Genomic DNA, 83,382 nt, shown 5'->3' with positions numbered 1-83,382 from the left:
TCCCCGATCTCGTCGTCGTTGACCCCCAGTGCGCACGTCATCACCAGGGTTGTGAAGATCTCCCGCTCGGAGAGCCGCCGCAGGGCTTGGCTCTTGGTTCTCCGCAGATCTCCGCCGCGGTGATGGCGGTGGGCCTGCTCGGACAACCCGTCGTATTGGAGGTAGACCTCGACGCGTTCGCGGTGCGCGGTGAGCAGATCGAGCAGCGCGTCGTCGTTGGCGATGCGGACCCCGTTGCTGTTGACCAGGATTCGGGTGATCGGCCGGGCGACCAGTTCACCGAGCAACTCGGCCAGGTTCGGGTGCAGCGTCGGCTCGCCCCCGCTGAGCATCAGGACGTCGATGCGGCCGTTCTCCCGGGCCAACCGCTGGTCGACGTTGGCCAGCACGTCGGCGGTCGGTACCACGTGGCGCAAATCGGGTGAGCTGTCGGTGAAACAGGTCGGGCAGCGCAGGTTGCAGGTCTCGGCGATGTCCTCCAGCAGGATGCAGGTGTGCTGCGTCTGCATCTCGGGCAGACCACGCAGATAGGCCGAGGGAATGGGGTCGAAGTTCCCCGCCACGTCGGGGATGTGCGCCTTCGTCGGGGCGGTCCACTCCTCCAGGTAGGACAGGATCTCGGGATCCTCGTCGTAGAGAGTCCTCACCAATCCGTGTGTGCGGCAGCCGCGTTCGAGCCAGACCTGCCCGTCGCGCTCGACGAGGATGCCGGCCAGGCGCGTGACGTCGGCCAGCGGGCGCTCGGGCGCCTCGTCGTGGCAGCGCGGGCAGAACGCGGTGACGTACCGGTGCAGCCGGTCGCCGCGCAATCCCATCCCGGTGCTCACAGGGCGTACAGCTCGGGGTTGAGGCCGGTGCAGAACCCGGCGGTGAACAACGAGACCAGCGCCCAGCCGACCATCAGCCCGATGCCGAGTCCCTTGGCCGTCGGGTTCTTCGACAACAACATCAAGGTGCCACCGCCGAAGGCGATCAGGGCCAACAGCACCGCGGTGCCCCCGAGAACCAGGTTGGTGCTGCCGCCACTGCTGTCAGCGGCCCCGGCGCCGATGAAGCCGATGAATCCGATCACCAGATTGAGTGCGGCGTAGAGAAACGGGCCGAGGATCACCATGGGGACCGAGATGCGTCGCGGGGGCTGTGGCGGCGGTCCGTAGGGATAGCCGGGCGGGTACGAGTAGCCGGGCGGGTAGGGATAACCCGGTGGCGGTGCAGGAGGCGGGGGCGGAGGAGCGGGTGGGTCGCCGTGATAGGCGGGTGGGATACCTTGTGGCTCAAAGCTTTGTGGCCCGAACTCATGCGGCTCGTTGCCGGGTGGGGTCGTATCGTCAGGTGGGCCGGGCGGTGTCGTCATGCGGGCACCTCCTGAGAGTGGGCTGGGTTGCGATAGTACCCGCGGCGGTAGCCGTACCACAGCCGAAACCCCAGGATCAGCAACGACGGCAGCAGGAACCATTGCGGGCGGGTCAGATCCAGCCACACGGTCTCGTTCGCCCGGACGAACTCGACGAAGAAGCGGAAGACCGCGTAGCCGGCGACGTAGAGCACGAACAGTTCACCGGGCCTGCCGATACGGGGGCGCAGCCACAACAACACGGCGAATGCGGTGAGCTGGAAGGCGATCTCGTAGAGAAACGACGGGTGCATGGCGGCGCCGGTGAGGCACCCCGGGCACTCGGGGGTGTCCGCCGGTGCGTGGATGCCCCACGGCAGGGTGGTGGGGCGCCCGGGGGCCTCGGTGAGGTGGCAGCCGATGCGGCCGATCGCCATGCCGAGTGCGACCGCGGGGGCGAACAGGTCGCCGGTCTTTCCGCGATAACCGCCGAGCCGTTTGGCGATGAGCACCCCGAGATAGGCGCCGAGCAGTCCGCCGAGGATGCTGCGCGAGCCGAACTGCCAGGCCTGCGCCAGGGTCGGATTCGCGCTGAAGTCCAGGTGATGGACCCACCCGGTCAACCTCATCCCGATCGCGCCGCCGATCAGCGCGCCGGCCGCGGCGACCACCGACTGCTCGTTGACCGCACCGCGCCGGCGGGCCTCCAGGACGAACACCAGCAGCGCGGCGGACACCCCGAGGGCGACGAACAGGTTGTGCACCCCGATGCTGACGGGCCCGAGGTGCCACTGCGCAGTCACCTGCCGAACCTAACCCGCCGCCGGTTCACCCGGCCAGCGACAATCCCGCGGCAACGGCGAAACCGAGCACGGCCGCCAGGCCGGCGTTCTCCTTGGCCTTCTCGGTGGCCTCCGGGATCATCGAGCCCACCAGCATGACCAGCAGCGCCCCGGCGGCGAAACCGTTGATGCCGCCTCGGAATTCGGCGCCCGCGACGTTCTGCAGCTGATAGCCGCCGACAGTGGCCAGCGCGCACAGTGCGGCGATCGCGGCCCAGCTGCCCACGATCCGGCGGGCCGGTTCTCCCGCGGATTTCATGTCGCTGGCCGATCCGATGGATTCGGGCAGGTTCGACACGAAGATGGACACCACAAGGGCCAGGCTGACACCGGCTCCGGCCGCGATGCCGATGCCGAGGGCGGCCTGTTCGGGAATGCCGTCGAGCAGGGCGCCGAGCAGCAGGGGCAGCCCGGCGGTCTGGGTTCCCTTGCGGCCCAGCCGATCTACCGCCTTGTCCGCGAGATAGAACACCACGGCTCCGACCGCGAGGCCGAGGGCCACCGCCCAGGCGCCGCTGGCCCGGAAGCCCTCCTCGGCGAGTTCGAAGGAGATGCTGGAGATGAGCGCCCCGCCGCCGAAACCGAGGACCAGGCCGACGAGGCGTTGATTCCAGTCCCGGACCACGCCGGCGATCGCGCCGATGAGCAGCGAGGATGCAGCGACCAGGCCCCAGGTCAGCGCGGTGAGCACGCCCGCAGCATAAGACAGCGCGGGGTGGGAACCGGGGAACTGGGGCGGCAGGGAGGAAAGTGCCGAAGAGAACAGCCGGAGAGGCGAGACAGCGCGAAATCGCACGACCGATCGGTGCGATCGATGAGGTTATGGCCCGAAGATCAGGCGGCGTAGCGGTTAGGGGTGGTGACCTGTCGCCGGTTGCCCGGACGACAGGCCACCGACGGCGTCAGCGCCGCGCGTTGCAGTTCGGGGGGTTTCCGCAGTGGTGGCCACCGTCGCAGGCATTGCAGCGACAGGTGCAGGATCCCTTGGTTGCCATGCGCATCGTTGTTCAACTCCTCACTGTTCGGGTACCGCCGGTATGGCCGGCAGCAAACTCCCGAGTTTGGGCGGACATCAACATATAACGACTTCACAATAGTTCGGGTCACCGCGAAAATAAAGGATTCCCGCAACGGCGCGAGTTTTGCCCGTGAGGCCTGTTTCGGGTTGGCGCGCTGACGTGAACAATGCGTGAAACTCTTTGGCCGCAGCCCGTTTAGGGGTTCAAGCGGTGGTGTCGCGGGCGCCCAGTCGGAGATGCTCGATGTGGTAGATGGCTTCGTCGAGAAGTTGCGCCACGTGGCTGTCGTAAAGCCGGTACACGATATTGCGGCCGTACCTGTCGCCGGTCACCAGTCCCAGTGCCCGCAATAGCCGGAGCTGATTGGAGACCGCGGGCTGTTCCATGCCGACCGCCGCGGACAGTTCGGTGACCGAGCACGGTGATTCCCGCAGTCGGGTCAGGATCAGCAATCGGTTGGGGGAGGCCAGGGCCTGCAGGGTCTCGGCGACTTTGGCCGCCGAGGCGGCGTCGAGGGACGCTGCCGGTGTCGCCCGCCCCTCAACTCCGTGACCCATGGCATTCATTCAAGCATGTGGCCCAAAACGTAGTTGATATATTTCAATCTCTACATGTTTAAATGTCTTAGGTGTGTACGGCGAGGATGAACGGGAGGCGCACTCGATGACCGCTCTGTGGGCCGACCGGTTGCCGGTGCGTGACGGTCGTGACGGCACCGCCCGGCCCGTCGGTGCGCGCCGGATCGGCACGTGGATCTGGTCTCTGGACTCGGTGCGCTGGGCGGTCGCGGCCCTGGTGTTGATGCTCTGCGGCGTGGTTGCGCAGTTGGCCGATGCGCCGCAACCGCTGTGGTGGACGCTGTATCTCGCGTGCTATCTCGCCGGCGGTTGGCAATCCGCGGTATCCGGCGTGCAGGCGCTGCGGGACCGCACGCTCGATGTCGACCTGCTGATGATCCTGGCGGCGATCGGTGCGGCATCCATCGGGCAGGTGTTCGACGGCGCGCTGTTGATCGTCATCTTCGCGACGTCCGGCGCGCTGGAGGACGTGGCCACCACACGCACCGAACGTTCGGTGCGCGGACTGCTCGACCTGGCCCCGCCCGACGCGACATTGCTCGAGGACGACGGCGCCCAACGCATCGTCGCGGCGGAGTCGCTGCGGCCCGGCGACCGCATCCTCATCCGGCCCGGGGAACGGATCTCGGCTGACGGCACCGTGACCGGGGGCTCCTCCGACGTCGACCAGTCCTCGATCACCGGTGAACCGCTGCCCGTCGCCAAACAGGTGGGTGACGACGTGTTCGCCGGAACGCTCAACACCTCTGGGGCGCTGCAGGTCACGGTCACTCGGGATCCGTCGAGCACGGTGATGGCCCGCATCGTCGCGGCCGTCGCCGCGGCCTCGGCGACCAAGGCCAAGACCCAGCTGTTCATCGAGAAAGTCGAGCAGCGCTATTCGGTGGTCGTGGTGGTCGCGACCCTGACGCTGTTCGCGGTGCCGCTGGCGCTGGGGGCCGATCTGCGTTCAACGCTGTTGCGCGCCATGACTTTCATGATCGTCGCCTCGCCGTGCGCGGTCGTGCTCGCCACCATGCCGCCCCTGCTGTGCGCGATAGCCAATGCCAGCCGTCGCGGCGTGCTGGTGAAATCCGCGGTCGCCATGGAGCGACTGGCCGACACCGACGTCGTCGTGCTCGACAAGACCGGAACGTTGACCACCGGCGCTCCCCGGGTATCGGACGTGGTGCCCCTCGGCGAGGTGGCGTCCGAGCGGGTCCTCGCAACTGCCGCTGCCGCAGAACAATTCAGCGAGCACCCGATCGGGCGGGCCATCGTCGCCGAGGCTGTATCCCGCGCCGTCACGGTGCCCGAGGCCACCGGCTTCACCGCCTGCGTGGGCCGCGGGGTCCGGGCGATCGTCGACGGGCACCCGGTCGAGGTACTCAGCCCCGCGGCGTATGCGGGCCCGGCGATAGCGGCGGTGGCCGAGATCGAGGCGACCGGGGCGACCGCCGTCGTCGTGGCCGTCGACGGCCACGCCATCGGGGTGCTGGGGCTGCATGACCAGGCCCGCCCGGGCGCGGCCGCTGCCGTGCAGGCGCTTCGGTCCCTGACCGGATGCTCGCCCGTGCTGCTCACCGGTGACAACCATGCCGCGGCAGCGCAATTGGCCGGGCAACTGGGCATCGAGGATGTGCGGGCCGGACTGCTGCCCGACGACAAGGCCACCGCGGTCCGGGAACTGGAATCCGGTGGGCGGCGGGTCCTCATGGTGGGCGACGGGGTCAACGACGCGCCGGCCATGGCGTCCGCGCATTCGTCGATGGCGATGGGGCGCAGCGGCGCCGATCTCACCGTCGACACCGCCGACGTCGTCACCGTGGGCGATGACCTCTCGGCGATCGCCTCGGTGGTCGCGCTGTCCAAGCGGGCCCGCCGGCTGGTCATCGCCAACCTGGTGATCGCAGGCACCGTCATCACCGTCCTGGTGACCTGGGACCTGTTCGGACACTTGCCGTTACCGCTGGGCGTGGCCGGTCACGAGGGCTCGACCATCCTGGTCGCCCTCAACGGGTTGCGGCTACTCAGGGGCGCAGCACGTCCTTGAGCGCGTCGAGCACCGCGGGATCCTCGATGGTGGAGGGCACCGGCTCGTCCAGACCGTCGGCGATACCCCGCATGGTCTTGCGCAGGATCTTGCCCGAACGGGTCTTCGGCAGCGCCGCCACCACGTCGACCTTCTTGAAAACCGCCACCGCGCCGATGTTTTCCCGCACCCGGTCGACCAGCTCCTGGGTGATCCCGTCGGTCGAGGCCCCGGTCTTGAGCACCACGAAGCCGCGTGGCACCTGTCCCTTGAGCTCGTCGGCGACACCGATCACCGCGCATTCGGCCACCGAGGGGTGGTCGGCCAGCACGGCCTCGATCGACCCGGTCGACAACCGGTGTCCGGCAACGTTGATCACGTCGTCGGTACGGCCCATCACGAACAGGTAGCCGTCGGAGTCCACGTAGCCGCCGTCGCCGGTGAGGTAGTAGCCGGTGAACGCCGACAGATACGACGCGACGTAGCGGTGGTCGTCGCCCCACAACGTGGGCAGGGTGCCCGGGGGCAGCGGCAACTTGATGCAGATGGCGCCTTCCTCGTCGGCCTCGCACCGGGTGCCGTCCGAACGCAGGATCTGTACGTCGTAGCCGGGCATCGGCACGGTGGCCGAACCGGGTTTGATCGGAAGGGGTTCGACGCCCATCGGGTCGGCGGCGATGGCCCATCCGGTTTCGGTCTGCCACCAGTGGTCGACCACCGGGATGCCGAGTTTGTCGTTGGCCCAGTGATAGGTGTCGGGGTCGAGGCGCTCGCCGGCCTGGAACAGGTACTTGAGCCCGGACAGGTCGTGGTCGGCCAGCCGCGTGGCTTCGGGATCTTCCTTCTTGATCGCCCGGATCGCGGTCGGGGCGGTGAACAGCGCCTTGACGCCGTACTCGGCGGCCACGCGCCAGAACGCCCCGGCGTCAGGGGTGCCGACCGGTTTGCCTTCGTAGAGAACGGTTGTCGCGCCCAGAAGCAAAGGCGCGTAGACGATGTAGGAATGTCCGACCACCCAGCCGACATCGGAGGCCGCCCAGAACACGTCGCCGGGTTCCACGTCGTAGATGTGGCGCATGCTCCACAGCAGGGCCACCGCGTGCCCGCCGTTGTCGCGGACGATGCCCTTGGGTTTACCGGTGGTGCCCGACGTATAGAGCACGTACAGCGGGTCGGTCGCGGCCACCGGCACCGGATCGACCGGTGCGGCGTCGGCGACCAGCTGCTGCCAGTCGTGATCGCGCCCGTCGACCAGCTCGCAGGGACACTGTTCCCGCTGGAGGATGACGCAGGCCCGGGGCTTGTGTTCGGCGATGTCGAGCGCGGTGTCCAGCATGGGCTTGTATTCGATGGTGCGCGTCGGCTCGATGCCGCAGGATGCGCTCACCACGACCACCGGGCGGGCGTCGTCGATCCGGGTGGCCAGCTCGTGCGCGGCGAACCCGCCGAACACCACCGAGTGCACCGCGCCCAGCCGGGCGCAGGCCAGCATCGCGATGACGGCCTCGGGGACCATCGGCATGTAGATCACCACGAGATCGCCCTTGTTCACCCCAAGGCTGCGCAGGGCCCCGGCGAACCGGGCAGTGGCGTCGCGTAACTCGCGGTAGGTGTAGGTGGCCTTGGTGCCGGTGACGGGGGAGTCGTAGATCAGCGCGGTCTGATCGCCGCGCTCGGCGACGTGGCGATCCAGGGCGTTGGCACAGGTGTTGAGCTCGCCGTCGGGGAACCACCGGTAGAACGGCGGCTTGGTGTCGTCGAGTATGCGCTGCGGCTCGGATGTCCAGGTCACCGCCTTGGCGGCGTCGGCCCAGAAGGTGGCCGGGTCGTTGAGGCTGGCATCAAAAAGGCGGCGGTAACCGGACATACCGGCACCGTAGCGTGTCGGGCCAGTCGAAATCGAAGATTGTCGCTGGTCGGTGGCCTGCCCGCGCCCGGTGGTCGCTCGTGCGCGGTCATCGGTCGTTGCGCGGCAATTCGGGTAGCGCGGTACTCACGCCGATGCGGGTGGGCGGGGTCAGGATTGCCGGGACGACGAGGAGCCGGCATGAAAGTCGACATCGATTACGACCCGTACAACGTCGAGATCACGCGCGACCCCTATCCGACCTACCGCCGGTTGCGGGACGAGGCGCCGCTGTACTACAACGCGACGCACGATTTCTTCGCGGTAACTCGCTACGACGATGTCGAGCGGGCGTTGATCGACCGCGACACCTTCATCTCCGGGCGGGGCAATGTCCTGGAATTCATCAAATCCGGTGTCGAGATGCCGCCCGGCATCGTCGTCGCCGAGGACCCGCCCAGCCACACCATCCACCGCACCCTGATGTCGCGGGTGTTCACCCCGCGCAAGGTGGCCGCACTGGAACCGGCGATCCGGACGTACTGCGCCGAGTACCTCGATCCGCTGATCGGCACCGGGCGGTTCGATGTGATCGGTGAGTTCGCCGCGCAGATGCCGATGCGGGTGATCAGCATGCTGATGGGCATTCCCGATGCCGACCAGATCGCGATCCGCGACATGAGCAATGCCAACATGCGGACCAAGGCCGGACGCGGTATGCGGATCAACGAACAGAACATGGCACTGGGTGGAGCGTTCGCCGACTACATCGACTGGCGCGTCGAGCATCCGTCCGACGACATCATGACCGACCTGCTCAACGTCGAGTTCGAGGACCAGACCGGCACCCGGCGCCGGCTGACCCGGCGCGAACTGCTGACCTACGTGCACGTCATCGCCGGGGCGGGCAACGAGACCAGCGCGCGGCTGATCGGATGGACCGTCAAGGTGCTCGCCGAGCATCCGGATCAGCGTCGCGAACTGGTGCGCGACCGGGCATTGGTGCCCAACGCAATTGAGGAAATCCTGCGGTTCGAGAACCCGGCCCCGCATGCGGCCCGCTCCCTGGCCGTCGATGCCAAGTGGCACGGGCACACGGTTCCCGCCGGCAGTGCATTGTTGATCGTGATGGCCGCGGCCAACCGCGACGAGCGTCGCTACGCCGAACCGGACCGCTTCGACATCCACCGCGACATCGGTATGCACCTGGCGTTCGGCCACGGCGCCCATTTCTGTCTGGGTGCCGCGCTCGCCCGCATCGAGGCCCGCATCGCGCTCGACGAGATCCTCACCCGATTCCCGGACTGGGACGTGGATCTCGACGATGCGGCGCTCTCACCCACCTCGACGGTGCGTGGTTGGGAACGGCTGCCGATGCTGGTGGCGTGAACCTACTCCTGGAAGCGGTACCCCATCCCCGCCTCGGTCAGCAGGTGTACCGGACGTGACGGATCGTCCTCAAGTTTGCGGCGCAGCTGCGCCAGATAGACCCGCAGGTAATGGGTTTCCTTCGCATAGGCCGGTCCCCACACCTCGCGCAGCAGCTCTTCGCGGCCCACCAACTTGCCGCGGTTGCGCACCAGCATCTCCAGCATGCCCCACTCGGTGGGGGTCAGGTGCACCTCGTGGTTGTTCTTGGTCACCTTCTTGGCGGCGAGGTCGACGGTGAACGACGAGGTCTCGATGACGGGCTCGTCCGTTTCGGAAGCCGCCGCACCGCGGCGCACCGCCGCCCGCAGCCGGGCCAGGAACTCGTCCATTCCAAAGGGTTTGGTGACGTAGTCATCGGCCCCGGCATCGAGCGCCTCGACCTTGTCCGACGAGTCGGTACGGGCCGAGAGCACGATCACCGGCGCCGACAGCCAACCGCGCAGGCCCGCGAGCACCTCGATGCCGGACATGTCGGGCAGCCCGAGGTCGAGCACGATCACGTCGGGGCGGTGATCGGCGGCGGCCCGCAGTCCCTGGCCGCCGTTGGTGGCGGTGTCGACCTCGTAGCCGCGCACGGACAGGTTGATCCGCAGCGCACGCAAGATCTGCGGTTCGTCGTCGATCACGAGGACACGGGTTTTGATGGCGTTGGTGGGTGTCATGCCGGTTCGTCCTTTGGCGGTGCAGCGAGGTCGATTTCGACGGTCAGGCCACCGCCGGGGGTGTCGGTCGCCGAGATGGTCCCGCCCATGGCTTCGACGAAGCCGCGGGCAACGGACAGGCCGAGCCCGACGCCGATGGTGGTGTTGTGATCGCCGAGGCGCTGGAACGGTGCGAACAGTTGTTCCTCGGCCCCGCGCGGCATCCCGGGCCCTTCGTCGATGACCGCGATCAGTACCCGGTCGGCCACCTGCCCGGCGCTGACCCGGATGGGGCCGTCAGGTGCGTACCGCAGCGCGTTGTCGATCAGGTTGGCCAGTACCCGTTCGAGCAGCCCGGCGTCGGCCATCGCGACGGCGTCGCCGACCTCGACCTTCACCCGGTCCAGGCCCTCGCGGGTGAATCCGGTGGCGCCCTTGCTGATTCCCAGCAGTGCGCGCTGCACGGTCTCCTCCAGGTAGACCCGGCGCAGCTCGGGGCGGACGACCCCGGCCGACAGCCGGGACGAGTCCAGCAGGTTGCCGACGAGCGCGGTGAGCGCATCGATGGATTCCTCGATGGTGGCCAGCAGTTCGGCGGTGTCCTCGGCCGAGAAGTCGATGTCCTCGCTGCGCAGGCTGCTGGCCGCCGCCTTGGCCGCGGCCAGCGGGGTACGCAGGTCGTGGCTGACCGCCGACAACAGTGACCGGCGCAGTTCATCGGCCTGCGCGATGGCGGCGGCCTTGCCGGCTTCCTCGGTGAGCTCGCGCTGTTTGACCAGTCCGGCAGCCTGTTTCGCGACGGCGCTCAGCACGCGGCGATCGCGCGCGGCCAGTTTCCGTCCGGCCATCAGCAGCCAGAATTCGTCGTCTCCGACCTCGATGGCGGTGTCGGCGGAGTCCACCTCGGCGCACGGCTTCGTGCCGACGCACGCCACGATCTCTGTGGTTCCGTCGTGTTCGCGCAGCAGGCTCACCGCGCGTTGGGAGTACGTCTCCCGCAGCCGTTCCAGCAGGGTGGTCAGGTCGGCGCCGCGCAGCACCGACCCGGCGAACAGCGTCAGCAGTTCCGCCTCCTGCGAGGCCTTCCTGGCTTCGCGGGCCCGGCTGGCAGCCCCGTCGACCAGCGCCGCGACCGCCACCGCGACGAGCAGCAGCACGACGACGGTGACCGCGCTGTCGGGTTCGGAGATGGTGAACGTGTGGCGGGGGTCGACCAGGAAGTAGTTCAGCAGCAACCCGGACAGCAGGGCCGACAGGCCGGCCGGTGCGACGCCTCCGAGCAGCGCGACGATCAGCACGCCGATGAAGAACAGGGCGCTTTCGCCGCTGACCCCGAGGTAGGGGTCCAGCAGGGTCACGATCGCCAGGCAGATCGCCGACGGAACCACCAGGCTGGCAAGCCAGGAAGCGACGTGGCGCTGCCGGGGTGTGGCAGTAAACCAGCCGAAGCCGCGGCGGGCCTGCTCATGGGTCACCATGTGCACGTCGATCTTGCCGGAGTGCTGCACCACGGCGGCGCCGATGCCCTCGTCGAACATCCGCGCCCACCGGGATCGCCTCGACGTGCCGAGCACCAGCTGCGTGGCATTCCGCTCGCGCGCGAAATCCAGTAGCGCCGTGGGTACGTCATCGCCGACGACGGTGTGGAGGGTGGCGCCCAGACTGATGGCCAGCTCCCGGACCTTGCCCATCTGGGGTGCCGAGACACCTGACAGTCCGTCCCCGCGAACGACGTGCACCACCATCAGTTCCGCGCTGGACTTCGACGCGATGCGGGATGCCCTGCGCACCAGGGTTTCCGACTCGGTGCCGCCGGTGACGGCGACCACCACACGCTCGCGGGCCTCCCAGGTGTCGGTGATCTTGTTGTCGGCACGGTACTTGGCCAGCGCGGCGTCGACCTGGTCGGCCAGCCACAGCAGGGCCAGTTCTCGCAGCGCGGTGAGGTTTCCGCGCCGGAAGTAGTTCGACATCGCGGCGTCGACCCGCTCGGGTGCGTATACGTTGCCGTGGGACAGCCTGCGGCGCAGTGCCTCCGGGGTGATGTCGACCAACTCGATCTGGTCGGCCGCCCGGACCACCTCGTCGGGAACCTTCTCCTGCTGCTCGATACCGGTGATCTGGGTGACCACATCGTTGAGGCTCTCCAGGTGCTGGACGTTGACCGTCGAGATCACGGTGATCCCGGCATCGAGCAGTTCCTCGACGTCCTGCCAGCGCTTGGGGTTCTTGCTGCCCGGGGTGTTGGTGTGGGCGAGTTCGTCGACCAGCACCACCTGAGGGTTGCGGGCCAGCACCGCGGCCACGTCGAGTTCGGGGAAGCTGCCTCCCCGATACTCGACGTAGCGCGGCGGGACGATCTCGATACCGTCGAGCAGGTCGGCGGTCTTCTTGCGCCCGTGCGTCTCGACCACCGCGGCAACCAGGTCGGTGCCGCGCTCGAGCCTGCGGTGCGCCTCACCGAGCATCGCGTAGGTCTTGCCCACGCCGGGAGCCGCACCCAGATATATGCGCAGCTCACCGCGTTTGGTGGGGCTCGACGCCAGCGTACTCACAAGACCATCATCCTCGTGCCTACAGCGAGTCGAGGGCGATGTTGAGTTCGAGCACGTTGACCCGCGGTTCGCCGAAGAAGCCCAGGGTGCGTCCGTCGGTGTGCTGGGCCACCATCGAGCGCACCAGTTCGGGGTTGAGGCCGCGGGCCTTGGCCACCCGGTTGACCTGCAGATCCGCGTAGGCCAGCGAGATGTGCGGGTCCAGTCCGCTGCCACTGGCGGTCACCGCGTCGGCGGGCACCGCGGGGTCAGCGGGCGCGTTGCCGCGGATCGGCACGATCAGGCCGGTGCTGTAGTCCTCGCCGGCCTTTGCGCATTCGACCCGCACGCCTTCATAGGTGTTGACGAACGGCGTCTTCGTGGTGTCGCACGGCTGGTTGACGCTGACCACCTTGGTCGGGCGGATGACGTTTCCGCGGGCATCCCGTGGCCCGATCACCGACAGCACCGCACCGACACCGTCTCCGGTGCAGAACGGGCGGGCGCCGTCGACGCCGTCGAACTCGCCGACCGCGGCGCTGCGTGAGCACACCAGGGTGAGCAGGCTCGGCTTGTCCGGAGTGTCGACGATGCTCTCCGGCCCCAGGTTGCTCGCGCTGGTGGACATGGGGTCGTAGCCGTCACCGGCGGCCGACGGACGGCTCTGGAAGTAGCGGGGCAGGGGATTGCCATCGGCATCGGTGAAGGACTGACCGATCAGGCTGCTGCCCACCGGCTTTCCGTTCACCTCGATCAGCGATCCGTCGGCCTTGTCGCGCAGGCCGGGGATCTGGGCCACCAGCCAGATGAAGACCGGATACCCGATGCCCAGGATCACGGTGAGCACCAGCAGGGCCCGCAGGGCGGCTGCATGTTGGCGGAGCAGGTTGGAGAATTTCATGTCACATTCCCGGGAAGAGTTGGACGACGAGGTCGATCAGCTTGATGCCGATGAACGGCGCGATGATGCCGCCGAGGCCGTACACGTACAGGTTGCGGCTCAACAGCTTGGACGCACTGCTGGGGGTGTATCGGACGCCCTTGAGCGCCAATGGGATCAGCGCCACGATGACGACCGCATTGAAGATCACCGCGGACAGGATCGCCGATTGCGGGCTGTGCAGCCGCATGATGTTCAGCAGATCCAGGCCGGGGAACAGGGCCACGAACAACGCCGGGATGATCGCGAAGTACTTCGCGATGTCGTTGGCGATGGAGAACGTGGTCAACGCCCCGCGGGTGATCAGCAACTGTTTGCCGATCTCGACGATCTCGATGAGTTTGGTCGGGTCGGAGTCGAGATCGACCATGTTGCCGGCCTCTTTGGCCGCCGAGGTCCCGCTGTTCATCGCGACACCGACGTCGGCCTGGGCCAGGGCGGGCGCGTCGTTGGTGCCGTCGCCGGTCATCGCGACGAGCTTGCCGCCGGCCTGCTCCTTCTTGATCAGTGCCATCTTGTCCTCGGGCGTGGCCTCGGCGAGGAAGTCGTCCACCCCGGCCTCGTCCGCGATGGCCTTGGCGGTCAACGGATTGTCGCCGGTGATCATCACGGTGCGGATGCCCATCCGGCGCATCTCGTCGAAGCGTTCCCGCATGCCCTGCTTGACGACGTCCTTGAGATGGATCACGCCGAGCACTGCGGCATTCCCGTCGACGACGTGTCCGACCACCAGCGGTGTGCCGCCAGCTGCGGAGATCCCGTCCACGATGTCGCCGAGTTCGGTTGGTACCAGGCCGCCTTCGGATCGCACCCACTCGGCCACCGCGCCCGCCGCGCCCTTGCGCAGCCGATGGTCGCCGGAGAGGTCGACGCCCGACATCCGGGTGTTGGCACTGAACTCCACCCAGTGCGCCTTGTCGAGTTCGCCGGGGGTGCGGCCCCGCAGACCGTACTGCTGCTTGGCGAACACCACGATGGATCGGCCCTCGGGGGTCTCGTCGGCCAGGCTGGACAGCTGTGCGGCATCGGCGAGTTGATCTTCGGTGATGCCCGACAGCGGTACGAACGCGGCGGCCTGGCGGTTGCCGAGCGTGATGGTCCCGGTCTTGTCGAGCAGCAGTGTGTTGACGTCTCCGGCTGCCTCGACAGCGCGGCCGGACATGGCCAGCACGTTGCGCTGCACCAGTCGGTCCATGCCGGCGATGCCGATCGCCGAGAGCAGGGCGCCGATGGTGGTGGGGATCAGGCACACCAGCAGCGACACCATGACGATGCCCGAGATGCCGTTTCCGTTGAGCGCCAGGGTGTCTGCAACACCCGGGTTGTTGGCCTTGGAGAAGATGGCCAGCGGCTGCAGGGTCGCCACGGCGAAGACGAAGATGATCGTCAACGAGGACAGCAGGATGTTGAGCGCGATCTCGTTGGGCGTCTTCTGCCGGTTGGCGCCCTCGACCAGGTTGATCATCCGGTCGATGAAGCTCTCACCGGGCTTCTGGGTGATCTGTACGACGATGCGGTCGGACAGCACCGTGGTGCCGCCGGTGACCGCGCTCCGGTCGCCGCCGGACTCCCGGATGACGGGTGCCGATTCACCGGTGATCGCCGACTCATCCACCGAGGCAATGCCTTCCACGACATCACCGTCTCCGGGGATGACCTGGCCGGCCTCGACCACGACGACGTCACCCTGCTGCAGCAGCGGTGCGGCGACTTCCTCTTCGCGGCCGGGGGTGCCCGGGGCCCATCCGGTCAGCCGGCGGGCCATGGTGGACGTCTTGGTCTTGCGCAGCGACTCGGCCTGGGCCTTGCCGCGTCCCTCGGCGACAGCCTCGGCCAGGTTGGCGAAGATCACCGTCAGCCAGAGCCAGATGACGATCAGCCCGGAGAACCAGGACGGGTTGAGCACGGCCAGGATCGTGCTCCAGACCGCGCCGATCTCGACGATGAACATGACGGGGTTGCGCCACAGCGTGCGCGGGTCGAGCTTGCGCAGCGCATCGGGCGTCGATTTCCACAGCATCTTCGGGTCCAGCAGGCCGCCCTTGATTCGGTTGGAACTACCGGGTTTCGGCTGTGCGGACGACGGTGAATCGAGAGTAGGTACTGACATCAGTGAATTCCTTCAGCAAGGGGCCCGAGCGCGAGCATGGGCAAGAAGGTGAGGGCGACCAGGATCAGCGTGACGCCGGCGACCATGCCGACGAACTGGGGTCGATGGGTGGGGAGGGTGCCGATGGACTCGGGCGTCTTGCCCTGTTTGGCCAGTGATCCGGCCAGTGCCAGCACGAAGATGATCGGCAGGAACCGGCCGAACACCATCGCGAGGCCGAGGGCGGTGTTGTACCACTCGGTGTTGACGCTGATGCCGGCGAAGGCGGAACCGTTGTTGTTGGAGGCTGACGTGAAGGCGTACAGCACTTCCGACAGGCCGTGTGGCCCGGTGTTGAGCATGCCTGCCCGTTGACCAGGCATGGCCATCGCCACTGCGGTGCCGGTCAGCACCAGCAGGGGTGTGATCAGGAAATACGTTGCGGCGAGCTTGATCTCACGGGGGGTGATCTTCTTGCCCAGGTATTCCGGTGTGCGGCCGACCATCAGGCCCGCGACGAACACCGTGATGATCGCCAGCACCAGCATGCCGTACAGGCCGGAGCCGACGCCGCCGGGAGCCACCTCACCGAGCTGCATGTTGAACATCGTGATCAGACCGCCGAGGCTGGTGTACGAATCGTGGAACGAGTCCACCGCGCCGGTCGAGGTCAGCGTCGTCGCATCGGCGAAGACCGCCGAGTTGGCGATGCCGAACCGCTGTTCGACGCCTTCCATCGCGGCGCCGGCGGCGGTGGGGACGGTGCCATGAGCCTGCAGCTGGAACAGCATCATCAGGCTGACGCTGATCGTCGCGATCACGGCCATCGCGGCGGCGATCGCATAGCCCTGCTTCACGCTGCCGACCATGCGGCCGAACGTCCGCGGCAGTGAGAACGGGATCATCAGGATCAGGAAGATCTCCACCCAGTTGGTCCAGGTGGTGGGGTTCTCGAACGGGTGCGCGGAGTTGGCGTTGTAGAAGCCACCGCCGTTGGTGCCGAGCAGCTTGATGACCTCCTGGCTGGCGACCGGGCCGCCGGGGATGGTCTGAGTGCCGCCCACGAGCGTGTTGACCACCTCGCTGTGCAGGGCGAAGTTCTGGATCGCGCCGCCGCCGAGCAGAATCAGCGCGCCGACGATCGAAATGGGCAGCAGGATACGGAGATTACCGCGCACCAGGTCGACCCAGAAGTTGCCGAGGTCGCCGGTGTTGCGCCGGACCAGGCCACGGACGAAGGCCATCGCCACGGCCATGCCGACCGCGGCCGAGACGAAGTTCTGCACCGCCAGGCCGGCCATCTGGACCAGGTGGCCCTGGGTGCTCTCACCCGAATATGCCTGCCAGTTCGTGTTGGTCACGAAGCTGATGGCCGTGTTCCAGGCCAGCGCCGGTGTCATCGGGGTTCCCGGATCGTTCAGGTGCAGCGGCAATTTGCCCTGCACCAGCTGCAAGACGAACAGGAACAGGACGCTGATCGCAGAGAAGGCCAGCACGCTGCGGGCGTAGGCGCCCCAGGTCTGTTCGGCCTTCGGGTCCGCGCCGATCAGCCGGTAGATGAGCCGTTCGGCACGCGAGTGCTTCTCGGTGGAGTAGACGCGGTACATGTAGTCGCCGAGCGGTACGTGGACGGCCGCCACCGCGACGATGAGGACGACGAGGAAAACGATCCCCGCGGTTGTAGTAGTCACTAGAACCTCTCCGGAAACAGCAGCGCCGCGAAGAGAAACAGCGCGATGAGGATCGCCAGGCCCAGGCCGACGACGTTTTCGTAGCTCACAGTCCCTCGACCAACTTCTGCACCAGGCCCAGCAGCGCAAAGATCGCCACTGTCAGCACGATGAACACCACTACGGACATGGGTTCTCCAACACGTTTTCGGGCCGCCGGATCTCGGCGACTGATCAAGCGTCCGTCTGCTGCAGGTGGCCGGCGACGATCTTTATGTCTTCTTTACGCTCGGCTGCCGGACCTTTACGGGTTCTTTCCCGGGGCCCCTGGAGGCCCTCGTCAGCGGCGTAAAGATGGTGTCAACAGCGCCCGGTTGTGGCGTAGGAAATGCGTAATCGCCGTCGAATTCTCGCGGCGCTGGTTCCTACCGTGTGCCGAGAGTGTCGGCGCGTGAAGGAGCTGGAGACATCGACCATCCATCGCTGTGGGGAACGGCGGCCTGGGGCCAGCTGGTCGCGATCGCTGTCCTCGTCGTATTTCTGCATGTCCCGCTGGGTAACTACCTGGCATCCGTCTACACCGCCCGCACCGATTGGCGGGTAGAGCGGGTGATCTACCGTCTGGTCGGGGTGCAGCCGGATGGTCAGCAACGTTGGACGGGCTACCTGAGCGCGATCCTGGCATTCTCAGCGGTCAGTGTTCTGCTGCTGTACGGGCTGTTGCTTTTGCAGGTGTATTTGCCCGAACCGTGGGGCCATAAAGGCATGACGCCGGCATTAGCGTTCAATACCGCAATTTCGTTTACGACCAATACCAGTTGGCAGAACTACCCGGGCGAGGCGACTCTCGGTCACGTCGGGCTGGTGGCCGGCCTCGGGGTGCAGGCCTTCGCGAGCCTTGCGGTCGGCATGTGCGTTGCGGTGGTTTTGATCCGCGGGCTGGCACGCTATCAGAACCAGGAGATCGGCAACTTCTGGGTGGATCTGGTGCGCACCGTGGTCCGGATCCTGCTGCCGCTGTCGGTGATCGTCACGTTGATCCTGTTGACCCTCGGTGTCGTCAACAACTTCCATGGCGCGCAGAATGTTTCGACGATCGCAGGCGGCAGCCAGACGTTGCTCGGTGGTCCGGTCGCCACGTGGGAGTCGATCAAGCTGATGTCGGGCGACGGTGGCGGCGCCTTCAACGTCAACAGTGCCCATCCCTTCGAGAACCCGACACCGTTGACCAACGTCGTGGAAATCGTTGCGATGCTGTTGATCCCGGTGGCGTTCCTGCGGACCTTCGGTGTGATGGTCGGGGACCGCAGGCAGGGGTGGGCGCTCTTCGCCGTCGTCGCATCGCTGTACGTGCTGGCGACGGTGGCCCTCGTCGCGGCGACGTCGGTGCCGCACGGCACCGTCGTCCACGCCGTCGGTGCGCCGGTGGAGGGCACCGAGATGCGGTTCGGCGTGCCCGGGAGCGCGGTGTTCGGTCAGGCGGCCACCGCGTCCGGCGACGGTGCGGCGAACTCGTCGTACGACAGTTTCGCCAGCCTCGGCGGCGCGGTGCTGATGCTGAACATGATGCTCGGCGAGGTGGCCCCCGGCGGTGCCGGCAGTGGCCTATATGGCCTGGTGATGATGGTGCTGCTGGCGGTGTTCCTGGGCGGGTTGATGGTCGGGACAACGCCGGAGTACCTCAAGCAGCGGCTGCAGGCCCGGCACATGAAGCTGGTCAGCCTGTACCTGCTGGCGCTGCCGGTCGCGGTCCTGGTCGGAACGGCGATCGCGATGGCGCTGCCCGGTCAGCGCGCGGCGATGCTCAACTCCGGGCCGCACGGGCTCTCCGAGGTGCTGTACGCGTTCACCAGTTCGGCGGCCAACAACGGCAGTGGCTTCGCCGGGTTCAGCGGGAACACCACCTGGTACAACGTTGCGCTGGCGATCGCGATGGTGATCGGCCGCTTCCTGCCGATCATCGCGGTCCTGGCCATCGCCGGGAACTTCGCCGCCCAGCGGCCCGGCGTCGTCACCGCCGGCACGCTGAAGACCCACACGCCGACCTTCGTCGTGCTGACCCTGGCCTCGACCCTGCTCATCGTCGGCCTGGAGTACCTGCCCGTTCTGGTGGTCGGCCCGATCGCCGACGCGCTGCAGTGATCAAGGCCGCGTCAAGGTTGGGCTACACGGTGTCAAGAGACCGCAAAGACCCTGGTGGCGGTACTCCGGCGGCGGGAGGGTCAGAGGATGGTGACCACCTATTACGTCGAGCAACCCAGGGCATTGCTGGACGAGACCTCGGTGTTGAGCCGTTGCGCGTTGTGGCGCAGCGCTTTCAAAGGATTCTCGGTGAGCTACCCCGCCGAGTTGCTCAACTTGGAGCCGGCCGCGGCCTGGATGCGCCGCTACCGTGTCACCGTCGATGTCCGCACCGCCGCGGAGCTCAATCTGGCCCTGGCATCAGGAATCCGGTCGGCGCAACTCGTGATGCACCCGCGCAACGCCGCCGCAGTCGCGAGCGCCGGTACGGGACAGGCCGCGCGGCTTGTCGTCGACTCCGGTCAGCAGGCCGCAGCCCTGGCTCGCGGCGCGCGCCGACGTGAGCATGTGTTCGTGTGCGCGGGTGCTGGAATGCCCGCTGTCGTGGCCGAGGTGCTGAAGCACCGTGAGCTCGAACCCGTCGGCCTGCACTGTGCGGCGGACCCGGCGCATGATCCGATCGGGCTGGGGGCGCTGCGGTCGGTGCTTGCTGACATGGCCATGATCCGGCGTAGCCATTCGGTGCTGCTGAGCCGGATCAGCCTGGCGGGCATGGACGGCGGCCTGTTCGGTCTGCATCCGTGGGCACTCCGCCGTGTCGCCGGCGCGCTCGGTGAGGTCGTTGAGGAGCAATGTGCGCGCTACCGTTTCCCCCGGCCTGCGCTGACGGTCGCCCCGTCCGTGCACGCATTGTTACCGCGAGATGTCAACGCAGCGTGAATGTTTCAGTCAGGCGCGTCAAGACGCCGCAAATATCCTGGTCCGACGGTCGCGGTAGCGGAAGGCTCGAAGCAGGCGCATGCGGCATCCGGCCGCGGCGCGGTGAAGAAGAGGTTCTGGTGACACTGACGACAGGGTTGTGGTCCGCATCGACGGCTTCGGCGATGCCAGAGCGATCGCCCGAGCATGAGGCGATGCACCGGTGCGCCACGTGGTGCCGGTCGCTCGATCCCGTCGAGCTGGCCCTGCCCGCCAGGGCGCTTCGGGACACCAACGTGGCCAAATGGGCCCGCGATCACGGGTTGACCGTCGAGGTGCGCAGCAGCGGGGACCTGGCGACCGCGATCGGGACGGGTATCCACCCCATGCGATTGGTGGTGCACGCCGACGGATTCAGCGCTGACGAACTGGTGTTCTGCAGCGCCAATCTCGGGGTGGGGCGGGTGGTGACCAACGGCGTCGAGCAGGTTCACCTGCTGGTTTCCTGTGCCGTGCGGCACCGGCGGCAGCGGGTCGTCCTCGGTGCGAGCGCTGTCGACGCGGTGGCCGCGGTGCTGAACGGTCCTCGGCTCGACCTCGTCGGCCTGTATCGCGAAATCGATTCGGGTAGGGACTGTTTCACCGAATTTCCGGAGATGGTCGGTGACCTGATCGCCGAGATGGCCGATATTCGACGAAGGCACGCCGTGGTGCTCACCCGGGTGTGGATCGGCGGTGGTGGGTTCGACTTCGGCACGGGTCCTGAGGATCTGTCCGAGCTCGGCCGGGCCATCGAGATGACACTCGACGATGCGTGCGCGACGCTGAGTTTCCCGCGCCCGGTGGTGGTCGTCTCGGCTCAGCGGGGCTGACCTCGGTCGGCCGGTACCGCACAAACCTGTACAGCGGCCCCGGACCGGACATAAATTGAGACGTGGGCTCAAAACGGCCCCAGAGCCGGCACCACGTCCAGCCAGCGCCGAAACGGTCGCTGCGGATCCTGGTTGTCGGCGCCGGGGTGGGTGGCATCTCCATCGCCCGGGGACTGCTGCGGGACGGCCATGACGTCACGGTGTTCGAGCAGCGCCCCGAGGTGCGGGCCGGCGGCGGCGCCGTCACCATCTGGTCGAACGGCGAAACCGTGCTGCGGCAACTCGGCGTCGCCATGGACGGCGCCGGTCAGGAGCTGTCCACGGTGCGGGTGGTGACGTCGACGGGACGCCCGATGACCACCCTCGACGTGACGGCGATCGTGAACCGGATGGGTGCGCCGGTCCGGATGGTCCCGCGCCGGATTCTGCTCGAACGACTGCTGGAAGGCTTTCCGGCTGAACGGATTCGGTGCAACACGCAAGTGGTCGGCGTCGCGAACGGCAACCACGGGGTTCGCCTCGATTTCGCCGACGGCCGTTGTGCGGAGGGAGATCTGGTGATCGGCGCGGACGGCCTGCACTCCACGGTCCGCGAGATCGTCGGCGCACAGCACGCAGAGCCGACGGGCTGGTGTAGCTGGCAGGGACTGGCCACGATTCCGGACGGAGCCGATCGTCGCGTCGCCTTCGTCATCGTCGGCGAGCACGGGAACCTCGGCCTGTGGCCGGCCGGAGGCACCGAAGTGCAGTGGTGGTTCGACCTGCCGTGGTCACCCGACTTCGTCAGGCCAGAGCGCCCGATCGACGTGATCCGCACCAATTTCGCCGGATGGTCCGAGCTGGTCGATCAAGTACTCGCGGCATTGACCGACGCTGACCTCGCGCGTTCGCCCTATCCGCATTTCCGCCATCCCATTCCGGGGCCCGGCCACGGCGCGTTGACGTTGTTGGGCGATGCGGCGCACACGATGCCGCCGACGCTGGCGCAGGGAACCAACCAGGCACTGCTCGACACGATGGTGCTGTGCAAGGCGATCTCAGATTTCCGCCACAGCCCCAATGGCGACCTGTCCGGCGCGCTGCGCTGGTACGAGAAGACCCGCCGACGCCGCGTCGCAGCGGTATCCCGGGTGGCCTCGCTGCAGGTGTCGCACGGTGAGGCGGTGCTGCGGCCCGCCGCGATGGTCCCGGACCGGCTGATGACGTGGGTGCTGGCGACGTTCCTGAGGGTGGTGAGCCACCGCCGGATGGCCGCGGGTATCAGTCGGGACCTCGCCGGGGCGACGACGTCCGGCAGTGACGAACATGCCCGCTGAGCCCGTACGGGTGCGCGGCGCGATCGACGCGCCGTCGAGCCGGCTGTGGCTCGTCAAATGGTGCGTGCTGGCGGTGCCGCACTACCCGATACTGATCGGTCTGTACCTGGTGTACCCGCTGGTGGTGTTCGCGGCGGGGATCGCGATCCTGTTCACCGGCCGGTATCCGCGGCCGCTGTTCGATTTCAACGTCGGGGTGCTGCGCTGGTCGTGGCGGGTGATGAACTACCGCTTCCCGATGAACACGACCGACCAGTACCCGCCGTTCACTTTCAAAGCCCAGGCCGACTATCCGGGCGACCTCCAGGTGGACTATCCCGAGCAGCTCTCCAGAGGGGCGGTGCTGGTGAAGTCGTGGCTGCTGGCGCTGCCGCAGATCATCATGTGCTGGGCGATGGAGGCCCCGCTGCAGGTACTTTGCGTCATCTCCGCGGTGCGGCTGCTGGTCCGGGGGACGGTCTCGCAGAGCATGTTCGACTTCCTGATGGGAATGGTGCGGTGGCGCTACCGGGTCGCCGCGTACGTGTCGCTGATGACCGACGAGTACCCACCGTTCCGATTGGATCTGGGGGGCTCGGATTGAGGCACCGTAACCCGTTGTTCCCGTACGTGTATCGGCTCGGTATGGCGGTGTTCGACAGGCTGTTCTACCGACGGTACCGCCGGTCGGCGATGAGTCATGCGACGGGCCGGTTGCTGATGATCGGGGTCGGGCCGGGAACCGATCTGTTGTTCGTGCCGGACGCGGTGACGTCCGTCGCGGCGGTGGAGCCCGATCCCGCGATGCGGAGGATGGCCAGTGCGCTGGCCTGGCGCAACGGTGTCGACGTCGATGTCGTCGCCGGGGCGGGGGAATCGATTCCGTTCCCGGACAGCAGTTTCGACTCGGTCCACGTGGGTCTGGTGTTGTGCTCGGTTGACGATGTGGCCGCCACGCTCGCCGAGATCCGGCGTGTGCTGACCCCCGATGGGCGGTTGGTCGTGCTCGAGCATGTGCGCGGTGAGGGTTTGATGGGGCGGTTCCAGGATCTGATCGCGAGGCCGTGGGCGTGGTTGTCATCGGGCTGTGAGCCGAATCGTCGTACCGTCGACGCCATCGCCGCAGCCGGGTTCGACACCAGCGGGCTGCGCAGTACCCGGCGGACACTGGTGCCGCCTCCGTGCACACCACATCTGCAGGGAGTCGCGACTATTCGACGCTGACGGCCTCGATGATGTTGAGCCGCGCCGCGCGTCGTGCCGGCGGCAGCGAGCCCAGCAGGCTGATCGCCAGTGCACCGAGAGTGAAGACCAGCGCCATCGCGCTCGGCCGGAACGTGACGTTGAAATTCATGATGTCCCCGCTGACGAGGCTGAACAGCCACTGATCGACCAGCCCGACGATCAGTCCCAGGACACCGCCGACGATGCCGATGGCCGCGGCCTCGGCCAGCACCATGGCCAGCGTGTAGCGGCGGCTGGATCCCATCGCGCGCAGGACCCCGATCTCGCGCCGCCGTTCCAGCACCGACAGCGTCAGTGTGTTCAGCAGGGCCACAGCGGCGACGAAAACCACGATGATCCACACCGCGTTGGCGATCAGCATGCTCTGGTGCAGCGGCGCTTCGAGACCGGCCAGCGCGGTGCGGCCGTCATAGGTGTGGTTCGGCGCGGGCACGACATGGCGGATGTTGGCCAGCAGGCGGTCGGGGTCGGTGCCTTTGGCCGCGGTGATCTGGAGTGTCGTCGCGCCGGGCCGGTCGAACCAGGCGCGCATCTGGTCGAGGCCCATTCCGACGGTGCCGATCACCGTGGAGAAGTACGGCACCAGGGCCAGCACGGTCGTCTGTTGCGGGCCGTGCGGCGTCTGCAACTCCAGTTGGTCGCCCGCCCGGACATCGAGGGTCTTGCCCAGGTTCTGCGAGAGCACGACGCCGTGGCCGGCGAGCACGTCGTTGCGGACGCGGTCGTCGAGGGCGCGGAAGAGGGCGTCGTGGCTGCGGGGGGCGAATCCGTCGAGCATGACGCGGGTGCCGCCGACGACGGCGAAGCCCAGGGAGCCTTCGGTGACATGCCCGACCCCGGGCACCTCGGTGACCTTGTCGGTAAGGCCTTGCGGCAGAGGGTCGGTGGGGTACTGGTCGGGTGAGTTGGCGCTCACCCAGACGTCGACGTCGGCGACCGGTGCGAAGACGTCGCGCGCCGACCGGATCATGTCGTTGTTGGTCCCGGTGATCACCACGGTCGTGACGACGGCGATCAGCACGGTCATCACGGTGGCCCATACACGCCGGGGGGCGCGTTCCACCGTCGCGGCCGCCAGGGCACCGGCCGAACCGAACAGGCGCGCCACCGCGGCGGTGGCCTTGACGATGGACCCGGCCAGCGCGAAACCGAGGGCGATCTGCGCGGTGAACAGGGCGGCGATCGCGACGAACGCCATGGAACCCGGCAGGTAGAACACCACCAGGATCGACGCCGCGAGCACGGCAACCGCGGCGATTCCGGTGGCGATGCGCAGCCAGCGCGGGACGTTGTCCGCGGCCGACGCCCCGACCGGTGCCAGTGCCTCGATCGGCGAGACCTTGTATACCTGGCGGGCGGCCATCGCCGATGCCGCCAGGCTCGTCAGCGCGGTGGCCGCGATCGCGACCGGGATCGCGTAGCTGGGCAACCAGTATTCGATGCGGGCCTCGAGGCCCTGCGTCACCGTCGGTGGCAGCCGGCCGATCGCCATGCGGCCCAGTGCTATTCCCAGCAGCGACCCGATGGTGCCGCCGATCAGCCCGAGGATCGCGGCCTCGGCGAGCATGTCGCGGACGATGGTCGCGCGTCGGCCGCCGATCGCACGCAGCATCGAGATGACGGGGCGGCGTTGGGCGATCGCCATGGTCATCGTCGTGTAGATCAAGAACGCGCCGACCACCAACGCGACCGCCGCGCCCATGAGCGCCATGTAGTTCATCAACTTGACGCCGTCACCGGCCCGGGCGGCCCGCAGGTTCGGTGCCGCGACGATGGCTCGGCCGTTCACGGCGGCGGTGACCTGCTCGCGCACCGTGTCGAGATCGGCGTCCGGGGTGGTGGTGATCAGGATCGAGTCGAGTTGGCCGAGGCGTCCCGTCACGCTCTGCGCCAACGGAAGCGGGGCCAGCACATAGTGACCGCCGTTGAGGTCGGCGAGTTGCTTGCCCTCCAGGACCTCGGCGACGGTGACCGATCCCGAGCCGAGTTGGAACGTCTCGCCTTTCGCGTGACCGACGGCGGGTCCGACGCGGACGCCCTCTTGTGCCGTCGGGGATTGGACGTCCACTCCCACGGCATCTTTCAGCGCGCCTTCCAAGGCGCGGCTGCGGTCATCGGCCCCGAACAGCAGCACCGGTTCGGTCGCGGTGGGCGCGGTCATCCGGATCATCGGCGCGGCACTCGCGACGCCGGGGACCTTGGCGACGTCGGCCAGGACGGCGTCGGGGAATCCCGCGTCGGTGACTCCCGACACTTCGAGCGCGGCGACGCCGGCGACGCCATCGGCGAGCCGGTTGACCGATCCGGTGATCGACCCGAAGATGCCGAGGATCGCGACGAGATACATTGCCGACACGGCCATTACGGCGATCGAGGCAAGGGTGCGCCGCCGGTGCACGGTGAGTTCGCGCAGGCTGAACACTCGGAGCCGACTCGCCGCGGCCGCGAATTTCACCCTGGCACCACCGACATCTCGTCGGAGCCGAGCCGGCCGTCCTGCAGGGTGATGATCCGGTCGGTGGCCGCTGCGGCGTCGGCATTGTGGGTCACCATCACCACCAGCCGGCCCAGACCCTCCTCGTGGGCGACCTCGCCCAGCAGGGCCAAGATTGCCGCGCCCGTCGTCGAATCGAGGTTGCCGGTCGGTTCGTCGGCGAGGATCAGCGGCGGGTTCATCATCATGGCCCGGGCCACCGCGACGCGTTGCATCTGGCCGCCGGAGAGTTCGGACGGGCGGTGCTCGGTTCTGTTGCCGAGGCCGACGCGGTCCAGCAGTTCCACGGCCTGCGGTTTCACCTTGCCGAGCCGGACCCCGTCGAGCAGCTTCGGGACGGCCACGTTCTCCCACGCCGACAGGGTGGGCAGCAGGTTGAAGAACTGGAAGACGAAACCCACCCGGTGGTGCCGGAACGCCGACTGCTGCTCATCACCCAAGCGGCCGATCTCCTCGCCGTCGAAAGTGATCGAGCCGGAATCGGGGGAGTCCAGCGCCCCGAGCAGGTGCAGCAGCGTGCTCTTACCTGCGCCGGAGGGGCCGATGATCGAGACGAACTGCCCGCCGTTGAGCTGGAGGCTGATCTCGTCGAGGGCGCGCACTATCTGACCGCCGACCTTGTACTCGCGCACCACGTCGCGCAGTTCGATGGCCAGTTCGGGCATCGCAGCCTCCCGGGAGTCGGGATATGCGCAGCCTACGCCGGGTGATGTCGCCTATCTGGGCGAACGTGCGGGCTGCTGCCCCGACTCGGCGCGTTTTGCGCACGCTCGGTGGCATCGAGCAGTCAGAGCGGGCTTCCACCATGGCCACGGCGCCGCCTTCGACACCAGGGCCGTGCTGCCCCGATTTTCACGACCCAGGCGTAGAAACCGGTGTCAGGGTGGCGACCAACCGCGCCTTCTGGTCAGTCGCCGGAATGATGCGGGGGTGGTGAGCCGGTAGCGCCTGCCCCGGTGCACCAGTTGCGCGGACCCGGCGAACCGGACATTGCGCACCCAATCCGAGTGCTCGCCGTAGTTCAGCACCACCGAGACGGACTTGCTGTCGACGAACGCCATGACCGGGGTCCGGTACGGCTTGCCCGACTTCCGGCCGGTGTGCTCGATGACGGCCATGTACGGCAGCCATGGCGCCCAGAGCCGCTGCAGCGGATTGGTGACGTACTTGTTGATGTGGGCGATCACCCGCATCGCCCGTGGTCCGAGTGCCGCCGCGATCCGTTCGGCAACTACGGCAATCGAATTGGCGATACTGCTTGGCATGTGCGGCCCCCGTCGCTGTCCCAACCCTGGGACACATTCAACCAAACCTGCGCAACCCCTTCAGCGCGGGTCGTAGTTCCGGTGGCCGGTCCGGCATCCCCGGGAATATGCCCATCTCCGGCCTGGTTGCAGCACCGCATGGCTGAAATCATGCGCCGCTGGGAGATGGACGGAATCGGCCGAGACGCGCTCCGGTTGCGTGAGGTGGCCGTCCCGCAACCGGGCCCCGGCGAGGTCCTGATTAAGGTGGCCGCGGTTGCGTTGAACCATCGCGACAAGATGGTGATCGACACCGGGCGCGGCCTGCCACTGGAATTCCCCTTCACCCCCGGATCCGATCTCGCCGGGGCCGTCGTCGCGGTTGGGGATTCGGTGACCCGGTTCGCCGTGGACGATCAGGTGATCTCGGTGTTCACCCCGGACTGGATCGACGGCGCCCGGGCGGGTGACGCGCGCACGCCCTCGTATTGGACGCTCGGCGGTTTCTACCCCGGGGTACTGGCCGAATACGTAGTGCTGCCGCAGGATTGGGTTGTCCGGGCTCCCCGGACCTTGTCACCGGAGGAGGCCAGCACGCTACCGGTGGCCGGCCTCACGGCGTGGTTCGCGCTGGTCGAACGCGGGCGTGTGCGGGCCGGCGACGTCGTGCTGGTCGAAGGTACCGGCGGCGTCGCCCTGTTCGGAGTTCAGATCGCGAAGATGCACGGCGCCGAGGTCATCGTGTCGGGCAGTGCGGGCAAACTGGACCGAGTCACCCAGCTGGGCGCCGACCATGTCGTGGATCGACGGAGCGCGGACTGGGCCGAAACCATCCTCGCCATCACCGGCGATCGCGGCGTGAACCATGTGCTGGAGCTCGTCGGGGGCGCGCATCTTGGCAAGGCCGCCCAAGTCGTCGCAGTCGGTGGCCACATCCATCTCATCGGGGCGCTCGACGGGTTCGAGGTCTCGACACCGGTGATGCCAATCCTGATGAAAGACATCACAATTCACGGTATCGGGACTGGGCACCGGCGCGCGCTCAGCGATCTGGTCAGTGCGATCGACAGTACGGGGACGAAACCTGTGATCGGTGCGCGCCATACGTTCGACGATCTGCCGGCGGCGCTGGACCAGCTCGATCGCGGACCGTTCGGCAAGATCGTCGTCGAGGTGGGTTGATCGATAACTCGGGTGTACTCAGGGCGGTCTGATGGCGGCAAATCGCCCTGAAATATGCTCTCGTGCGACGCCCCCATAGCCCAATTGGCAGAGGCAGCGGACTTAAAATCCGCCAAGTGTCGGTTCGAGTCCGACTGGGGGCACCACATTTGTGCAGTTGAAGTCGCTTTTGGGTCCGTTGAGGTGGGCTTGATCTGCCTGAAGGCTGGTCCCCTGACAGGGGAGTGACAGCGGTACGGCTCAATGTGCGACTCGGTGCCCAACAGGGCCAGCACGAGCCGGACAAGATCAAGGGTCATCTGCACGTCGGGTCTGTCAGGGTCCACGCCCGTAGGGCCTGGCGCTCAATTTCGTCCACGTTGTTTGGACGCGGCGAGCTACGTGCGTCTAACAATGCATGGATGACGTAGAGCGCGAAGCGATCCGTGCCGAAGGTAGCGACCCCGACGTTCAGCAGGCGCATTAGCTCGTCCGGCTAGAGCTGGCGTTGTTAGGTGACCATGTCCGAGAGTCGTTGTTGCTCTTTATAATCCAACGATGAGGTCGATCGAGGACGAAATTCAGAGAGTAAACGAACGCTCACGCAAGATGCTTGGCGCTTACCTGGAGTGGTATGACAAGATCGAGTTTGCCGACACCTACAATACGATGTATAGCGACATAATTGACTACGCGAATTTTCGCTTCGAAACGGCAGACTCGTGCCTTGATTTGATCGATAGGCGCAAGATCGCTGACGCGTTGGGACTGGAACGGTCCTTGCTTGAGCATTATCTCCTGCTCATGCTGCTTTGCCGAGGGCACAAGTACTTTCAATTGGAGAACCTGGAAACTAAGACGCCACAGGAATTCGCTGAGTACTTTGAGCGCCAGAAGGTCGCACTAGCGGAACAGCAGAAGACTAGTGAGGCTGGCCCTCTCTATATTGCAAAGTATCCACGTGCCGCGCGACATCTCATGCACGTATTCGAAGGCCTTAGAGGTGAAGGTGATGGTGGCGAAGGAATCTCAATTCCGTACCACTTCTTCCAGTTTCAGGAGTTTCATCCGGAGTCCATGCGACTCAATGATAAAGACTACTTTGAATACTACGAACCAGGCCCTGATATCAGAAAGGTCCAGAAAGATCGGCGGAGAGAAACGGCTGCGCTTTACCGTCATTACCTGTCTTATGACGCACTTCTCCAGAATCTGGAGCTAAATGAGCTCGCCGATAAGACCGTTCGCGCCCGAATTGAAGCGCATTACACATTTCTCGGAAAGTTCCTACATCCGACTCATCAGGCCGCTCGGAACCTGCATGTGCGCAGCAATTTTCTTAGCGGGAGGACAGCCATTGGGATGGAGGAGGAGTATACGGGCTCAGCAATTCTTCTAGCTGCTCTCTACGTATGTTTCTGCCTCGCTGGAATTCTGAATGAAATAGCAGCTCTGTTCGAGGCTGCGCCGCAGATGTACATCCACGATGCGGGAACAGGTGATATCCGCGGCCTGGCTGCGTCAGTTCCGTTAGATTTTCCCTATTTCTGGTTCCTGTATAACGCGCCGCCACTCTATGACAAGTTCAATTATGCGGTCCACCATGTTGATGACAAGGATCTCGATGAGTGGGGTGGATTTGAAGGTGTGCCGAATGAGTTAGTCTCTTTCGACTACAACATTTATCGTCAATTGGACAGCGCGATCGGAGGGTGGAGTAACACACGTGTAGGTAGATACAAGTCACCTCTCGATGACGACGGCTGAGCCTACGCCTAGCTGCATTTTGAGCTTCGCTGTCATCGTCGTTACCTCCGCCTAATACCGATCGCCGGTTTTTAGTCCAGCGTATTGCCCCTATATCTCCCGCTCTGTACGAGCACTACTTGCAACCAGCATGCCGAGCTCTCAGGCTCGGACGCGTTCGCTTCCACGACCTGCGCCACACCTTCGCCACCATGAATCTCAGCGCGGGGGAGCGCTACATGCAGGTGATCAAGTGGCTGGGACACTCCACGTACGTCCTCACCCTGACCACGTACGCGGACCACATCAATGAGGACGAGCCGGCCGCGCCGAAGGTTGGGCGGGGAACGGTTTTCGCTGACAACCTGGCATCGTTGTCGAACCGCGCGGGCTAGCAGGCTTAGCCGGACGCTGCGATCGATCCGTTGGCCATCATTCAGGCGCAACTCGGTCTATAGGCTGCGATGGCTCGCCACACTCGGAGGCGCGAGTCATCACGTCAACACGCATCGTTAGCGCATACTGGTCCTCTTGGTTGTGCGCTACCCCGATCAACTAGACATTGGAACATCAGGAAGGACAGCCAACGTTGGCTATTACGCCGTCGCGAGCCCGCGACATCGCGAAGCGGTTCGATGAAGCCCAACGGAGCCTGGTACTTCAATCCTCAGACTTATCGCTCGAATCCGTTTCAGGAATGGTCTCGTCTGGTTCGATTGATGTAAAGCCTGAGTTCCAGCGACGCGAGCGATGGAGCCCTGCTCAGTCGTCCGCTTTGATCGAGTCATTCCTATTGAATATCCCAGTACCGCCCGTTTACCTCGCGGAAGAAGAGTTCGGTCGGTACTCGGTGATCGACGGAAAGCAGCGCATAACGTCGATAAGTCAGTTCATGTCTGAGAATCTTGTGCTAACAAATCTTAGCCGGTTCCAAGAAATCGAAGGGCTAAGGTTCTCGGATCTGCCAGCTGAACTTGCTAATGCCCTGCGTGTGCGGCCGTACATTCGTGTCGTTACTCTTTTGAGGCAGTCTGATCCGGAAACAAAGTATGAGGTATTTCACCGTCTAAACTCTGGTGGCGAAGAGTTGAATGCGCAAGAGATTCGAAATGTCCTGTTTCGCGGAGCATTCAATGATCTGCTTATCGGCCTTTCGAGGAACCCGTTTCTGCGTGACAGGCTGAAAATCTCGACAACTCGTTCAAGTAACTACATGACGATGCAGGACGTCGAGTACGTTCTTCGCTTCTTTACTATCGAAGCTTATTGGCGGCAATTCAGTGGCGATTTCCGAACATCAATGAACTCCTACATGTCCGAAAATCGCGATCCCGATGCCAAATTCTTGAGGCAAAAGGAAGCGCAGTTCAATAATGCCATTGGGGCGTGTCAAGAAATATTTCAGGAGAATGCATTCCTTAGGTTCGAGCGCGGGCAGTGGCGAAACCAGACGCTCAGCGCTTTGTTCGACGCTCAGATGATTGCCGTGGATTCGTTTCCTGGCAAGCAGTTGGAAGCAATCATTGGCCGCAGAGACAAGTTCATCGTGCAATACATGAAGTTGTTCAGTGATGCAAGGTTTGATGAAGCGATACGGACTGGTACAAATAACCCCGCCAAGGTCCGATATCGCATCGAGAAAACTATTGAGTGTCTAGATAATTTTACCTCGGGGCGTTAGGTCCCGCGGTAATGGGTGGTGCGAGAAACGATTTTCTTGATAACATCGATGGAATGCGCCGTGCTGCGGAGTCAGATGCACTGCGCCGCTTAGCTCCCGGTCCAGTCAACCAAAGTGACAATCTTACCGCCGCTCTTCTTCGTCGCGGATTGTACGTCGTGGCCTTCAATGGAATTGAAGACTATCTGAAAGAACGTGTCAGAGAGCATTTCCAGAATCTCGCGCAGATTTCGACGCTAAACTTTGGACAGCTTCCGCCGGGCATTCAAAAGGCGTCCGTGGTCGATGCCATCAAGAATGGTATTCGCGAAGCTGGCTACGACAAGCCAAACCAGATGCAGATCATACGAACGGTGGCCGGAGCCGTCGCGAGCACCGATAATCAGCAACAGTTCAGTATTCACGAGTATTCACTACTAAGAAGTGGTTCGAATGTTTCGGTAACGGATATCACTACGGCGCTTGGCAGCCTCCATATCGCGGACCCGTGGGGGCAGATGCAAAGTGTGCTCGATCGCATCGGTAATGTTGGCCTACCGATTCAGGGAAGGTTCTTGACATGTAGCTTGAAGCGGAATGCCGCCGCGCACGGCGGGCACCCAATCGAGTATTCCGATTTGATCGAAATTCTGGGCCTCGCCGTCCCGCTCTGCTTTGCCTTCGATGTCGTCTTCAGCGCTGGGATGACACGCCTCGCTGATAACGTTGTGACGCCGGACAACGCCAGCAAGGTGCAACTTGCTGGGAACCTTACGATCCACTATGCCGGCCTACGGAACAACCGATGGTGCCGATTGACTCAGAATCAGCAGCCCTTCAAGTACTTCTCCACGCGTTCCGGGGCTGTGCAACATGCGCTCGCGAGCCTTTCGCCTGGCGACGTAGTCGCCGTCCTGGGGTCAGTCGGCGAACTGATCGGTTGGCACCTCGCAGATGGTCGTCATCCTTTTCCGTGATTCTCGAGTCGAATCAAACGCAACCAAGTCTGCGCCGCGTCAGCGAACTTTCGCCAGCTTGCCCAAATGAGCAAACAGATTCTGCAGTCGCTAACGGATCGTCCGCACCGGTTCAATTCCGTCTGAATGGGCTTTGTATACTCTGATGGGTCGCGGCGAAGCATTGCGGCTACTGTCGAATCGCAGCCAATTCGCGCTTAAAATCCGCTAAGTGTCGGTTCGAGTCAGACTGGGGGCACGGGCGTCGTTGCGGCTTGCACGGCCTGCGTAAACGGCCAAGCCGACCGCGCCGCTCTCACCGACCTCGATCAGCACCTAGACTCCGAGAATGCGCGTTCCTCGACGAATCGCACATTTCAACAAGCGAGTGACCAATCCGCTGGCTTGCGCGATCACGCCGTGGCTTCCGAGCCTCGGGACGCTCGAGCATTTCGGGCGGAAGTCAGGTAAGCGGTATCGAACGCCCCTGTTGGTGTTCAAGACCCACGATGGCCACGCCATCCTCGTCGGCTACGGCTCGCAGACGGACTGGTTGAAGAACGTGCTGGCCGGGGGACCGAAAGCGCTGCACAAGCGGGGACGAGTTGTCGTGCTTACCAACCCACGGGTGGTGAGCAAGGTCGAGGCTGCACCACTCGTCGCGCCACGTTCCCGATTGCTCTACAGAGCATTTCCCTACCAACGAGGCATCTCTGTTGCTGACGATTGCGCGCTGACTTCCGCACCTCACGGGCTTGGCGCTGGGATGCACAAACCCGGCGTCACCTGACACCAAACACACCAACGGCCACCCGTACTCGGGTGGCCGTTGGGCTTGGGGGCAGCGTCAGCCCTTGTCGAGCAGCCGCTCGATGTTGTTGACGCCGAACGGGGTCATGCCGGACTTCTCATCGCTGGCGAGCACGATGAACCCGGGGCCCTGGTGGTTCTTGGTGATCAGCAGGGTCTCGTTGTTCATGCCCACATCGGCGCCCGCCTTCTTCAGCGGCGCGACGATCTGGGTGTTCAGCGCCGCAAAGAAGTTCTGGTCCATGTTGTCGGTGTTCCAGGCCCGGTAGCCGCGGGGGCTCGTCTCGATCGGGCCCTTCTCGGTGTGGCCACGCACCCCGATCACCGAGGTCTTCCAGGCCTTCTCGTCCTTGGTGACCTTGTGGTTCTTGACGGCCTGGTCGATATCGGCGCGGGCGGTGGGGTCGAGCAGGGTCACGTGGATGTGCAGCTGGTTCTGGCCGCGGTTGTCGGCGGAGTTGATGCCCAGTGCCCAATCCGGAGCCTGGCCCTGGTTGCCCGGCGGCAGGATGCTGGCCTGCTCGAAGGCGTCCTTGAAGTAGTGGGGAGCGCCGGCGTCCAACAGGTTGTCGCATTCGATGCCGGTCTCGCGGGCCGTCGGGATCACCAGCAGGTCCGTCAGCTGGGCCGGCTTGTGTCCCTGCCGGACGGCGTAGCCGCGGGACTTGTCCCCGCCGGGGAACACGACGTCGATGGCGCCGTCCTTGTGCGCTGGCGTGGCGTACTTGACGTCCTTCCAGAGGTCGACGTTGTCGTGCACGTTTCCGCACGGTCCGAAATCGGCGGCCTGCGCGCCGGCGGTCGGCGCGATGGCGAGTCCCATTGCCGGTACGGCCACCGCTGCGGCGATGAGTGCGGTGCGGCGGAAGAAGCCGATGCGGTTGGTGGTGTTGGTGGTCATTGTGGTGTTCCCCTCGATCGGTGTTGGTGTGTTGAAAACACCATCCCGTTTGCGAGTCGCCACGTCTGTCCGCTGGTCAGGCCATGAATCGGCGGAATCGCGTGTCCACCGATCGGGGGAACGGCGCCGGCGGTCCTACGATCGATCGGTATGACCAGCAAGCCTGCTTTGATCCTGGCCTTGGCGGCATTCGCCGCAGCTGTCCCGATGGCCACAGCCGCGCCGGCCGCGGCGGCGCCGTGCCCCGATGTTCAGGTGGTGTTCGCCCGCGGCACCAATGAACCGCCTGGCCTGGGCAGTGTCGGTGGTCCGTTTGTCGACGACCTGCGGGCCCGGGTGGCACCGCGCACCGTCGACGGGACCGCGGTGGACTACCCGGCCAACAACGACTTCCACAACAGCACCCCGGCCGGCACCGACGCGGCGCGGTCGCTGATCGAGTCCATCGCGGCCAGTTGCCCGAACACGAAGATGGTGCTGGGCGGCTACTCGCAGGGCGCGGCCGTCATCGAACAGGCCACCACCGCAGCGACTCCCCAGACCGCCGATCACGTGGCGGCTACCGCACTGTTCGGTACGCCACGCACCAGCTTCTCGGGCCTCCTGGCTTCCGGGATGCCGCTGCCGACGCTGGCGCCGCAGTACGCCGCCAACTCGATCGACCAGTGCAACGAAGCCGACCCGATCTGTTGGGAAGGTGGCTGGGACATGGGTGCGCACGTGTCGTACGTGCAGTCCGGAAAGGTCGCGCAGGCAGCCGATTTCGCCGCCGGCAAGCTCTGACAGCACGAGCGCCGCTCAGTTCAGTCTGCGGACGTTCTGGGCGCTCACGGTGGAACCGTCCCACCGCAGATCGGCGGCCATCTTGATGGTGGGACAACACTCGCCATCGTCGGGACCGTTGGCCAGCCAGTTCACGTGCGCGACACCATCACTGATCGACAGGTCGGTCACGACCTCGCGGCTGTGCGTGAGGTCGCCCAGGTTTACCCCGCCCAACAGCGTCGGCCCGGCCGTGTAGAGCTGCACGGTCTCGGGCCAGGGCACCCCACCGGCGCTGCAGTCGGTCACCATCGCGGCATCGGTGTTGGCGCCGCCGGTCAGGTTGCCGAACGCGACCTTGTAACTCGGGTCTGTCTCATCGTTTCTCTGGGCGATCCTCACCGAACCGGGATGCGAATCCTGCGGCGGTAGTTGCCCGTTCACCAGTTTTCCCGGGTCGTGCTGACACAGCGCCGGCACCGGTGCGGATAGCAAGTCCTGCAGCGTGACCGAGCTACCGGCGGCCGGGGCCGCGGGAGACGGATCGGCGCAGCCTGTCGCCGGTGCGAACACGCCGGCCACCATTACGCCGACCACACAGGTCGGCCTGACCATCGAGTTGCCGATTTTCATGTGTGCCACCTCAAAGCGTCTTCCACGTCAGTGCACGCCGCACTGTGGTGCCGGGGCGGGTGCCAGCTCCCTGCCGGCGGAGCTCGGCCGGGTCGGTGCCACTGCGCTGCCGTTCAAGCAGATAGTCAGGGTCGAAGTTGACCCCGATCGGATTCTCGGCGAACGCACCGCTGAGAAAGTAGTCCGCGGTCGCTTTCGCCGTCGCGAAGTTTTCGGTCTGGAATTCGAGTCTGACCCCGTCCGGGTCCTCGTAGTACAACGAGGTGGTCGGACCGTGGTTGATCGACCAGACCGGCGTGATACCGGCCTGCTTGAGCCGCTCATAGGTCGACAGCAACTGTTCCAAGGATCCGATGGTGAAGCCGAGATGGTCGATGCCGTAGAACTTGCGGCGCAGCCGGGCGAGCGGAAAGAGGAAGCGGAGGAACCGCGGGACCTTGACCAGAGCAAGGCGATGGCTTTCCTCGTCCCACGTCAAGAATGCGATCTTCGAATCTTCGTGAACGACGCGAGCTCCGAACACCATGCGATACCAAGCGATTACCTCGTCGCTGCGGGCAGTCTTGACGACCCAGTGCGCCAGGTACTCCGGTGCCAGCCGGTTCCCGTCCCTGGCCTCGCTGCCCTGCATACCCTGCTCGCTCATCCTTGAAGTGTCGTGCGTGGTATGTCGGCTGCGTAGCGTAGTCGGCTACCTAATTCTTCGTCATACTGCACAGATGCGTGCCCGGGTCGGTATCGCGGCGCCAGCGGCTGCGATCGCACTGTTGGCAGGGTGTGCGCCCGGAGCAGGGCTGTCCGACGTCAAGATCGTCATCGACGGCGACGTCCACTCCCTGACCGCGCAGGTCACCTGCACCCGGTTCCCTGACGGCAACCTGCTGATCTATGCCTCGCCGTCGGCGACCAATCACCGACGAAGCGTGCGGGTGATGCTGGCGACGACACATCGCCTGGTCGTGACGGCGGTGGGCTTCCATATCCCCGAAGGCAGTGGTTTCGCCAAGGACTCGCAGGAAATGACGGCCATCAAGGTCGACGACGTCTACACGATCAGCGGACGGATGCCTGCCGAGGAGGGGCCGGGATGGCGCCAGGTCAAGATCGAGATAGCCTGCCCCGGGTACCAAGGGCCAAAGGGCCCACCCGACACAGTGCCCGCGATCGGGAGTCCCTGACCGGCCGGAAGGTCGGCAATTTTCTGCATCCGGTGGTCCCACAGGCGATACTGCGTCTATAACGAACGACCAGGGGGATCGGCAGTGGATTCGCGCGTCGGCACGACGTTCGGTAAGTACTCCATCACGCGCCTGCTCGGCAGGGGCGGAATGGGGGAGGTGTACGAGGCCTTCGATACCGAAAAGAACCGCACCGTCGCCCTGAAGATCCTCGCCGACCAGTACTCCCACGACACCACGTTTCGCACCCGATTCCAACGCGAATCCCACGCCGCCGCGGTCCTACAGGAGCCGCATGTCATCCCCATCCACGACTGGGGTGAGATCGACGGCAACCTGTACATCGACATGCGTCTGGTGCAGGGTGCGACGCTGTCGGATCTGATCGCCCACGGACCGCTCGCGCCGGCTCGGGCGGTGGCCATCGTCACCCAGATCGCCGCCGCGCTCGACGCGGCACACACCGCCGGATTGATCCATCGCGACATCAAGCCGCAGAACATCATCGTCACCCCGGCCGATTTCGCCTACCTGGTCGACTTCGGCATCGCGGAGAGCCAGGGGGACAGCCATCTGACCACCGAGGGAAGCCGCATCGGCACCTTGAATTACATGGCGCCCGAACGGTTCACCGGACAGACGGTGACATCCGCGGTCGATTCGTACTCGTTGGCCTGTGTGCTGTACGAATCGTTGACCGGCCATGTGCCGTTCCCTGGTGACGATCTGGAAAGCGTGCTCGCCGCCCACGTTTCCGTACCGCCCCCGCGACCCAGCACGACGAATCCTGCCGTCCCCGCGACTTTCGACGATGTGATCACGCGCGGCATGGCCAAGGATCCCGACGATCGGTACGGAACCGCAGGCGGATTGGGGCGTGCCGCGCAGCGGGCGCTGCAGGCCGGCTCGGCACCGGCGACCGCAACACACCTGGCGCCGAGCGTCGCGGCGACCCTTGCCGCGCCCGTCTACAGTCCGGTGCCCGACCACCCCGCGCCGGTTCCCGAGTCCGAACCGCGCAGGCGCAGTTGGGTGCTGCCGACCGTCATCGCAGTAGCCGCCGCGCTGATCCTCGGTGGCATCGGCGTGGTCATCGGCATGCTCGTCAAGAACGCGGGCCAGCCCGCGGATACACCGGCCACGGCGTCGGCGGGGGACCCGGCGCACGGCGGGGGACCGCTGCCGCCCCTGGTCACCGGACCCGATCAGAGCAGTCTGCACCAGTCGTGCGACGACGGTTTCGCGGTGACCACCGGCACCGGGTTCGGCAGCCGCGCCGGACGCGGAACCCAGGAAACCTCATGCCTTTTCACCAACAGCGTGCTGACGTCGTACTGGGCCGAATACGGCAACGCGAGTCCGTTGCCGCGCGCGGTGTCGGCGCCGGGCGCCGTGGACTGCGGCAAGGTGCCCGGCGCCTTGTGCGACGGCTCCAACTTCCTGATGCACTGCCAGCAGTCCCCGGGCGACAGCTGGATCACCTGCACCGGCGGAAAGAACGCCCGCGTCTATCTCTGGTGAGCCGGGCAGTGTCCTGCGGGCAGGGCACCCAGACGTTGGCTCAGCCAGTTGGCCATCGTGGTGAGTGTCGCGGTTCCGTCCTCGAACTTCCCCGAGTTCGGTAGCGCCGCCAACGCCACCGAGACCCTTCCCGTCGGGGTGGTCAGCACACCGATCTGGCGAACCAGATACCCACCCGTCGGTGACGGTCCCCAGCCGCCTTTGAGCCGGCTGTCCGCGATCATCCCGATGCCCCAGCGCTGATCGGACTCGACACGGCCCATGAGGTCGAATACCGGGTCGTTCTCGTTGTCGCACACGGCAACCGAGGTGAACTTCACCTGATCCGCGAGCGGCCAGTCGGTCTGCCCCGAGGCGCTGAACTCCGGGCGCACCCGTTGCGATTGGACGATCGTCGGATCGCCGGCCTGCCGCAGCACTGCTTCGACTTTCCCTGCGGCGTCGGCCGGTGTGCCCAGGCTCTCCCAGATCGATTCCGCTGCGGCATTGTCGGATTCGGTAATGGCCGCAGTCATGGCCTCGGTGACCCGCGGGGGCTCCTCCTCGCGGAGCGCGGCGATGATCAACGGCACCTTGATCGTCGACCAGGCGGGGCCGCTCTGCCACTCGCCGAAGGTCATCGGCTGCTGTCCGGGTCCGACCCCGCTGAGCGCGATGCCCACCACGGCATGTAACTGGGGCTGCAGCTGGGCGAACTCCGCGGCCAGTGACGTGGCAGCTGTGGAGCGCTTCGGTGCGGTCTCGCGGGAGCCGAGCTGAGTCCCGATAACTACCCCTGCGGCAAGCGCGATCACGGCGAAGACGGCGATGAGGGTCCACAGCCGGCCGCGGCGAATGGATGTCACGGCGCAGCGCTCTGAAGTTCGAAGGTGAACTCACGGCCACAGATGCGGATGTGGTCACCGTCGCCGACGGTGGCACTGGGGTGGATGCGTTCCTGCCGCACCTGCACACCGTTGGCCGACTGCAGATCGGTGATCACGAAACTGCTTCCGGTGTCGATGATCACCGCGTGGTGACGGCTGATCTCGGCATCGTCGAGCACGATGTCGTTGTCGGGCAGCCGCCCGATCCGGGTGACGTTCGGCCGCAACGGATACCGACGCCCTGCCGCGTCGCGCAGCGCGGCGGCCGTCGAACCCCGGCTGGCCGCAGTGCGTCCGGCGCTCACGGTGCGCGCCGCGGTGGCCATGGCGGCCTGCCGGATATCGAGGCGCTCCTGACGCAGGATCCGCGCATGCAGCGCACTGAGGGTGGGCCCGGGGTCGATGCCGAGGTCTTCGGCCAGCACCGATTTGACGCGCCGGTAGGCCTCCAGCGCATCGGACTGCCGTTCCGCGAGGTAGTAGGCGGTGATCAGTTGAGCCCACACGGGTTCGCGGTACGGATGCTTGGTGGCGAGGTCTTCGAGATCGGCGATGACGGTCGCGGCGCGCCCGCAGGCGATCTCGGCCTCAGCACGGCTGGTGTGTACCAGCACGTGGTCCTCGGTCAAGGCCGCGGCGAAGGTATCGGCGAATCGGAATCCGCGCAGATCCTCGAGGACGTCTCCGCGCCATTGGGACAACGCTGCGGCCAGGTGCGTGCCGGCTGCCTCGAACCGCCCGGCCGCGGCAGCGTTGATCCCGGCACTTTTCTCGGCGATGAACCGGTCCAGATCGCAGTCGCCGGCAGCCACGTTGAGCCGGTAGCCGGGAGCCGCTTTGACCAGCGCCGGTTGTGAGTCCCGCTCGGATCCGCCGAGCAGGCGACGCAAGTTGGAGACGTGCGTGTGGATGGTGGCGCGGGCCGCGGGCACCGGTTCGCCGTCCCAGACAGCGTCGATCAGCGATTCGGTGCTGATCGCCCGATTACGGTTGATCAGCAGGAATGCCAGCACCGCGCGCTGTTTGGGCGTACCCACAGCGACGGGCGCGTCGTTCACGGTGACCTGCAGCGGACCCAGCAGACCGAACCCGAGACGAGTACTGCTCATCACAAGCCTTCCCGGTGTTCGGCGCGGTCCGCATCCCATTGTGACGCCAGGCGGCGCTACCGCAAGGATCCGTTGAGAATCCTGCAAGGTGTCGGCGTCATCGTTCCGATATGACCACCATTTCGCACCTGCCCGCCCGGCACGACGACGCCGCCGGACTGGATTCGCTGCTCGATACATTGGCCGGCGTCGCGGTCAGGGGAGAGGTCCCCGGACCCGAACTGTTGGGTCGGGTGGCCCGAGCGAAGCCGGCACTGGACAAGAGGGCGACCGACCCGAATGACGGTGAGCCGTACTCCCGGACGATCCTGCGCGTCGACGACGAGGTCGAGATCATGCTGGCCCGGTGGCGGCCAGGGCAGCGCTGCGCACCCCACGACCACGGCGGAGCAGGCGGTTTCGTCGTCGTGCTGGAGGGTCGATTCGAGGAGCGCCGGTTCGGCTGGGACGGTCCACGGTTGTCCGTCACCAGCAGCACCGAGCACCACACCGGCGAGGTCACGAGCATCACCAGCGAGGTGATCCACGATATGGCCGGCCTGGATGGGGGATTGACCCTGCATTTCTACAGCCCGCCTGCGACGAGTATGAGGGTGTTCGACCTGGACACCTCCGAGATGTTGGAGTTGGTCGGCAATTACGGAGCCTGGATTCCGCAGGAGCAACACCCGCGTGTCCCGTTCGGCCAGATATCCCCTGAAACGGTTGCTGCGCCGGTGATCTGGGTGGTCCACACCACGCACTACCGGGGTGGATCGGCAGAGTTCGCGGTCGCCGCCGCGACCATGGCGCGCGAGTTGGCGGCCGCCCATCCCGATGCCGAGGTCAAGGTGTCGGGCCTGCACCACAAGGCGGAGTTCGTCGCGGAACTCGCTCGAATGGCCGAGACCGGCCGCGTGATCGATCAGTTGCACCTCATCAGCCATGCCGGAATGTACGGCCCGATGTTCGGATCGACCGACTGGCCCGAGCAGTTCTCACCGCACGAATGGCGTTCGATGACAATCTCTTTCACCACCACGGGCCGGGCCTACTTTCATGCCTGCCGCACCGCGCGCTGGTTCGCGCCCTTCTTCGCCAACGTGTTCGGAGTGCCCGCGTTCGGAAACCGCAACTACACCACGGTGTCGACGCGCAAGGATCGGTTCTCCTGGGCGGGGCGGCGCCCGATGTCCCGCGCCGATCTCTACCTGATCGACACGCCGGGACGAAAGTCGCACGGACCGCTCGGCGCCGCGCGCAAGTACCTCGGAGCGGCAGCGCAGCCGCCGGTACTCAGCATGCCCGACCCCGCCGGTTCCGTCGGCTCCTACGATCCGGTGGCCGAGCTGTACGACCGCGCCTACGCCGACATCAGGGTGCGCGGCGCCGAGTGGCGGTGGGTGTCCGAACGTGCCGCACATACCCGGGCCGAACTCGGCCGGGGGCTTCGGGTACTTGAAATCGGCTGCGGCACTGGTGCGTTGCTACGCGCATTGGACGACGACGGCGTACTCGACTTCGGCATCGGCGTGGACATCTCCTCGGGCATGCTCGCCCAGGCACGTGATCGTGGCCGGCATCGTTCCCGGCTGCGGTTCACCGCTGTCGACGGTCCGCAGCTGGACGTCCCCGACGATCACGTCGACGTGGTGATCTGCTTCCTGTCGTTCCGGTACCTGGATTGGGATCCGGTGATGGCCGAGATCCGCCGGGTGTTGGCGCCCGGCGGGCGGCTCTGGGTGGTCGATATGGTCGAGCATCCGGTACGGGTTCGCGAACTCCCGGTGCTGGCCCGGTCGGCGTTCGAGCACGTGCGCACCCGTCGGGCCCGGCCACAGTTCGCCGCCGACCTGACCGCGTTGACCAGCCATCCGGCATGGCGGGAGATGCTGCGGCACAACCCGATCCGCGCCGAGCACGAGTACCGCTGGTATTTCGCCAGCCGGTTCCCCGGCTCCCGGCTCAAGCTGCTCACTGCGACGCTGTCGCAGCGGGTGCTGGCGTTCGACTCCGGACCTCTCGACAAGGGGCTCACGGCCCCGCTCACCTACCCATGACGCCGACGGCGTGCCTCGGCATCGTCGACTGGGGCATCGGCGGCCTCGGGCTGGTGCGTGAGTTGGACCGGCACGTGCCCGGATTGCCGGTGCTGTACTGGTCTGATGCCGGGGCCACGCCCTACGGCCGGATGCGCAGCGCGGACCTCGCTGCCCGGCTCACGGTGGTGATCGCGGAGCTCGCCGGCAGGGGCGTCACCGAAGTGGTGCTGGCCTGCAATGCGGCGAGCACCGTCGCCCCGCGCCTGAGCCAGGCACCGGTGCTCGTGGAGGGCATCATCGGTCACGGCCTGGCGTCTGTTCCCGACGACATCCGTGGCCCCGTCGGCGTCGTCGGCGGGCGACGCACCATCGCCAGCGGCTGCTACCGGCGCGGGCTGGCGAGGCCCGGACGCGAGGTGCTGTCCCGGGTGGCCCAACCGTTGTCGGCGCACATCGAGGCGGGCCGCGTCGGCTCACCGGGGTTCATCGCCGACCTGCGCCGGATCGTGGCCCCGCTACAACGGGCCCAAGCCGTGGTCTTGGCGTGCACCCACTATCCCGCCGTGACCGACTGGTTCGCCGATGCCTTGCCCACCACCACGCTGATCGACCCGGTTCAGCGGCTGGCCGCCGCGATCGCCGCGCGCCATCCCGCCGCCCAGGCCGGACCGGTGGCTCCGAGGACCTATCTGACCAGCGGCGATACCGAGGCCATGCGGCGCGGTGCGGCGCTCGCCTGGGGCGTGGAGCTGACCGCCACAACATGCCCGCTCCCCGCCAGAATCCATTGAGAATTCCGCAAGGCCGGCCGCACATGCTCAAGACCATGAGCACAATCCAGCGTCACCTCATCCCGTTCGTCGCCGCGACGGCGGCCGTCATCGCCCTCCCGGCGACCGCATACGCCTGCCCGCCACCGCCCAAGTTCGTCACCCCTTCGGGCAACATCTGGTGCCTGGTCCCGACCGGCTTCGACGGCAGCAACGGCGTCGTCTGCGAGATCCGGGACCACACCTACACCCCGCCGGCCAAGCCGGCGAACTGCCACCTGGACTGGGGCGATCGCGTCAGCCTGAAACCGGGCAGCGCTCCCGAGGTGCACTGCCACGGCGACACCATCTTCGACACCGGAATGCCCACGCTGGCCTACGGCCAGACGCGGTCGGCCGGACCGATGAAGTGCGAGTCGCAACCCGCCGGCGTCACCTGCACCGACACCGGCACCGGACACTTCTTCCGGATGTCGCGCGAATCCCTCGAACTCGGCTAGGGGTTCGCACAACTGCTGGACTGATCATTCCGCCATCTCGTCGAATCCTGTCCGACGGAGCGCCGCCCCCCGCTAGCGTGACAACGGTCGAGTTCGATGTAACGGGGGGCGAATCATGACGCGGGTAGCGGCGTGGGTTGGTGCTGGACTCTTCACGGCGGGCATGTCGGCGGCTGTACTCGCCGGGGCGGGAACCGCCAACGCCGAGGAGGGTGGCGCGTCGAAGCAGGACGCGAAGCCGTCGACCACGCAGAACGACGCAAAGCCGCAGTCTCAGCACCGGAAGGCGCGCTCGGCGAAGCAACAGCCGAAATCCGAAGTCTCAGGTGTCACGGCCACCGACACGAAGGCCAAGAAGACAGGTCCGGAGAAGGCTCGGACCGCGATACGGGACTCGGTCCGCGACGTTCGGAAAGCGGTACGCGACGTGGGCGATGCCACCCGCGACGTTGTCGACGACGCGACCCGCAGCGTCACCGAGAAGACGGCACGCACGGCTGAGATCCGGGTCCGGCCACCGATCGGCATCCGGCCAGCCCTCGCAGGGCCACGCGACGGCGTGAGCGCCCCGGCGTTGCGACCGAAGTCGGCAACCGAACTGCGTGACAGCCTGATCGGGACATTGCGCGACGTTGCGAAGCCGGCCGACCCGGACCAAGCTGACGCGCGCCCCGAAGGCCTCGCCGCGGCAACCGCGGCCCGACAGAACGATCCGGTCGAGGCGATCCACGATGTGATCCGCAGCCTCGGAGCGCTGACCCTCAATCCCGAACCGCAGAACTATCCCAAGCCGTTGTCGGTGATCAGTGGCGCCATCTTCGACACCCTGGCCACTCTCGAACGCGCCGTCGGCGGGGACCCGGTGGTCCCGCCGGAACTGCGCGACTCCGTCGAGGTCAGCACGTCCACCCTGGTCATCTCCGAAGGCCACGAGGTCGAATCCAATTGGTATTTCCCCACATCCGCGAACGGTGAGCCACCGACCCGGATGATCTATCTGCAGCACGGCTTCCTCGCGAACGGACCGCTCTACAGCTACACCGCGTCGTATCTGGCCCACACGACCAACAGCATCGTCGTCACCACCACCTTCACGTCGAACCCGTTCGAGGAAGACGGCATGTGGCTCGGTGGCGACAACCTGCACGAGGCGGTCGCGCAGTTGTTCCTCGATCCCGACCGCACGGCGCTCAACGCCAGCATGGACACCGCCGAGCTGAAGGCCGGCCGCACCGAGAATCTCGACGTGCCGACGCAGTTCGTCCTCGTCGGGCACTCGCTGGGCGGCGGGTTCGCGCCCGGGGTCGCCGGGTACTACGCCGAGGGGCTGAGCCGCCGGCGCGAGCAGGGTCTGGATGCGCCCAACGACCTTGCCGGCGTGGTGATTTACGACGCCGTGCCGATGGGCTCGATCATCCCCGACGCCATGGACCGGCTCGACGCGCTGGAAACGAACGGGACCGCCGACCCCAGTGACGACGATCCGAACGACTACATCCCGATCTACGAGATCGGCGCCCCGCTGAACTTCCTCAACGTGTTCAGCGACGTCAACGACCAGCTGACGGAAGCGCGGCCGGGCCAGTTCACCGGCGTCGTCCTCGAAGGCGGCGTGCACATGGATCCGATGCAGGGCGGCAACCCACTGATCCAGGTCGCCGCCTATGCCATCGCCGGGTTCCCGCAGCCGCAGAACCCGCTGGCCGTTCGCGAGCTGTCCGCCGGGTGGATCAACGACATGTTCGACGAGAAGATCGATCCCACGACCGGGACCTGCCAAGTCGACTGTGCGGGGCAGTACGGCGACGGGGACGATTCGTTCACCATCACCACATCCAGAGGCGACGCCGTAGCGGTGCTGATCGGCACCCAGAAGGCCACCGACCTCACCTCACTGCACGCCATCAGCCTGACCGACTTCGTCTCCGCGATCCCGGCCGGCGTGCTCAACGGGCTGCAGACCACGTGCGAGCTGTTCACCGGGGGCACATGCTCGGTGTAGCGACCACTGCGTAGACGTTCGCCACGTCTGCGGCGTGGAACCATGGGACGCATGAGCGTCGTTGCGGCACACCGCACTCTGCTGAGCCGTCTGCTGCCCGACGACCGTCTCGACGACCTGTAAGTACGTCAAGGGCAATTCCACACCGTGGTCATCGGATCAGATCGCGTCGTATGCCTTCCTCGCACTCGCGCAGCAGCGGACCGGTTGCCCGGGCGGGCGACCTCATTACGCACACTCGCAGGCCTCGAGCTCGGGTTCCGCACCCCTGAGCCTCTCCTCCAGGGCGGTGCGCCCGGTACCGACGAGACTCCGTTCTTGTTGCTCAGCAGAATTCCCGGGGAACCGCTTGGCAACGACGCACTCGATGATGACCAGCTGGTCGAAACTGTGGCCGAGCAGTACGCCGCATTGTTGTCTGCTCTGGCGCGAGCCGGCACCAACGAGACGGTACGAGCAGAACTTCCTGCGGCCCCGGAAGCCCGATGGCACGAATTCGCCGAGAGCGTCCGCGCGGAGCTGTTCCAGCTCATGTCCCACACCGGCCGCCTCCGGGCCGAGCGGGAACTCGCAGCACTGGACAACCTTCCTCATCTCACCCACGCAGTCGTCCACGGCGACCTCGGTGCTGAGAACGTGTTGTGGGAGTGGCGGGATGGCCTGCCGCATCTTTCCGGAGTCCTCGATTGGGACGATGTAGCCCTGAGCGACCAGGCCGAGGACCTCGCAGCGATCGGTGCCAGCTACGGAGGCGAATTCCTGGACCGAGTGCTCACCCTGCACAACTGGTCAAACCACGGACTCCCTGATCGCATAGCCCCGATCTGCGGCACATTCGCTCTGCAGCAAGCCCTCTACGCAATCCGTGACGGTGACGAAGACGAACTTGCTGACGGTCTGGCCGCCTACCGCTGAGTGAACACCGGGCGCAGCCCGCGGCCACGGACGTAGTGTTCAGACATGACTGAGCAACTACCCAAGACCGCGCTGGAGTTGCGGTCGTTGGTGACACCGGACGGCACGCTCGAGTTGTCGCTGCACGAGGTCGAGGTTCCCGCCCCTGGGCCCGACGAAGTCGTGGTCCGGGTCGAAGCATCGCCGGTCAACCCGTCGGACCTGGGCCTGCTGATCCCCAGCGTGGCCGACATGTCCGCGGCGACGGTCACGGGCACCCCGGAACGTCCCGTGGTCACCGCACCGCTGCGCGAAGGAGCGCTGGCCGGTCTGTCGGCCCGCATCGGCGACTCACTTCCGGTCGGCAACGAAGGCGCGGGCACCGTGGTGGCAGCGGGGTCGTCGCCGGCGGCGCAGGAGCTGGTGGGCAAGACGGTCGGGATCGCCGGCGGCGCGATGTACTCGCAGTACCGCGTGGTCAACGCGGCGGCATGCCTGGTGCTGCCCGACGGGGCCACGGCGAAGGAAGGCGCATCGTCGTTCGTCAACCCGCTGACGGCGCTGGGAATGCTGGAAACCATGCGCCGCGAGGGACATTCGGCCCTGGTGCACACGGCGGCGGCGTCGAATCTGGGCCAGATGCTCGTCAAGGCGTGCCTCGCCGATGAGGTGCCGCTGGTCAACATCGTCCGCAAGGCCGAACAGGAAGGGATTCTGCGCGGGCTGGGGGCGGTCCACATCTGCAACTCGGCGTCCCCGTCGTTCGAGGCCGATCTCGTCGAGGCGCTCAAAGCGACGTCGGCGACGCTGGCGTTCGACGCCACCGGCGGTGGCACGTTGGCCAGCCAGATCCTCAACGGCATGGAGCAGGCAGCCAGCGCGACCGCTGCGCAGTACTCCCGATACGGGTCGTCCGTGCACAAGCAGGTGTACATCTACGGCAGCCTCGACACCAGCCCCACCGTCCTCACCCGGAACTTCGGTATGGCCTGGGGCGTGGGCGGCTGGCTGCTGACGCCATTTCTCGCCGGTGCGGGGCCGGAGACCATCGCCAAGCTGCGCGCCCGCGTCGCCGCGGAGCTCACCACGACGTTCGCGAGCACCTACACCCAAGAGGTCTCACTGGCCGGCCTACTCAAGCCCGATGCGTTCAACAGCTACCTGAAGAAGGCCACCGGCGAGAAATTCCTGGTGACGCCTCAGGCGGTCCCGTAACCGCCGTAGGCCTCACGCATCGTTCCCGCCGTCGCCCTTCTTGTCGGCAGACGTCCCGGCATCGGCCGGCTTCGCGTCGGTGGGCTTGGCCTCTTCTACGGCACCCTTGCCCGTCAACTTCTGCACGGCCTTGCCGACGGCCTTGACCGAGCCGTTCACGTTCGACTTCACCTCATTGCGCAGCTGGGCAAGTGGATTGGCCTTCGTGACGTTGAGCTTCGGCCGCTTCTTGACCGTGACCGGCGCGGCGTCGTCAGCAGCGGAATCCAGCGCCTCCGCTTTGGTGCCCTGACCCTCGTCTACTCCTTCGACCGACGCGACGTTGACGAGCTTGGGCTGCGGCTTCGGAAGTTCGGTCGGTGAGCCGGACTCCACCGCCTTCGGGAAGCCGAGAGAACGCGCCCCGATGGCGGGTCCGGGTGTCACGCCGCCGGCATCCGGGTTGAAGATGCGTTGCAGCAGTTGGCCAAAGGGGGTGTCGGGGCCGCCGGTGGCCTCGGCCAGGGCGACGTGGAGTGCCGCTGTGCCGCCGACCTCGAAGTAGTAGCTCGTCACATTGTCGAAGGCGAAGTTGGCGACATCAGAGATCACCGGAAGGTTGGTGTCGGCCAGTGCAAGCAATGCCGCGTCGCTGAGGAAGTAGCCGACACCGGTCAACCCGGCGGGCGCGCTCGGCTCCTCGGTGGGGTAGTAGACGTCGTCCTCGAGGACCCACGGACCGTAGTCGCCGTTGAACGCCGCGGCGATATCGTCGAACGTGACGTCGGTCAGCAGTACCGGATTGAGCGCCCCCAGCGCGGCCAAACTGGTGATCGCTTGCACCGCGGACGGGTTGAAGATCTGTTGCAGCAGTTGGCCAAAGGCGGTGTCGGGGCCGCCGGTGGCCTCGGCCAGGGCGACGTGGAGTGCCGCTGCGCCGCCGACCTCGAAGTAGTAGCTGGTGATGTTGCTGTAGGCGAAGTCGGCGGCATCGGAGATGAGGGGGAGGTTGGTGTCGACCAGGGACAGCAGCGCGGCGTCGCTGAGGAAGTAGCCCAGGCCGGTCAGTCCGGATGGGGCACTCGGCTCCTCGGTGGGGTAGTAGGCGTCGTCCTCGAGGACCCACGGGCCGTACTCGCCGTTGAACGCCGCGGCGAGATCGTCGAACGTGACATCGCTCAGCGGCATCGGATACAGCGCCGCCAACAGCCGCAGCTGGTCGACCGTGAGGGTGCGCGCGGCCGGCCCCGGAGTTGCTGCCGTGACCGCCTCCGGTTGTGGACGCGCCGGCGGCGGGGCTGCCCCGACCAGCACGGCCGTACTTGCGAGAGCGATGCCAGCCACGAGAATCGGTCGAGCGCTCATGTTCCCCCTGTGCGAATGCTGTTAAATTGACGTGAGGGTAACAAGGGTCACCGCTCACGGCATCCGGAAGCCGGGTGCGCGACTCACCCGGTGTCACAAACAGGGGTCCATATGCGACAACCCAACATGGAGACAGCACGGACGCATCGTGTCCTCGGAGCCGTCGCGGTCTTGACCGGGGGCGTGCCCGTCGGCTTCCTCAACCTCCCGGCCGCTGCAGCGGCCCCCTGCCCCGATGTGGAAGTCGTCTTTGCCCGCGGCACCACCGAGCCGCCCGGCGTCGGGGGAGTGGGGCAGGCGTTCGTCGATTCGCTGCGTTCGAGGATCGGCGGGCGATCGCTGGGGGTGTACGCGGTCAACTACCCGGCCACCAACGACTTCGCGAACAGCTCGACCGCCGGCGCCAGGGACGCCAGCGCCCACATCCAGTCGATGGCGGCCAACTGTCCCAACACCAAGATGGTGCTCGGCGGGTTCTCCCAGGGTGCCGCCGTCATCGATATGGCGAGTACGGATCTTCCGCCTGATGTCAGTGGCCACGTCGCGGCGGTGGCCGACTTCGGCGGTCCCAGAACCCTTTTCGCCGACAGCCTGTCGCCCGGACCGCTTCCGGCGATCAGCCCGCTCTACGCGGGAAAGATGATCGACATGTGTGTGCCCAACGATCCGATCTGTTTTGAAGGTGGCTGGGACATGCGCGCACACAACGCCTACATCCAGACCGGGCGGGTCGAGGATGCGGCGGCCTATGCCGCGGGCCGGCTGTAGTCGATCCGCGCAATATCCCGCTGTGCTGTGGGTCCAGACGACACAATGGGCCGCATGGCGGCTGGACTGACCCGAATTCGACACACCCTGCAACAAGTGACCGAATCGGTGCACGCGGTCAAGCGGCTCACCGACACCGGCATCATCGACCTGAAAGATCTGAAGTCGACGGTTCGGGCTGCGAAACTCGCGCCCGTTTACGGACCTCAGGCGACGATGGCGATCCAGGGTGGGCACAGATATCCGACCTTGCCGGCGATCGTCGACGAGCGCGGGCAGATGACGTATCAGCAGGTCGACGATCAATCGTGGGCGTTTGCGCGTGGCTTGCAGTCTCTGGGCGTCACGGCGGGATCGGTCGTCGGCGTGCTGTGCCGCGACCACCGCGGTCTGGCTCTCGCCATGGCTGCGTGTGGCAAGCTCGGCGCCCGGATGGTGCTGATGAACACCGGGTTCGCCAAACCCCAGTTCGCTCAGGTCTGCGACCGCGAGAAGGTCGACGTGATGCTGCACGACAGCGAGTTCCTCGGTCTGCTCGACGCGCTGCCCGCCGATCTGCCTCGCGTGCTCACGTGGGTGGATGACGGCGCCGAGCTGCCCGCAGGAGCGCAGACGCTCGACGACATCATCACCGCGAATTCCACTGCGCCACTTCCCCCGCCACCGAAGGTCGGCGGCTCGGTCATCCTGACCAGCGGTACGACCGGCCTACCCAAGGGGGCGCCGCGCGGTGCGGTGTCTCCACTGGCGACGGCGCAGATCATCGACCGAATCCCGTTCCCCCGCAAGGGAACCATGGTCATCGTCTCACCGATCTTCCACAGCACGGGGTGGGCCACCTACGGGGTCGGCGCGGCATTCGGCAACAAGATCGTGACTGCCAGGCGGTTCAATGCCGAGGGCACACTGAAGCTCATCGCCGAACACCGGGCCGACATGCTGGTGGCGGTCCCGACGATGCTGCACCGGATGGTCGAACTCGGCCCCGACGTCATCGGCCGGTACGACACGTCGTCGCTGAAGGTGATCCTCATCGCCGGGTCGGCACTGAGCCCTGAGCTGTCCACGCGGGTGCAGGACACGTTCGGCGATGTCCTCTACAACATGTACGGCTCGACCGAGTGCGCCATCGCCTCAGTCGCCACCCCTGCCGAGCTCCGCGCCGCGCCCGGCACCGCGGGCCGCGCGCCGGTCACCTGCGAGGTGGTGCTCTACGACGAGAACGACCAGCGCATTGAGGGCCGCAACCGTCGCGGTCGGATCTTCGTCCGCAACGGCGCGCCGTTCCAGGGCTACACCGATGGCCGCAACAAGCAGATCATCGACGGCTACATGTCCAGCGGCGACATGGGCCACTTCGACGACGACGGGCTGCTGTTCGTCGAGGGTCGCGACGACGACATGATCGTCTCCGGCGGCGAGAACGTCTTCCCGCAGGAAGTGGAGAACCTGTTGGAGCAACGCGCCGACGTCGCCGAGGTGGCTGTCGTGGGTGTCGACGACGTCGAGTTCGGAAAGCGGTTGCGCGCCTTCATTGTTTCCGAGCCCGGTGCGGCGCAGGACCCCGCAGACATCAAGCAGCACGTCAAAGAGAACCTGGCGCGCCACAAGGTGCCCCGCGACGTGGTGTTCATCGACGAACTACCGAGGAACGCCACCGGCAAGCTGCTGCGCCGGGTGTTGGTCGAGATGAAGGTCGATACCTGACCGGAGGCCGGCTACCAAACGCGCACGTAATCCACGAGCATGTCGGCCGGGTAGGTCCCGCCGCTGGGGTCTTCTCCGCCGGAGCCCGCGACCGCGAGGTTCAACACCACGAACATCGTGTAGCCGGGCTGGCTGAACGGCCAGTCGGGGAGCTGGCTCGCCGAAACCTCGAAGTAGGGCTTCGCGCCTTCGGTGTAGTCCTGCCAGAACCGGGCGCCGTTGGCGTCCCACTGGGTGCGCCAGGTGTGCCAGCCGGTGTCGACGGCGATGTTGTGGGTCTCCCACTCGCCGCCGTTGGACTTGGCGTGCACGGTGGTGGCCGACGGCCATTTGCCGTTGCCGTACCACTCGACGATGTCGAGCTCACCCTCGCCCAGGGTGCCCAGCCAGAATGCCGGCCAGGCGCCCGGGGTCAGACAGTTGAACTTGATCCGCGCCTCCCAGGTGTGCCCGGCACCGCCCTCCCACACGCTGGCCAGCTTGGCGCCGTAATAGGCGTCGCCTTCCTTGGTGGCCCGGATGACGAGGTTCCCCTTGCCGTCGAGGAACGCGTTCTTGCGATCGTCGCGGTACTGGCCGATGCGGCCGGGCTGCTCCCAGTAGGTGGGGTCCTTGATGGTCTCGCGGGCCTTCGCGATGGTCCACTTCGACGCGTTCGGGGCGGAGCCCGCTGCCCCGTCGAATTCGTCCGCGAACACGTAGTTCGTCGCAGCCTGCGGCGCTGAGGGCGCCGGAACGGGTGGTGTCTGGGGCTTGGTCGGGAGTGCCTGAGCCTGCGGGGCGGGCAGTGCCGCCGCCATCACGCCCAGACCTGACAACATCATCATTTTTCGACGATCCAAGTTGGCCATGTTGGACCACGATAGCGGTGCGGCGTGCGCAAGTAGGGATCGAGCGGTTTTGCCAGCGGGCAGTTCGGTTCAGATCATTTCCATAGGAAACGCTTCATCCCTGCTCAGCCAGCGCGGGGACAGTGGGTTGTATGACCACGCCGATCGAATCATCACGCCGCGCGAGCACGCACTCCGCGTCCGGTATCCGGCGTCGCGACTGGCCGCTGAGCGTGCCGGCCGCCGGACTCGTACTCGCCGGCGCGGTCGTTGCTCTCCTGCTCAGTGTCGCCACCGACGGGCAGTGGGCGACGGTGCTGGCCTCACTCGCCGGTTTCGCGACCGCCATCACGGTGATCGCGGCCGCGGTGATCAGCTGGGAACACGTCGTCGTCAACGCCCGCACCGCCGGGTTGGTCGAGTTCGAGGTCGAATCCCGCTAACTGCCAGGGGCGGGTCTGCCCGCCGGTACAGGTGGCAGTCGTGACCCGCCAGCTAAGTGCGGCACCTTCCGTGGCGGATGCCCCGGCCAATCCTGCTGTCCCCGAGGCGTGTTCGTGTGAGATGCTCTGCGCGTCAATTTATGGACACCGGGTCGGGGCGACTTCAGGAGTGCAATCGTGAGACTTGTCATGGGCTTCATCCCGGCGATGGTTCTCGCCGGGACGGCTGTCGGTTTCGCGGGCCCGGCTGCCGCCGAAGAGCTCAACGGCACCTATCGCTATGACCATGACGGTCCGTCGACGTGGAGCACCTGGACCGTCACGTCCTGTGGCGCGGGATGCGCCGACGTGTCGGCCACCGGCGGCGCGAACTGGGCGCCCTATGGCGGCCAGGCCCACCTGGACAGCGGGCGCTGGACGATGGTGAGCCCCTGGCCCGACGCGGGGACCTGCGAGGGCGCCCCGCTCGTCGCCTCACGCACGCTCTCCTGGGACGACGCGACACTGACCGGCAATGGCTTCGCGACCTGGGAGAAGAGCGACTGTGGCCCGGCCGAGCGCAGTGAGCGATTCTCGTTCACCTTGACGAAGCTCTCCTAGAACGCCAGTGCTGACGGGTTGAGATTGCGTCCAGGGTCGTGATTCCTGCCGGATCACAGCCCTGTGTGCAATTTCAACGCGCCGTCCACCCCCGCGAAGGTATGGCCTCGAAATCGATTGACAGTCGGTCCAGTTCGGCGTGGCATCCACCGGCGCGCCGCGTTCGACGACGACCCAGCTCTGCCATAGTCGTGGATTGTGGGTAGTCAGAACATGCACTACTGGCGGCGGTCGTTCTGGGCGCTCGTGGGTGTGGCTGTCCTGGGCTTCGGGTCGGCCGTGTTGCGCGTCGCGCAGGTCGGCGTGGATCCCTACACCGCGGCCAACATCGGCATCAGCAACACGATCGGTCTCGACCTCGGCACGTACCAGCTCATCAGCAATGCGGTGCTGCTGATCCCCGTTTTCTTCTTCGGCCGTATGTACATCGGGATCGGCTCGGTCATCAACATGGTGATGACCGGGTACTTCGTCCAATGGTTCTCGGCCCTGTTGGGCCCGATGGTCCCAAGCGAGCCGACCCGGCTGGTGCAGACCGTGATGTTCCTCGTCGGAATCACGTTGTTCGCCGCCGGTGCGTCGATGTACATGACCGCCGCGCTGGGCAATGCCCCGTACGACGCGATTGCCCCGATCATCGTCGATCACACGCGCCTGCCGTACCGGGTGGTGCGGGTGGCCCAGGACCTCTTGTTCGTCGCGTTGGCATTGGCGTTCCACGGACAGGTCGGCATCGGGACCGTGATGACCGCGTTCTTCGCCGGTCCGCTGATCGACTTTTTCACCGAGAAGGTCAACAAGCCGCTGATGAAGAAGGACCTGGCAGCACTCGAGGCGTTTCAGGAACGCGTCAAGACCACCCGCTGGCACTTCTGACGGGTGGATCGGGCAGATTCGGGTAAATCGTTGGTGTAGCCAGGCTTTCAAGCCTCGCCGCCCTCAAGCTCTCCCGATATCCCGCGTTCGATCTGCGCCAGGGTTCGCTCGGGCAACACCATGAGGCCGTCGAGTTCTCGTCGAGCCAGGCTGTATGCCCGCGCGCGTTCCTGCGGAGTTGCGGTGGTGTCCGAAGCCACCAGCAACAGGCTCTGGGCCCGGCTGACCCGCTGCTGTTCGGCCTCGGAGAAGTGGCGGCGCCGCGTCCGGATGGCCTCGTTTTCGGCGACGTGAAACGCCGATGCGTAGTCCTCGACCGCCTCGCGGTATTCGGCAAAGCCGTCGCGGTCGTTGACGAGGGCTTCCGCGGCGATCGGTCTGAGCAGATCTGCCCGCAGCTTTGCGCGGTGGAACTGCTGGGTGACGGGCTCGCGCATATCGGTCATGAGCGGGTAGTTCAGCAGCTTCACCAGGTCGAGCTCGTATTCCAACCACCGGGTGTCGGTCCGGTCGTGTTCTTCGATGGTGCGGCGGATCGCTCGCCACCGACCTGATTCGTTGGCGGGGGACTGGTCGGGCCCTGGATCCACATCTGTGTCGCCAGCCGATTGGATGCCTCGGCCGCGAACCGCTCCCAGCCCCTTCATCGCCGCCACGATCACGCCGATCACCGGGACAAGGATGATCAGCAGTTCCACCAGCCGGATGAGCAGTCCCACCTTGCCAGGATGCCACCGCTGGACCCGTCGGTCAGGCGGCTACGGTCTCCTCGGCGCCGCCCGGGTCCGGTTTCGGGATCTGGTAGACGGCGTACACGCCATCCATTTCGATCGATCGTGGATATAGCCGCAGCCGTCCATGGCGCGCTGGATGAGGTCGAGCTGTGGGCGGGTGTCCAGCGAACTGGCGGCGATCAGCACCCCTCCGGGTTTCACCAGCCGAAACACGTTGGCCACGAACGTCGCCGCCGAATATTCCGAGCATCTCGATGAGTTGTTGGGTGTGGGCACCGATCTCGTCCACCAGCCGGTCGCTGACGACGAGGTCCTCGATGATGTCGCGCCTGAGCAACTCGAATCGTCGGATTCGACCAGCCCCCGCGCCACCGCTGCATCGCGCGCATGGCGCAGCGCGCGATCGCCGATGTCGATCAGCGTGAGCTCCACACCTGTTGTGCCCGAGGTGGTTCCGATCGCATCAAGGACGGGTATGGCCGCTCCGCAGGCGATGCTGGTCCACCTGGTCGCATCGGCACCGGTGCCGATATGCCGCCCGGCGATCCCCGACGTGATCGCCGCGCGCTTGCGGAAGGCGACGGCATCGAGCGATTGGATGAAGGTACTGGCGTGAGTGGTCGGCTACCCGAATTCGGGCCGACCAGCCACCTGGTGAAGTCCTGAGAAATAGTTGCCAGATCTCTGGCAATAATTGTCGTTGGTGTGAAATACTCCCCGCAATCAGACGATCCGGGGGGCGGAAGAATGCTGAAATCCTTGAGGTGCCAACTGTTCACGGCCACGCTTGGCGTGAGCGCGTTAGCAGCGGCGAGTACGTTCGCCATGGATCTGCCGGACAGCTTCTGGGCCGCGCCCTCGGCGCAACCGAGCGCTTCGTCCGTGCCGGCGTCACCGCAATGGACCCTGCTGGCCACCCCGAATTCGCTGATCTCCACGGGTGTCAAGGGTCAGCAAACCGGCGTAGTGACGGCCGTCAAGGTTCCTGGCGGCACGGTTCTGCAGTTCTCCCAACCTTCACACATCTCCGACCCGCCGGACGCTGCGGCGGGTGCCCGCCTATCCACGCTGGGTGCGGCACGCCGAACCAACGCTGGAATGCGCAATGGTGCAGCGACTTTCGCGCCGACAGGTGGCGGAGGGGGCGAAGTAACCGCCGTGCTGGCCACGCCCGACGGTGCCACCCTGGTGACGGCGCCGTCGCTGGCTGACCTGCCCGGGCAGATCGCAGGAGTGCTCGGGGATATCGGCGGGAACATCCCGGTGGTCTCGATCTTCATCCGAAACGGGGATGAGGCCAACCCGAACGCCGGGCTGCTGATCGGCAATGGCTACAGCTATGCGGTGGACGAATCCCCGACCGCCCTGGGTCGTAACGGCGGCAATGGCGGGTTCCTGCTCGGCGATGGTGGCGACGGCGAGGGTGGAGGGACAGTCGGTGGAACCGGCATCGTCGGTGGCCGTGGCGGCAACGCGGGGTTGCTCGGCGGCAACGGTGGTGGCGGCGGAGAAGGCGGCTTTACTTTCGCTTCTAGCCCAGGCGATTTGAAGGGCATCGAAGGCGGTGCGGGCGGCAACGCCGGCATGCTCGGCGCCGGCGGCGCCGGTGGCCGAGGCGGTTACGTGTCCAATACTGGCGGCAACGCGACCGGCGGCACCGGTGGCCAGGGTGGCGGTGGTGGTTGGCTGTCCGGCCAGGCGGGCAACGGTGGAAAGGGCGGTGGTGCCATCATCTCCGACGACACGGACACCGCGACCGGTGGGCAAGGCGGCAAGGGCGGCGATGCCGGGTTGTCCGGGACTGGCGGCCGGGGCGGCGCCGGCGGTGATTATGTCTTCTCGGGCGGCATCTCGATCGGCGGCCAAGGCGGCGAAGGCGGTCGCGGCGGAGTGCTGACCGGAGCCGGTGGTGGCGGTGGCAACGGCGGCAGCAGTACCGGTGACGACACTGCCTCGCGTGGTGGTACAGGCGGACGCGGTGGTGACGCCCGCGGCCACGGCAGTGGCGGAGGCGGGGGTAACGGCGGGCAGGCTGACTACCGCGGCGGCGACGGAGGCGACGGAGGGGCCGGTGGTATCACCGGCGGTGACGGCGGCCAGGGCGGTCTCGGTGGCAACAGCGCCACCAGCACCTCCGGCGGCGGCGGTAAAGGCGGCAATGGCGGCCGCGGCGGGACCGGCGGACGCGGCGGTAACGGCGGTAAAGGAGGGTCAGGCACCCACGGCGGCAACGGCGGCAACGGCGGGGCCGGCGATCCCGGCGGTTCCGGCGGCGAGGGCGGCGCGGGTACCCAGGGCGGCGGCGCGCACGGCGAGAACGGTTGATGCCCTGGGGATTCTCCCGTTCCGTGGTGCCTCCGCCATCCTTGGATCCGACCTTGTTCTCGATCGGCAAAAAGCTCTAGCCACTTTGGTCCCATCTGCCCCAAATGGCGGATTCTTGTCAGTGGTCGAACGTATGTTCGAGTCATGGCCGGCATGGCGATGCTCGACCGGGACACGGTGCACACAGCGCTGGCCGGTCACCGCGCCGCCACTGAGTCCCTGGTCGACGCTGATTTCAGTGGGTTCGATACCGCGGAGTTGCTGGCGATCCAGTCCGAGCGCGAGCGTCAGGCGCGCACTGGATCGGTGATCGATCATCGGATTCAGGCGGCGTTGGTGGCTCGGGCCACCCCGCGCGAGATCGGTGCCAAGAGCTGGGTGGATGTTTTGGCCACCCGGATGCGGATCAGCCGCAAGGAGGCTGCACGGCGGGTGGCGGCCGCGACGGAGCTGGCGCCGCGGCACGCGGTCGGTGGTGAGGTGTTGGAGCCGCTGCTACCGGCGTGCGCGGCGGCGTTGCTGGCCGGGGCGATCAACGCCGAGCACATCACGGTTGTCAGCGACACGCTGGCCGCGGCGGCGCGTTATGTCAGTGCGGCCGAACTGGCCCAGATCGAGGCGGACCTGGTGGCTGCCGCGACCCGCGAGACCCCCGAAACTCTCAAGTTGGGGGCTGACAAGCTGTTGTATCTGCTCGATCAGGACGGCGAGGGCCCGGATGTGGCGGCGCATCGGCGCGGGCTGCGGATGGGTAAACAGGATGCCGACGGGTTGGTTCATGTTGACGGGTGGCTCGATGCGGAGACTGCCGCGTATTTGGGCGCGGTCACTGGCGCCTGGGGTGCTCCGGGTGTCAACAATCCCGATGATCCCGAACCGATCCACAACCCCACCCCGAACCCGCTCGACACCCCCGCCCCCGACATCGCTGTGCCCGTCGGCGGTGTGTTCGATCCTGAGGCCGCTGTTCCGGAAACCACCGCCGACGAACCTGAACCCGGCGCCGACAGTGCCCAGGCCCAGGCCCAGGCTCAGGCTCGGGTGCAGGCCGAGGCGGCTGCCCGCGACACCCGCACTCAATCCCAGCGCAATCACGACGCGCTCAAGGCGGTCCTGCGCGAAATCCTGATGTCCAAACAACTCGGCCGCCACGGCGGCCTGCCGGTCACCGTGGTGGTGTCCACCACGCTGGCCGAACTGGAGGCCGGGGCGGGTATTGCGGTCACCGGGTCAGGTATCCGGATGCCGATGCCGGATCTGATTCGGCTGGCCTCGCACAGCTTTCACTACCTCACCATCTACAAACACCACACCGCAGAACCGCTGTACCTGGCCCGCACCAAACGGTTGGCCACCAAAGCGCAGCGCCTGCTGCTGTACGCCCGTGACCGCGGATGCACCCGCCCGGGCTGCACCCAACCGGCCGATCATTGCGAAGCCCATCACGCCCAGGCCGACTGGCAACACGGCGGCCAGACCAACGCCCCGCACCTCACCTTGGGCTGCGGACCCGACAACCGCCTGGTCGGGCTGGGCTGGACCACCGGCGTCGACCCCGCCACCGGCCGCGTCCACTGGCACCCACCACCGCTGATGAACACCGGCCAAGACACCATCAACCACCACTTCCACCCCGAGGAACTACTCGCCCCACCCGACGAAGCCGACGACGGGTGAAACCCCTCCCGGATTCACCGGCTTCAATCATTCTGAACCAGAGCATGATTGAAATCGACCATGCAGCCAGACGCTCATCGCCGGCAAGGGCGCAAAGATGGTCGCGGACCTCTCACGCGGCGTCAGGGTTGAACCCGACGGGCGACGCCTACGATGCGTAGGTGGGAGCAGGATCCTGGCCGGCGCACATTCCGGTGGTGACCGTCGGACGGCCGGCCACCGCGCGCGCCGGTGTTCCCCGCCCCGGAATCGCCCGTGTACTGCAGGATCGCACCGGTCTGGTGGTGATCGCCGCGCCCGCGGGATACGGCAAGACCACCGCGGTCGGGCAATGGGACGACGCCGACGAACGCCCGTTCGCCTGGGCGCGGCTGGACAACCTCGACAACGACCCCGCGCATCTGCTGCTGCATCTCGCCACGGCGCTGAACCAGATCAAGCCCATCGACCCGGCGGTGCTGAACTACCTGCAGGGCGCCGGCCGCGCCGAAACCCAACTGGTGTCGGCATTCGTCCGGGCCCTCGAGAGCTGCGGGCCCGTCGTCCTGGTGCTCGACGACGTTCACGAGTTGTCGGCGAGTGCAGCCGTCGACACCCTGCGCGCAGTGGTGGACCTGGCTCCGAACTCGACGACGCTGGCGCTGATCGGCCGGCAGATGCCCACGCTCGACCTGGCGCGACGCCGACTGCAGGGCTATGTCGTCGAGATCGGAATTCCGGAGCTGAAGCTGTCCGGATCCGAAGGCGCAGCCGCATTCGCGGCCCTCGGCGCCGGCATGGACAAGGCCACGATCGCACGCGTTCTCGACAAATGTGAGGGCTGGGCGGCCGGCGTGGTCATGGCCGCGTTGGCGCTGCGCGACGGCGCACCCGCTGAGGCCGTGACCGGCAGGCACCGGCTGGTGGCCGACTATCTGGTCGAAGAGGTACTCAGTCAGCTCGAACCCGACACCGTCACGTTTCTGACGGAATCAGCGGTCCTGGACCGCTTTTGCGCCGACGAGCTCGACGCGCTGCTCGGACGTACCGATTCGGCTGCGATGCTCGACGCGATCACCCACTCGGGCAACATGTTTCTGGTTTCCCTTGACGCCCAAGGTGTCTGGTACCGCTATCACCAGCTGTTCGGTGACCTGTTGCGCGCCCGATTGCGCGACCGTGACCCGGACCGGTTTCGGGAGCTGGCGGCGAGGGCGGCGGATCGGCTGGCCCAGGCCGGCGACGTCGACGGCGCGTTGACCCAGGCGCTGGCCGCCGACGACCGAGCCCAGGCGGCCGCGCTGGTGGGCATGGACGCCGTCCGGTTGGGTTTCGACGGCCGTGTCGGTGTGCTGGCCCGGCGGCTCAGCCTGATCGACGAGCAGACCTTCACCGATTACCCCGACGCGGCGATCGCGCGGGCGTGGCTGGGTGTGATGAACGGCGATGCCGAGTTGATCCAGCGGTCATTGCTGACCGCGAGCGCGGCGGACACCGGTGAACCGCTTTCCGACGGCACGCCCTCGGTCGAGGTGGCTGCGGCGCTGATCGGTTCACTGATCGGTGTCGGGGGCGTGGGGGAGGTCATCCGCCATGCCGAAACAGTTTGTAGCGCAGGCGATCACCTGGTGAATCCGTGGTGGGGCGCGGCCACCACCATGAAGGGCACCGCGCTGTCCATGCTCGGCGAAGCCGCGCAGGCGCGGGCCACCCTGGAATCCGCGCTGCCGGTGACCGAAGACCTGCCCGGATTCCAGGCTGCCGCGCTGGCACATCTCGCCGCACTGGACCTGCTCGACGGTGACCTGTCGGCCGCCGTCGAGCACACCGCGTCGGCGCGCTCGATCGTCGACTCACGGGACTTGTCCGACATGGTCCCGATGGTGGTGGTCTACGCCGTCGATGCGCTGGTCCGGGCCCGGCGTGGCGATGTGGCCGGAGCGCGCTCGGCCGTCAGCGCGACCGAGCGGCTCGTCGACCGGCTGGGCGATCTGTCCGCCCGCACCGCGTTGATGGCGCACGTGCTGGTCGCCGGTGCCGCAGTCGAGATCGACGACACCGAACTGTGCGACCGGCACCTGGCCGAGGCGCAACGCGCCCACCGGCGTGAAACCGAGGCCGTCGGCGTCGGGCAATGGCTGGACCGGATCCGAACCCTGTCGGCAGCCCGTACGGCCCGCGGTGCACGGTCGTCGCTGACGACGGCGGAGCTGCGGCTGTTGCCCTACCTGGCCACCCATCTGTCTCTGCAGCGCATTGCCGACGAGCTGATCCTGGGCCGGGAAACCGTGAAGAGCCAGGCCACGTCGATTTACCGAAAGCTCGCCGTTTCCTCGCGCGCCGCGGCGGTGGCCGAAGCCGACCGGCTGGGGCTGCTCAGCGAGTCCGCGCGAGCCGCCGCGCGAACGGCAACAGCATCAGAAACTCGGCGATCAGCACGACGGTGATCATCACGACCACCTTGGGATCGTCGAAGTTCTGGCCTGCGACCACGAACGCCGCTGCGGCGTTGCGCTGAGCGGTCCCCAGCGCCAGCACTTCCCGTGTCCCGGGACCGCCCATGAGCCAACCGATTCCGGCGCAGATCACTGTGTAGATCACGGCCGCCAGGATGCCGAACGTGCCGAAAACCGATAGCACGCTGTTGAAATGGGCGGCAATCGTGAACGCGATCACCAGGATCATGCTGACGGTGGAGACCTTCGCGATCACGGGCTGGAGCCGGGCGGCGACGCCGGGTCCGCGGGCCCGCAGCAGCAGGCCCGCGGCCAGCGGGATGAGCATCAGCACCACGAGGGACATCGCGATCTGGGCGGGGTTGACCGCGGTGCCCGAGACGAAGATCGGCAGGATCAGCGGCACATATCCCACCGTTACCACCATCAACAGCACCATCAGGCCCACCGCGAAGGCCATGTCGGCCTTCGCGAACTCGGCGAGCTTGATCAGGAACGGTGCGCCGGCCGCGAGCCCGCACAACAGCAGCCCGATCCCGAGCGGGTCGTCCAGGTCGAACACCCGCCACAGCCCGAACGCGGCCAGTGGGGCCAGCACGAAGTTGGCCGCCAGGGACAGTGCCACCACACGGATGTTCTTGAGCGGGGCCAGAATCTGGCCGACGGTCAAGCCCAGTCCGACCGCCAGGGTGCTCGATACGACGAAGAAGACGACGGCGATATTCGAACCCTGCAGCAGGAGATCGTTCATGCCGGCCCCCATCAAGCCATCGTGACCAGGTTGCGCCAGAAGGACTTCAGGCTGTCACTGGCGCCGAACAGCGTCGTGAAGTGGGTGGAGTCGACCAGCACGATGTCGCCGGCGCGGTCACCGGACGGCGGCATGTGGATCAACGCGTTGAACTCGGTGTTGCCCGCCAACGTGAACGGATGCGGCCGGGTCTGGTCGATCAACTGGCGGCCCAGCACCCTGAGATCCGGCCCCTCGGGCGCGGTCAGCTCATAGTGCGGCAGGTGCGGATGCAGGGCCAGCGTCGTGACGTCCTTCAGCAGGCCTGCGGAATCCAGATCGTGGAATCGGGTGAGCGGCACAATCTGCCTGGTGCCCTCGACCGTGGCCGGGCGCAGGCCCCAGGTGTTGTGCACCGGGATGTTCAGTCCGGTCAGCAGCGATCGGGCGTAGCCGCTGAAGCGCTGGATCCGCGGGGTCAGCGGGTCACCGTGGTGCAGGTACTCCATCTGCTGCTGTTCCTTGTCGTCAGTGAACCCGACGTCGTGATGTGGTGCCAGCATCAGGCAGGTGCCCTCGCGCTTCAACCACTGCTGGATCGCGGCGATCTCGTCTTCCGTGGCGGCCTCGTCGCCGAGCAGGTGGTCGAGGCCGAAGATCATCAGGGTGTCGGTGTCGTCGAGGATGCGTTCATCGATCGGCAACCGGTACCCGGCCTGATCGACCCGCTGGAACACCGCCACCGGATGCCCGGTGGCCTCGCCGGCGACGTCCTGGAATGCCAGTGACGAGCGGTGGAACAGTTCCAGCGTTCCGTCGATGCCCTGCAGGAACTCCTTGGGGCTGTACTCGGGCGTCTCGTAGGCAGGCCAGGTGGCCAGGCGCACCTCGGTGACGGTGGAGAACCGGTTGTACAGCTCCGCCGGGTCGCGCTGGACCTCCCACGGGTAGCTCCACGACCAGTAGATGCTGACGCGTCGCTTTCCGTTGCGCGGCCGGGCGATGTGGGCCTGGTTGTAGGTGCGAGCGTATGAGCTCATGCTGCCTCCTTTGTTCCAATGGTCTTGAGGTAACGCAGCGCGTTGAGGCCGGGCAGGAAGAAGTACGCCCCGCCGCGCAGCGTGGTGAACGCGGGTAATCCCTTGTGTACTTTGCGGATCGGCCGCTTCGGAATCTTGAAGTCCAGCGTGCCGTCCTGGGTGCCGCAGATCGGGTCGTGGTCGTTGCCGAGATCCTTGAAGGACTTGTCGTTGATCCAGACGTTCTGGGCGAACTCGAACTGACGGACCAGGCTGGCGCAGATCAGGAACATCCCGACACCGCGTTCGATCCCGTCGTCGGGGACTCCTTCGGGCAGCGCAGGCCCGTAGGTGCCGCTGCGCCGGATCATCCTGCGCCGATTCGGGTTCGGTTCGGTGTCGCGTGGGTTCAGCCTGCGGGCGTGGGAGCCCAGCGGACAGGCGTAGCCGTGCGGATCCATCTGGCCGTAGTCGAAATCGTTGTTGCGCATCGGATCCGCGCCCAGTTCCGGATCGTCGTGTTCGGGTGCCAGCACCAACGGTGCACCGCTGCGCCAGCGTCCCATGAACTTGGCGGCGAGTAGTTCCTCGCCCTCGGCGCCCTCGGCATTCTGCTTCAGGTAGTCGCGGAAGGTCCCGACATGCTCCTCCAACCTGCGGTAGGCCATGTAGCTGCCGTTGCGCGAAAGCACCTCGGGTGTGGGCTGGTTCGACACCAGTCCGTCCTCGTCCGGATAGCCGAGGAGGAACTCACCCGGAGCGAGCGCCCCACCCGAACCGGGTATCAGCTCCTCGCCGGAACCCTTCATCTGCGGCTGAGATATCGGATCGCGGTACCCGAAGTGATCGTGGTCGTACTCGAACGGGGCGGTGGCGGCCAGATCCAGATGCGAAATCGACCGCACCCCGGGGCATCGGGCCAGCAGTGCGTCGTGTTCGCCGACGCACCGGAGGCGTTCCTCCTCGTCCCGGGCGAACAAGATGACCATCGCGTGCAGATCGTCACCCGCGAGCCCGCCCACCCAGTGTTCGGGTGCGGCCGCGCCGGTGTCCCCGAGGATGTCGGCGCGTGACGCCATACCCTCCCGGAACTCATCCGGGAACGACGCCAGTGTGTCCTCGTCAACTCCCAATGCGCGCAACCCGTTCCAGGTGAAGGCCAGGTTGACCCAACGCTTGAAGACGTTCACCGTCTCGCGGACGTCGGTGGCCGACTGCACGAGTGGGACCATCTCGGCCAGCCAGGCTCGGCCGGCCTCGGGGGTATCGAAGGACAGGAACTCGTACCGGCCGGTCAGGTGGGGCGTCCCGGTCAGCATGATGTGCTGGATATCGTCGAATTCGAGGTCCGTCATTGCATTTGGTCCAACATGTCGGAGAACGCGGCTTTGAGCCGCAACGCCTTCTTGACCTCCTCGGATGTCACGTACGGGTACTCGCCATACTCCAGGAAGCTGGGCACCTGGTGGTCGCGGACGAACATGATGAACGCTTCGGGGTTGGTCTTCCAGTCCTCCGGGAAGCCCTCAAGGTTGACGAAGGCCGTGGTGATGCCCGTCGAGCTGAACAGTTTGACGGCGTCCTCGGTGTACTTGTCGAAGTCGGTGTCGAAGATGCCCTGGTACTGGAAGTGCAGCCCGGAGCCGACGTCGAACAGCTGCCAGCGCAGGTAGTGCAGCTTCAGCGGGGCGAGCACGTCGGGTTGCGCGGCGACCGCCGCCTCGAGCTGCTTGCCGTAGGCCCGGATGGCCTCCTCGCGGCCCTCCTTCACCTTGGCGATGATGTTGAAGCCGTAGCACGCGGGGGTGCGGGGAAAGACCGGGCCGTATCGCCCCCGGGTCAGTTCGAAATAGCCCTCCTTGGGAATGGCGAGAGCTGCGGGCTGGGTCCAATCGTTGTTTCCGTTGTGCGCCATGGCAACGAGATTATGGGCGCGGCGGCCTCCCGTCGTCCCCCGATTCGGGGGAAAACCGCCCGTCAGAGCCCTGAAACGCACTCCGGGCGGTGATGCGCGCGTCACATCGGCCACCGGTGTGTGGCTCGAGGCGCCGGGGCTGCGGCTAGGCGAGTCGCTCCACTTCGACGAAGACGATCGGGTTGAGGTCACCGCGATTCTCGACGGTGTGTTCGGAACCAGCTGGGCGTGAATAGCTCTGGCCGGCAACGAGTTCCGAGACGATCTCGGTACCGTCGGCAGTGACGACATGCATGGTGTCGGTGACCAGCGGGACAACCACGTACTCGTGATCGTGCCGGTGCATCGGTATCGCACCGCCGGGGTCGATCGTCCACTGAGTGACGCGGAACCAGTCATTTTCGAGCTGGACCTCGCCGTGGGATCCGGTCGTCATGGTCGCCGCGCCATCAGAAGTCCGGCGTGCTCACGTCTTCGAGCTCCTGCTCGGGGCCGGTCGGTGCGACCGGGGCGGTGGGGGTCGTCTGGACCTCTGCCGAACCGCATTCGGTACCGCTCACCCCGGGCGGGCACAGGCTGTTGCCGCTCGGTGAGTTCGGCACCAGATAGGGGACACAATTCTGGGTGTAGGTGTCGTTGTCCTCGCCGTTCGGGCAGGCCGCCAGCGCGGTAGACGGAGCGGGCAGGGCGGCGAGGGTAGTCGTCGCCACCACCATCGCGACCGCGGAGCAGGCTGTGACTATCAGGTTTCGGGTAGTGATCAGGGCTTTCATGTCATTCACTTTCAGTCGATGACCGCGGTCGCCTTGTGCACGGTGATCGGCGCGGCCAGCTGCTGCTCGTCGCAGATCCGTTGCAGTTTCTCCAGTGTCTCGGCCAGACCCGCACCGGTCCGGCGGCCCGGTGTGAATGTCGCGGGCAGGTGCTGCATGCCTTGAATGACGCCGATGGTCTCGTAGTGCACGGTGCCGTGGGAATCGCACCGGTAATCCGGCATGCGGTCGAGCACCCCGGTCAGCATCGACTTGAACACCGTGCGCGCCACATTCGAGCCGATACACCGATGTACGCCCAGACCGAAACTGAAGTGGCGGTTACCCGTTCGGTCCATCATCAGCTCGTTCGGGTTCTCGAAGACCCGTGGGTCGCGGTTGGCCATCGCCCACGACAACCACAGCCGCTCACCCTCTTTGAGTGGCACACCGTCGACCTCGATGTCCTCGGAGATCGTGCGGCCGTCCCCGGGGGCCGGGGTGAAGAAGCGCAGGAACTCCTCGGTCGCCGAGTCGAGGAGGGAAGCCCGGTCCTGGCTCAACCGCTGACGTTGATCGGGGTGCAGGGAGAGCCACTCGAGCGAATGCGCGGTCAGTGCCGTGGTGGTGTCGAAACCCCCGCCGATCAGGAGCATGAGCATGCCCAGGATCTCGGAATCGGGTGCCGGCTCGCCATCGACGCGCATCCGGACCATGGCGTCGATCAATCCCGGACGCGGTTCTTCCCGGATCACCGCAACGTGGCCCATCATGTGGACCGCGGAGGCCACCGACAGGTCGAAGACACGTTTGGCGTCGGGGGAGTCGGCGCGCGTGTACACCGATGCGTGCGCGGGTTCGCAGTAGATCTCCCATTCGGCGAGTGGGACACCGAGCAGTCCCAGGGTCAGCACCGCCGGGACGATGTTCGCCAGATCGTCGACGAAATCGATACTGCCGTCTTCGATCTTCTCGTCCAGGCACGCCCTGACGAGCTCGTCGACCACGGGCTTCCACCGTGCGACAGCGGCCGGCGACAGGTAGCCGTTGAGCGGTGTCCGGTAGGCACGGTGCTCGGGATCATCCATCTCCAACATGCCGCCGCGGAACTGCGTGCTCACCTCGCCGCGCGGAATGTTGATGCCCCGATAGCCTTTTCGTTCCCCGACGATGTCGTTGTCATTCGAGATGTGTGGGCAGCGGGCGAGTTCGAAGACCTCGCTGCTGCCTGCGGCCACCCAGTGCCCGCCGTAGGTGTCGGTCCAGGCCAGCGGGCAGGTGCCCAGCATCTCCGAGGTGATCGGCTCGAACTGGTCGCGATACTGCGGGGTGTGCCGATCGAAGTGGTAGCTGTGCTCGACATGTCGAGCCTCTGCCGTCGCGCCCTCGGTCATCTGCGCTCCCAACGCCGTTGTGAGTCTGCAGGTCTGAGGATAGGAACTATGCGCCGCGGTGTGGGCGGTTCTGGTGGATCACGGCGTGAGATTCACGATTGCCTTGCCGTACTCAAGGTCCGCGGGCACCGAGACGTGGTCGTGAAAGACGCGCCAGACGCCGTCGACGCACCGCAGACATGCCGTCCATCGCAGCCACATGTCGATGTCGCGGCCACTGGCCAGGGTGCCGCAGACGTGGTTGAGGCTGTGTACGAACGCGATGTCACCCTCGGTGGTGACGGTCAGCTCGTGCACGTCGTAACCGATCGGTCCGGTGTATGCGGCGAAGACCTCCTGCCAGGCCCTTCGCTTGTTGTCGTCACCGGCGTACCGCAGCGGTGCGCCGAGGTCGAAGGACACCACGTCGGGCGCGTAGAGGGCCGTGAGCCTGTCGATATCGCGCGCACGGATCGCATCCACACCGTCGGCGATGCGCTGTCGAATGGCGGCTTCAGTCACGAATGTCACGGTAGGCCAGGGTGATGGCGCACCGGTGCGGTTCGCCGCGACTCTGTTCGGCGGTTGGCGCGCCGGACCGGACTCGGCGGGTTACAGTTCCGTCAATCTCATCTAATTCTCAGGATTGGGGTCTGTGCATGGACGTTGCGGTCCGCCCGTGGTTTGCCACCGGAGTAGCGATGGTCGGCGCGACCGCGGTGGCGATGTCGCCGATCACGCCATCGTGGCAGGCGCCCGATGTGCAGGTCGCGGCCCCGGCCATCGCCTCCGATTTCCAGCTCACCGACTTCGAGCTGCCCTACATCCTGACCTTGCCGATCGTGCGGCAGTCGATCCGCAACTGGGCCGAGAACTGGGCCGTCTACCTGGCTGGGCTGGGCAAGGCCGGGATCGGTCTGGGCCAGTCGGTGCTCGCGATCCCCGGCGTCACGGTGGAGATCATCCAGCAGATTTTCGATCTCGATTTCGTCGGGGCATTCGACACCTTCACCCAGGCGGTGCGGGATTCGGTGATCGCCGTCGGGCAGCCGCTGCTGGATTCGGCGATCTGGCGCAACCAGAAGTATCTGGTGGTGCAGGCAGCTTTGGAGGCCGCGTGGCCCAAGGCGGTCATCGACGTCGCCAACGGGTTCCTCGATGCCGGCAGCGGTGCCGTGAACGCGTTCATCCTGGGCACGCAGAACCTGGTCGCCGCCGTGCTCACCTTCGATCTGAGCAACATCATCGACGCCACGGTGGACGGAACGAGGAACTTCCTCGTCTCCCTCGGGGACGGCGCGAGGTCGATCGTCGACGGCATCGAGGCCGCTCAGCTCGGGATCACCACCGCGCTGGCGACCGCACCTCCACCGCCGCCCACCTTCGACACCGCGCAGCTGCGCAGTCCGTCAGCCGCGACGCCGATCAGTCTGGGGGCGCCGTTCAAGGCTGTCACGATCGACGTCCCCGACGCCCCGGTGCTCGACGTGCCGGATGTGAACGCCGAGGCCCAACCGGACGTGGAAGCGCCCGCCAAACTGGCTGCCGAACCGGAGGATTCACCGGTTCCGAAGAAGAAGGTCGCCGGCCGCACCGCGGTCAAGGCCGCGCTGAAGCAGGTAGGGGCCGACGTCAAGAGCTTCAGCGACCGGGTGACCGGCGGCCTGAACAAGCACGCCGACAGCAAGGCTCAGGGCAAGAAGGGGACCGCTGCCGCCGCGAAGCCTGCCGGTGGGGAGTCAGAAGGCGGCGAGGACTGAGTCGGCATCCCGAAGATCAGTCGGCAGGATTGATTCCGAGGTCCTCGAGAAGAGCGCGAACCCGCCGCTCGATGTCGTCGCGGATCGGACGGACCGCTTCGACCCCGAGGCCGGCCGGATCCGCCAACTCCCAGTTCTCGTACCGCTTGCCGGGGAAGTACGGGCAGGTGTCCCCGCAGCCCATCGTCACGACGACGTCGGCCGACTCGACGATCGCGTCGGTCCATCGCCGCGGTTGTTCGTGCGCGATGTCGATACCGACTTCGGCCATCGCCGCCACGGCTGCGGCGTTGACCGTGTCGGCAGGTTCCGAGCCTCCCGAGAACACGGTTGCCCGGTCTCCTGCAAGGTTGGCGAAGTAGCCCATCGCCATCTGGGACCGGCCCGCGTTGTGGGTACACAGGAACAACACGCTGGGGCGGTGGCGCCCTGTCATCAGCTGGTCCTCACGGGTTGGTCGTCTCCCACGGTGGCGAACCGGTGTCGCAGACCCAGTGACACGTAGACCAGCGCCACGAGTACGGGCACTTCGATGAGCGGTCCGACCACGCCTGCCAGGGCCTGGCCCGAGGTGGCGCCGTACGTCGCGATCGCCACCGCGATGGCCAGTTCGAAGTTGTTGCCTGCGGCCGTGAACGCGAGGGTGGTGGTGCGCTGGTAGCCCAGTCCCAGGACCGCTCCCAGCGCGTATCCGCCACCCCACATGATCGCGAAATACGCCAGCAGCGGCAGCGCGATGCGTGCGACGTCCCAAGGGCGCTCGGCGATCTGGTCGCCCTGGAGCGCGAACAGCACGACGATGGTGAACAGCAGCCCGTACAGGGCCCATGGGCCGATGCGGGGCAGGAACGTCGATTCGTACCAGTCCCTGCCTTTCGCGGATTCCCCGATACGGCGCGACAGGTAGCCGGCCAGCAACGGGATACCCAGGAAGATGATCACCGACTTCGCGATCTGCCATGGTGACGTGTCGATGCGGGCCTGCTCAAGGCCGAGCCAGCCGGGCAGAACCGACAGGTAGAACCAGCCGAGCACCGCGAACATGAGCACTTGAAAAATCGAATTGAGGGCGACCAGTACCGCGGCGGCCTCGCGGTCGCCACACGCCAGGTCGTTCCAGATGATGACCATGGCGATGCACCGGGCCAGCCCGACGATGATGAGACCCGTTCGGTACTCGGGCAGATCGGGCAGAAAGAGCCAGGCCAGCGCGAACATCAGGGCGGGGCCCAGCACCCAGTTGAGGATCAGCGAGCTGATCAACAGCTTGCGATCTCCGGTCACCCGGTCCAGTCGGTCGTAGCGGACCTTCGCCAGGACCGGGTACATCATGATCAGCAGGCCCAGTGCGATCGGCAGCGAGATGCCGTCGATTTGAACGTGATTCAGTGCGGTGTTGACTCCGGGAGCGAGCTTTCCGAGCAGCAGGCCCGCGGCCATCGCCACGGCGATCCACACCGGTAGCAGCCGGTCCAGCGTGGAAAGCCGCGCGGGGACAACCTGGTTCACGATGTGCAGCAGGCGCCGCCGGGTTCGGTGCCATCGAGTGCGGGTGAGTTGGTGCCGAATGACTCCGAGTCGGCAAGAACTGTGTAGACCTCCCACTTCTCGCCGGCAGGCCCGGTCACCCACACCTTGTCCTGGGTGGCGAAGCAACAGGTGGTGCCGATCTCCTCCTCGGTGAACAGGCCTTCGTCCGTGAGCCGGGCGATCTCTGCGTGCACCTGGTCGCTCGACTCGACCTCGACTCCGAGGTGGTTGAGTGTCCCGCCGTGCCCGGGGTTTTCGATGAGCACCAATTTCAGCGGGGGAGCGGCGATGGCGAAGTTGGCATAGCCGGGCTTGACCTTCGCGGGCGCCGTATTGAAGAGCTTCGAGTAGAACGTGATGGCTTCGTCGAGATCATCGACGTTCAGGGCAAGTTGTGCGCGGGACATGTCAGGCTCCCAACCTCTGCGACTTATGTCGAACTATTCGGGCAGCATCGATGATGCCACCTCTTCGACGTATGTCAATATCCTCTGGCAGAATGGTTGCATGCCCAAGGCGTTGCCGGTGGTCGACACCTCAGAACCGGTCTGCTGCTCACCAGTGGCGGCCGGCCCGATCGATGACGATGGAGCGCTGGAGATCGCCTTACGGCTGAAAGCGCTGGCCGACCCGGTACGGGTGAAGCTGGTGTCGCTGTTGTTCAGCGCGGAGGCTGGAGAAGTCTGCGGATGTGACCTGGCGGCCGCGGTGGGTCTGGCCGAATCGACGGTCAGCCATCATCTGTCGCAGTTGCGGCGAGCGGGAATGGTGGAGTCCGAACGGCGCGGTATGAACGTCTACCACCGCCCGCGCCGGGACTCGCTCGTCGCGTTGTGCACCGTGCTCGACCCGAACTGCTGTCGTTAGGACAACGGCTGTCGGGTCTGGGTCGTCGGGTGCGTCAGACGCACTCGACGCAGAGCAGCTGCTCGCCCTTCTGCAGGGCCAGGCGGTTGCGGTGCTGCACCAGGAAGCAGCTGGAACAGGTGAACTCGTCAGCCTGCTTGGGGATGACCCGAACGCTCAGCTCCTCGCCGGAGATGTCGGCGTCGGGCAGGTCGAACGAATCGACCACCTCGTCCTCGTCGATGACTGCCGTGTCGGCTGCGGTGCGCCGCGTGGCCAGCTGTTCCAACGACTCCTCAGCGGGCTCGTCGGTCTCCTTGACGCGCGGGGCGTCGTAATCGGTAGCCATAAATGATCCTCCTAAGTTCAAGACCAATGTTTCTCGCCAACGCCACAGCGGGACATCTTGTTCCCCGGGCGAACAGCCTGTAAACGTCGGATGCACGTTAGCGGTTCAATCCGCCGGGGTCTGCATCGGTGGACGTGATGCTGAGTACAGTCGTCGGCGTGCATGACGATGTCAGAGGTTCGGACGCCGAGATCTTCGATGACGCCGAGGTCGATGAGTACCTCGATGACGACGACGCGGATCTGGAGGACCTGGACGCCAACGGCCAGGTGATCTCGATCCGCCGCGCCAATGGCGAGGAGCTCCTCACCATCGTCGCCCAGGACGACGAGTGGAATGTCGACCTGCAGCCCGGGGGTTCCGTGCAGAGCGCGTTCCTCGGTTCCCGACGCGACACCCCGGTGTGGATCAACGCCCTCGACGGTCAGATCGAGCGCGACGACGACGGCACCTACGTCATCCGTATCGACTGACCTTCGAAGGTCTTTGCGCTCGTAGTGAGCGCAACCGTGGTGCTGCCACACCCCGTCGCCGATGGTGACGGGGTGTCCTCTCTGCGTGTAGTGAAGCTCGGTGCCCACATCGGGGCCCGCATCGACGGAATCGACGTCAACGGCAACCTCGACGCGGCCACGGTGTCCGCGATCAACGATGCCCTCCTTGAGCACAAGGTCATCTTCTTCCGCGGCCAGAACCACCTCGACGACGACGGGCAGTTGGCCTTCGCCCGGTTGCTCGGCACGCCGACGGGAGCGCATCCGACCGTCACCTCGCGGGGGGACCGGATCCTGCCGATCGACTCGCGGTATGACAAGGCCAACAGCTGGCACACCGATGTGACGTTCGTCGACCGCATCCCGAAGGCCTCGCTGCTGCGGGCGATCACCCTGCCGGACTACGGCGGCACCACGACGTGGGCGTCGACCGAGGCGGCGTACGACCAGCTGCCCGAGCCGCTGCGGGCGCTGGTCGAGAACCTGTGGGCGGTGCACACCAACCAGTACGACTATGCGGCCGATTACGACGGGCGCCACGAGGAACTCGCCGACGGCCATCGTCAGTACCGCGAAGAGTTCGAGTCCGTGTACTACGAGACCGAGCATCCGGTGGTGCGGATCCATCCCGAGACCGGCAGGCGGGTATTGCTGCTGGGCCACTTCATCAAGCAGTTCGTCGGCCTCGGCGCCGCGGAATCGGCCACGCTGTTCCAGCTGCTCCAGAATCGGGTCATCAAGCTGGAGAACACGATTCGATGGAGCTGGGAACCCGGCGACCTGGCGATCTGGGATAACCGGGCCACCCAGCATTACGCGGTGGCCGACTACGACGACCAGTTCCGCCGGCTCAGCCGGATCACGCTGGCCGGCGATATCCCGGTCGACGTCCACGGACAGCACAGCCGGGCGATCGCCGGCGATGCATCGCGATACTCCGAGGTGGTCACGCCGGCCGCGTTGGCGAGCTGACCCGGGCAGGATGATCAGAGCCGGTCCATCTCCCGAGCCATCAGGCTGTTCTCCAGGTAACTGCACCGCGACGGGTAGTAGCGGGCATGTCGCCGCTCAGTGCTCGCATGCCAGCGTGCTGCCACCGATGACATCGCATGCGACACCATCGCGATGACGTTGTGGTCCCCTCGGGAACCCGCTGCCGCCGCGGTACTGAACAGCACCTGCTGTTCGGTGATGAGCACCGGTTCGTGTGAATGTCGACCCGATGCGATCTGTTGTGAGGCTTCGCGCTTGTCGACGGAAACCGGATGGAAAATGCTCATTTCGAACTTCCTCTGAACCAAGCGCCGTATTTTCCAGCGCTTTCATGAAGAAAACGTACGGCCGCAGGCGGCTCATCCTCACGCGTAGTGCACTACCTCTATATGCGACGTTTCGGACCGAACGTTCTTTTACAGCTGGGCTTCCCGCGGCTGTGAAGTGGACAGGATGAGCGATTTGTAAAGCCCAACACGCAGTTTGCCACTGGCCGATGGCGTGGGGAACGGGACCTTTCCTGTGCAACTATCTTGTTCCCGCGCAGTGCAATTGGATGGCCACTCGGGTTAGCGTCGCGCACACTGATCGTCAGGGATTCGGCGAGAGGTGCTGACGTGGGGGAGATCCGATGAGCGCGCAACAGCAGAAGAAGCTCGACGCGCTCTATGCACTCGACAACGTGCTCACCGTCAGAATCGCTATGGCGCAAGCGGACTGGGATGCGGTGCGCACCGAGCAGCCCGACGGCGGGATATGCAACTTCGACTGGGAGGGCGGTTCGCGCTATACCTGGCGCAAGGCGGCTTCGGTCGAGATCTCTGGGACCGCGTTCCCCGCGCGGGCCGAATTCAGCGACGTCGGCGTCAAGAAGAAATCCTTCTGCGGCTCGATCAACAGCGAAAAGCCGTGCATTCACCTGGATTTCGGCAAGTTCAGCGATACCAGTGAGGAGCGTGCCGAGGATCTGCTCGGATCGCGCTACCTGACCCTGAACAACTCGATCCAGGACCCGTCCTACGTGCGTCAACCGCTCGGCTATCACCTGCTCGGGATGGCGGGGCTGCCGCATTCGCGCTGCAATCTGGTTCGCGTCTTCGTCAACGGCACCCCGATCGGGCAGGGCTTTCCCGGGGTCAACGCGCCGGGCGTCTACGTCAATGCCGAGCCGATCATGAAGCGGTACATCGAACGTAACTTCGGCAACATGAAAGGAAATCTGTACGAAATCGAACACCGGGATGATTTCGTCGCAGACCGCCTGCGCCTCATCGCCACCGAGGACCTGTCGGCGTTCGGCAACAAGGCAGACCTCAAGTTCGCCATCGGCCACATCGCCGACCACGGGATCGCCGGGGCTGCAGAGGTGTTCGATATCGAGCAGTTCATCCGGCTGTATGCGATGGAGTTCTTTCTCAAACACTGGGACGGCTACTCGAACAACACCAACAACACCTACGTCTACAACGACGTCACGGCAGTCGAGGCACCCGGCCTGGGAAACATCAAGTTCAAGCTGATCCCGTGGGGCATCGACCAGACGTTGCGCACCGACCACCGGTTCAAGCTGGGCGGCGCCGCGGTACTCGCGCAGCTGGTGCGGGACGACGTCGCCAGGCGCGAGCAGTTGTTCGACCAGATCCGCACCTACCGCGACACGATTTTCAGCCGGCAGTCCCAGCAGACGGTGCTCAAGCCACTGCTGGACCGGCTGGAGAGCCTGGTCGCCGACCTCGGTGTACCCGATGCAGCCGGGCAGGTCGCCACCGTGCGTCAGCAGCTGCGGCTGGCCGAATCAGCCGCCTACGCGTTGACCGGGATCCCCGACAACGCCACCGTCTACCTGCTGAACGAGGAGGCCGGCGCCGCGCTGCATGCCAGCAACAGCGAGACCATCCCGCCGGGGGCGGCCGTAGGGGAGAACTTCGAGGTCTATCACTGGCCGCTGAAGGACGACAACGATCCGGCCGACCTCTGGCGGATCACCGACGCAGGCGGCGGGCGCAAATCGCTGACCAGCCAAGCCTCCGGCCGCGTGTTGCACGCCAGTGACAGCCTGACCACGGACCAGGGGCACAAGTACCTCTACACCTGCACGCCGGCCAACGGCGACCATGCCGAGGAGTTCGCGATCGTCCCGTCGGCCTCGGCGCCGGCCGACTTTGCCTACAGCGGCTACCTCCGGCTGGTGAGCGCGCGGACGAACCTGCACGCCACCTACGGCATGGACCTCACCCCGGGTGGCCGGGCCCGGGTCCATCAGGAGCCGCTCGGCTCGCGGATCTGCTTCTACTGAGGGTTCAACCCCCGGTCACCGCGTAGCCGCCGCGGTCGTCGACGATGAGGATCCGACGCTTGCCGTCGCGGTAGAAGGCGGTGCAGCCCTCCGGCTTCATCGACTCGCCGAAGCGCGCCCCGGTGACCCGTAGTGCGTCGGCGCCGCGCGTCCAGGTGCACAGCGCGAACGGCTCGGCTTTCCTGCTCAACGACTTGCCGAGCAGGATCAGGAACTGGCCGGAACGTTCGTCGTAGGAGATGTCGCGGATGCCCTGCAGCGCAGCAGAGTGGGGCACCCGCAGGGTCCGGGTCACCGGGGCGCCGAGGGCCGCCGTGGTCCACGCGGCCGTGCCGGCGTGCATCGGAACCTCGACGATCGTCACTTGACCGGGCTCGGCCGGCCCTCGTACCCCGAACAGCAGCGCCCGGGCGCCCGGATCCCACGCCACACCTTCGATATTGACTCCGCCGTCATCGGGTTCGGATGCCGCTGCCGCGGCCAGGGCGGGCTCGTGCGCCAGCAGCCAGGACCGGAACCCTGCCATCGGTTCGGCCCGCAGGTCACCGGAGTCGGCGTAGCTGATGCGGACCAGTCCGTCGTTGACCCGCGAACCCGAAACGGACAACGAGGATGTCGCGACGAGGTAGGTCCGGCCGTCGGTGTCGACGCGGGTCAAGCCCTCGGGATCACCGAGTTGCTGCTCCGTCACGCCCACCAGGTCGCGCCGCCTGATCTGTTTCAGGTCGTCGTTGTCCGGATCCAGGGTGAGCTCGAAAACCGCTGTGGGGTCGTGGTTGTCGATGAAGACGAACCGTTCCGGCGCCACCTGTACGACGCCGGATGCATTGAACACCACACCGTCGTTGCGCTTACCGAACGACCGTGACTTGATCCGTGACGTGTCCCCGAACAGCTCCCGCGGGATCTTCAGGGGCTCGGCCATACAGCGATGCTAAGCCGCCGGCCTCCGCCGTACCCCCGGAAATCCCGCCCTAATCGTGGTCGCGACGATAGCGTGAGGACTCGTCGTTTCACACCTGGATAGGAGACTGGACGATGAGAGCCGAATCCGCGTCGGGCGAGGGCATCGCCGGAGTATTCCGGTCCCCGCAACGGCTGATGGCCGCCGTCGTGGCGTTGCTGGTCGGGCTGTTCGGGGCAGCGATGCTCGCCCCGGCCAGTGCCGCCGCCGAAGGCGAGACCTATATCGTCGCCACCGACATCACGTTCGCGCCGTTCGAATTCCAGGACGTGGACGGGAAATTCGTCGGCATCGACATCGATCTCATCAACGAGATCGCGGCGAACCAGAAGTTCAACATCACGATCAAACCGCTGGGCTTCGACGCCGCGCTCCAGGCGGTTCAGGCCAATCAGGCCGACGGGGTGATCGCCGGCATGTCGATCACCGACGAACGCAAGAAGGTCTTCGACTTCTCCGACCCATATTTCGAGTCCGGCGTGCAGATGGCCGTGCTGGCCGGCAACGAGGACATCAAGTCCTACGCCGACCTCAAGGGCAAGCGGGTCGCGGTCAAGAACGGCACCCAGGGCGCCGAGTTCGCCGAGTCGATCAAGGACAAGTACGGCTTCCAGATCGTCTCGTTCGCCGATTCCGCGTCGATGTTCGAAGAAGTGAAGACGGGTAACTCCGTGGCCGTCTTCGAGGACTACCCGGTGCTCGCCTACGGCATCCAACAGGGCAACGGCTTCAAGACCGTGACGCCGAAGGAGAAGGGCTCCAGTTACGGCTTCGCGGTGAACAAGGGCCGCAACGCCGAACTGCTGGGCAAGTTCAACGCGGGTCTCAAGGAACTCAAGGATTCCGGCCGTTACGACGAGATCGTCGAGAAGTACCTCGGCGAGGGCGCCTCGGAGGCGGACAACTCCTTCTTCGGATTGATCAAGAGCACCTTCCCGTTCCTGATGGCCGGCCTGAAGATGACGCTCATCCTGACGGTGGTGTCCATCGCCATCGCGCTGGTGCTCGGCATCATCTTCGGTCTCTTCCGGGTGTCACGGTCGATAGTGCTGCGGGCCATCGGCACCACCTACGTCGACATCTTCCGCGGCACACCACTTCTGGTGCAGGCCTTCTTCATCTACTTCGGCATACCGACGGCGCTGGGATTCCAGATGACGGCGCTGACGGCGGGCATCATCACGCTCTCGCTCAACGCCGGGGCCTATATGACCGAGATCGTGCGCGGCGGAATCCAGGCCGTGGACAAGGGGCAGATGGAGGCGGCCCGCAGTCTGGGCATCGGGTACTTACCGACCATGCGCAAAGTCATTCTGCCGCAGGCGGTCCGCACCATGATCCCGTCGTACGTCAACCAGTTCGTCATCACCCTCAAGGACACGTCGATCCTGTCGGTGATCGGCATCGCCGAGCTGACCCAGACCGGACGCCTGATCATCGCCCGCAACTACCAGTCGTTCACCATGTGGCTGATCATCGGCATCATCTACTTCATCGTCATCATGGCTCTGACGAAACTCTCCGACCGGCTCGAGAAAAGGATGGTGAAATGACCCAGCTGGTACCGGAAGCCGCGGCCGCCGAGCCCGAGGGCACCGTCAAGATCCGTATCGAGGGTCTCAAGAAGTCATTCGGCGACCTGGTGGTGCTCGACGGCATCGACACCACCATCAGCAAGGGCGAGGTGGTCTGCGTCATCGGACCGTCGGGATCCGGCAAATCCACGTTCCTGCGGTGCCTCAACAAGCTCGAGGACATCACCGCGGGCAAGGTCACCGTCGACGAGTTCGACCTCACCGACCGAAAAGTGAACCTGGACAAGGTTCGTCAGCACATCGGCATGGTGTTCCAGCACTTCAACCTGTTCCCGCACATGACGGTGATCGACAATGTGACGCTGGCGCCGCTGCTGACCAAGAAAATGGACAAGGCCGCCGCCGAGAAGCGGGCGATGGAGTTGCTGACCCAGGTGGGCCTGGCCGAGAAGGCCAAGGTCAAACCGGCGACGCTGTCCGGCGGTCAGAAACAGCGCGTCGCGATCGCCCGCGCGCTGGCGATGAACCCGTCGATCATGTTGTTCGACGAGGCCACCAGCGCGCTGGACCCGGAGATGGTCGGCGACGTGCTGCAGGTGCTGCGCGACCTGGCCGAGGGTGGCATGACGATGGTGGTGGTCACCCACGAGATGGGTTTCGCCCGCGAGGTGGCCTCCCGGGTGATCTTCATGGCCGACGGCAACATCGTCGAGGACGACACCCCGTCCGAGGTGTTCGACAGCCCCAAACACCCTCGGCTGCAGGAGTTTCTGTCGAAGGTGCTGTAGCTCAGCCCACGAAGAGCCCGTCGACCAGGGCTTGCGCCACCAGGCCGGCGTCGTGGCGGGCCGCGGCCGGGTCGTCGGCGGTCGCGATCAGCAGGGCTGCCTCGTCCAGTGCCCCGATGATCATCGACGCGAGGGTGTCCACGGGAAGGTCTGGGAGCTCCCCGGCGTCGATGGCGCTGCGGATGCCGTCGCGCAGGGCGCCGAGGTAGTTGCGATTGTCGATCTCGCGCATCTGGGTGAATCCCAGTGCCGCCGGCGCCTGCAGCACGCTGATGCGGGCGACGGTGGGGTCGAGGCAGCCGTCCAGGAACTCCTCGATCCCGGCCTCGAGCTGCGCTCGGCTGGTGTCGTGGGCCAGGGCTGCCGGCAGAACCCGCTCGGCCAGTTCGCCTTCCACGTTCTCGTAGACCGCCCGGAACACCGCCTCTTTGGTGGGGAAGTGGTAGTACAGCGCGTTGCGGGTGACGGCGGCGACGCGCGCGATGTCGCCCGTGGACACGGCCGCATAGCCGCGTTCGACGAACAGTGAGCGGGCCGCGGCGACCAGCGCGGACCGGGTTGCCTCGCTGCGCTGTTCGCGGCCGTCGCGGAGGTCATCGCTCATCGGGGAATTTTAACAAGCTGTATGTATTGCTGTTCCGCCGTTCATGTGTTTCCATACAGTCTGTATTGATTTATGTCCCGAAGCTCACGGCGAGAGGACAGGCAATGAACACGAACACGCTCAGCTCCCGGCGGATGGTCCAGCTGCCCAGCGGCCTCGTCGGGGTACGTGAACACGGCAACGGCCGGCCAGTCGTGCTCCTGCACGGCCTGGTGGCCAACGGGCTGGTCTGGCGCCACGTGGCCGACGGCCTCGGCGCCCGGTTCGGCGGCACGATCCGTTGTATCGCACCAGATCTGGCCCTGGGATCACACACCCCGGCGGTCCCCGGCGCCGATCTGACCCTGCCCGGTCTGGCCCGGACCGTCATCGATCTCCTCGACGCGCTCGGCATCGAGGAGGCGGTCCTGGTCGGCAACGGCTACGGCGGCGACATCGCCCAAGTCGTCGCCGCGTGCTACCCGCGGCGGGTCGAGGCGCTGGTGCTCGTCGCGACCAACGCGTTCGACTCCGATCCGTGGCCGGTCAAGGTGCTGTCCCGGCTCGCCTCGCTACCCGGGGTCGGGCCGGTGCAGTCGAAGGCCATCGGGCTCAAGCCCGTGCAACGGCTCCGGATCACCTATGGCGGTGCGACCAAACGCCCCATCCCGGCCGACATCATGGCGGAGTATCTCCGGCCGCTGCGCAGTGATCCGTTGGTGCGTAAGGATTTCCGGCGCTTCCTGGGCGGGCTGTCGCCGGCGTACCTGGCGGAGTACTCACCCCGACTGGCCGACTACGACCGGCCCGCCGTGGTGGTCTGGCCGCGGGAGGAGCGGTATTTTCCCGCCGAGGGGATGGCCCGGCTGGCCCGGACGCTGCCCCGGGCCAGGCTGGAATACGTCGACGACTCCTATGCCTGGGTGCCCGAAGACAATCCGGCTCCGCTGGTCGCGCTGTTGTGCGAGTTCCTCGGGTGCCCGGAGCCCGCGGCCGAATCCGGTCAGCCCTGCTCGACCACGTTGGACTGACCCGATTTGCTCACGTCGGGTTCGCCTGCGCGGTAGGTGACCCGGTTGTCGAATCCGGATACTCCGATGGTCTCGACGGATTCGACGGTGATGACGTTCTCGACGCCGGACACGGTGACGGCGATGCAGTGGCCGGTGATCTCCAGCTCGTTCTGGATTCCGCTGACGATCACGGTGTTGTCCCGGCATTCGACGGTCCGGTGCTCGTTGATCCCCGAGACGATCACCGTCTCTCCCGCCGGAACCTCCGTCGGTGCAACGGATCCGGGCAGTGGCACGCCGTTGATCGTGGTCTTCCGGATGACCGTCGACTGGCTGTCGGTGACCGTGTCGGTATTGGTACCGGTATCGGGGTCTGCCGCCTCGGTATTGCCGAACGTCAGGTACGCCGTCACGAGGCCGCCGACCAGCAGGGCCAGTGCGAATCCGCCGAACACCAGAAATAGATGCGCGCTGCCGGTGCTGCGCTGCGGTTGCGGCGGTGCCGGATACGGCTCATAGCCCGGCCACGGCGCCGGCGGTCCCGGGGGCGGTGCTGGGAAGTTGTTCCCATATGTCCAGGGCTGGGTCGGGGGCGGAGCGGCGGGGCCGCCGGTCCCGAGTTCCGAGGTGCGTGCGGCGTCAGCCAGTGGGCGCTCGAGTTCCCTGATGCGGGCCTCGGGATCGTCCTTCGGGTCCATGCGCAGATGCTCGCACATTCGGCCGCGAATGCGTACGGAATGCACCGTCATCGCCCTGAAGGACTATTTGCTGATCGACGCGCTCGCGAACGGTGTCCGGTGCCGGAATCCAGGTGAGCTGGCGACGAGCAAAGTAGTTGATGGATAACCGGTCTGAGCGTTCTGGGAGGTGCGGGGCGATGTCGGTCGCCGGGCGTAGGCTTGATTCCACTGAAGGTTTGCTGCACAAGGGAAAGGAATCTCAGTGCCTCAGACAGGGCGATGGACCGGCGACCCCGTCTGGCTGGCCGATGTGCTCCGGGCGGAAGGCATCGACCTCGTCGAGTATCCCGGGTGGCGGACGCGGGGGCACGGCGATTTCAAGGACATCCGCGGGGTGATGGCGCACCACACTGGGTCGGATACGGCGACGGCCGCGTCGATCGCCAACGGCCGTCCCGACCTTGCCGGCCCGTTGTCGCAATTGCATATCGCACGCGACGGCACGGTGACGGTCGTGGCCCTCGGGGTGGCCTGGCACGCCGGGATCGGCATGTATCCGTGGTTGCCGACCAACATGGGCAACTGGCACATGATCGGGATCGAATGCGCCAACAGCGGCACCAGTCCCACCGCGCCGCATCGCAAGAACTGGCCCGACGCACAGTATTTCGCGCTGGTGCGGTGCTGCGCCGCGATCAATCGCCGGCTGGCGCAAACCTCCGAACGCACCATCGGGCACAAGGAGTATGCGGGCCGCGCACAAGGCAAGTGGGATCCCGGTGCCATCGACATGGACATCCTGCGCGCCGACATCCAGGCGCGGATCGGCGATATCGCGAATCCCGCACCGACGCCCCGTCCGCCGGTACCCGAGGGCCAGTACATCGACACCCTGCTGTTCCGGCCCATGGAAGGCCCGGAGGTGGCCCAGTTGCAGCGCCGGCTCAAGACCGCCTATGCGAGCTATGCGGGGGATCTCGAGGTCGACGGCGTCTTCGGGCCGCAGACCGAAGCTGCCGTGAAGGAATTCCAACGTCGCACCCGCGGACTCAAGGTCGACGGCATCGTCGGCCCGGCCACCGCCGCCGCGCTGCGGCTCTGACCCGATCCGGGCTGACTCGCGCTCCCGGTGTTCCTGACGAAGGTGCGGTCTTGGGCGGATCGCTTCGTTCGGGGAGATATCCGTCGAGATCTGCACGTGTCCGCGGGCCGAGGTCGCGGTCGGTTCTCCCGAGGTGGTGCGAGGCATCCAGCAGGGCGTGATGCAGGAAGTGGTCGACAAGAACGCCGAGGTCGTCGGGGGTCGCCACACGGTGTCGGTTCGGCCTGATGCCCGCAACGGTTCGTGCGAGGTGAGCCTCGTGCTGCAACCGCTGGCCGACTGGTTGCTGGGCGCAGCGAACTACGGATTTTGCACGGCTCAATTTTCACAGCGGTAACACGAATCGGCCGTCTCTGCCAGTCAGCGCGCTTTGACGCCCGAGAAAGTTTGCTGGCGTGTCGCGGTGTGATCTACCGCTCACTTTTGCCGGACAAGGTAAGAATTGTCATTGACGGCTCCGCTGCTCGTGAAATGCGCCACGTCCGGCAGGCGCTGGGAAGTCCCTGGTAACAAGCATTTAATCAAATGCGACCAAAAGGTAACGAGTCGATAACGAAGAAATTCCTAAGCGCATTCTGAGAGTGTGTTGTCGAGTGTCACGAATTCGCTGTGAACTCGTTCTGGACCTGTCGGTTTCGTCGCTAGACTCAATGCAACCGCGCCACTCCCGGCGCAGATAGACCTGGAATCTAGAGCCGGTTACAGCCTTGCCGGCGGAGGTGCCGATAACGATGGCAAACAACTTCCTGCGTGCGCTGGTCGAGGCGCTGCGCACTGGCCGCGATGACCGCGCCATCGACGATACGTCTGCCCGCAGCGTCGCCTTCGACGGTGCACTGGATGACATCGACGTGGCCGGTCTGGCCGAGGTCGGACGCGGTCCGATCGGCGACATCGCCGTCGATCCCGACCGCGAGACCGTCGTGGTGACCAACGCCGCAGCGCAGAGCCTGACCGTGATCAACCCCCACACCATGAGTGTGGTGGGTTCGGTCCGCCTCGCCGGAGACCCGTTCGCCGTCGTTGTCGCCGACGACCGCGCCTACGTCAGCGTCGCTACCGCGGGACATGACTCGATCGTCACGGTCGACACCATCACCGGCGCGGTGCTCGCCGAATACCCGCTGGCCTTCAGTGTCACCGCGTTGGCCATCAGCCCGGACGGCAAGCGCGTCTTCGCCGGCCGCACCGG

General features: G+C 66.0%; 79 protein-coding genes, 1 tRNA gene and 4 pseudogenes. 44 read left to right on the top strand and 40 right to left on the bottom strand.

Annotation, left to right across the window (positions count from 1 at the left end; genetic code table 11):
• From TX88_RS22170 to TX88_RS22150, 6 genes are all read right to left on the bottom strand, one after another.
• The coding region (locus TX88_RS22170; protein WP_044521703.1) for a radical SAM protein at positions 1–815 on the bottom strand (815 nt) is incomplete at its 3' end.
• Positions 816–823: 8 nt separating this feature from the next.
• Positions 824–1,354 (bottom strand): hypothetical protein, encoded by a 531-nt coding sequence (locus TX88_RS35295; RefSeq protein WP_244438575.1) that lies wholly within the window; start codon positions 1,352–1,354, stop codon positions 824–826.
• Positions 1,351–2,136: a prolipoprotein diacylglyceryl transferase gene (locus TX88_RS22160; RefSeq protein WP_044520033.1), complete on the bottom strand. Its 786-nt coding sequence runs from the start codon at positions 2,134–2,136 to the stop codon at positions 1,351–1,353. The genes TX88_RS35295 and TX88_RS22160 overlap by 4 nt, the downstream gene beginning before the upstream one ends.
• A 25-nt stretch (positions 2,137–2,161) precedes the next feature.
• Positions 2,162–2,866: a ZIP family metal transporter gene (locus tag TX88_RS22155; RefSeq protein ID WP_044520032.1), complete on the bottom strand. Its 705-nt coding sequence runs from the start codon at positions 2,864–2,866 to the stop codon at positions 2,162–2,164.
• A 143-nt stretch (positions 2,867–3,009) separates the two neighbouring features.
• Positions 3,010–3,186 (bottom strand): hypothetical protein, encoded by a 177-nt coding sequence (locus TX88_RS34355; protein WP_162563189.1) that lies wholly within the window; start codon positions 3,184–3,186, stop codon positions 3,010–3,012.
• Between the two features lie 211 nt (positions 3,187–3,397).
• Entirely contained in the window at positions 3,398–3,751 is a 354-nt protein-coding gene (locus tag TX88_RS22150) for an ArsR/SmtB family transcription factor (RefSeq protein WP_044521695.1), read from the bottom strand.
• A gap of 106 nt (positions 3,752–3,857) precedes the next feature.
• On the opposite strand from TX88_RS22150, the gene TX88_RS22145 reads away from it, so the two are divergent.
• Positions 3,858–5,804 carry a heavy metal translocating P-type ATPase gene (locus TX88_RS22145; protein ID WP_044521693.1) on the top strand — a complete coding sequence of 649 codons (1,947 nt, stop codon included), beginning with the start codon at positions 3,858–3,860 and terminating at the stop codon, positions 5,802–5,804.
• Here TX88_RS22145 and TX88_RS22140 read toward each other — a convergent pair.
• The gene (locus TX88_RS22140) at positions 5,782–7,650 is read right to left on the bottom strand and encodes a propionyl-CoA synthetase (protein ID WP_044520031.1); all 1,869 of its coding nucleotides are present in this window, start codon (positions 7,648–7,650) and stop codon (positions 5,782–5,784) included. The genes TX88_RS22145 and TX88_RS22140 overlap by 23 nt on opposite strands.
• Before the next feature lie 180 nt (positions 7,651–7,830).
• On the opposite strand from TX88_RS22140, the gene TX88_RS22135 reads away from it, so the two are divergent.
• Positions 7,831–9,018, top strand: a complete 1,188-nt coding sequence (locus TX88_RS22135; RefSeq protein ID WP_044520030.1) for a cytochrome P450 — start codon at positions 7,831–7,833, stop codon at positions 9,016–9,018.
• Positions 9,019–9,020: 2 nt separating this feature from the next.
• On the opposite strand, the gene TX88_RS22130 is transcribed toward TX88_RS22135, so the two are convergent.
• Genes TX88_RS22130 through TX88_RS33935 form a run of 6 tightly spaced genes read right to left on the bottom strand, consistent with a single transcriptional unit; the run spans position 9,021 to position 17,044 of the window.
• Positions 9,021–9,722, bottom strand: a complete 702-nt coding sequence (locus tag TX88_RS22130) for a response regulator (protein WP_044520029.1) — start codon at positions 9,720–9,722, stop codon at positions 9,021–9,023.
• On the bottom strand, positions 9,719–12,256 hold the full coding sequence (locus tag TX88_RS22125; RefSeq protein ID WP_044520028.1) for a DUF4118 domain-containing protein: 2,538 nt from the start codon (positions 12,254–12,256) through the stop codon (positions 9,719–9,721). Before TX88_RS22125 ends, TX88_RS22130 begins: the two co-directional genes overlap by 4 nt.
• Positions 12,257–12,275: 19 nt before the next feature.
• Entirely contained in the window at positions 12,276–13,136 is an 861-nt protein-coding gene (locus TX88_RS22120) for a potassium-transporting ATPase subunit C (RefSeq protein WP_044520027.1), read from the bottom strand.
• Between the two features lies 1 nt (position 13,137).
• Entirely contained in the window at positions 13,138–15,285 is a 2,148-nt protein-coding gene (gene kdpB / locus TX88_RS22115) for a potassium-transporting ATPase subunit KdpB (RefSeq protein ID WP_044520026.1), read from the bottom strand.
• Positions 15,285–16,955 carry a potassium-transporting ATPase subunit KdpA gene (gene kdpA, locus TX88_RS22110; protein ID WP_044520025.1) on the bottom strand — a complete coding sequence of 557 codons (1,671 nt, stop codon included), beginning with the start codon at positions 16,953–16,955 and terminating at the stop codon, positions 15,285–15,287. The genes kdpB and kdpA (TX88_RS22110) overlap by 1 nt, the downstream gene beginning before the upstream one ends.
• Positions 16,955–17,044, bottom strand: coding sequence for a potassium-transporting ATPase subunit F (locus TX88_RS33935; protein WP_019347277.1), 90 nt, complete (start codon positions 17,042–17,044; stop codon positions 16,955–16,957). The genes kdpA (TX88_RS22110) and TX88_RS33935 overlap by 1 nt, the downstream gene beginning before the upstream one ends.
• A gap of 373 nt (positions 17,045–17,417) precedes the next feature.
• Between TX88_RS33935 and kdpA (TX88_RS22100) the strand changes: the two genes are divergently transcribed.
• The 6 genes from kdpA (TX88_RS22100) to TX88_RS22075 all read left to right on the top strand — a co-directional run bounded on the left by kdpA (TX88_RS22100) (position 17,418) and on the right by TX88_RS22075 (position 23,265).
• Positions 17,418–19,076 (top strand): potassium-transporting ATPase subunit KdpA, encoded by a 1,659-nt coding sequence (gene kdpA / locus TX88_RS22100; RefSeq protein WP_044521686.1) that lies wholly within the window; start codon positions 17,418–17,420, stop codon positions 19,074–19,076.
• An 87-nt stretch (positions 19,077–19,163) separates the two neighbouring features.
• A complete protein-coding gene (locus TX88_RS22095; protein WP_044520024.1) occupies positions 19,164–19,895 on the top strand; it encodes a hypothetical protein in 732 nt (243 codons plus the stop codon).
• 119 nt (positions 19,896–20,014) lie between these two features.
• Complete coding sequence (locus TX88_RS22090) at positions 20,015–20,746, top strand: type III PLP-dependent enzyme domain-containing protein (protein ID WP_244438573.1); 732 nt, start codon at positions 20,015–20,017, stop codon at positions 20,744–20,746.
• Between the two features lie 125 nt (positions 20,747–20,871).
• Positions 20,872–22,062: an FAD-dependent oxidoreductase gene (locus TX88_RS22085; protein ID WP_044521675.1), complete on the top strand. Its 1,191-nt coding sequence runs from the start codon at positions 20,872–20,874 to the stop codon at positions 22,060–22,062.
• 10 nt (positions 22,063–22,072) lie between these two features.
• The gene (locus tag TX88_RS22080; protein WP_044521668.1) at positions 22,073–22,645 is read left to right on the top strand and encodes a DUF4389 domain-containing protein; all 573 of its coding nucleotides are present in this window, start codon (positions 22,073–22,075) and stop codon (positions 22,643–22,645) included.
• A complete protein-coding gene (locus tag TX88_RS22075; RefSeq protein ID WP_044520023.1) occupies positions 22,642–23,265 on the top strand; it encodes a class I SAM-dependent methyltransferase in 624 nt (207 codons plus the stop codon). Before TX88_RS22080 ends, TX88_RS22075 begins: the two co-directional genes overlap by 4 nt.
• On the opposite strand, the gene TX88_RS22070 is transcribed toward TX88_RS22075, so the two are convergent.
• The 3 genes from TX88_RS22070 to TX88_RS22060 all read right to left on the bottom strand — a co-directional run bounded on the left by TX88_RS22070 (position 23,252) and on the right by TX88_RS22060 (position 27,045).
• Entirely contained in the window at positions 23,252–25,648 is a 2,397-nt protein-coding gene (locus TX88_RS22070) for an ABC transporter permease (protein WP_244438645.1), read from the bottom strand. The genes TX88_RS22075 and TX88_RS22070 overlap by 14 nt on opposite strands.
• An 89-nt stretch (positions 25,649–25,737) precedes the next feature.
• Entirely contained in the window at positions 25,738–26,445 is a 708-nt protein-coding gene (locus TX88_RS22065) for an ABC transporter ATP-binding protein (RefSeq protein WP_409365890.1), read from the bottom strand.
• Between the two features lie 213 nt (positions 26,446–26,658).
• Positions 26,659–27,045: a nitroreductase family deazaflavin-dependent oxidoreductase gene (locus TX88_RS22060; protein WP_244438571.1), complete on the bottom strand. Its 387-nt coding sequence runs from the start codon at positions 27,043–27,045 to the stop codon at positions 26,659–26,661.
• A gap of 138 nt (positions 27,046–27,183) precedes the next feature.
• Here TX88_RS22060 and TX88_RS22055 point away from each other — a divergent pair, with 138 nt between their 5' ends.
• From TX88_RS22055 to TX88_RS33470, 7 genes and pseudogenes are all read left to right on the top strand, one after another.
• Entirely contained in the window at positions 27,184–28,206 is a 1,023-nt protein-coding gene (locus tag TX88_RS22055; RefSeq protein WP_244438569.1) for a zinc-dependent alcohol dehydrogenase family protein, read from the top strand.
• Positions 28,207–28,275: 69 nt separating this feature from the next.
• Positions 28,276–28,352: transfer RNA gene (locus tag TX88_RS22050), tRNA-Leu, on the top strand.
• 391 nt (positions 28,353–28,743) lie between these two features.
• On the top strand, positions 28,744–29,952 hold the full coding sequence (locus tag TX88_RS22045; RefSeq protein WP_044520020.1) for a hypothetical protein: 1,209 nt from the start codon (positions 28,744–28,746) through the stop codon (positions 29,950–29,952).
• Between the two features lie 50 nt (positions 29,953–30,002).
• Positions 30,003–30,326 (top strand): annotated as a pseudogene (locus tag TX88_RS33475) (tyrosine-type recombinase/integrase); the annotation flags it as partial.
• A gap of 194 nt (positions 30,327–30,520) precedes the next feature.
• Positions 30,521–31,612 carry a DUF262 domain-containing protein gene (locus TX88_RS22035; RefSeq protein WP_209447084.1) on the top strand — a complete coding sequence of 364 codons (1,092 nt, stop codon included), beginning with the start codon at positions 30,521–30,523 and terminating at the stop codon, positions 31,610–31,612.
• Positions 31,613–31,665: 53 nt separating this feature from the next.
• Entirely contained in the window at positions 31,666–32,568 is a 903-nt protein-coding gene (locus TX88_RS22030; protein WP_162563199.1) for a hypothetical protein, read from the top strand.
• A 328-nt stretch (positions 32,569–32,896) separates the two neighbouring features.
• A pseudogene (locus TX88_RS33470) lies at positions 32,897–33,284 on the top strand (nitroreductase family deazaflavin-dependent oxidoreductase).
• Between the two features lie 110 nt (positions 33,285–33,394).
• Here the strand turns inward: TX88_RS33470 and TX88_RS32880 are convergent.
• The gene (locus TX88_RS32880) at positions 33,395–34,258 is read right to left on the bottom strand and encodes a CDP-diacylglycerol diphosphatase (RefSeq protein ID WP_049925280.1); all 864 of its coding nucleotides are present in this window, start codon (positions 34,256–34,258) and stop codon (positions 33,395–33,397) included.
• A gap of 150 nt (positions 34,259–34,408) precedes the next feature.
• Between TX88_RS32880 and TX88_RS22020 the strand changes: the two genes are divergently transcribed.
• Positions 34,409–35,041: a cutinase family protein gene (locus TX88_RS22020; protein ID WP_084622062.1), complete on the top strand. Its 633-nt coding sequence runs from the start codon at positions 34,409–34,411 to the stop codon at positions 35,039–35,041.
• Positions 35,042–35,056: 15 nt separating this feature from the next.
• Here TX88_RS22020 and TX88_RS22015 read toward each other — a convergent pair whose 3' ends face one another.
• Both TX88_RS22015 and TX88_RS22010 read right to left on the bottom strand, forming a co-directional pair.
• Positions 35,057–35,653, bottom strand: coding sequence for a hypothetical protein (locus TX88_RS22015; protein ID WP_044521648.1), 597 nt, complete (start codon positions 35,651–35,653; stop codon positions 35,057–35,059).
• A gap of 10 nt (positions 35,654–35,663) precedes the next feature.
• Positions 35,664–36,299 (bottom strand): VOC family protein, encoded by a 636-nt coding sequence (locus tag TX88_RS22010; RefSeq protein ID WP_049925278.1) that lies wholly within the window; start codon positions 36,297–36,299, stop codon positions 35,664–35,666.
• A 73-nt stretch (positions 36,300–36,372) separates the two neighbouring features.
• Here TX88_RS22010 and TX88_RS22005 point away from each other — a divergent pair, with 73 nt between their 5' ends.
• Positions 36,373–36,831: a lipoprotein LpqH gene (locus TX88_RS22005; protein ID WP_044520017.1), complete on the top strand. Its 459-nt coding sequence runs from the start codon at positions 36,373–36,375 to the stop codon at positions 36,829–36,831.
• 84 nt (positions 36,832–36,915) lie between these two features.
• A complete protein-coding gene (locus TX88_RS22000) occupies positions 36,916–38,352 on the top strand; it encodes a serine/threonine-protein kinase (protein ID WP_044520016.1) in 1,437 nt (478 codons plus the stop codon).
• Here the strand turns inward: TX88_RS22000 and TX88_RS21995 are convergent.
• Together TX88_RS21995 and TX88_RS21990 are read right to left on the bottom strand one after the other, a co-directional pair.
• Positions 38,340–39,197, bottom strand: coding sequence for a serine hydrolase (locus tag TX88_RS21995; protein WP_049925276.1), 858 nt, complete (start codon positions 39,195–39,197; stop codon positions 38,340–38,342). The genes TX88_RS22000 and TX88_RS21995 overlap by 13 nt on opposite strands.
• Complete coding sequence (locus tag TX88_RS21990) at positions 39,194–40,327, bottom strand: AfsR/SARP family transcriptional regulator (RefSeq protein ID WP_044520015.1); 1,134 nt, start codon at positions 40,325–40,327, stop codon at positions 39,194–39,196. The genes TX88_RS21995 and TX88_RS21990 overlap by 4 nt, the downstream gene beginning before the upstream one ends.
• 110 nt (positions 40,328–40,437) lie before the next feature.
• Between TX88_RS21990 and TX88_RS32875 the strand changes: the two genes are divergently transcribed.
• The 6 genes and pseudogenes from TX88_RS32875 to TX88_RS21955 all read left to right on the top strand — a co-directional run bounded on the left by TX88_RS32875 (position 40,438) and on the right by TX88_RS21955 (position 47,729).
• Complete coding sequence (locus TX88_RS32875) at positions 40,438–42,366, top strand: methyltransferase domain-containing protein (protein WP_049925274.1); 1,929 nt, start codon at positions 40,438–40,440, stop codon at positions 42,364–42,366.
• Complete coding sequence (locus TX88_RS21975) at positions 42,363–43,139, top strand: glutamate racemase (RefSeq protein ID WP_044520013.1); 777 nt, start codon at positions 42,363–42,365, stop codon at positions 43,137–43,139. Before TX88_RS32875 ends, TX88_RS21975 begins: the two co-directional genes overlap by 4 nt.
• A 35-nt stretch (positions 43,140–43,174) precedes the next feature.
• Positions 43,175–43,618: a DUF6636 domain-containing protein gene (locus TX88_RS21970; protein ID WP_044521641.1), complete on the top strand. Its 444-nt coding sequence runs from the start codon at positions 43,175–43,177 to the stop codon at positions 43,616–43,618.
• A 163-nt stretch (positions 43,619–43,781) separates the two neighbouring features.
• A complete protein-coding gene (locus TX88_RS21965) occupies positions 43,782–45,620 on the top strand; it encodes a hypothetical protein (protein WP_044520012.1) in 1,839 nt (612 codons plus the stop codon).
• A 51-nt stretch (positions 45,621–45,671) separates the two neighbouring features.
• Positions 45,672–46,535 (top strand): annotated as a pseudogene (gene vph / locus TX88_RS21960) (viomycin phosphotransferase).
• Between the two features lie 45 nt (positions 46,536–46,580).
• A complete protein-coding gene (locus TX88_RS21955) occupies positions 46,581–47,729 on the top strand; it encodes a zinc-binding dehydrogenase (protein ID WP_044520011.1) in 1,149 nt (382 codons plus the stop codon).
• A 12-nt stretch (positions 47,730–47,741) separates the two neighbouring features.
• On the opposite strand, the gene TX88_RS21950 is transcribed toward TX88_RS21955, so the two are convergent.
• Positions 47,742–49,073: a hypothetical protein gene (locus tag TX88_RS21950; RefSeq protein ID WP_162563198.1), complete on the bottom strand. Its 1,332-nt coding sequence runs from the start codon at positions 49,071–49,073 to the stop codon at positions 47,742–47,744.
• A gap of 111 nt (positions 49,074–49,184) precedes the next feature.
• Between TX88_RS21950 and TX88_RS21945 the strand changes: the two genes are divergently transcribed.
• Both TX88_RS21945 and TX88_RS21940 read left to right on the top strand, forming a co-directional pair.
• Positions 49,185–49,841, top strand: a complete 657-nt coding sequence (locus TX88_RS21945; protein ID WP_244438567.1) for a cutinase family protein — start codon at positions 49,185–49,187, stop codon at positions 49,839–49,841.
• Between the two features lie 54 nt (positions 49,842–49,895).
• A complete protein-coding gene (locus TX88_RS21940; protein ID WP_044521640.1) occupies positions 49,896–51,548 on the top strand; it encodes an acyl-CoA synthetase in 1,653 nt (550 codons plus the stop codon).
• Positions 51,549–51,559: 11 nt separating this feature from the next.
• On the opposite strand, the gene TX88_RS21935 is transcribed toward TX88_RS21940, so the two are convergent.
• Complete coding sequence (locus TX88_RS21935; protein ID WP_044520008.1) at positions 51,560–52,399, bottom strand: glycoside hydrolase family 16 protein; 840 nt, start codon at positions 52,397–52,399, stop codon at positions 51,560–51,562.
• A gap of 131 nt (positions 52,400–52,530) precedes the next feature.
• On the opposite strand from TX88_RS21935, the gene TX88_RS21930 reads away from it, so the two are divergent.
• The 3 genes from TX88_RS21930 (at position 52,531) to TX88_RS21920 (ending at position 54,297) form a co-directional block, all read left to right on the top strand.
• Entirely contained in the window at positions 52,531–52,821 is a 291-nt protein-coding gene (locus TX88_RS21930) for a hypothetical protein (protein ID WP_244438565.1), read from the top strand.
• Between the two features lie 177 nt (positions 52,822–52,998).
• Entirely contained in the window at positions 52,999–53,421 is a 423-nt protein-coding gene (locus TX88_RS32870; RefSeq protein WP_162563197.1) for a hypothetical protein, read from the top strand.
• 198 nt (positions 53,422–53,619) lie between these two features.
• On the top strand, positions 53,620–54,297 hold the full coding sequence (locus TX88_RS21920) for a YczE/YyaS/YitT family protein (protein WP_235732594.1): 678 nt from the start codon (positions 53,620–53,622) through the stop codon (positions 54,295–54,297).
• Positions 54,298–54,344: 47 nt separating this feature from the next.
• Here the strand turns inward: TX88_RS21920 and TX88_RS21915 are convergent, their stop codons facing one another.
• Complete coding sequence (locus tag TX88_RS21915) at positions 54,345–55,016, bottom strand: hypothetical protein (RefSeq protein WP_044520006.1); 672 nt, start codon at positions 55,014–55,016, stop codon at positions 54,345–54,347.
• Between the two features lie 172 nt (positions 55,017–55,188).
• On the opposite strand from TX88_RS21915, the gene TX88_RS21910 reads away from it, so the two are divergent.
• From TX88_RS21910 to TX88_RS21895, 4 genes are all read left to right on the top strand, one after another.
• The gene (locus TX88_RS21910; RefSeq protein WP_162563196.1) at positions 55,189–55,647 is read left to right on the top strand and encodes a hypothetical protein; all 459 of its coding nucleotides are present in this window, start codon (positions 55,189–55,191) and stop codon (positions 55,645–55,647) included.
• Between the two features lie 176 nt (positions 55,648–55,823).
• A complete protein-coding gene (locus TX88_RS35600) occupies positions 55,824–57,356 on the top strand; it encodes a hypothetical protein (protein WP_162563195.1) in 1,533 nt (510 codons plus the stop codon).
• Between the two features lie 144 nt (positions 57,357–57,500).
• Positions 57,501–59,033: an HNH endonuclease signature motif containing protein gene (locus TX88_RS21900; RefSeq protein WP_049925265.1), complete on the top strand. Its 1,533-nt coding sequence runs from the start codon at positions 57,501–57,503 to the stop codon at positions 59,031–59,033.
• Positions 59,034–59,194: 161 nt separating this feature from the next.
• A complete protein-coding gene (locus TX88_RS21895) occupies positions 59,195–61,459 on the top strand; it encodes a winged helix-turn-helix domain-containing protein (RefSeq protein WP_084622056.1) in 2,265 nt (754 codons plus the stop codon).
• On the opposite strand, the gene TX88_RS21890 is transcribed toward TX88_RS21895, so the two are convergent.
• From TX88_RS21890 to TX88_RS21855, 8 genes are all read right to left on the bottom strand, one after another.
• Positions 61,389–62,219 carry a bile acid:sodium symporter family protein gene (locus TX88_RS21890; protein WP_044521620.1) on the bottom strand — a complete coding sequence of 277 codons (831 nt, stop codon included), beginning with the start codon at positions 62,217–62,219 and terminating at the stop codon, positions 61,389–61,391. The genes TX88_RS21895 and TX88_RS21890 overlap by 71 nt on opposite strands.
• A gap of 11 nt (positions 62,220–62,230) precedes the next feature.
• Entirely contained in the window at positions 62,231–63,238 is a 1,008-nt protein-coding gene (locus TX88_RS21885) for a hypothetical protein (RefSeq protein WP_044520004.1), read from the bottom strand.
• On the bottom strand, positions 63,235–64,572 hold the full coding sequence (locus TX88_RS21880) for a Dyp-type peroxidase (protein ID WP_044520003.1): 1,338 nt from the start codon (positions 64,570–64,572) through the stop codon (positions 63,235–63,237). Before TX88_RS21880 ends, TX88_RS21885 begins: the two co-directional genes overlap by 4 nt.
• Positions 64,569–65,132: a hypothetical protein gene (locus tag TX88_RS21875; RefSeq protein ID WP_044520002.1), complete on the bottom strand. Its 564-nt coding sequence runs from the start codon at positions 65,130–65,132 to the stop codon at positions 64,569–64,571. Before TX88_RS21875 ends, TX88_RS21880 begins: the two co-directional genes overlap by 4 nt.
• Positions 65,133–65,277: 145 nt before the next feature.
• Entirely contained in the window at positions 65,278–65,568 is a 291-nt protein-coding gene (locus tag TX88_RS21870) for a cupin domain-containing protein (RefSeq protein ID WP_044520001.1), read from the bottom strand.
• A gap of 13 nt (positions 65,569–65,581) precedes the next feature.
• On the bottom strand, positions 65,582–65,905 hold the full coding sequence (locus TX88_RS32865; protein ID WP_110918178.1) for a hypothetical protein: 324 nt from the start codon (positions 65,903–65,905) through the stop codon (positions 65,582–65,584).
• Positions 65,906–65,916: 11 nt separating this feature from the next.
• Positions 65,917–67,278 carry a cytochrome P450 gene (locus tag TX88_RS21860; RefSeq protein ID WP_044520000.1) on the bottom strand — a complete coding sequence of 454 codons (1,362 nt, stop codon included), beginning with the start codon at positions 67,276–67,278 and terminating at the stop codon, positions 65,917–65,919.
• Positions 67,279–67,356: 78 nt separating this feature from the next.
• A complete protein-coding gene (locus TX88_RS21855; RefSeq protein ID WP_044519999.1) occupies positions 67,357–67,779 on the bottom strand; it encodes a YybH family protein in 423 nt (140 codons plus the stop codon).
• A 137-nt stretch (positions 67,780–67,916) separates the two neighbouring features.
• Between TX88_RS21855 and TX88_RS21850 the strand changes: the two genes are divergently transcribed.
• A complete protein-coding gene (locus TX88_RS21850; RefSeq protein WP_162563194.1) occupies positions 67,917–69,017 on the top strand; it encodes a hypothetical protein in 1,101 nt (366 codons plus the stop codon).
• 16 nt (positions 69,018–69,033) lie between these two features.
• Here the strand turns inward: TX88_RS21850 and TX88_RS21845 are convergent, their stop codons facing one another.
• From TX88_RS21845 to TX88_RS21835, 3 genes are read right to left on the bottom strand one after another with little or no spacing between them, the layout of a single operon-like run.
• Positions 69,034–69,453, bottom strand: a complete 420-nt coding sequence (locus TX88_RS21845) for an arsenate reductase/protein-tyrosine-phosphatase family protein (RefSeq protein WP_044519997.1) — start codon at positions 69,451–69,453, stop codon at positions 69,034–69,036.
• On the bottom strand, positions 69,453–70,526 hold the full coding sequence (gene arsB / locus TX88_RS21840; RefSeq protein ID WP_209447082.1) for an ACR3 family arsenite efflux transporter: 1,074 nt from the start codon (positions 70,524–70,526) through the stop codon (positions 69,453–69,455). The genes TX88_RS21845 and arsB overlap by 1 nt, the downstream gene beginning before the upstream one ends.
• Positions 70,523–70,954, bottom strand: a complete 432-nt coding sequence (locus tag TX88_RS21835; protein ID WP_044519996.1) for an ArsI/CadI family heavy metal resistance metalloenzyme — start codon at positions 70,952–70,954, stop codon at positions 70,523–70,525. Before TX88_RS21835 ends, arsB begins: the two co-directional genes overlap by 4 nt.
• Positions 70,955–71,054: 100 nt before the next feature.
• On the opposite strand from TX88_RS21835, the gene TX88_RS21830 reads away from it, so the two are divergent.
• Entirely contained in the window at positions 71,055–71,414 is a 360-nt protein-coding gene (locus tag TX88_RS21830) for an Rv2640c family ArsR-like transcriptional regulator (RefSeq protein ID WP_044519995.1), read from the top strand.
• A 34-nt stretch (positions 71,415–71,448) separates the two neighbouring features.
• Here TX88_RS21830 and TX88_RS21825 read toward each other — a convergent pair whose 3' ends face one another.
• Positions 71,449–71,742 (bottom strand): DUF4193 domain-containing protein, encoded by a 294-nt coding sequence (locus TX88_RS21825; RefSeq protein ID WP_044519994.1) that lies wholly within the window; start codon positions 71,740–71,742, stop codon positions 71,449–71,451.
• Positions 71,743–71,900: 158 nt separating this feature from the next.
• Here TX88_RS21825 and TX88_RS21820 point away from each other — a divergent pair, with 158 nt between their 5' ends.
• Both TX88_RS21820 and TX88_RS21815 read left to right on the top strand, forming a co-directional pair.
• A complete protein-coding gene (locus tag TX88_RS21820) occupies positions 71,901–72,215 on the top strand; it encodes a hypothetical protein (protein ID WP_235732593.1) in 315 nt (104 codons plus the stop codon).
• A 72-nt stretch (positions 72,216–72,287) separates the two neighbouring features.
• Positions 72,288–73,208, top strand: a complete 921-nt coding sequence (locus tag TX88_RS21815; RefSeq protein WP_044521602.1) for a TauD/TfdA dioxygenase family protein — start codon at positions 72,288–72,290, stop codon at positions 73,206–73,208.
• Between the two features lie 14 nt (positions 73,209–73,222).
• Here the strand turns inward: TX88_RS21815 and TX88_RS21810 are convergent, their stop codons facing one another.
• Positions 73,223–73,516 carry a hypothetical protein gene (locus tag TX88_RS21810; RefSeq protein WP_044519993.1) on the bottom strand — a complete coding sequence of 98 codons (294 nt, stop codon included), beginning with the start codon at positions 73,514–73,516 and terminating at the stop codon, positions 73,223–73,225.
• Between the two features lie 344 nt (positions 73,517–73,860).
• On the opposite strand from TX88_RS21810, the gene TX88_RS21805 reads away from it, so the two are divergent.
• Entirely contained in the window at positions 73,861–75,525 is a 1,665-nt protein-coding gene (locus TX88_RS21805) for a CotH kinase family protein (RefSeq protein ID WP_044519992.1), read from the top strand.
• A gap of 4 nt (positions 75,526–75,529) precedes the next feature.
• Here the strand turns inward: TX88_RS21805 and TX88_RS21800 are convergent, their stop codons facing one another.
• On the bottom strand, positions 75,530–76,450 hold the full coding sequence (locus TX88_RS21800) for a YjiK family protein (protein ID WP_044519991.1): 921 nt from the start codon (positions 76,448–76,450) through the stop codon (positions 75,530–75,532).
• A gap of 176 nt (positions 76,451–76,626) precedes the next feature.
• Here TX88_RS21800 and TX88_RS21795 point away from each other — a divergent pair, with 176 nt between their 5' ends.
• Together TX88_RS21795 and TX88_RS21790 are read left to right on the top strand one after the other, a co-directional pair.
• Positions 76,627–78,042 carry an amino acid ABC transporter substrate-binding protein/permease gene (locus tag TX88_RS21795; protein WP_044521595.1) on the top strand — a complete coding sequence of 472 codons (1,416 nt, stop codon included), beginning with the start codon at positions 76,627–76,629 and terminating at the stop codon, positions 78,040–78,042.
• The gene (locus TX88_RS21790) at positions 78,039–78,812 is read left to right on the top strand and encodes an amino acid ABC transporter ATP-binding protein (RefSeq protein ID WP_044519990.1); all 774 of its coding nucleotides are present in this window, start codon (positions 78,039–78,041) and stop codon (positions 78,810–78,812) included. Before TX88_RS21795 ends, TX88_RS21790 begins: the two co-directional genes overlap by 4 nt.
• A gap of 1 nt (position 78,813) precedes the next feature.
• Here TX88_RS21790 and TX88_RS21785 read toward each other — a convergent pair whose 3' ends face one another.
• Complete coding sequence (locus tag TX88_RS21785; RefSeq protein WP_044519989.1) at positions 78,814–79,416, bottom strand: TetR/AcrR family transcriptional regulator; 603 nt, start codon at positions 79,414–79,416, stop codon at positions 78,814–78,816.
• Positions 79,417–79,520: 104 nt separating this feature from the next.
• Here TX88_RS21785 and TX88_RS21780 point away from each other — a divergent pair, with 104 nt between their 5' ends.
• On the top strand, positions 79,521–80,426 hold the full coding sequence (locus TX88_RS21780; RefSeq protein ID WP_049925259.1) for an alpha/beta fold hydrolase: 906 nt from the start codon (positions 79,521–79,523) through the stop codon (positions 80,424–80,426).
• Here the strand turns inward: TX88_RS21780 and TX88_RS21775 are convergent.
• Positions 80,399–81,106, bottom strand: coding sequence for a DUF3060 domain-containing protein (locus TX88_RS21775; protein ID WP_049925418.1), 708 nt, complete (start codon positions 81,104–81,106; stop codon positions 80,399–80,401). The genes TX88_RS21780 and TX88_RS21775 overlap by 28 nt on opposite strands.
• A 244-nt stretch (positions 81,107–81,350) precedes the next feature.
• Here TX88_RS21775 and TX88_RS21770 point away from each other — a divergent pair, with 244 nt between their 5' ends.
• From TX88_RS21770 to TX88_RS35280, 3 genes and pseudogenes are all read left to right on the top strand, one after another.
• The gene (locus TX88_RS21770) at positions 81,351–82,190 is read left to right on the top strand and encodes a peptidoglycan recognition protein family protein (protein ID WP_044519988.1); all 840 of its coding nucleotides are present in this window, start codon (positions 81,351–81,353) and stop codon (positions 82,188–82,190) included.
• 58 nt (positions 82,191–82,248) lie between these two features.
• A pseudogene (locus tag TX88_RS21765) lies at positions 82,249–82,527 on the top strand (ArsR family transcriptional regulator); the annotation flags it as partial.
• A gap of 394 nt (positions 82,528–82,921) precedes the next feature.
• Positions 82,922–83,382, top strand: a 461-nt coding sequence (locus TX88_RS35280; RefSeq protein WP_409365889.1) for a YncE family protein, incomplete at its 3' end; no start/stop codon positions are given.

The sequence above is a fragment of the Mycolicibacterium septicum DSM 44393 genome, from assembly GCF_000455325.1.
Lineage (GTDB): Bacteria > Actinomycetota > Actinomycetes > Mycobacteriales > Mycobacteriaceae > Mycobacterium > Mycobacterium septicum.
The sequence above is the reverse complement of the archived record's forward strand: the minus strand, read 5'-3'. Positions and strand labels throughout refer to the sequence as shown.

Excerpts from the sequence above, each read along its gene's own strand:
- TX88_RS22120 (WP_044520027.1), bottom strand. The coding sequence starts at position 13,136 with ATGAAATTCTCCAACCTGCTCCGCCAACATGCAGCCGCCCTGCGGGCC.
- TX88_RS22020 (WP_084622062.1), top strand. The coding sequence starts at position 34,409 with ATGACCAGCAAGCCTGCTTTGATCCTGGCCTTGGCGGCATTCGCCGCA.
- TX88_RS21845 (WP_044519997.1), bottom strand. The coding sequence starts at position 69,453 with ATGACAGGGCGCCACCGCCCCAGCGTGTTGTTCCTGTGTACCCACAAC.
- TX88_RS21935 (WP_044520008.1), bottom strand. The coding sequence starts at position 52,399 with ATGGCCAACTTGGATCGTCGAAAAATGATGATGTTGTCAGGTCTGGGC.
- TX88_RS22030 (WP_162563199.1), top strand. The coding sequence starts at position 31,666 with ATGCGCCGTGCTGCGGAGTCAGATGCACTGCGCCGCTTAGCTCCCGGT.
- TX88_RS22095 (WP_044520024.1), top strand. The coding sequence starts at position 19,164 with ATGGTGACCACCTATTACGTCGAGCAACCCAGGGCATTGCTGGACGAG.
- TX88_RS21880 (WP_044520003.1), bottom strand. The coding sequence starts at position 64,572 with ATGACGGACCTCGAATTCGACGATATCCAGCACATCATGCTGACCGGG.
- TX88_RS21900 (WP_049925265.1), top strand. The coding sequence starts at position 57,501 with ATGGCCGGCATGGCGATGCTCGACCGGGACACGGTGCACACAGCGCTG.
- TX88_RS21795 (WP_044521595.1), top strand. The coding sequence starts at position 76,627 with ATGGCCGCCGTCGTGGCGTTGCTGGTCGGGCTGTTCGGGGCAGCGATG.
- TX88_RS35295 (WP_244438575.1), bottom strand. The coding sequence starts at position 1,354 with ATGACGACACCGCCCGGCCCACCTGACGATACGACCCCACCCGGCAAC.
- TX88_RS21825 (WP_044519994.1), bottom strand. The coding sequence starts at position 71,742 with ATGGCTACCGATTACGACGCCCCGCGCGTCAAGGAGACCGACGAGCCC.
- TX88_RS22065 (WP_409365890.1), bottom strand. The coding sequence starts at position 26,445 with ATGCCCGAACTGGCCATCGAACTGCGCGACGTGGTGCGCGAGTACAAG.
- TX88_RS22070 (WP_244438645.1), bottom strand. The coding sequence starts at position 25,648 with ATGGCCGTGTCGGCAATGTATCTCGTCGCGATCCTCGGCATCTTCGGG.
- TX88_RS21965 (WP_044520012.1), top strand. The coding sequence starts at position 43,782 with ATGTCGGCGGCTGTACTCGCCGGGGCGGGAACCGCCAACGCCGAGGAG.
- TX88_RS21945 (WP_244438567.1), top strand. The coding sequence starts at position 49,185 with ATGCGACAACCCAACATGGAGACAGCACGGACGCATCGTGTCCTCGGA.
- TX88_RS21860 (WP_044520000.1), bottom strand. The coding sequence starts at position 67,278 with ATGACCGAGGGCGCGACGGCAGAGGCTCGACATGTCGAGCACAGCTAC.
- TX88_RS21930 (WP_244438565.1), top strand. The coding sequence starts at position 52,531 with ATGACCACGCCGATCGAATCATCACGCCGCGCGAGCACGCACTCCGCG.
- TX88_RS21885 (WP_044520004.1), bottom strand. The coding sequence starts at position 63,238 with ATGAGCTCATACGCTCGCACCTACAACCAGGCCCACATCGCCCGGCCG.
- TX88_RS21810 (WP_044519993.1), bottom strand. The coding sequence starts at position 73,516 with ATGAGCATTTTCCATCCGGTTTCCGTCGACAAGCGCGAAGCCTCACAA.
- TX88_RS21990 (WP_044520015.1), bottom strand. The coding sequence starts at position 40,327 with ATGAGCAGTACTCGTCTCGGGTTCGGTCTGCTGGGTCCGCTGCAGGTC.
- TX88_RS22145 (WP_044521693.1), top strand. The coding sequence starts at position 3,858 with ATGACCGCTCTGTGGGCCGACCGGTTGCCGGTGCGTGACGGTCGTGAC.
- TX88_RS22060 (WP_244438571.1), bottom strand. The coding sequence starts at position 27,045 with ATGCCAAGCAGTATCGCCAATTCGATTGCCGTAGTTGCCGAACGGATC.
- TX88_RS32880 (WP_049925280.1), bottom strand. The coding sequence starts at position 34,258 with ATGACCACCAACACCACCAACCGCATCGGCTTCTTCCGCCGCACCGCA.
- kdpB (WP_044520026.1), bottom strand. The coding sequence starts at position 15,285 with ATGTCAGTACCTACTCTCGATTCACCGTCGTCCGCACAGCCGAAACCC.
- TX88_RS21830 (WP_044519995.1), top strand. The coding sequence starts at position 71,055 with ATGCCCAAGGCGTTGCCGGTGGTCGACACCTCAGAACCGGTCTGCTGC.
- TX88_RS21975 (WP_044520013.1), top strand. The coding sequence starts at position 42,363 with ATGACGCCGACGGCGTGCCTCGGCATCGTCGACTGGGGCATCGGCGGC.
- TX88_RS22015 (WP_044521648.1), bottom strand. The coding sequence starts at position 35,653 with ATGAAAATCGGCAACTCGATGGTCAGGCCGACCTGTGTGGTCGGCGTA.
- TX88_RS21950 (WP_162563198.1), bottom strand. The coding sequence starts at position 49,073 with ATGAGCGCTCGACCGATTCTCGTGGCTGGCATCGCTCTCGCAAGTACG.
- TX88_RS22005 (WP_044520017.1), top strand. The coding sequence starts at position 36,373 with ATGCGTGCCCGGGTCGGTATCGCGGCGCCAGCGGCTGCGATCGCACTG.
- TX88_RS21785 (WP_044519989.1), bottom strand. The coding sequence starts at position 79,416 with ATGAGCGATGACCTCCGCGACGGCCGCGAACAGCGCAGCGAGGCAACC.
- TX88_RS21940 (WP_044521640.1), top strand. The coding sequence starts at position 49,896 with ATGGCGGCTGGACTGACCCGAATTCGACACACCCTGCAACAAGTGACC.
- TX88_RS32875 (WP_049925274.1), top strand. The coding sequence starts at position 40,438 with ATGACCACCATTTCGCACCTGCCCGCCCGGCACGACGACGCCGCCGGA.
- TX88_RS21835 (WP_044519996.1), bottom strand. The coding sequence starts at position 70,954 with ATGTCCCGCGCACAACTTGCCCTGAACGTCGATGATCTCGACGAAGCC.
- TX88_RS21870 (WP_044520001.1), bottom strand. The coding sequence starts at position 65,568 with ATGACGACCGGATCCCACGGCGAGGTCCAGCTCGAAAATGACTGGTTC.
- TX88_RS21890 (WP_044521620.1), bottom strand. The coding sequence starts at position 62,219 with ATGAACGATCTCCTGCTGCAGGGTTCGAATATCGCCGTCGTCTTCTTC.
- TX88_RS22150 (WP_044521695.1), bottom strand. The coding sequence starts at position 3,751 with ATGGGTCACGGAGTTGAGGGGCGGGCGACACCGGCAGCGTCCCTCGAC.
- TX88_RS21970 (WP_044521641.1), top strand. The coding sequence starts at position 43,175 with ATGAGCACAATCCAGCGTCACCTCATCCCGTTCGTCGCCGCGACGGCG.
- TX88_RS22135 (WP_044520030.1), top strand. The coding sequence starts at position 7,831 with ATGAAAGTCGACATCGATTACGACCCGTACAACGTCGAGATCACGCGC.
- TX88_RS21775 (WP_049925418.1), bottom strand. The coding sequence starts at position 81,106 with ATGGACCCGAAGGACGATCCCGAGGCCCGCATCAGGGAACTCGAGCGC.
- TX88_RS22045 (WP_044520020.1), top strand. The coding sequence starts at position 28,744 with ATGAGGTCGATCGAGGACGAAATTCAGAGAGTAAACGAACGCTCACGC.
- TX88_RS21780 (WP_049925259.1), top strand. The coding sequence starts at position 79,521 with ATGAACACGAACACGCTCAGCTCCCGGCGGATGGTCCAGCTGCCCAGC.
- TX88_RS21850 (WP_162563194.1), top strand. The coding sequence starts at position 67,917 with ATGGACGTTGCGGTCCGCCCGTGGTTTGCCACCGGAGTAGCGATGGTC.
- TX88_RS22130 (WP_044520029.1), bottom strand. The coding sequence starts at position 9,722 with ATGACACCCACCAACGCCATCAAAACCCGTGTCCTCGTGATCGACGAC.
- TX88_RS21955 (WP_044520011.1), top strand. The coding sequence starts at position 46,581 with ATGACTGAGCAACTACCCAAGACCGCGCTGGAGTTGCGGTCGTTGGTG.
- TX88_RS21800 (WP_044519991.1), bottom strand. The coding sequence starts at position 76,450 with ATGGCCGAGCCCCTGAAGATCCCGCGGGAGCTGTTCGGGGACACGTCA.
- TX88_RS21790 (WP_044519990.1), top strand. The coding sequence starts at position 78,039 with ATGACCCAGCTGGTACCGGAAGCCGCGGCCGCCGAGCCCGAGGGCACC.
- TX88_RS22140 (WP_044520031.1), bottom strand. The coding sequence starts at position 7,650 with ATGTCCGGTTACCGCCGCCTTTTTGATGCCAGCCTCAACGACCCGGCC.
- TX88_RS21875 (WP_044520002.1), bottom strand. The coding sequence starts at position 65,132 with ATGGCGCACAACGGAAACAACGATTGGACCCAGCCCGCAGCTCTCGCC.
- TX88_RS21805 (WP_044519992.1), top strand. The coding sequence starts at position 73,861 with ATGAGCGCGCAACAGCAGAAGAAGCTCGACGCGCTCTATGCACTCGAC.
- TX88_RS22055 (WP_244438569.1), top strand. The coding sequence starts at position 27,184 with ATGGCTGAAATCATGCGCCGCTGGGAGATGGACGGAATCGGCCGAGAC.
- TX88_RS32865 (WP_110918178.1), bottom strand. The coding sequence starts at position 65,905 with ATGAAAGCCCTGATCACTACCCGAAACCTGATAGTCACAGCCTGCTCC.
- TX88_RS22010 (WP_049925278.1), bottom strand. The coding sequence starts at position 36,299 with ATGAGCGAGCAGGGTATGCAGGGCAGCGAGGCCAGGGACGGGAACCGG.